This is a genomic window from Amycolatopsis japonica, from assembly GCF_000732925.1.
Lineage (GTDB): Bacteria > Actinomycetota > Actinomycetes > Mycobacteriales > Pseudonocardiaceae > Amycolatopsis > Amycolatopsis japonica.
In genome coordinates this window covers 7,693,441-7,807,217 of the sequence record NZ_CP008953.1, presented here as the reverse complement: position 1 = coordinate 7,807,217, position 113,777 = coordinate 7,693,441, and the positions used below count along the sequence as shown (strand labels likewise).

At 68.2% G+C, this 113,777-nt stretch carries 117 protein-coding genes, 1 tRNA gene and 1 pseudogene (2 of these 119 only partly in view); 100 read left to right on the top strand and 19 right to left on the bottom strand.

The features are described 5' to 3' along the window. Positions 1–397 carry the 5' end (the start) of a pyridoxal phosphate-dependent aminotransferase gene (locus AJAP_RS36060; RefSeq protein ID WP_038519900.1) on the bottom strand. It extends 833 nt beyond the left edge of the window, so the window shows 397 of its 1,230 coding nt (coding positions 1–397); its start codon is at positions 395–397; its stop codon lies off the left edge, out of view. A 206-nt stretch (positions 398–603) separates the two neighbouring features. On the opposite strand from AJAP_RS36060, the gene AJAP_RS36055 reads away from it, so the two are divergent. The 6 genes from AJAP_RS36055 to AJAP_RS36030 all read left to right on the top strand — a co-directional run bounded on the left by AJAP_RS36055 (position 604) and on the right by AJAP_RS36030 (position 4,239). Further along, positions 604–676: transfer RNA gene (locus tag AJAP_RS36055), tRNA-Trp, on the top strand. Between the two features lie 27 nt (positions 677–703). Beyond that, entirely contained in the window at positions 704–1,156 is a 453-nt protein-coding gene (secE, locus tag AJAP_RS36050) for a preprotein translocase subunit SecE (RefSeq protein ID WP_037332751.1), read from the top strand. 78 nt (positions 1,157–1,234) lie between these two features. After that, positions 1,235–2,089 carry a transcription termination/antitermination protein NusG gene (nusG, locus tag AJAP_RS36045; protein WP_038519897.1) on the top strand — a complete coding sequence of 285 codons (855 nt, stop codon included), beginning with the start codon at positions 1,235–1,237 and terminating at the stop codon, positions 2,087–2,089. A 78-nt stretch (positions 2,090–2,167) separates the two neighbouring features. Next, on the top strand, positions 2,168–2,602 hold the full coding sequence (gene rplK, locus AJAP_RS36040) for a 50S ribosomal protein L11 (RefSeq protein ID WP_005152062.1): 435 nt from the start codon (positions 2,168–2,170) through the stop codon (positions 2,600–2,602). A gap of 81 nt (positions 2,603–2,683) precedes the next feature. Further along, positions 2,684–3,397: a 50S ribosomal protein L1 gene (rplA, locus tag AJAP_RS36035; RefSeq protein ID WP_037332749.1), complete on the top strand. Its 714-nt coding sequence runs from the start codon at positions 2,684–2,686 to the stop codon at positions 3,395–3,397. Positions 3,398–3,474: 77 nt separating this feature from the next. Continuing rightward, positions 3,475–4,239, top strand: a complete 765-nt coding sequence (locus AJAP_RS36030; protein WP_038519895.1) for an alpha/beta fold hydrolase — start codon at positions 3,475–3,477, stop codon at positions 4,237–4,239. Positions 4,240–4,403: 164 nt separating this feature from the next. On the opposite strand, the gene AJAP_RS36025 is transcribed toward AJAP_RS36030, so the two are convergent. Then, on the bottom strand, positions 4,404–5,249 hold the full coding sequence (locus AJAP_RS36025) for a hypothetical protein (RefSeq protein ID WP_038519893.1): 846 nt from the start codon (positions 5,247–5,249) through the stop codon (positions 4,404–4,406). A 329-nt stretch (positions 5,250–5,578) separates the two neighbouring features. Here AJAP_RS36025 and rplJ point away from each other — a divergent pair, with 329 nt between their 5' ends. From rplJ to AJAP_RS35960, 13 genes are all read left to right on the top strand, one after another. Continuing rightward, entirely contained in the window at positions 5,579–6,130 is a 552-nt protein-coding gene (rplJ, locus tag AJAP_RS36020) for a 50S ribosomal protein L10 (RefSeq protein ID WP_034304192.1), read from the top strand. A 48-nt stretch (positions 6,131–6,178) separates the two neighbouring features. Beyond that, positions 6,179–6,565 (top strand): 50S ribosomal protein L7/L12, encoded by a 387-nt coding sequence (rplL, locus tag AJAP_RS36015; RefSeq protein ID WP_037332742.1) that lies wholly within the window; start codon positions 6,179–6,181, stop codon positions 6,563–6,565. Positions 6,566–7,062: 497 nt separating this feature from the next. Further along, entirely contained in the window at positions 7,063–8,232 is a 1,170-nt protein-coding gene (locus AJAP_RS36010) for an ABC transporter ATP-binding protein (RefSeq protein WP_038519889.1), read from the top strand. A 38-nt stretch (positions 8,233–8,270) separates the two neighbouring features. Next, positions 8,271–9,023: an MlaE family ABC transporter permease gene (locus AJAP_RS36005; RefSeq protein WP_125732839.1), complete on the top strand. Its 753-nt coding sequence runs from the start codon at positions 8,271–8,273 to the stop codon at positions 9,021–9,023. A 3-nt stretch (positions 9,024–9,026) separates the two neighbouring features. Beyond that, positions 9,027–9,863: an MlaE family ABC transporter permease gene (locus AJAP_RS36000; protein ID WP_016331063.1), complete on the top strand. Its 837-nt coding sequence runs from the start codon at positions 9,027–9,029 to the stop codon at positions 9,861–9,863. Next, positions 9,860–11,197, top strand: a complete 1,338-nt coding sequence (locus AJAP_RS35995; RefSeq protein ID WP_083650015.1) for an MCE family protein — start codon at positions 9,860–9,862, stop codon at positions 11,195–11,197. The genes AJAP_RS36000 and AJAP_RS35995 overlap by 4 nt, the downstream gene beginning before the upstream one ends. Further along, positions 11,194–12,225, top strand: coding sequence for an MCE family protein (locus AJAP_RS35990; RefSeq protein WP_038519884.1), 1,032 nt, complete (start codon positions 11,194–11,196; stop codon positions 12,223–12,225). The genes AJAP_RS35995 and AJAP_RS35990 overlap by 4 nt, the downstream gene beginning before the upstream one ends. Further along, positions 12,222–13,208: an MCE family protein gene (locus AJAP_RS35985; RefSeq protein ID WP_038519881.1), complete on the top strand. Its 987-nt coding sequence runs from the start codon at positions 12,222–12,224 to the stop codon at positions 13,206–13,208. The genes AJAP_RS35990 and AJAP_RS35985 overlap by 4 nt, the downstream gene beginning before the upstream one ends. Further along, the gene (locus AJAP_RS35980; RefSeq protein ID WP_038519880.1) at positions 13,205–14,383 is read left to right on the top strand and encodes an MCE family protein; all 1,179 of its coding nucleotides are present in this window, start codon (positions 13,205–13,207) and stop codon (positions 14,381–14,383) included. Before AJAP_RS35985 ends, AJAP_RS35980 begins: the two co-directional genes overlap by 4 nt. Next, positions 14,383–15,585 carry an MCE family protein gene (locus AJAP_RS35975; RefSeq protein ID WP_038519878.1) on the top strand — a complete coding sequence of 401 codons (1,203 nt, stop codon included), beginning with the start codon at positions 14,383–14,385 and terminating at the stop codon, positions 15,583–15,585. Before AJAP_RS35980 ends, AJAP_RS35975 begins: the two co-directional genes overlap by 1 nt. Then, on the top strand, positions 15,585–16,850 hold the full coding sequence (locus AJAP_RS35970; RefSeq protein WP_038519876.1) for an MlaD family protein: 1,266 nt from the start codon (positions 15,585–15,587) through the stop codon (positions 16,848–16,850). The genes AJAP_RS35975 and AJAP_RS35970 overlap by 1 nt, the downstream gene beginning before the upstream one ends. 31 nt (positions 16,851–16,881) lie before the next feature. Then, a complete protein-coding gene (locus AJAP_RS35965) occupies positions 16,882–17,403 on the top strand; it encodes a hypothetical protein (RefSeq protein WP_038519874.1) in 522 nt (173 codons plus the stop codon). Between the two features lie 198 nt (positions 17,404–17,601). Further along, positions 17,602–18,468, top strand: a complete 867-nt coding sequence (locus AJAP_RS35960; RefSeq protein WP_038519871.1) for a hypothetical protein — start codon at positions 17,602–17,604, stop codon at positions 18,466–18,468. Between the two features lie 115 nt (positions 18,469–18,583). On the opposite strand, the gene AJAP_RS35955 is transcribed toward AJAP_RS35960, so the two are convergent. Beyond that, a complete protein-coding gene (locus AJAP_RS35955; protein ID WP_228694741.1) occupies positions 18,584–19,750 on the bottom strand; it encodes a hypothetical protein in 1,167 nt (388 codons plus the stop codon). Between the two features lie 647 nt (positions 19,751–20,397). On the opposite strand from AJAP_RS35955, the gene rpoB reads away from it, so the two are divergent. The 10 genes from rpoB to AJAP_RS35905 all read left to right on the top strand — a co-directional run bounded on the left by rpoB (position 20,398) and on the right by AJAP_RS35905 (position 37,106). Next, entirely contained in the window at positions 20,398–23,898 is a 3,501-nt protein-coding gene (rpoB, locus tag AJAP_RS35950; RefSeq protein ID WP_038519869.1) for a DNA-directed RNA polymerase subunit beta, read from the top strand. Between the two features lie 91 nt (positions 23,899–23,989). Beyond that, a complete protein-coding gene (locus AJAP_RS35945) occupies positions 23,990–27,901 on the top strand; it encodes a DNA-directed RNA polymerase subunit beta' (RefSeq protein ID WP_038519866.1) in 3,912 nt (1,303 codons plus the stop codon). A 385-nt stretch (positions 27,902–28,286) separates the two neighbouring features. Further along, entirely contained in the window at positions 28,287–29,831 is a 1,545-nt protein-coding gene (locus AJAP_RS35940; protein ID WP_228694739.1) for an SdrD B-like domain-containing protein, read from the top strand. 189 nt (positions 29,832–30,020) lie between these two features. Beyond that, a complete protein-coding gene (locus AJAP_RS35935) occupies positions 30,021–31,145 on the top strand; it encodes a serine hydrolase domain-containing protein (RefSeq protein WP_228694737.1) in 1,125 nt (374 codons plus the stop codon). A gap of 641 nt (positions 31,146–31,786) precedes the next feature. Then, positions 31,787–33,631: a selenium-binding family protein gene (locus AJAP_RS35930; RefSeq protein ID WP_228694735.1), complete on the top strand. Its 1,845-nt coding sequence runs from the start codon at positions 31,787–31,789 to the stop codon at positions 33,629–33,631. An 81-nt stretch (positions 33,632–33,712) separates the two neighbouring features. Then, the gene (locus tag AJAP_RS35925; protein WP_038519857.1) at positions 33,713–35,473 is read left to right on the top strand and encodes a hypothetical protein; all 1,761 of its coding nucleotides are present in this window, start codon (positions 33,713–33,715) and stop codon (positions 35,471–35,473) included. A 25-nt stretch (positions 35,474–35,498) separates the two neighbouring features. Next, positions 35,499–35,732 (top strand): hypothetical protein, encoded by a 234-nt coding sequence (locus AJAP_RS35920; RefSeq protein WP_038519855.1) that lies wholly within the window; start codon positions 35,499–35,501, stop codon positions 35,730–35,732. A 26-nt stretch (positions 35,733–35,758) separates the two neighbouring features. Beyond that, entirely contained in the window at positions 35,759–35,992 is a 234-nt protein-coding gene (locus AJAP_RS35915) for a hypothetical protein (RefSeq protein ID WP_016331079.1), read from the top strand. 54 nt (positions 35,993–36,046) lie between these two features. Further along, positions 36,047–36,538 carry a hypothetical protein gene (locus tag AJAP_RS35910; RefSeq protein WP_038519852.1) on the top strand — a complete coding sequence of 164 codons (492 nt, stop codon included), beginning with the start codon at positions 36,047–36,049 and terminating at the stop codon, positions 36,536–36,538. 124 nt (positions 36,539–36,662) lie between these two features. Continuing rightward, on the top strand, positions 36,663–37,106 hold the full coding sequence (locus tag AJAP_RS35905; protein ID WP_038519850.1) for a GNAT family N-acetyltransferase: 444 nt from the start codon (positions 36,663–36,665) through the stop codon (positions 37,104–37,106). A 61-nt stretch (positions 37,107–37,167) separates the two neighbouring features. Here AJAP_RS35905 and AJAP_RS35900 read toward each other — a convergent pair whose 3' ends face one another. From AJAP_RS35900 to AJAP_RS35885, 4 genes are all read right to left on the bottom strand, one after another. Continuing rightward, complete coding sequence (locus AJAP_RS35900) at positions 37,168–37,788, bottom strand: hypothetical protein (RefSeq protein WP_038519847.1); 621 nt, start codon at positions 37,786–37,788, stop codon at positions 37,168–37,170. Between the two features lie 3 nt (positions 37,789–37,791). Then, positions 37,792–38,979, bottom strand: a complete 1,188-nt coding sequence (locus AJAP_RS35895) for a hypothetical protein (RefSeq protein ID WP_051972692.1) — start codon at positions 38,977–38,979, stop codon at positions 37,792–37,794. 15 nt (positions 38,980–38,994) lie between these two features. Continuing rightward, complete coding sequence (locus AJAP_RS35890) at positions 38,995–39,354, bottom strand: type VII secretion target (protein WP_037332695.1); 360 nt, start codon at positions 39,352–39,354, stop codon at positions 38,995–38,997. 131 nt (positions 39,355–39,485) lie between these two features. Next, entirely contained in the window at positions 39,486–40,058 is a 573-nt protein-coding gene (locus tag AJAP_RS35885; RefSeq protein WP_038519844.1) for a YbaB/EbfC family nucleoid-associated protein, read from the bottom strand. Positions 40,059–40,250: 192 nt separating this feature from the next. Here AJAP_RS35885 and AJAP_RS44455 point away from each other — a divergent pair, with 192 nt between their 5' ends. The 41 genes from AJAP_RS44455 to truA all read left to right on the top strand — a co-directional run bounded on the left by AJAP_RS44455 (position 40,251) and on the right by truA (position 65,372). Further along, positions 40,251–40,397, top strand: coding sequence for a hypothetical protein (locus AJAP_RS44455; RefSeq protein ID WP_167551728.1), 147 nt, complete (start codon positions 40,251–40,253; stop codon positions 40,395–40,397). 365 nt (positions 40,398–40,762) lie between these two features. After that, positions 40,763–41,137: a 30S ribosomal protein S12 gene (gene rpsL, locus AJAP_RS35880; protein WP_003102113.1), complete on the top strand. Its 375-nt coding sequence runs from the start codon at positions 40,763–40,765 to the stop codon at positions 41,135–41,137. Further along, positions 41,137–41,607 carry a 30S ribosomal protein S7 gene (rpsG, locus tag AJAP_RS35875; protein ID WP_005166770.1) on the top strand — a complete coding sequence of 157 codons (471 nt, stop codon included), beginning with the start codon at positions 41,137–41,139 and terminating at the stop codon, positions 41,605–41,607. Before rpsL ends, rpsG begins: the two co-directional genes overlap by 1 nt. 63 nt (positions 41,608–41,670) lie before the next feature. After that, positions 41,671–43,770, top strand: a complete 2,100-nt coding sequence (fusA, locus tag AJAP_RS35870) for an elongation factor G (RefSeq protein WP_038519841.1) — start codon at positions 41,671–41,673, stop codon at positions 43,768–43,770. Between the two features lie 124 nt (positions 43,771–43,894). After that, positions 43,895–45,088 (top strand): elongation factor Tu, encoded by a 1,194-nt coding sequence (tuf, locus tag AJAP_RS35865; RefSeq protein WP_007031035.1) that lies wholly within the window; start codon positions 43,895–43,897, stop codon positions 45,086–45,088. A 411-nt stretch (positions 45,089–45,499) separates the two neighbouring features. Beyond that, positions 45,500–45,805, top strand: a complete 306-nt coding sequence (gene rpsJ, locus AJAP_RS35860) for a 30S ribosomal protein S10 (RefSeq protein ID WP_003102098.1) — start codon at positions 45,500–45,502, stop codon at positions 45,803–45,805. A 34-nt stretch (positions 45,806–45,839) separates the two neighbouring features. Then, complete coding sequence (gene rplC, locus AJAP_RS35855) at positions 45,840–46,490, top strand: 50S ribosomal protein L3 (protein WP_007031036.1); 651 nt, start codon at positions 45,840–45,842, stop codon at positions 46,488–46,490. A gap of 2 nt (positions 46,491–46,492) precedes the next feature. Further along, entirely contained in the window at positions 46,493–47,179 is a 687-nt protein-coding gene (rplD, locus tag AJAP_RS35850; RefSeq protein ID WP_016331090.1) for a 50S ribosomal protein L4, read from the top strand. After that, complete coding sequence (rplW, locus tag AJAP_RS35845) at positions 47,176–47,487, top strand: 50S ribosomal protein L23 (RefSeq protein ID WP_005166778.1); 312 nt, start codon at positions 47,176–47,178, stop codon at positions 47,485–47,487. The genes rplD and rplW overlap by 4 nt, the downstream gene beginning before the upstream one ends. Before the next feature lie 16 nt (positions 47,488–47,503). Continuing rightward, positions 47,504–48,337: a 50S ribosomal protein L2 gene (rplB, locus tag AJAP_RS35840; RefSeq protein ID WP_005166779.1), complete on the top strand. Its 834-nt coding sequence runs from the start codon at positions 47,504–47,506 to the stop codon at positions 48,335–48,337. 18 nt (positions 48,338–48,355) lie between these two features. Next, a complete protein-coding gene (gene rpsS / locus AJAP_RS35835; protein WP_003102083.1) occupies positions 48,356–48,637 on the top strand; it encodes a 30S ribosomal protein S19 in 282 nt (93 codons plus the stop codon). 29 nt (positions 48,638–48,666) lie between these two features. Next, the gene (gene rplV, locus AJAP_RS35830; RefSeq protein WP_005166780.1) at positions 48,667–49,083 is read left to right on the top strand and encodes a 50S ribosomal protein L22; all 417 of its coding nucleotides are present in this window, start codon (positions 48,667–48,669) and stop codon (positions 49,081–49,083) included. Next, on the top strand, positions 49,083–49,943 hold the full coding sequence (rpsC, locus tag AJAP_RS35825) for a 30S ribosomal protein S3 (RefSeq protein WP_038519827.1): 861 nt from the start codon (positions 49,083–49,085) through the stop codon (positions 49,941–49,943). The genes rplV and rpsC overlap by 1 nt, the downstream gene beginning before the upstream one ends. Before the next feature lie 3 nt (positions 49,944–49,946). After that, entirely contained in the window at positions 49,947–50,366 is a 420-nt protein-coding gene (rplP, locus tag AJAP_RS35820) for a 50S ribosomal protein L16 (protein ID WP_005166782.1), read from the top strand. Further along, complete coding sequence (gene rpmC, locus AJAP_RS35815; RefSeq protein WP_007031040.1) at positions 50,366–50,614, top strand: 50S ribosomal protein L29; 249 nt, start codon at positions 50,366–50,368, stop codon at positions 50,612–50,614. Before rplP ends, rpmC begins: the two co-directional genes overlap by 1 nt. Further along, positions 50,611–50,889, top strand: a complete 279-nt coding sequence (rpsQ, locus tag AJAP_RS35810; RefSeq protein WP_005166784.1) for a 30S ribosomal protein S17 — start codon at positions 50,611–50,613, stop codon at positions 50,887–50,889. Before rpmC ends, rpsQ begins: the two co-directional genes overlap by 4 nt. A 79-nt stretch (positions 50,890–50,968) precedes the next feature. Then, complete coding sequence (gene rplN, locus AJAP_RS35805) at positions 50,969–51,337, top strand: 50S ribosomal protein L14 (RefSeq protein WP_005166785.1); 369 nt, start codon at positions 50,969–50,971, stop codon at positions 51,335–51,337. Positions 51,338–51,340: 3 nt separating this feature from the next. Next, complete coding sequence (gene rplX, locus AJAP_RS35800) at positions 51,341–51,655, top strand: 50S ribosomal protein L24 (RefSeq protein WP_005166786.1); 315 nt, start codon at positions 51,341–51,343, stop codon at positions 51,653–51,655. A 2-nt stretch (positions 51,656–51,657) separates the two neighbouring features. After that, complete coding sequence (gene rplE / locus AJAP_RS35795; protein WP_016331092.1) at positions 51,658–52,221, top strand: 50S ribosomal protein L5; 564 nt, start codon at positions 51,658–51,660, stop codon at positions 52,219–52,221. Between the two features lie 4 nt (positions 52,222–52,225). After that, positions 52,226–52,411, top strand: a complete 186-nt coding sequence (locus AJAP_RS35790; RefSeq protein WP_005166789.1) for a type Z 30S ribosomal protein S14 — start codon at positions 52,226–52,228, stop codon at positions 52,409–52,411. Between the two features lie 80 nt (positions 52,412–52,491). Then, positions 52,492–52,890 (top strand): 30S ribosomal protein S8, encoded by a 399-nt coding sequence (rpsH, locus tag AJAP_RS35785; RefSeq protein WP_005166791.1) that lies wholly within the window; start codon positions 52,492–52,494, stop codon positions 52,888–52,890. Positions 52,891–52,906: 16 nt separating this feature from the next. Then, the gene (rplF, locus tag AJAP_RS35780; protein ID WP_005166793.1) at positions 52,907–53,446 is read left to right on the top strand and encodes a 50S ribosomal protein L6; all 540 of its coding nucleotides are present in this window, start codon (positions 52,907–52,909) and stop codon (positions 53,444–53,446) included. A gap of 2 nt (positions 53,447–53,448) precedes the next feature. After that, positions 53,449–53,847: a 50S ribosomal protein L18 gene (rplR, locus tag AJAP_RS35775; RefSeq protein ID WP_007031045.1), complete on the top strand. Its 399-nt coding sequence runs from the start codon at positions 53,449–53,451 to the stop codon at positions 53,845–53,847. Positions 53,848–53,878: 31 nt separating this feature from the next. Then, positions 53,879–54,523: a 30S ribosomal protein S5 gene (rpsE, locus tag AJAP_RS35770; protein ID WP_005166795.1), complete on the top strand. Its 645-nt coding sequence runs from the start codon at positions 53,879–53,881 to the stop codon at positions 54,521–54,523. Between the two features lie 2 nt (positions 54,524–54,525). Beyond that, the gene (gene rpmD / locus AJAP_RS35765; protein ID WP_007031047.1) at positions 54,526–54,711 is read left to right on the top strand and encodes a 50S ribosomal protein L30; all 186 of its coding nucleotides are present in this window, start codon (positions 54,526–54,528) and stop codon (positions 54,709–54,711) included. Beyond that, positions 54,708–55,154, top strand: a complete 447-nt coding sequence (gene rplO, locus AJAP_RS35760) for a 50S ribosomal protein L15 (RefSeq protein ID WP_038519824.1) — start codon at positions 54,708–54,710, stop codon at positions 55,152–55,154. The genes rpmD and rplO overlap by 4 nt, the downstream gene beginning before the upstream one ends. A 414-nt stretch (positions 55,155–55,568) precedes the next feature. Further along, entirely contained in the window at positions 55,569–56,255 is a 687-nt protein-coding gene (locus AJAP_RS35755; protein WP_038519822.1) for a hypothetical protein, read from the top strand. A gap of 50 nt (positions 56,256–56,305) precedes the next feature. After that, positions 56,306–56,608, top strand: coding sequence for a LysE family translocator (locus tag AJAP_RS45150; RefSeq protein ID WP_267284114.1), 303 nt, complete (start codon positions 56,306–56,308; stop codon positions 56,606–56,608). A 4-nt stretch (positions 56,609–56,612) separates the two neighbouring features. Beyond that, the gene (locus tag AJAP_RS45145) at positions 56,613–56,918 is read left to right on the top strand and encodes a LysE family translocator (RefSeq protein ID WP_267284113.1); all 306 of its coding nucleotides are present in this window, start codon (positions 56,613–56,615) and stop codon (positions 56,916–56,918) included. 322 nt (positions 56,919–57,240) lie between these two features. Then, positions 57,241–58,548, top strand: coding sequence for a preprotein translocase subunit SecY (gene secY / locus AJAP_RS35745; protein WP_007031051.1), 1,308 nt, complete (start codon positions 57,241–57,243; stop codon positions 58,546–58,548). After that, positions 58,545–59,099, top strand: coding sequence for an adenylate kinase (locus tag AJAP_RS35740; protein ID WP_038519820.1), 555 nt, complete (start codon positions 58,545–58,547; stop codon positions 59,097–59,099). Before secY ends, AJAP_RS35740 begins: the two co-directional genes overlap by 4 nt. Before the next feature lie 44 nt (positions 59,100–59,143). After that, positions 59,144–59,920 (top strand): type I methionyl aminopeptidase, encoded by a 777-nt coding sequence (map, locus tag AJAP_RS35735; RefSeq protein ID WP_038519818.1) that lies wholly within the window; start codon positions 59,144–59,146, stop codon positions 59,918–59,920. 511 nt (positions 59,921–60,431) lie between these two features. Then, positions 60,432–60,653 (top strand): translation initiation factor IF-1, encoded by a 222-nt coding sequence (infA, locus tag AJAP_RS35730; RefSeq protein ID WP_005166804.1) that lies wholly within the window; start codon positions 60,432–60,434, stop codon positions 60,651–60,653. Positions 60,654–60,689: 36 nt separating this feature from the next. Next, complete coding sequence (rpmJ, locus tag AJAP_RS35725; RefSeq protein WP_004558882.1) at positions 60,690–60,803, top strand: 50S ribosomal protein L36; 114 nt, start codon at positions 60,690–60,692, stop codon at positions 60,801–60,803. A 205-nt stretch (positions 60,804–61,008) separates the two neighbouring features. After that, the gene (rpsM, locus tag AJAP_RS35720) at positions 61,009–61,389 is read left to right on the top strand and encodes a 30S ribosomal protein S13 (RefSeq protein WP_005166805.1); all 381 of its coding nucleotides are present in this window, start codon (positions 61,009–61,011) and stop codon (positions 61,387–61,389) included. Beyond that, the gene (locus AJAP_RS35715; RefSeq protein ID WP_005166807.1) at positions 61,386–61,571 is read left to right on the top strand and encodes a hypothetical protein; all 186 of its coding nucleotides are present in this window, start codon (positions 61,386–61,388) and stop codon (positions 61,569–61,571) included. The genes rpsM and AJAP_RS35715 overlap by 4 nt, the downstream gene beginning before the upstream one ends. 18 nt (positions 61,572–61,589) lie before the next feature. Continuing rightward, positions 61,590–61,997, top strand: coding sequence for a 30S ribosomal protein S11 (gene rpsK / locus AJAP_RS35710; protein ID WP_004558885.1), 408 nt, complete (start codon positions 61,590–61,592; stop codon positions 61,995–61,997). A gap of 23 nt (positions 61,998–62,020) precedes the next feature. Further along, a complete protein-coding gene (gene rpsD, locus AJAP_RS35705; RefSeq protein ID WP_007031054.1) occupies positions 62,021–62,626 on the top strand; it encodes a 30S ribosomal protein S4 in 606 nt (201 codons plus the stop codon). Between the two features lie 127 nt (positions 62,627–62,753). After that, the gene (locus AJAP_RS35700) at positions 62,754–63,827 is read left to right on the top strand and encodes a DNA-directed RNA polymerase subunit alpha (protein WP_005166811.1); all 1,074 of its coding nucleotides are present in this window, start codon (positions 62,754–62,756) and stop codon (positions 63,825–63,827) included. Between the two features lie 74 nt (positions 63,828–63,901). Continuing rightward, positions 63,902–64,465: a 50S ribosomal protein L17 gene (gene rplQ, locus AJAP_RS35695; protein ID WP_038519813.1), complete on the top strand. Its 564-nt coding sequence runs from the start codon at positions 63,902–63,904 to the stop codon at positions 64,463–64,465. Between the two features lie 73 nt (positions 64,466–64,538). Further along, the gene (gene truA, locus AJAP_RS35690; RefSeq protein WP_084098436.1) at positions 64,539–65,372 is read left to right on the top strand and encodes a tRNA pseudouridine(38-40) synthase TruA; all 834 of its coding nucleotides are present in this window, start codon (positions 64,539–64,541) and stop codon (positions 65,370–65,372) included. Here truA and AJAP_RS35685 read toward each other — a convergent pair. The 3 genes from AJAP_RS35685 to eccE all read right to left on the bottom strand — a co-directional run bounded on the left by AJAP_RS35685 (position 65,342) and on the right by eccE (position 68,445). After that, entirely contained in the window at positions 65,342–66,301 is a 960-nt protein-coding gene (locus tag AJAP_RS35685) for an endonuclease domain-containing protein (RefSeq protein ID WP_038519811.1), read from the bottom strand. The two genes, truA and AJAP_RS35685, sit on opposite strands and share 31 nt — an antisense overlap. Before the next feature lie 243 nt (positions 66,302–66,544). Further along, positions 66,545–67,267 (bottom strand): hypothetical protein, encoded by a 723-nt coding sequence (locus tag AJAP_RS35680; RefSeq protein ID WP_007031058.1) that lies wholly within the window; start codon positions 67,265–67,267, stop codon positions 66,545–66,547. Further along, positions 67,264–68,445 (bottom strand): type VII secretion protein EccE, encoded by a 1,182-nt coding sequence (gene eccE / locus AJAP_RS35675; RefSeq protein WP_038524491.1) that lies wholly within the window; start codon positions 68,443–68,445, stop codon positions 67,264–67,266. Before eccE ends, AJAP_RS35680 begins: the two co-directional genes overlap by 4 nt. Positions 68,446–68,994: 549 nt before the next feature. On the opposite strand from eccE, the gene eccB reads away from it, so the two are divergent. The 3 genes from eccB (at position 68,995) to AJAP_RS35655 (ending at position 72,154) form a co-directional block, all read left to right on the top strand. Next, positions 68,995–70,608, top strand: coding sequence for a type VII secretion protein EccB (eccB, locus tag AJAP_RS35665; RefSeq protein WP_073847319.1), 1,614 nt, complete (start codon positions 68,995–68,997; stop codon positions 70,606–70,608). A gap of 68 nt (positions 70,609–70,676) precedes the next feature. Continuing rightward, complete coding sequence (locus tag AJAP_RS35660) at positions 70,677–70,991, top strand: type VII secretion target (protein ID WP_038519806.1); 315 nt, start codon at positions 70,677–70,679, stop codon at positions 70,989–70,991. Between the two features lie 5 nt (positions 70,992–70,996). Further along, entirely contained in the window at positions 70,997–72,154 is a 1,158-nt protein-coding gene (locus tag AJAP_RS35655) for a WXG100 family type VII secretion target (protein WP_038519803.1), read from the top strand. 94 nt (positions 72,155–72,248) lie between these two features. On the opposite strand, the gene AJAP_RS35650 is transcribed toward AJAP_RS35655, so the two are convergent. Further along, on the bottom strand, positions 72,249–73,895 hold the full coding sequence (locus tag AJAP_RS35650; RefSeq protein ID WP_038519800.1) for a type VII secretion-associated serine protease mycosin: 1,647 nt from the start codon (positions 73,893–73,895) through the stop codon (positions 72,249–72,251). A 23-nt stretch (positions 73,896–73,918) separates the two neighbouring features. Continuing rightward, positions 73,919–75,283 carry a type VII secretion integral membrane protein EccD gene (gene eccD, locus AJAP_RS35645; RefSeq protein ID WP_083650020.1) on the bottom strand — a complete coding sequence of 455 codons (1,365 nt, stop codon included), beginning with the start codon at positions 75,281–75,283 and terminating at the stop codon, positions 73,919–73,921. Positions 75,284–75,750: 467 nt separating this feature from the next. Here eccD and AJAP_RS35640 point away from each other — a divergent pair, with 467 nt between their 5' ends. From AJAP_RS35640 to AJAP_RS35620, 5 genes are all read left to right on the top strand, one after another. After that, positions 75,751–79,758, top strand: a complete 4,008-nt coding sequence (locus AJAP_RS35640) for a type VII secretion protein EccC (RefSeq protein ID WP_038519796.1) — start codon at positions 75,751–75,753, stop codon at positions 79,756–79,758. A gap of 68 nt (positions 79,759–79,826) precedes the next feature. Beyond that, positions 79,827–81,770 (top strand): type VII secretion-associated protein, encoded by a 1,944-nt coding sequence (locus AJAP_RS35635; RefSeq protein ID WP_038519795.1) that lies wholly within the window; start codon positions 79,827–79,829, stop codon positions 81,768–81,770. Between the two features lie 12 nt (positions 81,771–81,782). After that, positions 81,783–82,145, top strand: coding sequence for a hypothetical protein (locus tag AJAP_RS35630; protein WP_038519792.1), 363 nt, complete (start codon positions 81,783–81,785; stop codon positions 82,143–82,145). Positions 82,146–82,378: 233 nt separating this feature from the next. Beyond that, positions 82,379–82,699, top strand: coding sequence for a WXG100 family type VII secretion target (locus AJAP_RS35625; RefSeq protein WP_073847323.1), 321 nt, complete (start codon positions 82,379–82,381; stop codon positions 82,697–82,699). A 50-nt stretch (positions 82,700–82,749) separates the two neighbouring features. Further along, entirely contained in the window at positions 82,750–83,034 is a 285-nt protein-coding gene (locus AJAP_RS35620) for a WXG100 family type VII secretion target (protein WP_038519786.1), read from the top strand. Positions 83,035–83,155: 121 nt separating this feature from the next. On the opposite strand, the gene AJAP_RS35615 is transcribed toward AJAP_RS35620, so the two are convergent. After that, complete coding sequence (locus AJAP_RS35615; RefSeq protein ID WP_038519783.1) at positions 83,156–83,893, bottom strand: DUF4333 domain-containing protein; 738 nt, start codon at positions 83,891–83,893, stop codon at positions 83,156–83,158. 3 nt (positions 83,894–83,896) lie between these two features. Further along, entirely contained in the window at positions 83,897–84,787 is an 891-nt protein-coding gene (locus AJAP_RS35610; RefSeq protein ID WP_038519780.1) for a hypothetical protein, read from the bottom strand. A gap of 276 nt (positions 84,788–85,063) precedes the next feature. Here AJAP_RS35610 and rplM point away from each other — a divergent pair, with 276 nt between their 5' ends. The 6 genes from rplM (at position 85,064) to AJAP_RS35580 (ending at position 90,945) form a co-directional block, all read left to right on the top strand. Next, positions 85,064–85,516, top strand: coding sequence for a 50S ribosomal protein L13 (gene rplM, locus AJAP_RS35605; protein ID WP_016331117.1), 453 nt, complete (start codon positions 85,064–85,066; stop codon positions 85,514–85,516). Positions 85,517–85,530: 14 nt separating this feature from the next. Further along, the gene (gene rpsI / locus AJAP_RS35600) at positions 85,531–86,028 is read left to right on the top strand and encodes a 30S ribosomal protein S9 (RefSeq protein WP_038519777.1); all 498 of its coding nucleotides are present in this window, start codon (positions 85,531–85,533) and stop codon (positions 86,026–86,028) included. 257 nt (positions 86,029–86,285) lie between these two features. Next, positions 86,286–87,620 (top strand): phosphoglucosamine mutase, encoded by a 1,335-nt coding sequence (gene glmM / locus AJAP_RS35595; protein WP_038519774.1) that lies wholly within the window; start codon positions 86,286–86,288, stop codon positions 87,618–87,620. Between the two features lie 84 nt (positions 87,621–87,704). Continuing rightward, entirely contained in the window at positions 87,705–88,013 is a 309-nt protein-coding gene (locus AJAP_RS35590; RefSeq protein WP_016331119.1) for a type VII secretion target, read from the top strand. After that, a complete protein-coding gene (locus AJAP_RS35585; protein WP_038519770.1) occupies positions 88,013–90,454 on the top strand; it encodes a hypothetical protein in 2,442 nt (813 codons plus the stop codon). Before AJAP_RS35590 ends, AJAP_RS35585 begins: the two co-directional genes overlap by 1 nt. Before the next feature lie 11 nt (positions 90,455–90,465). Then, positions 90,466–90,945 carry a hypothetical protein gene (locus AJAP_RS35580; RefSeq protein WP_038519767.1) on the top strand — a complete coding sequence of 160 codons (480 nt, stop codon included), beginning with the start codon at positions 90,466–90,468 and terminating at the stop codon, positions 90,943–90,945. Positions 90,946–90,949: 4 nt separating this feature from the next. Here the strand turns inward: AJAP_RS35580 and AJAP_RS35575 are convergent, their stop codons facing one another. Next, the gene (locus AJAP_RS35575; protein WP_038519764.1) at positions 90,950–91,882 is read right to left on the bottom strand and encodes a cytochrome P450 family protein; all 933 of its coding nucleotides are present in this window, start codon (positions 91,880–91,882) and stop codon (positions 90,950–90,952) included. A gap of 15 nt (positions 91,883–91,897) precedes the next feature. Between AJAP_RS35575 and AJAP_RS35570 the strand changes: the two genes are divergently transcribed. The 5 genes from AJAP_RS35570 to AJAP_RS35550 all read left to right on the top strand — a co-directional run bounded on the left by AJAP_RS35570 (position 91,898) and on the right by AJAP_RS35550 (position 97,317). Next, complete coding sequence (locus AJAP_RS35570; RefSeq protein ID WP_038524485.1) at positions 91,898–93,595, top strand: fatty acyl-AMP ligase; 1,698 nt, start codon at positions 91,898–91,900, stop codon at positions 93,593–93,595. Next, positions 93,585–93,890, top strand: coding sequence for an acyl carrier protein (locus AJAP_RS35565; protein WP_037332633.1), 306 nt, complete (start codon positions 93,585–93,587; stop codon positions 93,888–93,890). The genes AJAP_RS35570 and AJAP_RS35565 overlap by 11 nt, the downstream gene beginning before the upstream one ends. Positions 93,891–94,028: 138 nt before the next feature. Next, positions 94,029–94,343 (top strand): hypothetical protein, encoded by a 315-nt coding sequence (locus AJAP_RS35560; protein WP_016331125.1) that lies wholly within the window; start codon positions 94,029–94,031, stop codon positions 94,341–94,343. Further along, positions 94,343–96,751: a collagen-like domain-containing protein gene (locus AJAP_RS44575; RefSeq protein WP_038519760.1), complete on the top strand. Its 2,409-nt coding sequence runs from the start codon at positions 94,343–94,345 to the stop codon at positions 96,749–96,751. The genes AJAP_RS35560 and AJAP_RS44575 overlap by 1 nt, the downstream gene beginning before the upstream one ends. Positions 96,752–96,780: 29 nt before the next feature. Further along, positions 96,781–97,317, top strand: coding sequence for a hypothetical protein (locus AJAP_RS35550; RefSeq protein ID WP_038519757.1), 537 nt, complete (start codon positions 96,781–96,783; stop codon positions 97,315–97,317). Between the two features lie 51 nt (positions 97,318–97,368). Here AJAP_RS35550 and AJAP_RS35545 read toward each other — a convergent pair whose 3' ends face one another. Next, a complete protein-coding gene (locus AJAP_RS35545; RefSeq protein WP_038519755.1) occupies positions 97,369–98,193 on the bottom strand; it encodes a dienelactone hydrolase family protein in 825 nt (274 codons plus the stop codon). Between the two features lie 129 nt (positions 98,194–98,322). Here AJAP_RS35545 and glmS point away from each other — a divergent pair, with 129 nt between their 5' ends. From glmS to tsaE, 8 genes and pseudogenes are all read left to right on the top strand, one after another. Beyond that, the gene (gene glmS, locus AJAP_RS35540; protein WP_038524482.1) at positions 98,323–100,185 is read left to right on the top strand and encodes a glutamine--fructose-6-phosphate transaminase (isomerizing); all 1,863 of its coding nucleotides are present in this window, start codon (positions 98,323–98,325) and stop codon (positions 100,183–100,185) included. A gap of 14 nt (positions 100,186–100,199) precedes the next feature. Beyond that, positions 100,200–101,639 (top strand): bifunctional ADP-dependent NAD(P)H-hydrate dehydratase/NAD(P)H-hydrate epimerase, encoded by a 1,440-nt coding sequence (locus tag AJAP_RS35535; RefSeq protein ID WP_038519752.1) that lies wholly within the window; start codon positions 100,200–100,202, stop codon positions 101,637–101,639. A 265-nt stretch (positions 101,640–101,904) separates the two neighbouring features. Further along, the gene (locus tag AJAP_RS35530) at positions 101,905–102,720 is read left to right on the top strand and encodes a DeoR/GlpR family DNA-binding transcription regulator (protein WP_038519750.1); all 816 of its coding nucleotides are present in this window, start codon (positions 101,905–101,907) and stop codon (positions 102,718–102,720) included. Next, the gene (gene xylB / locus AJAP_RS35525; protein ID WP_038519748.1) at positions 102,710–104,137 is read left to right on the top strand and encodes a xylulokinase; all 1,428 of its coding nucleotides are present in this window, start codon (positions 102,710–102,712) and stop codon (positions 104,135–104,137) included. The genes AJAP_RS35530 and xylB overlap by 11 nt, the downstream gene beginning before the upstream one ends. Positions 104,138–104,141: 4 nt before the next feature. Next, on the top strand, positions 104,142–105,233 hold the full coding sequence (locus AJAP_RS35520; RefSeq protein ID WP_038519743.1) for an ABC transporter ATP-binding protein: 1,092 nt from the start codon (positions 104,142–104,144) through the stop codon (positions 105,231–105,233). A gap of 28 nt (positions 105,234–105,261) precedes the next feature. Continuing rightward, positions 105,262–106,392: an alanine racemase gene (gene alr, locus AJAP_RS35515; RefSeq protein WP_038519741.1), complete on the top strand. Its 1,131-nt coding sequence runs from the start codon at positions 105,262–105,264 to the stop codon at positions 106,390–106,392. Then, complete coding sequence (locus AJAP_RS35510; protein ID WP_038519739.1) at positions 106,389–107,486, top strand: alpha/beta fold hydrolase; 1,098 nt, start codon at positions 106,389–106,391, stop codon at positions 107,484–107,486. Before alr ends, AJAP_RS35510 begins: the two co-directional genes overlap by 4 nt. Continuing rightward, positions 107,486–107,949: pseudogene (tsaE, locus tag AJAP_RS35505) on the top strand (tRNA (adenosine(37)-N6)-threonylcarbamoyltransferase complex ATPase subunit type 1 TsaE). Before AJAP_RS35510 ends, tsaE begins: the two are co-directional and overlap by 1 nt. Before the next feature lie 73 nt (positions 107,950–108,022). Here the strand turns inward: tsaE and AJAP_RS35500 are convergent. Further along, on the bottom strand, positions 108,023–109,354 hold the full coding sequence (locus tag AJAP_RS35500; protein WP_038519737.1) for a carboxyl transferase domain-containing protein: 1,332 nt from the start codon (positions 109,352–109,354) through the stop codon (positions 108,023–108,025). Continuing rightward, on the bottom strand, positions 109,351–110,772 hold the full coding sequence (locus AJAP_RS35495; protein WP_038519735.1) for an acyl-CoA synthetase: 1,422 nt from the start codon (positions 110,770–110,772) through the stop codon (positions 109,351–109,353). Before AJAP_RS35495 ends, AJAP_RS35500 begins: the two co-directional genes overlap by 4 nt. 398 nt (positions 110,773–111,170) lie before the next feature. Here AJAP_RS35495 and tsaB point away from each other — a divergent pair, with 398 nt between their 5' ends. The 3 genes from tsaB to tsaD are packed head-to-tail and all read left to right on the top strand — an operon-like array spanning position 111,171 to position 113,352. After that, on the top strand, positions 111,171–111,830 hold the full coding sequence (gene tsaB, locus AJAP_RS35490) for a tRNA (adenosine(37)-N6)-threonylcarbamoyltransferase complex dimerization subunit type 1 TsaB (protein ID WP_038519734.1): 660 nt from the start codon (positions 111,171–111,173) through the stop codon (positions 111,828–111,830). After that, on the top strand, positions 111,827–112,306 hold the full coding sequence (rimI, locus tag AJAP_RS35485) for a ribosomal protein S18-alanine N-acetyltransferase (protein ID WP_038519732.1): 480 nt from the start codon (positions 111,827–111,829) through the stop codon (positions 112,304–112,306). Before tsaB ends, rimI begins: the two co-directional genes overlap by 4 nt. Beyond that, the gene (gene tsaD / locus AJAP_RS35480; RefSeq protein ID WP_038519731.1) at positions 112,306–113,352 is read left to right on the top strand and encodes a tRNA (adenosine(37)-N6)-threonylcarbamoyltransferase complex transferase subunit TsaD; all 1,047 of its coding nucleotides are present in this window, start codon (positions 112,306–112,308) and stop codon (positions 113,350–113,352) included. Before rimI ends, tsaD begins: the two co-directional genes overlap by 1 nt. On the opposite strand, the gene wecB is transcribed toward tsaD, so the two are convergent. Beyond that, positions 113,349–113,777, bottom strand: partial view of a non-hydrolyzing UDP-N-acetylglucosamine 2-epimerase gene (gene wecB / locus AJAP_RS35475; RefSeq protein WP_038519730.1) — the 3' end only. It continues 723 nt past the right edge of the window; 429 of the gene's 1,152 nt are visible here — the last part of the coding sequence; the start codon falls outside the window, past its right edge; the stop codon is at positions 113,349–113,351. The two genes, tsaD and wecB, sit on opposite strands and share 4 nt — an antisense overlap.

Here is a 113,777-nt window from a genome sequence, read left to right as displayed (position 1 = left end):
CGGGCAGCAGCACCTCGTCGCCGGGGTCGAGCAGCGTCGCGAACGCCGAGTAGACCGCCTGCTTGCCGCCGTTGGTCACCAGGACGCGGCCGGGGTCGACCTCGAACCCGGAGTCGCGGACGGTCTTCGCTGCGATCGCCTCGCGCAGCTCCGGCAGCCCGCCCGCGGCGGTGTAGCCGTGATTGACCTTGTCGCGGACCGCCGCCTCGGCGGCTTCGAGCACGTTGGCCGGGGTGGGGAAGTCCGGCTGCCCCGCGCCGAACCCGATCACGGGACGACCCTGCGCCTTGAGCTCCCGGGCCTTCGCGTCGACGGCCAGCGTGGCCGACGGCGTGATGCCGCCGATGCGGGCCGAAACGCGAGCGGCGGGCGAAGGCGAGGGTGCGGGAGCGCTCATGGCGACATCGTGGCACGATCATGGGGTCGGCCGTGGGGGAGTTTCCCCGCGGAAGGCTGCTCCGCGCCGCTTTGAGGGGCGCGGTTGCGAAGCTGTTCGGGGGTTGCCGTAGACTTCTGGTCTCGGAACGCACTACGGTCATCCCCGCCACGGCGGTGGGGACGATGGAATGCGTCCTCGGGAGCTCCAGAGCATCGGGGTTCCAAAGGGGTGTAGCTCAATTGGCAGAGCAGCGGTCTCCAAAACCGCAGGTTGCAGGTTCAAGTCCTGTCACCCCTGCGTAAGCGAACTGGTGAAGGCGGAGGAGTGGTCGTGAGCGACAGCGACGCCAGCGGTGAGAAGGCGCAGGACGACGCCGGGCAGAAGCCCGACGAGCAGTCCCGCCCGGTGACCGCCGCTGCCCGGCGTGAGCGCCGTGCGTCCGCGCGCCCGTCCGGTAAGGCCGACGCCAAGTCGGACGACAAGACCCGCCCCGCCGGCAAGGCGAAGGCCGGGGACAAGACCGAGAAGTCCAAGGACGCCAAAGGCACGGCGACCCCGAAGCGCGACCGCAAGCCGAAGCAGGCGTCGATCTTCGCCCGGCTCATGCGCTTCATCCGTGAGGTCTGGGCCGAGCTGCGCAAGGTCATCTGGCCGAACCGCAAGCAGATGGTCACCTACACCGCGGTGGTGCTGGTCTTCGTGGTGTTCATGGTGGCGCTGGTGAGCGGCCTCGACCTGGCCTTCAAAGAGGTCGTCGGTGCCGTCTTCGGCAGCTGAGGCAGCCGTTCGCGGTGTCTGAGGGCGCCGCACGGTGGCCTCTGCGCCACGGCAACCGATCAACTGAGAGGACGGAACGTGACCTCCGAGAACGGCACAGCAGCCGGTCATGAGCTGACCGAGCTTTCCGACGAGCAGGTGCACGCGGCACTCGGCGACGAGCAGTCCGAGCACCTGGACTCCGTCGAGGTGCCCGCCGCAGGCGACGAGGTCGACGAAGCCGGAGATGTCGCGGAGGCCGACGAGGCGTCCGTCGAGACCGACGACACCGAGGACGACGACACCGCCGCCGCGCCCGAGGCCGACGAGGACGTCGACCCGGTCGCCAAACTGCGCGCGGAACTCAACGCCGCTCCCGGTGAGTGGTACGTCGTGCACTCGTACGCGGGTTACGAGAACAAGGTGAAGACCAACCTCGAGACCCGGACCCAGACGCTGGACGTCGAGGACTACATCTTCCAGATCGAGGTCCCGACCGAAGAGGTCACCGAGATCAAGAACGGCCAGCGCAAGCAGGTGCAGCGCAAGGTGCTGCCCGGCTACATCCTGGTCCGCATGGACCTGAACGACGCCTCGTGGAGCGCGGTGCGCAACACGCCGGGTGTCACCGGGTTCGTCGGCGCCACGTCGCGTCCGTCGCCGCTGACCGTGGACGAGGTGCTCAAGTTCCTCGCGCCCAAGGTCGAGACGGCCGCCCCCGCCAAGCCCGGCAAGGGCGAGGCCGCTTCCGCCGAGTCGCAGCTGGGTGCCCCCGCGGTCGAGGTGGACTTCGAGGTCGGCGAGTCGGTCACCGTCATGGACGGCCCGTTCGCGACGCTGCCCGCGACGATCTCCGAGGTCAACGTGGACGGACAGAAGCTGAAGGTCCTGGTGTCGATCTTCGGCCGGGAGACCCCGGTCGAGCTGTCGTTCAACCAGGTCTCCAAGATCTGACGGCCGCCAGACGGCCGGCAGTCCCCGCGTACTGGCAGGTGTGCGGGGGACTCAAGTCAGTAAGAAGGAACAAACGAAATGCCACCCAAGAAGAAGAAGCTTGCGGCGATCATCAAGCTGCAGATCAAGGCGGGTGCGGCCAACCCCGCGCCGCCGGTCGGCCCCGCGCTGGGTCAGCACGGCGTCAACATCATGGAGTTCTGCAAGGCCTACAACGCCGCGACCGAGTCGCAGCGCGGGGACGTCGTCCCGGTCGAGATCTCCGTGTACGAAGACCGCACGTTCGACTTCAAGCTCAAGACGCCGCCGGCCGCGAAGCTGCTGCTGAAGGCCGCGGGCGTGGAGAAGGGTTCCGGCGAGCCGCACAAGACCAAGGTCGCCAAGGTCACCTGGGACCAGGTCCGCGACATCGCGAAGACCAAGGAATCCGACCTGAACGCGCACGACATCGACCAGGCCGCGAAGATCATCGCCGGCACCGCCCGTTCGATGGGCATCACGGTCGTCGACTGAGTTCCACCCAGCACCACCGTGGGAGAGCCAGTGCTGGCTCCAACACCACACTGATCCGTTGAAGAGTTAAGGACAGAAGCAATGCCCAAGCACAGCAAGGCCTACCGTCAGGCTCTTGAGCTGGTGGACCGCGAGCGGCTCTACGCCCCGCTCGAGGCCGCGAAGCTGGCCAAGGAGACCTCCTCCAAGAAGATGGACGCCACCGTCGAGGTCGCCATGCGCCTCGGTGTCGACCCTCGCAAGGCCGACCAGATGGTCCGCGGCACCGTGAACCTGCCGCACGGCACCGGTAAGACCGCTCGCGTCATCGTTTTCGCCGTTGGTGACAAGGCCGCCGAGGCCGAGGCCGCCGGCGCGGACGTGGTCGGCACGGACGAACTGATCGAGCGCATCCAGGGTGGCTGGCTCGAGTTCGACGCCGCGATCGCGACGCCGGACCAGATGGCCAAGGTCGGCCGTATCGCCCGCATCCTCGGCCCGCGTGGCCTGATGCCGAACCCGAAGACCGGCACCGTGACCCCCGCGGTCGCGAAGGCCGTCTCGGACATCAAGGGCGGTAAGATCAACTTCCGCGTGGACAAGCAGGCCAACCTGCACTTCGTCATCGGCAAGGCCTCGTTCGACACCGACAAGCTGGTGGAGAACTACGCGGCCGCGCTGGACGAGATCCTGCGTGCCAAGCCGTCGTCGGCGAAGGGTCGCTACCTGAAGAAGGTCACGATCTCCACGACGATGGGCCCGGGTGTCCCGGTCGACCCGGCCCGCACCCGCAACCTCCTCTCCGAGGACGCGTGAGTCTGAGTTAGACATCACTGAGAAGGGGGCGGTCCCGCTACGGCGGGGCCGCCCCTTTTTCGTGTTTGCTGGAGGGCATGCCTACCTTCGCGTCCTTCGACGGGCTTCAGCTGAGCTACACCGTGTGGGAAGGCCGTGGGCGTCCGGTACTGCTGCAGCACGGCTTCGCCGCGGACACGAACGCCAACTGGATCGCTCCCGGCGTCGTCGACACCCTCCAGGACGCGGGGCTGACCGTGATCAGCCTGGACGCGCGCGGCCACGGGCGGTCGGCGAAACCGCACGACGAGGCGAGCTACGGCGACGACGCGATGGTGCGTGACGTGTCGGCGCTGCTCGACTCCCTGGGGCTCGACGAGGTGTCGATGGTCGGCTACTCGATGGGCGCGATGATCGCACTCGGCGCGGTGGCCGCGGACCCGCGGATCCGGTGCCTCGCGATCGGCGGGGTCGGGTCAGGGATCGTCGACTTCGGCGGCGTCGACACCCGCGTCGTCACGCCTGAGGCGATCAGCGAGGCGTTGCTCGCTTCGGACCCTTCGACGCTTCCGCCGTCTTCGGCGCCTTTCCGGGCGCTAGCCGACGCTTTGCGGGCGGACCGGATCGCGCTGGCGGCCGTCGCGCGCGGGACGGCGAATCCGAAACTGGACCTGACGGCGATCGCCGTGCCGACCCTGATCCTCGCCGGGGACACCGATCCGCTGGCCGCGGAACCCGAACGCCTGGCCGCCGCCATCGCCGGCGCCCGCCTCGTCCGCGTCCCCGGCGATCACATGGCCGCCGTCATGCACCCCGCCTTCGGCTCCGCCCTCACCGGCTTCCTGACTTCGCACGACCTCTGACGCGACCTGCGTTTAGCCCCCTAATCGCGATCCGGCGCCCGCACCTGCGTTTCGCGGGCTAATCGCGATCCGGGTGCGGACCTGCGTTTCGCGGGCTAATCGCGATCTGGCGGGCGCGTCGCCTTTAGCGGGCTAAACGCGATCTGTGGGGGAAGACGTGCAGGTCAGTTGCCGGTGGGTGGGGCGGGGCAGGGGTCGGGAGAGTTCGCGTGGCCGGTGATCAGCCACTGGCCCATCTCGACTTCCTGCAGGGTGAAGCTGCCCAGGAGAGGGCCACCGCGGATGTTGTACCAGCACGAGTGGATCGTCAGGTTCTGCCGCGGGACCACGCTCGACATCGGGCGCACCGCGTAGATGTACGGCGTGATGTCGGTGACCTTGGCGTTCAGCGCCGGCACGGCGGTCGCGCAGTCCGGATAGCCGAGGTCGCGGGCGAACTGGGCCTGCGCCTGTTCGCTCATCGACAGGCAGACCTTTTCGACGCGGGTGGCGGGCGGGTACGGCTTGCCGATCGTGTCGTAGATGGCCCGCACGGCTTCCCAAGGATTGGTCGAGAGCACCTGGTTGGTGTGGTGCTTGCCGCCGCCGCCCTGGACGAACGTCGCCGTGTCCTGCCCGGCGTCGCTCGGGAAGATCTGCCGGTAGACGATGGTGGCGCCGACGCAGAGCAGCACGATCACGATGATCCAGGCGAGGAGCTTCCCGCCCAGACGTCGCAGCCAGCGCGGCATGCGCGGGCGAGGGGCGTGCACGAGTTCGCCGGGCGGCGGGCCCGGAGGCGCCGGTGGCTGCCCGCCGTAGTGCTGGGTCACGGGCTGCGTGGTCTGTGACGGCACGAGGCCCTGCTGCTGCGCCTCGGTGAACTTCAGATAGTCCTGGAACTGCTGAAACTGCTGGAACTGGCGCAGTTGCTCCTCATCCAGCCGGGGCGCGGGCTGACCTCCCGCCTTGGGCTCGATGTCCGTGCCGGGCTCGCTGCCCGGCTTTCCGTCATCACGCTGCTCCGCCACGTCACCATGATGCCTCGCGAGGCCACCCGCGCACTCCGCCGGTCGCGTTTAGCCCGCTAAACGCGCTCCGGAAGGGGGTCCGTGCGGAGGGCGGAAGAGGGTCACGTACCCTTGTCAAGGTTCTACCGAAGACCGCTGGTCTTCTCCTGGTCATACGGCCTGGAGAACGAAGGCCCCGCTAGGGCGGGCGACCCGCGCAGGAGGAACGAGGCTCGCCCACGATGCATGTCGTCGTGTGCCCTGACGCCCCGCGCCTGTCTGCGCCGGGGCGTTTCGTCGTTTCAGGGCTCTCAAGGCCAGTGGACCACTAGCCAAGAGAGGAGGCGACCATGGCGAAGCCCGACAAGGAGGCGGCCGTCGCCGAGATCGCGGAGAGCTTCCGCAGCAGCTCGGCCACAGTCGTTACCCAGTACACCGGCCTCTCCGTGTCCCAGCTGTCCCAGCTGCGCCGCGCTCTCGGCACCAATGCCAAGTACCGGGTCGCGAAGAACACCCTCGTCAAGCGTGCCGCCACGGACGCCGGCATCGAGGGTCTCGAGGACCTGTTCGTCGGCCCGACCGCGATCGCCTTCGTCGAAGGTGAAGCTGTTGACGCCGCGAAGGCGCTTCGCGACTTCGCGAAGGACAACAACGCGCTTGTGATCAAGGGCGGCTACATGGACGGCAAGACGCTGTCCGTGGACGAGATCACCAAGATCGCCGATCTCGACAGCCGTGAGGTCCTGCTCGCCAAGGCGGCGGGCGCGTTCAAGGCGAAGCTGTCCCAGGCCGCCGCGCTGTTCCAGGCGCCGGCGTCCCAGGTCGCTCGCCTGGCTGCCGCGCTGGAGGAGAAGCAGCGCAACGCCGGTACCGAAGCAGCCGAAGCACCCGCCGAGAGCTGAACACCCCCCACCCCGAACTTTTAGTTCGTTTCAGAGAGGAAAGCCACCATGGCGAAGCTGAGCACCGCCGAGCTGATCGACGCCTTCAAGGAGCTCACCCTTCTTGAGCTGTCCGAGTTCGTCAAGGAATTCGAGACCACCTTCGACGTGACCGCGGCCGCCCCGGCTGCCGTCGTCGCCGCCGCCCCGGGTGCCGCCCCCGCCGCGGCCGCCGAGGAGCAGGACGAGTTCGACGTCGTTCTCGAGTCCGCCGGTGACAAGAAGATCCAGGTCATCAAGGTCGTCCGTGAGGTCGTCTCGGGTCTGGGCCTGAAGGAGGCCAAGGAGCTGGTCGAGGCCGCTCCCAAGGCCCTCCTGGAGAAGGTCGACAAGGAGGCCGCCGAGGCCGCCAAGGAGAAGCTCGAGGCCGCGGGCGCCAAGATCGCCATCAAGTGATCTCGGGCGCGTCAGCGCCTACCGCAGCACCGTCGAAGGGGCGGGCATCCACACGGGTGCCCGCCCCTTCGCTGTGCCCACGACCTGCGTTTAGCCCCCTAATCGCGACGCGTAGCAAGGCTAAGCATTCGGGTGCGCCCAGGCGCCGGATCGCGTTTAGCCCGCGAAACGCGATCCGTGTGGCGCGGAGGTGCCCTGGAGGCCTGACCTGCGTTTAGCCCCCTAAACGCGATCCGGCCTGGGCCGGGGCAGGTCGTGGATCTGCGCGCGGGAGTGACGTGCACTACGGTGCTGCAAGCGGTGCACGGGCAGGCGGCGGGCTGTGCGAAAAGTTACCCGCGGGTCTGGCCAGAAAAGAAAACTGGCGAGTAACCTGTTCGCACTCAGCTCGTTGCACCTGGTTGACGCGGGTATCGCTGCGCGAACGCATGCGTCCTCTCGGGCCAGTGGCACGGGAAGGCAGTGCGCGACGACGCGGAACAGCTCCTGGAGGTGCGATGGGTGCCGAGGTGGTCATCGAAGGTCTTTCCAAGTCCTTCGGTAAGCAGGCCATCTGGCGGGACGTCACGCTGACCCTGCCTCCGGGCGAGGTCTCGGCGATGCTCGGACCGTCCGGAACCGGTAAGTCCGTCTTCTTGAAGTCGATGATCGGTCTGCTCAAGCCCGACAAGGGCCGGTGCATGATCAACGGCGTCGACATCGTGACGTGCTCCGAACACCAGCTCTACGAGGTACGCAAGCTCTTCGGCGTCCTTTTCCAGGACGGCGCGCTGTTCGGCTCGATGAACCTCTACGACAACGTGGCCTTCCCCCTGCGGGAGCACACGAAGAAGTCGGAGACCGAGGTCCGCCGGATCGTGCTCGAGAAGCTCGAGATGACCGGTCTCAACGGCGCCGACAAGAAGCTGCCCGGCGAGATCTCCGGCGGTATGCGCAAACGCGCCGGCCTCGCCCGCGCGCTGGTGCTGGACCCGCAGATCATCCTGGTCGACGAGCCGGACTCCGGTCTCGACCCGGTCCGCACCACCTACATCTCCCAGCTCTTCCTGGACGTCAACGCACAGATCGACGCGACGTTCCTGATCGTCACGCACAACATCAACCTCGCCCGCACCGTCCCGGACAACCTTGGCATGCTCTTCCGCAAGGAACTGGTCATGTTCGGCCCGCGCGAGGTGCTGCTGACCAGCGAGGAGCCGGTCGTCAAGCAGTTCCTCAACGGCAAGATGGACGGCCCCATCGGCATGAGCGAGGAGAAGGACTCGGCCCAGCTCGCCGCGGAGCGCGCGATGTTCGAGGCCGGTCACCACGCGGGCGGTGTCGAGGACGTCAGCGGGGTGCCGCCGCAGATGCAGCCGACGCCCGGCGTGCCCACCCGGATGGGCGCGGTCCGCCGCAAGGACCGCGTCATGCAGATCCTGCACGGCCTGCCGCCCGAGGCGCAGCAGAGCATCATCGAGTCGCTTTCGCCGGAGGAGCAGCAGCGCTACGGCGTCCGCCCGCAGCGTCTCGCCACCGCCGGCCACCGGTCGGCGCCGGTCGACAGCTCGATCCCGAACCACCACCAGGGCCAGCTGCCCGACGACCAGGTCGCCCACATCCCGCACCCCGGGAGAGCGGGCAACCACCGCTTGCGGCCACAAGATCCGGGGTCAGGTGGCGCGTGAGCTCTCCCGCTTCATCGGCGAAGATCCCCGGAATCGGCATGGTGCGCGAGACCGGGAACCTGTTCGCTCTCGGCCTCGACATCGTTCGTGGCATCTTCCAGCGCCCGTTCCAGCTGCGGGAGTTCATCCAGCAGGCCTGGTTCATCGCGAGTGTCACGATCCTGCCGACGGCGCTCGTCGCGATCCCGTTCGGCGCGGTCATCTCGCTGCAGTTCGGTTCGCTCGCCCGCCAGCTCGGCGCCCAGTCCTACACGGGCGCCGGGTCGGTGCTCGCCACCGTGCAGCAGGCCAGTCCGCTGGTCACGGCGCTGCTGGTCGCGGGCGCCGGCGGTAGCGCGGTCTGCGCGGACATCGGCGCGCGGACCATCCGTGAAGAGATCGACGCCATGGAGGTGCTCGGCGTCTCCGCGGTGCAGCGGCTGATCGTGCCGCGTGTGCTCGCGATGATGCTGGTGGCGCTCCTGCTGAACGGCATGGTCAGCGTCATCGGCGTGCTCGGCGGGTACTTCTTCAACGTCGTCCTCCAGGGCGGGACGCCGGGTGCGTACCTGGCGAGTTTCTCCGCGCTGGCCCAGCTGCCGGACCTCTGGGTCGGCGAGCTGAAGGCGCTGATCTTCGGCTTCATCGCCGCGGTCGTCGCCTCCTACCGGGGACTGAACCCGTCCGGCGGCCCGAAGGGTGTCGGCGACGCGGTGAACCAGTCGGTCGTCATCACGTTCCTCATGCTGTTCGTGGTGAACTTCGTGATCACGCTGATCTACCTGCAGATCGTGCCCGGAAAGCTGGACTGACGCATGACCTTCCTCCAAGGCGCCAAGCGGGTCGCTAACCGTCCTTTGCAGACACTGGACAACCTCGGTGACCAGATGTCGTTCTACGGCCGCGCGTTGCTGTGGACGCCGAGGACGCTTCGCCGCTACATGAAAGAAGTCCTGCGGCTGCTCGCCGAAGTGAGCTTCGGTTCCGGCTCGCTCGCCGTCATCGGCGGCACGGTCGGCGTGATGGTCGGCTTGACCCTGTTCACCGGTGTCCTCGTCGGTCTCCAGGGCTACTCGGCGCTGAACTCGATCGGCACCTCGGCCTTCACCGGCTTCCTGACCGCGTTCTTCAACACCCGCGAGATCGCCCCGCTGGTCGCCGGCCTCGCGCTTTCGGCGACCGTCGGCGCGGGCTTCACCGCCCAGCTGGGCGCCATGCGGATCTCGGAGGAGATCGACGCGCTCGAGGTCATGGGGGTGCCGAGCCTCCCGTACCTGGTGACGACGCGGATCATCGCCGGTTTCGTCGCGGTCATCCCGCTGTACGTCATCGGCCTGCTGAGTTCGTATCTCGCGTCGCGGTTGGTCGTTATCTACATCTACAACCAGTCAGCGGGTACCTACGACCATTATTTCGACCTGTTCCTACCACCACAGGATGTGTTGTATTCGTTCATCAAGGTGCTGTTGTTCAGCGTCTTGATCATCCTGTCCCATTGCTATTTCGGATACCGGGCCTCCGGTGGCCCCGCCGGTGTCGGCGTGGCCGTCGGTAAAGCGGTCCGGCTGAGCATCGTCACGGTGTCCATCATGAACTTCTTCATCGGTTTCGCGATCTGGGGAACCGACGTCACGGTGAGGATCGCAGGATGATCGCGACAGTCCGGCGCAGGCTACTGGGCCTGCTTCTGGTCGCCGTGCTCATCGGCGGGGTGGCGCTGAGCATCGCGCTGTATCAAAGGGCGTTCACGCCCGTCGTCAGCGTGAAGCTCCAGTCGGGCAACATCGGGAACCAGTTGCTGAAGCAGTCCGATGTGAAGGTCCGCGGCCTCATCGTCGGTTCGGTCCAGGACATCGCCGCGACGCCGGACGGTGCCGAGCTCACGCTCGCGCTGAATCCCGAGTCGGCGAAACTGATCCCGCAGAACGTTTCGGCGCGATTCCTGCCGAAGACGTTGTTCGGTGAGCGTTTCGTTTCCCTGGAGATCCCGGACGCGCCGTCGGAGAAGACGATCGCCGAAGGCGACGTGATCACTCAGGACCGTACGTCCGGCGCGGTCGAGCTGGAGCAGGCCTTCGCTCATCTGATGCCGGTCTTGCAGGCGGTCCAGCCGCAGAAGCTGTCGAGCACGCTTTCGGCGATCTCCACCGCCCTCAACGGCCGCGGTGACCAGCTCGGCGACACCCTCGCGCAGCTCGGTGACTACGTCGGGCAGCTGAACCCGCACGAGCCGAAGCTCCAGCAGAACCTCAAAGAGCTCGCGAAGTTCTCGGACAACCTCAACGCCGTCGCCCCGGACCTGGTGCAGACCTTGGACAACCTGAGCACCACCACCCGCACCGTGGTGGACCAGAAGATGAACCTGGCGAACCTCTACGGCAGCGTCACGCAGGCTTCGGTCGATCTGCAGACGTTCCTGCAGAACAACGCCGACAACCTGATCCGGCTCGCCGACACGGCCCGCCCGACGGCGGAGCTGCTCGCGAAGTACGCGCCGGAATACCCGTGCGTGATCGGGCAGATGGCGGCCAACCTGCCGAAGATCGACAAGGCGCTCGGCAAGGGCACCGACCGGCCCGGTCTGCACGCGACCATCGAGGTCACTGTCAACCGCGGGCCGTACCTGCCGGGCAAGGACGAGCCGCGGTTCGAGGACAAACGCGGTCCGCGCTGCTACGACCTGAAGCAGTTCCCGGACCCGTTCCCGCAGTACCCTCCGGACGGTCCGATCAAGGACGGCAGCACGGTCAAACAGCCGGCACGCTCGGCGAACGACGGCCTTTCGCCGTCGAACGGCTTCGCGAACGTCGGCGGTTACAACGGCGGAGGAGCGCCAGGCGGTAGCCCGTCCTACAGCGCGTCCGAATCGGACTTCCTCGCGCAGCTGGTCGCGCCGCAGGTCGGCATGTCCGCCTCGGACGTGCCCGGCTGGGGATCGCTGCTCGTCGGCCCGCTCTACCGGGGAGCGGAGGTGCACGTCCAGTGAGGGGATTGCTCGCTCCGCTGATCAAGCTCTGCGCCTTCATCGTGGTCACCGTGCTGTTCACGACCATCCTCGGGATCAGCATCGCCAACGTGAACACCACCAGCACCAACGCCTACAAGGCGCGGTTCAGCGACGCCACCCTGTTGCTGCCCAACGACGACGTCCGCATCGCCGGCGTCCGGGTCGGGCAGGTCAAGGACGTCCGCATCGTCGACCGCCGCCAGGCCGAGGTGGAGTTCGAAGTGGACGCCGGACGCAAACTGCCCGCCGGGGTCACCGCGCAGATCAAGTTCCGGAACCTGGTCGGCCAGCGCTACGTCTCGCTCGGGCAGGGCACCGACTCCTCCGGCAAGAACCTGGAGCCCGGCGGGAACATCCCGCTGGAGCGGACCACGCCCGCGCTCGACCTGACGCAGCTGTTCAACGGGTTCAAGCCGCTGTTCACCGCGCTCAACCCGGACGACATCAACAAGCTGTCCTACGAGGTCATCCAGGTCCTGCAGGGCGAGGGCGGCACGGTCGAAAGCCTGCTGAAGCACACCGCGTCGCTGGCCACCACGATCTCCGACAAGGACAAGGTGATCGGCGAGGTCATCGACAACCTGAACTCGGTGCTCGACACGGTCAACGCGCACACGCCGCAGCTGAACGACCTGATCGTCAGGCTGCAGCAGCTGGTCTCCGGGCTGGCCGCGGACCGCGAGCCGATCGGCGACGCCATCGACTCGCTCGGCACCCTCGCCAAGACGACCTCCGGTCTGCTCGGTGAAGCCCGTGAGCCGCTCAAGCAGGACATCGCCGCGCTCGGCACGCTGACGAAGAACCTCAACGACAGCCAGCCGATCGTCGAGCACTTCATCCAGTTCCTGCCGCAGAAGGTGACGGCGCTGACCCGCACCGCCGACTATGGCTCCTGGTTCAACTTCTTCGCCTGTGAGATGACGGGAGCCGTCGCCCTGCCTCCGCTGATCAACGAGCCGATCAACCTGCCGCTGCTGCCGGTGAACCGGGCGAGGTGCACGGCATGAAGTCGTTCCAGAAACGCAATCCGATCCCGATCGCGCTGGTCGGTATCTCGGTGCTGCTGCTCGGTTTCATCGCCGCGCTGAACTCCGAGGACCTGCCGGTCATCGGCGGCGGGACGACCTACACCGCGGACTTCAGCGAGGCTTCGGGTCTGCAGGAGGACAACGACGTCCGGGTCGCCGGTGTGAAGGTCGGGAAGATCTCCGAGATCAAGCTCGACGGCGACAAGGTCCGGATCTCGTTCAAGGTCAAGGACGCCTGGCTGGGCGACAAGACCAGCGCGGCGATCAAGATCAAGACCGTCCTCGGCCAGAAGTACCTGGCGCTCGACCCGCAGGGGCAGCGCACGCTCGACCCGAGCGCGACCATCCCGCGTGAGCGCACGATGTCGCCGTTCGACGTCCTCGACGCCTTCCGCGGTCTTTCGCAGACCGTCGATGACATCGACACGACGCAGCTGGCGAAGAGCTTCGACGTCATCACGGAGACCTTCGCCGACACCCCGGCCGACGTGAAGGGCGCCCTGACCGGCCTTTCCCGCCTCTCGGACACCATCGCCAAACGGGACTCGCAGCTGTCGAGCCTGCTCGCGAACACGCGGCAGGTCTCGCAGACGCTCGTCGACCGGGACGCCGAGTTCCAGAAGCTGCTGGCCGACGGCAACAAGCTGCTCGGCGAGGTGGCCAAGCGCAAGGAGGCGATCTCCGCGCTGCTGGACGGCTCGCGCAATCTCGCGACCCAGCTCAAGGGCCTGGTCGACGACAACGACGCGCAGCTCGACCCGGTGCTCGCCCAGCTCGACCAGCTGACCTCGATGCTGCAGCGCAACCAGGACGCCCTCGGCCAGGGCATCGCGCGGTTCGCGCCGTTCATCCGGGTGTTCACGAACACGATCGGCAACGGCCGCTGGTTCGACAACTACATCTGCGGACTGGTCCTGCCGTCGTTCGGGCCGATCAACGACAAGGGGTGCTACGAGAAATGAGTACCCGTCTCGGTTCCAGCCTCGCGCGCGGCTTCACCATCGCGATCGTGCTCGCGCTGGTCGTCGCCGGCGCGCTGTGGTGGACGCTCAAGGACGCCGGCCGCAATCACGTGACCGCGTACTTCGCGGGCACCGTCGGCCTCTACGAAGGCAACAGTGTCCGCATGCTCGGCGTGGACATGGGCACGGTCACCAAGATCCAGCCGATGGGCAACCAGGTCCGCGTCGAACTCGAATACGACCGTTCGGTGGCGGTGCCCGCCGACGCGAAGGCGATCATCGTGTCGCCGTCACTGGTCAGCGACCGCTACGTGCAGCTCGCCCCGGCGTACAAGGGCGGACCGCGGATCGCCGACGGCGCCGTCATCGGCCTCGACCGCACCGAGGTCCCGCTGGAGGTCGACGAGCTCGCCGCCAGCCTCTCCCGGGTCAGCAAGTCGCTCGGGCCCAACGGCGCCAACAAGAACGGTTCGCTGTCGAACCTGCTCGACACCGCCGCGAAGAACTTCGACGGCAACGGGCAGGCGCTGCACGACACGATCACGAAGCTCGGCCAGGCCGCTGGCACGTTGTCGGGCAACAAGGACGACCTGTTCAAGACCGTCGAGAACCTCGGCTCCTTCTCGAAGACGCTGGTGAACAGCGACAAGCAGGTCCGCGACTTCGAGCGGCAGCTGGCCGACGTCAGCGGATTCCTCGCGGGGGAGCGGGAAAACCTCTCGGCGACGGTGAAGCAGCTGTCGGACACGCTCACCGCGGTGCAGGCGTTCATCGAGAAGAACCGCGACCGGCTCAAGTCCAATGTGGACATGCTGGCCAGTGTGACCAAGGTGCTCGTGGACCAGCGCGGCGCGCTCGCCGAGATCCTCGACGTCGCCCCGGTCGGTCTCGGGAACCTGGTCAACACCTACAACGCCTCGTCGGGCACGCTCGACGCGCGGGCCAACCTCAACGAGCTCACCCAGCCGCCGCTGGTGATGGTGTGCAACCTGCTGAAGCAGACCCCGGACGCGCTCGACGCGCTGGGCGACGCGTGCAAGGGCGTCGCCGGGCTGGTCGACGGGCTGGTTCCGCTGCCGTCCATCGCGCAGGTGATCCAGTCGTCGCAGGCGGGCCAGCTGCCGCCGCTGCCGCTCCCGATCGCGGGTCAGCTCTACGGAACGGCGGCGAAGTGATGAACAGGAAACTTGCCCTCGTTGCCGTCGGGACCGTCGCGGCGCTGACGTTGAGCGGCTGCGGGTTCAGCGGGATCTACGACGTGCCGCTGCCCGGTGGCGCCGAGCTCGGCGACCACCCGTACACCGTCAAGGTGCAGTTCCGCGACGTCCTCGACCTGACCCCGCAGGCCGGGGTGAAGGTCAACGAGGTCGCCATCGGTCGCGTCGAAGCGATCGGCCTGACCCAGGACGGCTGGAACGCCGAGGTCACCCTGCGGGTCAACGGCGACGTGAAACTGCCGGCGAACGCGCTCGCCAATGTCAAGCAGTCGAGCCTCCTCGGCGAGAAGTACGTCGAGCTGGCCGCACCCCCCGACGGACAGGGCAAGCTCGCCGACAACGCGGTGATCCCGCTGGCCCGCACGAACCGCAGCGTCGAGGTCGAGGAACTGCTCGGCGCGCTTTCGCTGCTGCTCAACGGTGGTGGGGTGGAACAGCTCAACACCATCACCAAGGAACTCAACAACGCCACCACCGGCCGCTCGCCGGAGCTCAAGGCGCTGCTGAACAACACCAACGAGCTGGTCACGAACCTCGACAAGCAGTCCGCGAACATCACGCGGGCGCTCGACGGGCTGAACCGGCTCTCGCTCACGCTGAACGGCCAGAAGGACAAGCTGGTCGGCGCGGTCGACAACCTCGGCCCCGGGCTCGGTGTGCTGGAGCAGCAGCGCGGTCAGCTGGTGACCATGCTGAACGCGCTCAACCACCTCTCCGGTGTCGCCGTCGACACGGTGAACAAGAGCAAGGAAGACCTCGTCGCCGACCTCAAGGCACTGCAGCCGACGCTGCAGAAGCTGGGCGAAGCTGGCGCGGATCTGCCGAAGGCGCTGGAGATCCTGCTGACCTTCCCGTTCAGCGACGCCGCCTACGACGGCGTCAAGGGCGACTACTTCAACCTGTTCGCGAAGATCGACCTGAACCTGAACGAGATCCTCAAGAACCTCGGCCGCAGCCGTCAGAACCCGCTCCAGGACGTCATCCCGGTGCCGGGCCTCACCGGCGGGACGGAGGGACCGGGGGCGAATCCGCCGCTGCCGATCCCGGACAGCGTCGGCGGTGTCGCCGGCGGCCAGGCGAGCGCGCCGCAGGGTGGCGGGCAGCCGCAACAGACCGGACCCGCCGGTATCTTCGGCGTGCTTTCGGGAGGTGCCGGCTGATGCTGGTCCGTAGGACGAAGATCCAGCTGGTCGCGTTCGCGATCATCTCCGTGGTCGCCATCGTGTACGCGCTGATCCGGTTCGCCGGGCTCGGCCAGGTCTTCGGCGACGAGGGCTACACGGTGAAGCTGCAGCTCAAGCAATCCGGCGGCATCTTCACCAACGCCGAGGTCACGTACCGCGGCTTCAACATCGGCCGGGTCGGCGAGCTGCGCCTGACCAAGACCGGGCTGGAAGCCGACCTCAACATCTCACCGGACGCCCCGCAGGTGCCCGCCGATCTCGACGCCGTCGTCGCGAACCGGTCGGCGGTCGGCGAACAGTTCGTCGACCTGAAGCCCAAGAGCGACAAGGGACCGTTCCTGAACGCGGGTTCGGTCATCCCGGCCGACAAGGTCAAGACGCCCGTGCCGACCGAGCAGCTCATCGGCGACCTCGACAGCCTCGCGGCCTCGGTGCCGACCGACTCGCTGCGCAAGGTCGTCGACGAGTCGTACAACGCCTTCAACGGCACCGGCCCGGACCTGCAGCGGCTGCTCGACACCGCGCGGAGCTTCACCACGACCGCGCAGGAGTACCTGCCGCAGACGATCCAGCTGCTGGAAAAGGGCGGGCAGGTCCTCGAAACGCAGAACGAGATGTCGAGCTCCATGAAGTCGTTCAGCGCGGACCTCAACAAGCTCTCGGGCACGCTGAAGAACTCCGACGCCGACATCCGGAAGCTGATCGGGATCACCCCGCAGGTGGCGACCCAGATCAGCGAGGTGCTCGCCGAATCCGGACCGGGGCTGGGCGCGCTGACGGCGAACCTGCTCACGACGTCGAATCTGCTGGTGACCCGGCTCGACGGGCTCGAACAGGGCCTGGTGACGTACCCGATGCTGGCCGCGGGCGCGAACAGCGTCGCCAACGACGGCACCGCGCACCTGGGCCTCGCGCTCAACCTGTTCAACCCGCCTTCGTGCACCAAGGGCTACATCGGCCTCGACAAGTACCGCGAAGGCACCGACACGACGCCTCGCGCGCCGAAGGACGACGCATACTGCGCCGAGCCGAAGGGCAGCCCGATCAACGTGCGCGGTTCGCAGAACGTGCCGTACAACGGGGTCCCGCAGATCCCGTCGGAAGGCGACGTCGCGGCGAACGCGGGCCGCTCGGCCGAGGAGCTGGCCAGCCTGCGCGCGGCGCAGGGCATGCCGAGCGTCCTGCAGAGCCCCGGGGTCAGCCTGCCCACCCTCGGCACGCTGCTGGGCCTGCCCGGCTGAGCCCGAGACCGTATACCTACCCTGGAGTGTCATGAGTTCTTCTCGATCGCGGACCCTGGTATTGGGGGCGGCGGCGTTCGCGCTGGCCGCCTTCCTCGCCGCGGCGATCTTCGGTGTCATGTGGGCCGTGGCCGCGTCGGACGACAACGCCGACCTGGCGCGCTCGCGGGACGACGTGGTCAAAGCAGGCGGCACCGCGATCAAGGCGTACACCGAGGTCGACTTCGAGAACCTCGACAAGTTCTTCGAACAGCAGAAGGCCGTCTCGGATCAGAAGATGGTCGATCAGTTGAAGCAGCTGGAGCCGACCTACCGCAAGGCGCTCGGCGACGCGAAGACCAAGGTCGTGACCACCATCCAGGACATCGCGGTCGAAGAACTCGACGACCACGAGGGCAAGGCGAGCTTCCTCGCCGCCATCTCCACCCAGGTCACCCAGGGCGACAAGGCGAGCTCGAAGGCGTTGCGCCTGGAGGTCTCGATGACCCGGGTCGGCGATGAGTGGAAGCTGTCCGGGATCGACAACGTGCCCCTCGTCGCGGCCGGTCAGTAAGAGCGTCACCTAGAACGGAGCCACGTAGTGCCCCCCTCCCGTCGCCAGCCCCCTCGCAGCACTCCGCCGGTGCGCCGCCCCCGGGTGGCCGGCCTGCGACGGCCCGGTGCGTCTCCTGCTTCCGCTCCTGTTTCGGATGTTTCGGAGGCGCCTGCCTCGGAGGCTCCTGTTTCGGAGGTCGAGGTCGACGAGACGCCGGTGGCGAAGCCGGCGCCGGTCCGCCGTCCGTCGCCGCGGCCGGCTCCGGTTCCTGAGCCGGAGCCCACGCCTGAGCCGGAGCCTGAGGACGCCTCGGACACCGAGGCCGTTGAGGCCGTTGAGTCCGCAGAGGACACCGAGGTCGCTGAAGAGCCCGACGCTCCCGAAGAAGAGGTCGTCGCGAAGCCGACCCCGCGTGCGAAGGCCCGCGCGGTCGCCGAGGAGAAGCCGGACGACCTCGAAGAGGCCGAAGCCGACGTCGACGAATCTTCGGGGGACGAGAAGAAGCCGGGCTCGAAGCAGCTGATCCTGGCGGGCGCGCTGGTCGTCGTCGGGTTGCTGCTGGCCGCGACCGCGGTGCTCTTCAAGATCCAGGCCGACGACGTGTCCAGCTCGACGAACAACACGGCGCTGCTGGACGTCGCGAAGACCGCGCAGGTCAAGGACCAGGTCGCGAAGGCGACCGAGGCGCTGTTCTCGTACGACTACAACAACATCGCGAAGACCGAGACCGCGGCGGCCGATCTGCTGGTCAACGACGACGTCCGGGCGAAGTACAACCTGCTGATGGGCGAGGTCAAGCGGCTGGCCCCGCAGCAGAAGATGGTCGTGACGTGCAAGGTCACCCGCAGCGCCGTCATCCGGCTGGAAGGCGACCGGGCCGACGTGATGGTGTTCGTCGACCAGAGCTCGACGCGGGCCGACACGAACAAGACCACCGCCGGGAGCGCGCAGCTGCACTTGAACGCGGAGCTGCAGGGCGACAAGTGGAAGATCACGGCGATGAACACCTACGCCGCTCCGCCGAACCCCACCGCTTCCTCGGCCCCCGCTTCGCCCCCGGCCTCCCCGGCCCCCTCGAAGTGACCCGCCCCGGATCGCGTTTAGCCCGCTAAACGCGATCCGGCTCCGCGGCGCCTTGACCCCGCTGACCTGCGTTTCGCGGGCTAAACGTCACGCGTCGGCGCGCTGACCAGGGGGCTCAGGCGCCACCGCTCGACCGGAGCTTGTAGCTCGCCGTGCGCGCCTTCTTGGCCATCTTCGGGTCCGGATGGTCCGTGCCGACGACGTTCAGGAGTTGGAGCCGGTCCGGATGGCCGGAGGACGTCAGCAGGTCCACGATGTCGAAGCGGTCGTCCATGTCGGCGAGTTGATGGACGAACGCGCCGAGCGCGTGCATCGCCGCGTAATGGTCGGCCATGCCGAGGACGACCTCGTCGCGGGTGATCGTTTCCCGGTCGACCGCGCCACGTTCGGACAGCCACATCGCGGCGGCCGCGCCGACCAGACCGCCTTCGGCTCGGACTCCGGCAGCGGTCTCGAGGCCGAACTCGCCGGTTTCCCCGAGCACGATCAAGGCGAACAGTCGTTCCACGGGGAGCCGTGCCGTGCGGAGGAACTCACTCGCCTCCGCTGCCGCGCCGGAGGGTGACCGGTGCCGCACCCAGGCCTTCAGCTCCGCGTCGATGATCCCCGGCCCGGACTCGGCGAGGCGTGGGCTCAGCTCGCCGAGACTCTTTTCCGCCGCCTCACCGATGACCGGCGCGCTCATTCCGGCCTCGCGAAGCTCCCTGTTGATCGCCCAGACGGCGATCGGGGTGAGGCTGAGGACGAAGGGGGAGGGATCGGGTTTTCCGGCGATCTCGGCGATCAGCGCGAGCCCGGCCGGGTCCGCCGTGCCCTTCTCGAGCGCGCCGAGCCGTTCCAACAGGTCCAGCGCGACGCTTGTCGCGTACGGCGTCGACTCGTCCGGTGCCTGCCCGAGCGCGAGGGCCTCGAAGAGGAGCTCGACCGGCACAGCCACCGGACCTGACCGGTAGAGCGTGAGTGAGATCGACGCGACCAGTCCGAACGGCAGAGACTCAGCCTCGCCGATCGTCGAATACAGCCGCTCCCAGAGCCGGAGAGGGTCGTCGACGAGCGTCGCGTTCTCCTCGACGGGCACGTGCTTGCCGTCGACGTCGCGGACCAGCCCGGCCACCTCCGCCCATCGGGGGATCAGCGGATCGACGGCGTCCGACCCGGCGACGTAGCCGCGGATCTCGTCGAGGAGAGGGCTCCGCTCCGCGGCCTCCCGCAACTCGGCTTCCGGCCGCAGAAAGACCGGGGGCATCTCGGCGCTGGCGTCCTGCTCCCACGTTTCGCTCACGCCGCCCAGTCTGGCAGCGCCCACCCGGCGCGCGTCGCGATTAGCCCGCGAAACGCAGGTGCGTCGCGTCGCCTGTGCGCCGCACCAGACGGCCCACCGGTCACAGCGGTCACACGGGCCGAGTCCGCCATGGGCGCCCCGCCGGTCGCCTGGCCCGACCCGGTGACCGTCCGGGAAGCCCCGGCGGCCGGATCGCGTTTAGCCCGCTAAACGCAGGTCGGCGCGCCGGCGCCGTCACCTGCGGGTACCGGGCGGTAACCAGGATGATCGTCCTGTGAAGCGCCCGGCACGGAGCTACTTCCACGCTGCGCCAACCGGCGGGACCACCGCGCGGCATCTTGACTCAGAGCCCCTGTGGGGTCACGCTTACTGGCAACGGTGAGAACCGGCGGTGCCCTTGCGGGAGGGACGGCCCGGGGAGGCCGAGGAGAGGCATACCTGAAGACGTTGCGATGCAGGCTGGGCCCCATCGGGAGCGCCCCCTGGACAGACCGCGACGTTCGGGCTAGACTGCTTCTTTGCGCTGCCCTCTTTCAGGCTGCCCGGAGCCGGTAGTTAGGATAGTGGGCACACGGCACCCTTGACAGACCGCATCAGCTGTTGCTGACGCGGCTGCTCACCGCTCATTGTCCCCGGAAGGACGCATCTTGGCAGTCTCTCCCGCGAACCAGGCCACTGCTGCGACCACCTCGGCTGTATCTCGCTCGGAGTCCACGGGAATCCCGGGAGCCCCCAAGCGGGTCTCCTTCGCAAAGATTCGCGAGCCGCTCAGCACCCCGAACCTGCTCGACGTGCAGATCAGGTCCTTTGAATGGTTCACCGGCGACGAGGCGTGGTTCGAACGCCGCGTCGAAGAAGGTGAAGAAAACCCGGTCGGCGGCCTGGAAGAGGTCCTCAACGAGATCTCGCCGATCGAAGACTTCTCCGGATCCATGTCGCTGTCCTTCTCCGACCCGCGCTTCGACGAGGTCAAGGCCTCCGTCGAGGAGTGCAAGGACAAGGACATGACGTACGCGGCCCCGCTGTTCGTGACCGCCGAGTTCGTGAACAACAACACCGGCGAGATCAAGAGCCAGACGGTCTTCATGGGCGACTTCCCGGTGATGACCGACAAGGGCACCTTCGTCATCAACGGCACCGAGCGTGTCGTCGTGTCCCAGCTGGTCCGTTCGCCGGGTGTGTACTTCGACACCAGCGTCGACAAGACCACGGACAAGGACGTCTTCAACGTCCGCGTCATCCCGAGCCGGGGTGCCTGGCTGGAGTTCGACGTCGACAAGCGCGACACCGTCGGCGTCCGCATCGACCGCAAGCGCCGCCAGCCGGTCACCGTGCTGCTGAAGGCGCTCGGCTGGACCACCGAGGCGATCCGCGAGCGCTTCTCCTTCTCCGAGACGCTGCTCGCCACCCTCGAGAAGGACCACACCGCCGGCACCGACGAGGCGCTGCTCGACATCTACCGCAAGCTGCGCCCGGGCGAACCGCCCACCAAGGAGAGCGCGCAGACGCTGCTGGAGAACCTGTTCTTCAAGCCGAAGCGCTACGACCTGGCCAAGGTCGGCCGGTACAAGCTGAACAAGAAGCTCGGCCTGACCACGCCGTACGACACCGGGACGCTGACCGAAGAGGACATCGTCTCGACGATCGAGTACCTGGTCCGCCTGCACGCGGGCGAGGACAAGGCGACCGTCGGCGACCAGGTCATCCCGGTCGAGACCGACGACATCGACCACTTCGGCAACCGTCGTCTCCGCACCGTCGGCGAGCTCATCCAGAACCAGATCCGCGTGGGTCTGTCCCGGATGGAGCGCGTCGTCCGCGAGCGGATGACCACCCAGGACGTCGAGGCGATCACGCCGCAGACCCTGATCAACATCCGTCCCGTCGTGGCGGCGATCAAGGAGTTCTTCGGTACTTCGCAGCTGTCGCAGTTCATGGACCAGAACAACCCGCTGTCGGGGCTGACGCACAAGCGTCGTCTGTCCGCCCTCGGCCCGGGTGGTCTGTCGCGTGAGCGCGCCGGCATGGAGGTCCGTGACGTCCACCCGTCGCACTACGGCCGCATGTGCCCGATCGAGACGCCGGAAGGCCCGAACATCGGTCTGATCGGTTCGCTCTGCTCGTACGCGCGGGTCAACCCGTTCGGTTTCATCGAGACCCCGTACCGCAAGGTCGTCGAGGGTCGCGTCACCGACCAGGTCGACTACCTCACCGCGGACGAGGAAGACCGTTTCGTGAAGGCGCAGGCCAACGCGCCGATCTCGGACGACGGCACCTTCGTCGAAGACCGCGTCCTGGTCCGTAAGAAGGGCGGCGAGGTCGAGCTGATCGACCCGCTGGACGTGGACTACATGGACGTCTCGCCGCGACAGATGGTCTCGGTCGCGACGGCGATGATCCCGTTCCTCGAGCACGACGACGCGAACCGCGCGCTCATGGGCGCGAACATGCAGCGTCAGGCCGTTCCGCTGCTGCGCAACTCGGCCCCGCTGGTCGGCACCGGCGTGGAGCTGCGTGCCGCGGTGGACGCCGGTGACGTGCTCGTCGCCGAGCAGGCCGGTGTGGTCGAGGAGCTCTCGGCCGACCTGATCACGATCATGCACGACGACGGCACGCGGAAGAGCTACGGACTGTACAAGTTCCGTCGCTCGAACCACGGCACCTGCTTCAACCACCGCCCGATCGTCAACGAGGGCGACCGGGTCGAGCAGGGGCAGGTCATCGCCGACGGCCCGTCCACCGAGAACGGTGAGATGGCGCTCGGCAAGAACCTGCTCGTCGCGGTCATGCCGTGGGAGGGCCACAACTACGAGGACGCGATCATCCTCTCCGAGCGCCTGGTGCAGGACGACGTGCTCACGTCGATCCACATCGAGGAGCACGAGATCGACGCCCGCGACACCAAGCTGGGCGCCGAGGAGATCACCCGGGACATCCCGAACGTCTCCGAGGAGGTCCTCGCCGACCTCGACGAGCGCGGCATCATCCGCATCGGTGCCGAGGTCCGCGACGGCGACATCCTGGTCGGCAAGGTCACGCCCAAGGGCGAGACCGAGCTGACCCCGGAAGAGCGCCTGCTCCGCGCGATCTTCGGCGAGAAGGCCCGCGAGGTCCGCGACACCTCGCTGAAGGTGCCGCACGGCGAGACCGGCAAGGTCATCGGCATCCGCGTGTTCTCGCGCGAGGACGACGACGAGCTGCCCCCGGGCGTCAACGAACTGGTCCGCGTCTACGTGGCCCAGAAGCGGAAGATCCAGCCGGGCGACAAGCTCGCCGGCCGCCACGGGAACAAGGGTGTCATCGGCAAGATCCTCCCCGCCGAGGACATGCCGTTCATGGAGGACGGCACGCCCGTCGACATCATCCTGAACACCCACGGTGTCCCGCGTCGTATGAACATCGGCCAGGTCCTGGAGCTTCACCTGGGCTGGCTGGCGTCGCAGGGGTGGAAGATCGAAGGGCAGCCCGACTGGGCGAAGAACCTCAACGAGGAGCTCTACGACGTCGACCCCGGCACGAACACCGCGACCCCGGTGTTCGACGGCGCCAAGGAAGAGGAGCTCACCGGGCTGCTCGGCGCGACCAAGCCGAACCGCGACGGCGAGCGCATGGTCAAGCAGAACGGCAAGGCCACGCTGCTGGACGGCCGCTCCGGCGAGCCGTACCCGTACCCGGTCTCCGTCGGCTACATGTACATCCTGAAGCTGCACCACCTGGTCGACGACAAGATCCACGCCCGGTCCACCGGTCCGTACTCGATGATCACGCAGCAGCCGCTGGGTGGTAAGGCGCAGTTCGGTGGCCAGCGGTTCGGCGAGATGGAGTGCTGGGCGATGCAGGCGTACGGCGCCGCATACACCCTGCAGGAGCTCCTGACGATCAAGTCGGACGACGTGGTCGGCCGCGTCAAGGTGTACGAGGCCATCGTCAAGGGGGAGAACATCCCCGAGCCGGGTATCCCCGAGTCGTTCAAGGTGCTCCTGAAGGAGCTCCAGTCGCTCTGCCTCAACGTCGAGGTGCTGTCCAGCGACGGCGCCGCGATCGAGATGCGCGACTCCGACGACGAGGACCTCGAGCGTGCCGCGGCCAACCTCGGCATCAACCTGTCCCGCAACGAGTCGCCCTCGGTGGACGACGTCGTGCACTGACCCGCGATGAGGCGGGAGCCTGCCTCCCGTGGGCTCCCGCCTCCGCTCGCCAACTCCTCTAGTCGCATCAACCCCAAGGGGATGTAAAGACGTGCTGGACGTCAACTTCTTCGATGAGCTCCGCATCGGCCTCGCCACCGCCGACGACATTCGTCAGTGGTCCTTCGGCGAGGTGAAGAAGCCGGAGACCATCAACTACCGGACGCTCAAGCCCGAGAAGGACGGCCTCTTCTGCGAGAAGATCTTCGGCCCGACCCGGGACTGGGAGTGCTACTGCGGTAAGTACAAGCGGGTCCGCTTCAAGGGCATCATCTGCGAGCGCTGTGGCGTCGAGGTCACCCGCGCCAAGGTGCGCCGTGAGCGGATGGGCCACATCGAGCTGGCCGCTCCCGTCACCCACATCTGGTACTTCAAGGGTGTTCCTTCCCGCCTGGGCTACCTGCTCGACCTGGCGCCGAAGGACCTCGAGAAGATCATCTACTTCGCGGCCTACGTGATCACCGGTGTGAACACCGAGCTGCGGCACAACGACCTGCCGACCCTCGAGAACGAGATCGGCGTCGAGCGCAAGAACCTCGAGACCAAGCGCGACGCGGACATCGAGGCACGGGCGCAGAAGCTGGAAGCCGACCTGGCCGAGCTGGAGGCGGAGGGCGCGAAGTCCGACGTCCGCCGCAAGGTCAAGGAAGGCGGCGAGCGCGAGATGCGTCAGCTGCGTGACCGCGCCGGTCGCGAGCTGGACCGTCTCGAGGAGGTCTGGACGACCTTCACCAAGCTCGACGTGCGTCAGCTGATCGCCGACGAGCTGCTCTACCGCGAGCTCATCGACCGGTACGGTGAGTACTTCACCGGCGGCATGGGCGCGGAGGCCATCCAGAAGCTGGCCACCGAGTTCGACGTCGCGGCGGAGGCCGAGAGCCTGCGCGACACCATCCGCAACGGCAAGGGGCAGAAGAAGCTCCGCGCGCTGAAGCGGCTCAAGGTCGTCGCGGCCTTCCAGGCCACCGGCAACGACCCGCGCGGCATGGTGCTCGACGCCGTCCCGGTGATCCCGCCGGACCTGCGCCCGATGGTCCAGCTCGACGGTGGCCGCTTCGCCACCTCCGACCTGAACGACCTCTACCGCCGGGTCATCAACCGGAACAACCGGTTGAAGCGGCTGATCGACCTCGGCGCGCCCGAGATCATCGTGAACAACGAGAAGCGGATGCTGCAGGAGGCCGTCGACGCGCTGTTCGACAACGGCCGCCGCGGCCGCCCGGTCACCGGTCCCGGTAACCGCCCGCTGAAGTCGCTGTCCGATCTGCTCAAGGGCAAGCAGGGCCGGTTCCGTCAGAACCTGCTCGGCAAGCGTGTCGACTACTCGGGCCGTTCGGTCATCATCGTCGGTCCGCAGCTGAAGCTGCACCAGTGCGGTCTGCCGAAGGACATGGCGCTCGAGCTGTTCAAGCCGTTCGTCATGAAGCGGCTGGTCGACCTGAACCACGCGCAGAACATCAAGTCCGCCAAGCGGATGGTGGAGCGGTCGCGCCCGCAGGTGTGGGACGTGCTCGAAGAGGTCATCACCGGCCACCCGGTGATGCTGAACCGTGCGCCGACCCTGCACCGCCTCGGTATCCAGGCCTTCGAGCCGCAGCTGGTCGAAGGCAAGGCCATCCAGCTGCACCCGCTGGTCTGTGAAGCGTTCAACGCGGACTTCGACGGTGACCAGATGGCCGTGCACCTCCCGCTTTCCGCGGAGGCGCAGGCCGAGGCCCGCATCCTGATGCTGTCGGCGAACAACATCCTTTCGCCGGCGTCGGGCCGTCCGCTCGCCATGCCGCGTCTGGACATGGTGACCGGTCTGTTCCACCTGACCCGGTTGAACGAGAACGCCGACGGTGCGGGCAACGCCTACTCCTCGCCCGCCGAGGCGATCATGGCGTACGACCGCAAGGCGCTGAGCCTGCACGCCCCGATCAAGATCCGCGTCACCGACCGTCAGCCCGCCAAGGCCGACGAGGCGAGGCTCGCGGAGAACGGCTGGGAGCCGGGCAAGGCGTGGCTGGCCGAGACCACCCTGGGCCGCGTGCTGTTCAACGAGCTGCTGCCGGCGGACTACCCGTTCATCAACGAGCCGATGCCGAAGAAGCGTCAGGCCGCGATCGTGAACGACCTCGCCGAGCGCTACTCGATGACCCAGGTCGCGCAGACCCTGGACCGCCTGAAGGACGCCGGTTTCTACTGGGCGACCCGTTCGGGTGTCACGGTCGCGATCTCCGACGTGCTCGTCCCGGCAGGCAAGAAGGCCATTCTGGACGAGTACGAAGGCAAGGCCGACCAGGTCGAGAAGCGGTACCAGCGTGGTCAGCTGTCGCACGCCGAGCGCAACAACGAGCTCGTCAAGGTGTGGACGCAGGCCACCGAAGAGGTCCACAAGATCATGGAGACGGCGCTGCCGGACGACAACCCGATCGCGATGATCGTGAAGTCGGGCGCGGCGGGCAACATGACGCAGGTCCGGTCGCTGGCCGGTATGCGTGGTCTGGTGTCGAACCCGAAGGGTGAGTACATCCCGCGTCCGATCAAGGCCAACTTCCGTGAAGGCCTGTCGGTGGCGGAGTACTTCATCGCGACGCACGGTGCCCGTAAGGGTCTGGCGGACACGGCGCTCCGTACCGCCGACTCGGGTTACCTGACCCGTCGTCTGGTGGACGTGTCGCAGGACGTCATCGTCCGCGAGATCGACTGTGGCACCACCCGCGGTATCAACATGCCGATCGGCGAGGACATCGGCGACGGCAAGGTCCTGCGCGACCAGCACGTCGAGACCAGCGTGTACGCGCGGAACCTGGCGACCGACGCGGTCGACGCCAAGGGCAACGTCGTGCTCAACGCCGGTGACGACATCGGTGACCCGGCGATCGACAAGCTCATCTCGAGCGGGATCTCCAAGGTCAAGGTGCGTTCGGTGCTGACCTGCGAGTCGGCCGTCGGTATCTGCGCCACCTGCTACGGCCGGTCCATGGCGACCGGTCAGCTCGTCGACGTCGGCGAGGCCGTGGGTATCGTCGCGGCCCAGTCGATCGGTGAGCCGGGTACGCAGCTGACGATGCGTACGTTCCACCAGGGTGGTGTCGCCGGTGACGACATCACGACCGGTCTGCCCCGTGTCCAGGAGCTGTTCGAAGCCCGGGTCCCGAAGGGCAAGGCGCCGATCGCCGACGTCGATGGCCGCGTGCGCATCGAGGAGAGCGAGCGGTTCTGGAAGATCACGCTGATCCCGGACGACGGCAGCGAAGAGATCGTCTTCGACAAGCTGTCCAAGCGTCAGCGGCTCGCGAACACCCCGAACGGCCCGCTGGGCGATGGTGACCGCGTCGCGGTCGGCCAGCAGCTGCTCGAAGGCACGCCGGACCCGCACGAGGTCCTGCGGGTCATGGGGCCGCGCGAGGCGCAGATGCACCTGGTGGACGAGGTCCAGAAGGTGTACCGGGCGCAGGGTGTGTCGATCCACGACAAGCACATCGAGGTCATCGTGCGGCAGATGCTGCGCCGCGTGACGATCATCGACTCCGGTGCCACGGACTTCCTGCCGGGCGAGCTGCCCGAGCGGACCAAGTTCGAGGCGAAGAACCGCGCGTCGGTCGCCGAAGGCGGCGAGCCGGCCTCGGGTCGCCCGGTGCTGATGGGGATCACGAAGGCCTCGCTGACCACGGACTCGTGGCTGTCGGCGGCCTCGTTCCAGGAGACCACGCGTGTCCTGACCGACGCGGCCATCAACGGCCGCTCGGACAAGCTCGTGGGCCTCAAGGAGAACGTGATCATCGGTAAGCTGATCCCGGCCGGTACCGGGATCAACAAGTACCGCAACATCCAGGTGCAGCCGACCGAGGAGGCGCGGGTCGCCGCTTACGCGATCCCGTCCTACGACGACGGCTACTACACCCCGGACGTGTTCGGCTCCACGCCGGGCGCCGCGGTGCCGCTGGACGACTACGACTTCGGCCGCGACTTCCGCTGACCGAAGCGAAATCCACGAGAAGGGCCCTCGCCGATCCGGCGGGGGCCCTTCTCGTTTCCGGAGTACCCGAAATGGGTCCTGGCTCCTGACGAATCCCGATAGGGTGATCCGGTTCTACGCGATTCGGGGGCTATGCGCATTTCCATCTGGTAATCAGGGGTGACTCTGCGTGAACAAATCGCCAAGTGGTAGATCCCGCTCACGTACTGGGGCGATCTATCTCGCGACCTTCGCCGCGGTAGCGGCATTGACCGGCGTATTCGCCGCGCCCGCCGGAGCGGATCCGGCACCTTCGTCACCGGCGTCGAGTGCGCCGGCGACGTCCGAAGCACCGGCGAGTTCCAGCGCGCCGCCTAGTTCGTCGGCTGCGGAAAGCGCACCTTCGGTGGCGCCGAAGCCGCAGGCCGAGCGGGCGCAAGTCGAGGCGTCGGTCGTCTTCGAAAAGACGTCGTATCGGACCGACGAGGACGTCCGGTTCACCTTCAAGATCAAGAACGTCGGTGCCACCCGCGCGACCGGCTTGTGGGTCTCGCAATCCTTCAGCGAGCCGACCGACCTGGTGGTCCCCCTCGAATCCGGGTGGGGGCCGTTCACGGTCGGCAAGGGCGGGAAGAACCTCGAACCGGGCGACAGCTTCGAGCTGCCGGTCACGGGAAAGATCCGGGACATCGCGAAAGACACGACCGTGGTGCAGGGGATCATCTTCGACCAGACCGGCTTCGGTGTCGGCAAGTTCTCCGCCGAGGCGAAGGTCACCAAGGAGACCAGTCGTGTGGCGGGAGTCGTCTACGGCGACAAGAACGGCAACGGTGGGCTCGACGACGGTGAGAAGTTGGGCGGCATAACCGTCACGCTGCAGTACAACAACGGCCCCACCAAGTACACCGCGACGAGCGACGCCGACGGGCGAATCGAGTTCGGTGACCTGCCCGCCGCCGAGTACCACCTAGGTGGCGAGGAGATCAAGGGCTGGCACTTCCCGTCCGAGAGCGTACGGGTCGGGCAGAACACGAAGGACTTGCTCATCCGAGGGGTGCCACCGCTGAACGGTGCGTTGAAGGCGTCGATGGCCTTCACGCAGGACAGCTACAAACCCGGCGAACTCGCGCATGTCTCCGTGACCCTGACCAACTCTGGCTCGATTCCGCTCACGGGCATCGTCTCCGGTTGTGACCGTTATGGCGCCGACTGGGCTCTGAAGGGCGGCGAGAGTTGGGGCGACCTCGGCAATCGCGGTAAGGGTGTGACGATCGCGCCTGGCGAGACGCGCAAGATCGACGTGTCCGAGAAGGTGCCCGATGCCGCCCTGAACCGCGGATTCGTCTCGGTGAGCTGCGACTTCGGCTATCGCGAGGTCGATATCGACGGTCATGCTCAGGCCCGTGACCAGGCGGCGGTCCCAGGTGGTTTCGCCACCGTCGTCGGTGACGTGGTCCATGTTGTCGGCCAGGGCGAGCCGAAGGGTGTCGGCGGGGTCAAGGTCGTGCTCGTCTCCGACGGAAAATGCCCCGTCATCGGTGAGCGGACGACCGACGCCGAAGGCCGCTTCGAGTTCCGCAAGGTGGTGCCGGGGCCTGAGTACAAGCTGTACTTCCTGACGCCGCAGGGCTGGCGGATCCGGGGTGAGAACCCGATGCAGATCCAGGTTACCGGGCCGGAGGACAAGCCCTTCCCGATCCGGACCTTGGCCGAGACCGGCGAGGCGCCCGCGCCCACCGTGCCCACGCAGCCCGCGGACTGCGGCAAAACCGAAACCCCGGCGCCGACGACCACGCCCGCCGGGCAGGGCAGCGGCGGCGGTCAAGGTGGTTCGGGGCTGGCCAGCACCGGTGCCGACGTGATCTGGCTCGGCGCGCTCGCGCTCGCCGCGCTGGGCCTCGGAGCGGTTCTGGTCTTCGGCGCCCGCCGCCGTCGTCAGCCTGCCGAATAGCGGCCATCACCCCGAGAAAGCCCCCGATCGATCCCAGACCGGGGGCTTTCCCTTTGCCCGCCCCGACCTGCGTTTAGCCCCCTAATCGCGATCCGGCCGACGATCGGCGCGGTATCCGCCTGGATGCGCGACGGATGGCGGGCGATCCCGGGACCGCCGGTCGAAAGGATGGTCGATATGGAATCCCTTGTGACAGAAGAGAACTCGGCCACGAAGAACCTGCGGTCCGCCTTGGACGACGTCCATCGGGCGGGGGTGCCGGGGGTGTTCGCCGAGGTGCGGGCGGATGGGCGGATCTGGCGCGGCGCCGCCGGGGTCGCCGACCTGGAAACCGGGCGCCCCGTCGGGACCGGGATGCGGCAGCGCGTCGGCAGTATCACCAAGACGTTCGTCTCGGCCGCGGTTCTGCGCCAGGTCGAGGCGGGGCGGCTCGACCTCGACGCGCCGATCGGCGACTTCCTGCCGCTGCTGGTCCCCGGTGAACGGGGCCGCGCGATCACGATCCGCATGCTGCTCAACCACACCAGCGGCCTCGCCGAGTACCTGCCCTACGCGTTCCCGTCGCTCCAGAAGCTCGCCCCCGAGAGCCTCGACGACAACCGGTTTCAGGAGTTCCGCCCGGCGGAGCTGATCGCGATCGGTGTCGGCGCGCCCGCCACCGGCGAGCCGGGCAGCACTCCCGGGATCTACTCCAACACGAACTACTTGCTGCTGGGTGAACTGCTGGAGCACCTGACCGGCGCCCCGATGGAGGAGCACATCTCCCGCGACATCATCGAACCCGCGGGTCTCGCGAACACCGGCTTTCCCGCCGGTCCGCGTATCGAGGAGCCGCACTCGCGGATGTACGAAGCGCTGTTCGGCGCGATCGATCCGCCGCGCGACTACAGCGTCTACAACATGTCCTGGGTGATGGCCGGCGCCGGTCTGGTCTCGACCGTCGACGATCTCAACCGCTTCTACCGCAAACTGCTGGACGGGGAGATCGTCAGCCCGTCTTCGCTGGCGGAGATGCAGCGTCTGGTGCCGGTCATCGCGCAGGACGGGCGGCTGATCGACTACGGGCTCGGCCTGTACAAGACCGAGATCCCGGGGCACGGCGTCTTCTGGGGTCACGACGGCACGGTCTGGGGAGCGTTGACGATGGCCTGGGCCGGCCCTGACGGCGGACGGCAGTTCTCCGCCGCGATGAATCTCGTGCGGTGGCGCAAGCCGGACCCCGAAGGAACCTCGCACCCCATCGACGACGCCCTGGCGACCCTCAAGCACCAGGCCCTCTGCGGCCCCGCCTCCGACCTGCGTTTCGCCCCCTAATCGCGATCCGAGGCGGGCGGGCGCAGGTCGGGGCCGGGGGCGTAGCGCGAGGAGGGGCGTGAAAGCTCCGATGGCAACTTCGTTCCTGAGGGCGTCGCGGCACCAGAGTTCCCGGGATTGAGTAACGAAACCATAACGCCACGATGAGGGCTGCGGGTGGAGTTACTGGTCCGTTGTGACCTGCGGTAGTGCCGCCAAGTGGTCTAATTCCCACTGCTCGGAAAACCGCCACTCGTTCGGCCTAATGGCCCATCCGCATCGTGGGAAAATCACCCGGCCGTGGCATGTCTCATTCTTTGATCACGAGATTGACACTCCGGCGGGTTCACACGAGTATTTCGCCCATGCAATCCCCAGTCGCCTTGGTGTGGCGCCGGCACGTTGACTTGCGGCAGCAAGCAAGCGCGCTGTGTATGGATTCCTGACCTATTCCGGGTTTGTCGCGACGCAGGCTGATTCGCGTATCCGAAACGGATGCGCCGGTTCCCGTGCGCTGACGTTTTCCACTGTGCCGCAACGGTTCCCTGGGCGAACCGGCGGTTGATTGCTTTCCCCTTCGATCCGTGCGGTTACGCCTGCGCGGAATAGGGGAGAGGTGTGCCGATTGTCTGGCGCTTCGGTAGCGAAAACAGGGAGAAAGAATGCTATCCAACTCGCCCAAGTGGCGAAAAGTGGTGATAGGCGCCTTGGCGGCGGCACTCGCCGCGGGCACGGTGACCTATACCGGCTCGTCGACGAGTGCCTACGCCGACGTCCAGGTCGTCAAGGACGCGAAGAAGGCGGCCGACGGCAAGGAGTACTGGGTCCAGAACCATCTGGTGTCCAAGGACGTCGCGGCGTCCCGGAGCGCGGACGGCAAGCGCAAGAAATGGCTGCTGGTCTGGGCCGGTGACGAGAACATCGCCGACACCCTGGTCAAGGACATCAAGAACCTGCCGGGCTCGCTCGGCGGCGGCCTGAACAAGATCAAGAACGCGTTGCCCGGTCCGGACTTCCTCGCCGTGATCGACGCGACGCAGGGTTCGCCGACCTACGGCAAGGTCGTCAACACCGCCACCGTCGGCCCGCTCGTCGAGAACGAGCCGCACCATATGCAGTACGTGTGGCACAAGGGCGACACGATCTACGCCGGCGCGCTGTTCGCCGCCGCGACGTACGCCTTCGACGTCTCCGCGTTGCCGCAGCTGAAACTCAAGGGCGTCAGCCTCCCGACCCAGACCCTCGGCGGTTCCGTGCCGGACGCGTACTGGGTGCTCAAGGACGGCACCGCCTACGGCACGTACATGGGCGGGCCGGTCGTGCCGGGCCCGCACACCTACGCCAACGGTTCCACCGTGGTGGGCAACGGTTTCGCCGGCAGTCCCGGTGAGGTCGTCCGCTTCGACCAGAACGCGCAGGTGCTTTCCGAGTCCCCGGCCGCGACACCGCAGGGCGACAACAAGAAGCTGTGCGACAACCTTCCGCAACTGGACAAGCCGACCTGCGCCAACCCGCACGGCATCCAGGCACGCGAGGACCTCAACACCCTGGTCACCAGTGACTACGCCGAGCCGCGCAACATCATCCTCGACCCGGTGAAGCAGCCGTCGCCGTATCTGCGGCGGCCGACCGTCCGCACATGGGACATCTCCGACCGCAACAAGCCGAAGCTCAAGACGGTCTCGTACCTGCCGGACGGCCCGAGGGCCGATCCCGCGGACCCGCTGCACGCGGAAAGCCGCGCGGTCATGGAGACCACGGTGACCAACCTGCCGGGGCACAAGGGCGCGTTCGCCCAGACCATGCAGGGCGGTGCGGTGTTCTACACGCCGGACATCACCGCCAAGGAGCCGCACTGGATCCAGGTGTTCGACGATGGCGCCGCGAACAAGGCGATCCACCCGAACAACGACTCCAACGGTGGCGGGTCGAACGGTGGCTGGATCCAGACCAGCCCCGACGACAAGTACCTCTACCGCGCGATCACCGGACGGTCCAAGGGCGCGCTCGGCCCGGACGACCCCGGCACCACCGGTGGCGTGTACGTCCTCGACATCCAGAAGCTGCTCGCCGCCGGCGACAAGGTCGAGAACATCAAGGGCCGGATCGACACGAAGGAGAAGTCCCAGCAGGGCGGTGGCGGCGACCTGCCGACCGTCGTCGGCGCGGCGCCGATCAATCCGGGTACCTCCGGCGGCGGCCCGCACTGGGGCGCGTACGACAACTTCGTGCTCGGCGACGACGGGTACTACCACGAAACCGACAAGCCGCAGCACCTCGCGGTGTCGAACTACTTCGTCGCACGGTCCGGTTTGGACGGTGACCACAAGGTCAACCTGCTGAACCTCGGCGAGGACGGGAAGGTCGCGGTCGACCAGAACTTCCGGGACGAGTTCACCGGGCAGGTCGGGATCAACTTCAACCGGAAGACCTGGCCGCACGGGTCCTTCGGCAACGCCAAGCCGCACTCCGAACTGTTCGTCGTGGCGGACGCGGATCTCAAGTAACCCTGTTCGGCGCGGAAGGTCGTGGGTGGCGGGCACACTCCGCCACCCACGGCTCCGCCGATCTGCTCGGAGAAGGTCCCCATGGATCACCACGTCATACCGGCGAGCTCGGGTTCGGCCGGAGCCGACATCGCCCTCGTCCTGCTCCGGCTCGGACTTCTGCTGGCGACCGCTTTCCTCGCGGGCGCAGGGATTCTGCGCCCGTTGGTGGGTGAGTTGCCCAGCCGTCTTCGCCTCACCATCGCCGCCCTCGGCGGGATTTCCGCCGTGCTCGCCGCGGTTTCCGCCTTCGCGACCGACGTCAACGTCATCGCGCTGATCGTGCATCTCGTGCTGGCGCTGGCGATTCCCGTTCCGATCCGCCGGCCATCGGCAGGCCGCTGGGCCTCGCTCGCGCTCGCCGCGTTGGTCGTGCTCGAAACCTCGCTCGGACGGACAGGCGTCGAATTCGCCATCGACACCGTCTACGTCGCGGCCGCCGCCTTGTGGTTCGGCGTCACCGTTCTCTCCATCTGGGTGCCTGCCGAGCAGTGGCGCCAGACGAACTTCCGGCTCGGCCCGCTTTCCCTGACCCTGGGCGGACTTCTCGTCGTCGCGGGTGCGGTCCAGCTGTTCTCCTCCGGTCTGGGGTTCGACCGCCGGATCTACGGCACGCTCTTCGGTCTGACGTTGCTGGTGATCGCTCTGCTGCCGATCGTCGCCACCGTCCTCGCGGGTTTCTTCTTCTCGGACAAGGAATCCACGCGTGCCTATCGGTTCGGCGCGGCCGCCGTGGCCGTCGGTTTCGTCGCCTGGAGCGCCCTCGCGGCCATTCCCGAACCGCCCAAGCTGCCGACTCCCGGTGTCGCACTGCTCGCCGACGCGGCCATCGGCGAGCAGCGGTTCCCGGTGCTGGTGAGCCCGCAGCGGCCCGGCAAGAACCTCGTCCATTTCCCCGCGAGCGCGGGAGAAGACCTGTCCGCCGGAATCGAAGGCGGCCTGATCGGCAAGGCCATCGTGCGCCCCGGTGCCGAGGGCACCTGGGCCGAGGTCGACCTGCCGAAGGGCCGCAGCGACCTGATCGTCAGCCGGGGCGGGGAGAAGACGACGATCGAGGTCGACGCGGGGGAGGAGCCGGGCCTCGCCATCGAAGACGCGGACGCGCCCGAATGCGCTTCGGCCGCCCTTGGCGGCTTGATCGCCGACCGCCGCGAAGTTCTCACGTCCTGTCCCGCGGACGCGCTTTCCAGTGAGGACAGCGGTTCTCTCGTCAAACTCGTCGAATTCCTCGCCGGGCGCAAACCTTCCGCGCTCACCCTCATCGAGGACGCCTCGCCGCGCAGCGTGGCCGCCGCGAAGCTGGTTCGTGACACCGCCGCGCGGGCCGGTCTGCCGGTGCAGGCCGAGGCGGGGCCGAACACCGCGTTGCTCGTCGTGTCCGGCTGGGCGGGCGGCTACACGGCGATGACCCGCGCGGCCGAGTCCCAACGGCTCAAGCCGACCCACCAGTACGGGCTGTACCTGGCGCCCTGGCTGCTGAACGGGCCGATCGTCAACTCCGTCGCGAGTTCTTCGATACCGCTGAGGTTCGACCCGCGTGAGCAGGTCGCCGTCAGCTTCGCCGTCGCCGCGGGCAACGCCTTCGGCGGCGAAAGTCCGACGCTCGGCGGCTTCCGTAGCTGGCTGGGCGACCAATGGCGGTCGATCAACGGCGACGTCCAGATCTTCGCGGCGGCGCAGGTCAACGCCATGCCGATGTACCCGGGCGAACCGCACGCCGTCGGGATGATCGCCGACCGGAACTACGCGGGGCAATGGATCCCCGACGGAACGATCGTGCCGGTCAGTTCGGTACTGCGGTGATTTCACCAAAAGAATGGGAGAAGAAATGAAGCGAATCGCGGCCCGTGTGCTGCTGCCACTCGCCCTCGCGGGCGCGCTGTCCGGACTCGCCGGCGGCGTCGCCTCGGCCGACCCGCTGCCGGGTCTGCCCACCGGTGGCGGAAATCCCGCGGTCTGGCTGATCCCCGGCCTCGATCTCGGCGGACTGCTCGGCCCGACCGTCCCCGTGCCCACCGACGTCCTCGCCCCGATCTACGGGATCATCACGCCCATTTCGTAAAACCGTTACCAGCAAAGGAGAATCTCATGAAGAAGACCTTCGTCCGCGCGGTCACCGGCGCCGCGCTCGCCGGTCTCGTCGTGCTCGGCTCGGCGGCTCCGGCACTCGCCGCGCAGGACGCCCCGAACGATGTCGTGGTCGTCGACGAACCCGACACGAGCGACCTCAACAACATCTGGACGTTCGCGCCGCTCGGCGTCCCGGTGCTGGGGCTGATCCAGTCGCTCAACGGCGTCCCCGGCCGGCTGCTGCCGTCCTGACTTCCGTGGCGGCGCGGCTCACGGGCCGCGCCGCCGCTTTCGGTGAGGAGACCGATGGCCGACAGACAACTGATCGGGCGCATCGCCATCGCGGGGATCGTGGTGGCCGCGCTCGCGACCTGTGTGGTGCTGCTCAAAGGTGGTGAGGAGCCGCGGGCCGAGACCGTGGCCGTGGTCGGCGAACCGACCGAGGCCGCGCCGTCGCGGGGACCGGACCGCACGATCACGCGGACGCTCAGCCAGGCACAACCGCAGCCGGTGTCGAACGACTGGCAGATCGCGTACGAGCTCGCCGGGACGGGGACCGCGACCGTGGTCTACGACTCCAACGGGCTGGGACTCGTGCACCAGGAGCTGCAGGTGACGCTGCCGTGGCGCAAGGAGCTCACGTGGAAGAACACCGGCACCCCGCCGACCGTCCAGCTGATGGGGCAGGGCGAGGGTGCCGTCGAATGCCGGGTGGCCGTAGGCGGCGCCGTGGTCACCTCGGAGAAGTCCGCCCCCGGGGAGGTCGCCACCTGCGCCGGCCGCCTTGCCCCATCCTGACCTGCGTTTAGCCCCCTAATCGCGATCCGGCGGCAGGGGGAAAACCGGTGGCCAGGGTCGGCAGAATGTAGTCATGACCTGAAGCTTCGAAGTCACCCCCGTCGATCACCCGGACGCCGCCCGGTTGCTGCGCGAGTACCTGGACGAAATCGCGTCCCGCTTCTACGAGCGCCAGGTCACCGAAGAGGAGCTCGACGGCTTGCTCCTGGAGCACCACAGCCGTGATCTGGTCCCGCCGACCGGCACCTTCCTCCTCGCCTGGCGCGATGGGGTGCTCGCCGGGTGCGCCGGGCTGCGGGTCGCCTCACCCGACATCACCGAGCTCACCCGCGTCTTCCTGCGGAAGTCCGAACGCGGCAACGGCGGCGCCGCACTGCTCGTGGCCGCCGCCGAAGACGTCGCCCGCGGCCTGGGCGCCTCGTTGATCCGTCTCGACACCAGGCGCGACCTGGTCGAGGCGAGGGCCCTTTACGCGCGCCTCGGCTACGACGAGGTCGAGCCCTTCAACAACGAACCCTTCGCCCACCACTTCTTCGCGAAGTCCCTGGAAGTCCCGGATCGCGTTTAGCCCGCTAAACGCGATCCGGCGACGCGGACGGCGGCGGGAGGCCTGACCTGCGTTTAGCCCCCTAAACGCGATCCGGCGGGGTGGAGGTGAGCGGGGCCCGGTCGGCGACATCGGCCAGGTAGTCCAAAGTGCGCAGGAGCTGCTTCCCGCTCGGCAGCACCTTCGGCACCACCGCCACCGTCCGCCCGGACGTGTGGAACTCACGGCACCGGCCCGCGTTCGCCGTCAGCCAGTCCCGGACGTCGGGACGCAGGACGACCGCGGGATTCGAGCAGTCCACTTCGGATCCGCTGATCGAGAGCGTGCAGTCCGGCATGGCCGCGCCCGCCTCGACGTGCACGACCGTCCGCAGCGAACCGGACTCGCGGGTGCCGTCCTGGCGGAACCCGGCGCCCGGCCGGTGATACCGGTAGACACCGAACGGCTTCCCCCGATGCGTGCCCACCACCGCCTGGTCGATCGACTCGCCCGCCCGCCGCAACGGCGCGGGCGCCCGGCCCGTCGCGGGCTGCTCGTGCCGCCCGCCCGCGGCGCCGAGCCGGGCACCGCTGTAGAAGTCCCAGCCCCGTTCCCGCGCCAACGCGGCCAGCCCGCGTTTCTTCGCCGCCCCGGCGAGAATCCACCAGACGGCGAGCACGATCGGCAACGCCACCGCGACGATGGCGATGATCCACGCGGTCACGGCTCAGAAGTCCAGATTGTCGGAGGCTTCCTCGGGCGTCTGTTCGTCGTCGCCCACCGAACCGTACTGGCCCGCCTTGATCCCGCCCGACGTGTACGTGCCGGCCTTCCCGGCGACACCCGCCGCGACCTCACCCTTTTCGCGGCCCGTCTCCGGCGTCTTCCAGCTGCCGTCCGGATTCGTGGCCTTGCCGAGCCCGACGGTGTTCAGCGCGGCCTTCTTCGTGGCCGACGTCATCCGCTCACCGAAGCCGTCCGCGAGCCTGCCGCCCATGGCGCCGTCCTTCGAGGCGAACTTGCCCCACGCGGACGCGCCCGGCCCGGCCGCCAGCTGCGCGGTGGACTTGTTGTGGGCCATCAGCTCCTTGTAGTTGCCCTTCCACTTCCCGAAGAACTCCTTGAGCTTGCCGAGGAACTGCTTGATCTTGTCGAGCAGCTGGCGGAGCTTGTTCAGGAACTTCTGCACCTTCGACGTCGTCGAGACCGCGCGGGTGGCCGTCAGCCCGCCCGCCGTCGCCGTCGAACCACCGCAGGTCGGGACGGCCGCGGCCAGCGCCGGGATCCAGATCATGATCAGCCACGTGATGAACTCGGTGAGGATCGCCTTGATGAACTCCTCGATCACCGTCATCACCATGCTGGAGATCTGCAGCAGCTGGGCGATGTCCCCGGCCTGCGCGGCTATCCCGTCGATGCCCTGCGCGAACTTCGCCAGCTTCTCGCCCGCCGCGTTCGCCGCGTCACCGGTCCACTGGGACAGCGACGTCTTCGCGTCTTCGTCGAACTTCTTGCTGTAGTTCTGCAGGTAGACGCCGATGTTGTTGAAGTTCCCCGCCGCGTTCGACAACGCCGGACCGTCGCCGCTCACCATGTGGATGGCGTCCTGGATCGGCTGGCACACGTTCATCAGGAAGCTGAGCCCCTGGCCGACCAGCCAGCCGATCGGGTCGCTGGCGATGTCCGCGACGCCCATGCACGAGCTGACGAAACCGGCGCCGCTGGCCGCGATGGTCCCGATGTCGCTGGCCTGGAACCCGTCCGCGGTCGCCTTCTTGACGGTGTCGAAGGTGCTGAAGCCACTGCCGATCGGCCCGGGCAGCGAGGTCAGCATCTTGTCCGTGCGGATGGTGTCCGGGTTGTAGTCGTTGATCTGGATCTTGGTGTGTTCGCCGGTGATCTTCTGATCGGCCACGATCAGTCCCCCTCGCTACTTGGCCGGCCCCATCTTCGGTGTCCTCGATTGCGCCGGCTGCTCCAGCAGCTTGAGGATTTCGTTGAGCGCCTTGACGTTGTCGTCTTCGTTCCGCTCGTAGGCGGTGGCGGCGTTGCCGAGCTTCTCCGAAGCCGCGGTCAGCCCCGCGGACATCTCGATCAGCAGATCCTGCAGATCGGTGAGCATCGACGTGTACTCGTGCTTCACGAACAGGCCGACGACTCCCCATGACTCGTCGCCGACGTCGGACTGCTGCGTCAGCCGTCCGACCTCGTTCGGGATCTGGACGTCCTGCCCGAGCTTGCCCGAGTAGGTGCGCAGAGCGCTGATCACCACCTCATGCCCTCCGGCCATCGGCGGTCCCTCCCTTCGCGCACCTTCCGATGCGGCTCGTCGTGATCGGCGCCTTGGACCCGGCTGCCCGGCCTGCGGTTCCCAGCGCCGCGGATCGCGTTTAGCCCGCTAAAGGCGATCCGGTCCCGGGGTCAGTGGTCGTCGTCGAACAGGTTCTTCAGGAAACGGTCGCCGTCCGAGGGGCTCGACGCCGGGGGCGGCGGGGTCTGGGGCCGCTGCGGTTCGTCGGCGGATTTGAGGACGGAACGCTCGGAGTAGTCGTCGGCCTGCTGCTCGGCGGCCGGCCGCGACGGGGACTCCTCTTCCATCCGCGCCCGCATCTCCTCGACGGTGGTGCCGAACAGGTCCGCCTGGGTCTCCAGCACCTGGTCGACCAGATTGAGGTCGTCGCCCATGTGCTCTTCGACGATCGTGGCCTGTTTGCGGGCCGCTTCGGCCACGGCCTGCTGGATGGTCGACATCAGCGCCGCGGAAAGCGCGTCCGGACGCTGGCGAAGGGCGTCCTCGGTGAATTTGACGTCCATGATCGCGCCGCCGGGCCCGGCGACCACCGTCACCGAACGGTCCGAAGAGGACGCCGTCGCCTCGATCCTGCCGAGCTCGTCCTGCATCCCGCCGACGTTCGCGAGCCGGTCGTCGACGTTCTGGAGCTGGGACTGGAACTTGTCGAATTGCGCGACCAGCTGCTCGAACTCGGCGGACATGGAGCCTCCCCATACTTGCGGTACGCCGGGCGAACCGACGCTGTGACCAGTCTCATCGTGACTCATTCACCGGTTCGACGCGACGGGGTGCTTCTCGGATCCATCCGGCTCACCCGATAGGGGAATAGGTAGCGTGGTTCGCCGAGCAGTGATCCACAAGTACGGAATCAGTACCGACGAGGGGAGGGCGTCATGGACGCCGAGCAGCAGGAAAGCACCGAGGAACCCAAGCGGGGAAGTCACGCGGCGCCGGAGGGGGCTCCCGTGCATCCGTTGATCGATCTTTCCCGTGACCCGCACCCGGGCCGGGCGGACCACGCGAAGCCCGAAGAGGAATAGGTCCTCTGCCGAGGGGGCCATGCCAAGGCCGACGGGGAATGAAGTCGCCCGAAACGCCGTTCCATCAGGGTGGCCGCGGCGTGACGCCCGGCACGATATAGTTATCGACCCCCCGATTTGGCCGGTCCGGAAGTGGCCGGGTATCTTTGGAGACCGTGCCCGGCAGGCGTCGGGCCGTCCCGTGTGCCGTGCGGCACGGACGGGGTGCTCAGGCATCCGGTCCGAAGGCTTCGCCCACGCGGGATCCGACGGAAAATCCCTACGGGAAGTTACCGGTCGCAAGACCGTGACGCGGGCCGACACGCCCGACCGCGGGGGCCGGAGACAACACGTAGTAGCAAGATCGCGAACAGAAAGCTGGTCCATTGCCCACGATCCAGCAGCTGGTCCGTAAGGGCCGCCAGGACAAGGCTGCCAAGCAGAAGACCGCGGCCCTCAAGGGGAGCCCGCAGCGGCGTGGCGTGTGCACTCGCGTGTACACCACAACCCCCAAGAAGCCGAACTCGGCGCTTCGCAAGGTCGCTCGTGTGAAGCTGACCAGCGGCATCGAGGTCACCGCCTACATTCCCGGTGAAGGCCACAACCTGCAGGAGCACTCGATGGTGCTCGTGCGCGGTGGTCGTGTGAAGGACCTGCCGGGTGTCCGTTACAAGATCATCCGCGGTTCGCTCGACACCCAGGGTGTCAAGAACCGTAAGCAGGCGCGCAGCCGGTACGGCGCGAAGAAGGAGAAGAGCTAATGCCCCGCAAGGGTCCGGCCCCGAAGCGGCCGCTGATCTCTGACCCCGTCTACGCATCCCCGCTGGTCACCCAGCTGGTGAACAAGGTGCTGAAGGACGGCAAGCGGTCCCTGGCCGAGCGCATCGTCTACGGCGCCCTCGAAGGTGCTCGCGAGAAGACCGGCACCGACCCGGTCGTCACGCTGAAGCGCGCCCTCGACAACGTGAAGCCCACCATCGAGGTGAAGAGCCGCCGCGTCGGTGGTGCCACCTACCAGGTGCCGATCGAGGTCAAGCCGGGCCGCTCCACCACCCTCGCGCTGCGCTGGCTCGTCTCCTTCTCCGCGGCCCGCCGCGAGAAGACCATGATCGAGCGTCTGCAGAACGAACTGCTCGACGCGAGCAACGGCCTCGGCGCCAGCGTGAAGCGGCGTGAGGACACCCACAAGATGGCCGAGTCCAACAAGGCCTTCGCGCACTACCGCTGGTGATGACCGCCCGGCTGCCGATCAAAGCCTTGCCGGGCCCCAATTTTGAGACAGGGGAACACTCTCGTGGCACGTGAAGTGCTGACCGACCTGAACAAGGTCCGCAACATCGGCATCATGGCCCACATCGACGCCGGTAAGACCACCACCACCGAGCGGATCCTGTTCTACACCGGGGTCAACTACAAGATCGGTGAAGTCCACGATGGCGCCGCCACCATGGACTGGATGGAGGAGGAGCAGAAGCGGGGTATCACCATCACCTCGGCTGCCACCACCACGTTCTGGGCCGACCACCAGATCAACATCATCGACACTCCGGGCCACGTCGACTTCACCGTCGAGGTGGAGCGTTCGCTCCGCGTGCTCGATGGTGCCGTCGCCGTCTTCGACGGCAAGGAAGGTGTCGAGCCGCAGTCCGAGCAGGTCTGGCGTCAGGCGGACAAGTACGAGGTTCCTCGTATCTGCTTCGTCAACAAGATGGACAAGCTCGGCGCGGACTTCTACTTCACCGTCCGCACCATCGAGGAGCGTCTCGGTGCCCGTCCGCTGGTCATCCAGCTGCCGATCGGCGCCGAGAGCGAGTTCGAAGGCGTCGTCGACCTGGTCCGCATGAAGGCGCTGACCTGGCGCGGCGAGGTCCAGAAGGGCGAGGACTACGCCGTCGAGGAGATCCCGGCCGAGCTCGCCGACAAGGCGGCCGAGTACCGGGAGAAGCTGGTCGAGGCCGTCGCCGAGACCGACGACTCGCTGATGGAGAAGTTCCTCGAGGGCGAAGAGCTCACCGAGGCCGAGATCAAGGCCGGCATCCGGAAGCTCACCGTCGCCCGCGAGGCGTACCCGGTGCTCACCGGTTCCGCGTTCAAGAACAAGGGCGTCCAGCCCATGCTCGACGCGGTCATCGACTACCTCCCGTCGCCGCTGGACGTCCCGGCCGTCGAGGGCACGCTGCCCGACGGCGAGACCCCGGTCACCCGGAAGCCGTCCGTCGACGAGCCGTTCTCCGCTCTGGCGTTCAAGATCGCCGCGCACCCGTTCTTCGGCAAGCTGACCTACATCCGGGTGTACTCGGGCAAGGTCTCCTCCGGCGCGCAGCTGATCAACGCCACCAAGGAGCGCAAGGAGCGCATCGGGAAGCTCTTCCAGATGCACTCCAACAAGGAGAACCCGGTCGACGAGGCCCAGGCCGGCCACATCTACGCGGTCATCGGCCTGAAGGACACCACCACCGGTGACACCCTCGCCGACCCGCAGAACCCGGTCGTCCTCGAGTCGATGACGTTCCCGGCGCCGGTCATCCGCGTCGCGATCGAGCCGAAGACCAAGGCCGACCAGGAGAAGCTGTCCCTGGCGATCCAGAAGCTGGCCGAAGAGGACCCGACGTTCCAGGTCAACCTGGACGAGGACACCGGCCAGACGATCATCGCCGGTATGGGCGAGCTGCACCTCGAGGTGCTGGTCAACCGCATGAAGTCCGACTACAAGGTCGAGGCGAACATCGGTAAGCCGCAGGTCGCCTACCGCGAGACGGTGCGCAAGACGGTCGAGAAGCTCGACTACGTGCACAAGAAGCAGACCGGTGGTTCCGGTCAGTTCGCGAAGGTCATCGTCAAGCTCGAGCCGCTCGAGTCCACCGACGGTGCCCTCTACGAGTTCGACAACAAGGTCACCGGTGGCCGCGTGCCGCGGGAGTACATCCCGTCGGTCGACGCGGGCGCGCAGGACGCCATGCAGTACGGCGTGCTGGCCGGCTACCCGCTCGTCGGGTTGAAGTTCACCTTGTTGGACGGCGCGTACCACGAGGTCGACTCTTCGGAAATGGCCTTCAAGATCGCCGGCTCCATGGCGATGAAGGAAGCCGCGAAGAAGGCCGGTCCGGTCATCCTCGAGCCGCTGATGGCCGTCGAGGTCACCACGCCCGAGGACTACATGGGCGATGTGATCGGCGACCTCAACTCCCGCCGTGGCCAGATCCAGGCCATGGAGGAGCGCGCCGGTACCCGTGTCGTCAAGGCACTGGTCCCGCTGTCGGAGATGTTCGGTTACGTCGGCGACCTGCGTTCGCGTACGCAGGGACGTGCCAACTACTCCATGGTGTTCGACTCCTACGCCGAGGTTCCCGCGAACGTCGCGAAGGAAATCATCGCGAAGGCGACGGGGGAGTAGTTCCCGTCCGCTCGCGGGCATAAGGAACACTCCTGAACGTCCGCAGCATCCGTCAAGAAACGAATCCCCGTCCGACAGCCACGTTGGCCGGTGAGTAAGCAAAACAGTCCAGGAGGACATTCCAGTGGCGAAGGCGAAATTCGAGCGGACCAAGCCGCACGTCAACATCGGGACCATCGGTCACGTCGACCACGGTAAGACCACTCTGACCGCGGCGATCACCAAGGTTCTGCACGACAAGTACCCCGAGCTGAACACCGCTTCGGCGTTCGACCAGATCGACAACGCGCCGGAAGAGAAGCAGCGCGGTATCACGATCAACATCTCGCACGTCGAGTACCAGACCGAGAAGCGTCACTACGCCCACGTGGACGCCCCCGGTCACGCGGACTACATCAAGAACATGATCACCGGTGCGGCGCAGATGGACGGCGCGATCCTCGTGGTCGCGGCGACCGACGGCCCGATGCCGCAGACCCGTGAGCACGTGCTGCTCGCGAAGCAGGTCGGCGTGCCCTACATCGTGGTCGCGCTGAACAAGGCCGACATGGTCGACGACGAGGAGATCCTGGAGCTCGTCGAGCTCGAGGTCCGCGAGCTGCTGTCCTCCCAGGACTTCCCGGGTGACGACGCTCCGGTCATCAAGGTCTCCGGCCTGAAGGCCCTCGAGGGCGACGCCAAGTGGGGCGAGAGCGTTCTCGAGCTGATGGAAGCCGTCGACGAGAACGTGCCGGACCCGGTGCGCGAGCTCGACAAGCCGTTCCTGATGCCGATCGAAGACGTCTTCACGATCACCGGCCGTGGCACGGTCGTGACCGGCCGTATCGAGCGTGGCCGCGTCAACGTGAACGAAGAGGTCGAGATCGTCGGCATCAAGGAGAAGTCGACCAAGACCACCGTCACCGGTGTCGAGATGTTCCGCAAGCTGCTCGACCAGGGTGAGGCCGGCGACAACGTCGGTCTGCTGGTCCGCGGTATCAAGCGCGAGGACGTCGAGCGCGGCCAGGTCGTCGTGAAGCCGGGTACCACCACCCCGCACACGGAGTTCGAGGGCTCGGTCTACATCCTGTCGAAGGACGAGGGTGGCCGTCACACCCCGTTCTTCAACAACTACCGCCCGCAGTTCTACTTCCGTACCACGGACGTGACCGGCGTCGTCACCCTCAAGGAGGGTGTCGAGATGGTCATGCCGGGCGACAACACGGACATCAGCGTCGTGCTGATCCAGCCGGTCGCCATGGACGAGGGCCTGCGTTTCGCCATCCGCGAGGGTGGTCGGACCGTCGGCGCCGGCCAGGTCACCAAGATCATCAAGTGATTCAGGCGCCCCGCCCGGGGGTAATACACCCCCGGGTTAGGGGCGTCAAATCACGTGTGCGACACTATTCAGGTTGCTCGTCCTGGGGCGGCCGAACTCGTACTTCTTTCCGAAGACAGGTTCCGGCCGCCCTGGTATGAGCGGCCACGGTCCGCGGAGCACTTCCTTCGGGTGAGGCTAGCGGGCAAGGGCGTTTGAGACGGCGATTCAAGCTTTTCCGCCGGCTCGATGCCTCCTCACGTTGAGGAAGACCAGGCAAGACGAAGATCCCGCGGGATCCGTCTGTGCGTCGGGCACGACACGCCCGACCGCGTGGACCGGGGACAGGGCCGTTGAACTGGGAAAACCTCAGCCAGGCTGAGGTTTGAAAAGACAAAAGCGGCACGAGACGACAAGGAACGAGCAGCCACCATGGCGGGACAGAAGATCCGCATCCGGCTCAAGGCCTACGACCACGAGGCGATCGACACCTCGGCACGCAAGATCGTCGAGACGGTCACGCGTACCGGCGCCCGTGTTGTCGGGCCGGTGCCGCTGCCCACCGAGAAGAACGTTTACTGCGTCATCCGCTCGCCGCACAAGTACAAGGACTCGCGCGAGCACTTCGAGATGCGCACGCACAAGCGTCTGATCGACATCCTCGACCCGACGCCGAAGACGGTCGACGCGCTCATGCGCATCGACCTGCCGGCGAGCGTCGACGTCAACATCCAGTAGCAGCGGCTGGCGAGCGGCGGAGAGTAAGAGACTCATGTCTGACAGGCAAGTGAAGGGCATCCTGGGCACCAAGCTCGGCATGACCCAGGTCTTCGACGAGAACAACCGGGTCGTCCCGGTGACCGTCGTCCAGGCCGGGCCGAACGTGGTCACCCAGGTTCGGACCCAGGAGAACGACGGCTACAAGGCCGTGCAGCTGGCTTTCGGCGCGGTCGACCCGCGCCGGGTGAACAAGCCGCGCACCGGCCACTTCGACAAGGCGAGCGTGACCCCGCGCCGTTACCTTGCGGAGCTGCGTACCACCGACGCCGAGACCTACGAGGTCGGCCAGGAGATCACCGCCGAGGTGTTCGAGGCCGGTATCGAGGTCGACGTGACCGGTACCAGCAAGGGCAAGGGCTACGCCGGTGTCATGAAGCGTCACGGCTTCAAGGGCCAGGGCGCGAGCCACGGTGCCCAGGCCGTGCACCGCAAGCCCGGCTCGATCGGTGGCTGCGCCACCCCGGGCCGCGTCTTCAAGGGCCTGCGCATGGCGGGCCGGATGGGCAACGACCGGGTCACCACGCAGAACCTGACCGTGCACGCGGTGCGTGCCGAGGACGGCCTGCTGCTGATCAAGGGCGCCGTGCCCGGTCCCAAGGGCGGCCTGCTGTTCGTTCGCAGCGCCGCGAAGGGTGGTAACTGAACATGACCAGCGTCGAGCTGAAGACCCCGGCCGGTAAAGCCGACGGCACGGTCGAGCTCCCCTCGGAGATCTTCGACGTGCAGGCCAACGTGCCCCTCATGCACCAGGTCGTGGTGGCCCAGCTGGCCGCCGCGCGCCAGGGCACGCATGACACCAAGACCCGCGGTGAAGTCCGCGGTGGTGGCAAGAAGCCGTACCGCCAGAAGGGCACCGGCCGCGCCCGCCAGGGTTCGACCCGTGCGCCGCAGTTCACCGGTGGTGGCGTCGTCCACGGCCCCACGCCGCGTGACTACACCCAGCGGACCCCGAAGAAGATGAAGGCCGCCGCTCTGCGTGGCGCCCTCTCCGACCGGGCCCGTGCCGGACAGCTGCACGTCATCACCGAACTGGTGACCGGCGAGAAGCCGTCCACCAAGTCCGCCAAGGCCGCCATCGCCGCGGTGACCCAGGCCAAGCGCGTTCTCGTGGTCCTGCACCGCGACGACGAGCTGAGCTGGAACTCCGTGCGCAACCTGGCCGAGGTCCACATCATCACGCCCGACCAGCTCAACACCTACGACGTGTTGGTCAACGACGACGTGGTGTTCACCAAGGCCGCTTACGACGTGTTCGTCGCCGGCCCCGTCCGGGGCAAGGGCGCGAAGGCTTCGGCTCGGTCGAGCGAGGTTGAAGGGAGTGACGAGCAGTGAGTGCGATCGCCATCCCCGATCCCCGCGACATCTTGCTCGCGCCGGTGATCTCCGAGAAGTCCTACGGGCTGCTCGAGGACCACAAGTACACGTTCATCGTCCGCCCGGACGCCAACAAGACCCAGATCAAGATCGCGGTCGAGAAGGTGTTCGGCGTCAAGGTGGTCAGCGTCAACACGGCCAACCGCCAGGGCAAGCGTAAGCGGACTCGCGCCGGCTTCGGCAAGCGCAAGGACACCAAGCGCGCCATCGTGACTCTTTCGGCTGAGAGCAAGCCGATCGAGATCTTCGGCGGACCCACCGCGTAAAGGACTGAGCTGACACATGGGCATCCGCAAGTACAAGCCGACGACCCCGGGTCGTCGCGGTTCCAGCGTCTCCGACTTCGCCGAGATCACTCGGTCCACCCCGGAGAAGTCGCTGCTGCGTCCGCTGAGCAAGTCCGGCGGCCGTAACTCCAGCGGCAAGATCACCACCCGTCACAAGGGCGGTGGCCACAAGCGTGCGTACCGGCTGATCGACTTCCGCCGGAACGACAAGGACGGCGTTCCCGCCAAGGTCGCGCACATCGAGTACGACCCCAACCGGTCCGCTCGGATCGCGCTGCTGCACTACGCCGACGGCGAGAAGCGCTACATCATCGCCCCGGAGAAGCTCAAGCAGGGTGACACGGTCGAGAACGGCCCCCGCGCCGACATCAAGCCGGGTAACAACCTGCCGCTGCGCAACATCCCGGTCGGCACCGTGATCCACGCGATCGAGCTCCGCCCCGGTGGCGGCGCGAAGATGGCGCGGTCCGCCGGTGCCAAGGTGCAGCTGGTGGCGAAGGACGGGCCTTACGCCCAGCTTCGTCTCCCCTCGGGCGAGATCCGCAACGTCGACGTGCGCAACCGCGCCACCATCGGCGAGGTCGGCAACTCCGAGCACTCGAACATCAACTGGGGCAAGGCGGGCCGTAACCGCTGGCGCGGCAAGCGCCCCACCGTCCGTGGTGTCGTCATGAACCCGGTCGACCACCCGCACGGTGGTGGTGAGGGTAAGACCTCCGGTGGTCGCCACCCGGTGAACCCGAACGGTAAGCCCGAAGGCCGCACCCGCCGCCGCAAGGCTTCCGACGCCATGATCGTCCGCCGCCGGCGTACCGGCAAGAAGCGCTGAGCAGGGAGGTAGAAGAACATGCCACGTAGCCTCAAAAAGGGCCCCTTCGTGGACGACCACCTGCTCAAGAAGGTGGACGCTCTCAACGAGTCGGGCAAGAAGACCGTGATCAAGACGTGGTCGCGTCGCTCCACGATCATCCCGGATTTCCTGGGTCACACGATCGCGGTGCACGACGGCCGCAAGCACGTCCCGGTGTTCGTCACCGAGGCGATGGTGGGTCACAAGTTGGGCGAATTCGCGCCGACTCGGACCTTCAAGGGCCACATCAAGGACGACCGCAAGTCGCGCCGCCGCTGAGCGGGCACGAGAGAACAAGGAATCTAGCGATGAACGCCCAGAACGACGTGGCCGAGGCTTTGCCGACGGCTTACGCGCGGGCTCGCTTCGTCCGGGACTCGCCTACCAAGGTGCGCCGGGTGATCGAGCTGATCAAGGGACGTAGCGCCGCCGACGCCTTGGCCGTGCTCCAGTTCGCCCCGCAGGCGGCAAGCGAGCCGGTCGCGAAGGTGCTCGCCAGCGCCGTGGCCAACGCCGAGAACAACCTCGATCTCGACCCGGACACCCTCTGGGTCAAGAACGCCTACGCCGACGAGGGCCCGACCCTCAAGCGCATCCGTCCGCGGGCCCAGGGCCGCGCGTACCGGATCCGCAAGCGGACCAGCCACATCACCGTCGAGGTGGAGTCGCGTCCCAAGGCCGAGGCCAAGAAGGCACAGGGCAAGAAGAAGGCAGGTGGCCGGTAGTGGGCCAGAAGATCAACCCGCACGGCTTCCGCCTGGGTATCACCACGGACTGGAAGTCGCGTTGGTACGCCGACAAGCAGTACGCGGAGTACGTGGCCGAGGACGTCAAGATCCGGAAGCTGCTGTCCACGGGCATGGAGCGCGCCGGGATCTCCAAGGTCGAGATCGAGCGCACCCGTGACCGGGTCCGCGTCGACATCCACACCGCCCGGCCGGGCATCGTCATCGGCCGTCGCGGCGCGGAGGCCGACCGCATCCGCGGCGCGCTGGAGAAGCTGACCGCCAAGCAGGTCCAGCTGAACATCCTCGAGGTCAAGAACCCCGAGGCCGACGCCCAGCTCGTCGCCCAGGGTGTCGCGGAGCAGCTGAGCAACCGTGTGGCGTTCCGCCGCGCGATGCGCAAGGCGATCCAGACCTCCATGCGTTCGCCGCAGGTCAAGGGCATCCGCGTGCAGTGCGGCGGTCGTCTCGGCGGTGCCGAGATGTCCCGCTCCGAGCACTACCGCGATGGCCGCGTCCCGCTGCACACGCTGCGCGCCGACATCGACTACGGCTTCTTCGAGGCCAAGACGACGTTCGGTCGCATCGGCGTGAAGGTGTGGATCTACAAGGGCGAGCTCGTGGGTGGCCTCAAGGCCAAGGAGGCGCGTGACGCCGCCGCGGCCGCCGAGCGCGCCCCGCGCCGTGACCGTGGTGACCGTCCCTCCCGACCGCGCCGTTCCGGCTCGTCGGGCACGACGCCGACCTCGACCGAAGCCGGCCGGGCCGCCGCCGCCGCGAAGAGTGGCGACGCCGCTCCCAAGGGCGACACGGCCACCGAGGCCCCGGCTGCTGAGACTGCAGAAAAGACGGAGGGCTGACACGTGCTCATCCCGCGCAGGGTCAAGCACCGGAAGCAGCACTCCCCGAAGCGCCACGGTGCCGCCAAGGGCGGTACGAAGGTGAACTTCGGCGAGTACGGCATCCAGGCGCTTGAGCACAGCTACGTGACCAACCGGCAGATCGAGTCCGCTCGTATCGCCATGACGCGTCACATCAAGCGTGGCGGCAAGGTGTGGACGACCATCTACCCGGACCGCCCGCTGACCAAGAAGCCGGCGGAAACCCGCATGGGTTCCGGTAAGGGTTCGCCCGAGTGGTGGATCGCCAACGTGAAGCCGGGCCGCGTGATGTTCGAGATCTCGTTCCCGAACGAGGAGACCGCCCGTGAGGCGCTCCGTCGCGCGATCCACAAGCTGCCCATGAAGTGCCGCATCGTGACCCGTGAAGGTGGTGAGTTCTGATGGCGAAGGCAGGTGCCGCCCAGGCATCGGAGCTGCGTGAGCTCACCGCGGAAGAGCTCGTTCTGCGTCTGAAGGAATACAAGGAGGAGCTCTTCAACCTCCGCTTCCAGATGGCGACCGGACAGCTCGACAACAACCGCCGTCTGCGCACCGTCCGCACGGACATCGCGCGGATCTACACGGTCATGCGCGAGCGTGAACTCGGCCTGTCCGTTTCCCCTGACGCCGAGAGTGAAGGTGCCGCATGAGCGAGCAGCCCACCGAGGCGGCCGGCCGCAACGACCGTAAGGTCCGTGAGGGCTATGTCGTCTCGGACAAGATGAACAAGACGATCGTGGTCGAGCTCGAAGACCGCAAGAAGCACCGCCGTTACGCCAAGGTTCTCCGCAGCACCAGCAAGGTCAAGGTGCACGACGAGAACAACGAGGCGGGCGTGGGCGACCGGGTCACCCTGATGGAGACCCGCCCGCTGTCGGCGACCAAGCGCTGGCGTCTGGTGCAGATCGTGGAGAAGGCCAAGTAAGTAGGGCTCTTTTTGAGTCCCTTAGTTCCGCAAGGCTCGCGGTTCATCGCGAGAACCAGCGCGACATACAGGAGTAGACGTGATCCAGCAGGAGTCGCGGCTTCGGGTTGCCGACAACACGGGCGCGAAGGAGATCCTTTGCATCCGCGTTCTCGGTGGCTCGGGGCGGCGCTACGCGGGCATCGGCGACATCATCGTCGCCACCGTGAAGGACGCCATGCCGGCTGCCGGCGTGAAGAAGGGTGACGTCGTCAAGGCGGTCATCGTTCGCACGCGCAAGGAGCGCCGTCGTCCGGACGGTTCTTACATCCGCTTCGACGAGAACGCTGCTGTGCTCATCAAGAACGACAATGAGCCCCGCGGCACCCGCATCTTCGGGCCGGTCGGCCGCGAGCTGCGCGACCGAAAGTTCATGAAGATCATTTCGCTCGCGCCGGAGGTGTTGTAGAGCATGAAGGTGAAGAAGGGCGACACGGTCGTCGTCATCGCCGGCAAGGACAAGGGTGCCAAGGGCAAGGTCATCCAGGCCTACCCCGAGCGCGAGCGCGTGCTGGTCGAGGGCGTCAACCGGATCAAGAAGCACACGCGGATCTCCCAGACCCAGCGCGGCGCGCAGTCCGGCGGCATCGTCACGCAGGAGGCGCCCATCCACGTCTCGAACGTGATGGTCGTCGACTCCGACGGCAAGCCGACCCGGGTGGGCTACCGCATCGGCGAGGACGGCAAGAAGGTCCGGGTCTCGCGCCGGAACGGTAAGGACATCTGATCATGACCACCGCAGAGAAGATCGCCCCGCGCCTCAAGGTGCGGTACCGCGAGGAGATCAAGGGACAGCTCCAGGAGGAGTTCTCCTTCGAGAACGTCCACCAGATCCCGGGCGTCGTCAAGGTCGTCGTGAACATGGGTGTCGGAGACGCCGCCCGTGACAGCAAGCTGATCGAAGGCGCCATCCGCGACCTGGCCGCGATCACCGGGCAGAAGCCCGAGGTTCGCAAGGCTCGCAAGTCCATCGCGCAGTTCAAGCTGCGTGAGGGCCAGCCGATCGGTGCGCGCGTCACGCTGCGCAACGACCGCATGTGGGAGTTCCTCGACCGGCTGCTGACCATCGCGCTGCCGCGTATCCGTGACTTCCGCGGGCTTTCGCCGAAGCAGTTCGACGGCAACGGCAACTACACGTTCGGTCTCAACGAGCAGTCCATGTTCCACGAGATCGACCCGGACGCCATCGACCGCCCGCGCGGTATGGACGTCACTGTCGTCACCACCGCCAACACCGACGACGAGGGCCGCGCGCTGCTTCGCAAGCTCGGCTTCCCGTTCAAGGAGAACTGAGTCGATGGCCAAGAAAGCACTGGTCCACAAGGCCGCGAAGACGCCGAAGTTCAAGGTTCGCGGTTACACGCGCTGCCAGCGGTGCGGTCGCCCGCACTCGGTGTTCCGCAAGTTCGGGCTCTGCCGGATCTGCCTTCGCGAGATGGCACACGCGGGCGAGCTGCCCGGCGTCCGCAAGTCCAGCTGGTAAGAGTCTTTTTTAACTCCCACTTCGCCACAGGCCCTGCAGAGATTGCAGGGAACCAGGGCGAGAAAGGTTGACAGGTCACCATGACGATGACCGACCCCATCGCAGACTTCTTGACCCGTCTGCGTAACGCGAACTCGGCTTACCACGACGAGGTCGTGCTTCCCCACTCGAAGATCAAGGCGAACATCGCCGAGATCCTCAAGCGCGAGGGTTACATCTCGGGCTACCGCGACGAGCCGGGCGAGAAGCACAAGAACCTCATCGTGGAGCTGAAGTACGGCCCCAACCGTGAGCGCAGCATCGCCGGCCTCCGCCGCGTGTCCAAGCCCGGCCTGCGGGTCTACGCAAAATCGACCGAACTGCCGTCGGTTCTCGGTGGCCTCGGCGTCGCGATCATCTCGACGTCGTCCGGCCTCCAGACCGACCGTCAGGCCAAGCGCAACAGCGTGGGCGGCGAAGTCCTCGCCTACGTCTGGTAAGGAAGGGGGCACAGACATGTCACGCATTGGAAAGCTGCCGGTCGCCGTCCCCTCCGGGGTCAAGGTGACCATCGACGGTCAGCAGATCAAGGTCGAGGGGCCCAAGGGCACCCTCGAGCACACCATCGCCGAGCCCATCACCGTCGAGCAGGCCGAAAACGGCACGCTCGAGGTCAAGCGGCCCGACGAGGAGCGCACCAGCCGTGCCCTGCACGGTCTCACCCGGACGCTGGTCAACAACCTCGTCGTCGGTGTGACCGAGGGCTACGAGAAGAAGCTCGAGATCCACGGTGTCGGTTACCGCGTGCAGGCCAAGGGCTCGGACCTCGAGTTCGCCCTCGGCTACAGCCACCCGGTGAAGATCGAGGCTCCGGAAGGCATCACCTTCAAGGTCGAGACCCCCACCCGGTTCTCGGTCTCGGGCATCGACAAGCAGAAGGTCGGCCAGATCGCCGCGGTCATCCGCAAGCTGCGCCGCCCGGACCCGTACAAGGGCAAGGGCCTGCGCTACGAGGGTGAGAAGATCCGCCGCAAGGTCGGAAAGACGGGTAAGTGATCATGAGCGACACGACTACGAAGCGCAAGCCGGTCGGCAAGGACATCTCGACCCGCCGCCGCGTCGCGAAGGCCCGTCGGCACTTCCGCCTTCGCAAGAAGATCAACGGCACGGACCAGCGTCCGCGCCTGGTCGTCAAGCGTTCGTCGCGGCACATCGCCGTGCAGCTGATCGACGACCTCGCCGGCAAGACCCTGGCGTCGGCGTCCACCCTCGAGGCGGACGTCCGCGCGCTGGAAGGCGACAAGAAGGCCAAGGCCGCCAAGGTCGGGGAACTCGTCGCCGCCCGCGCCAAGAACGCCGGTGTCTCGACCGTGGTGTTCGACCGTGGTGGCAACGCCTACCACGGCCGCATCGCGGCGCTCGCCGACGCTGCCCGTGAGGCGGGGTTGGAGTTCTGATGCAGATGCTCGTGAATGGAAGGAAAGCCTGATGCCGGGACGTACACGGCAATTCGGCGGCGGCCAGGGCGGACCCGGCGGGCAGGGCGGCAACGACCGCAATGACCGTCGCGACCGCCGTGACCGGCGCGACAGCGGCCGTGGCGGGGCCGGCCAGGAGAAGACCCCGCACCTCGAGAAGGTCGTGACGATCAACCGCGTCGCCAAGGTCGTCAAGGGTGGTCGTCGCTTCAGCTTCACCGCCCTGGTGGTCGTCGGTGACGGCGACGGTCAGGTCGGCGTCGGCTACGGCAAGGCCAAGGAAGTTCCCGCGGCCATCGCCAAGGGCGTCGAGGAAGCGAAGAAGAACTTCTTCCGCGTTCCCCGCGTCGGTGGCACCATTCCCCACCCCATCCAGGGTGAGGAAGCCGCCGGTGTCGTGCTGCTCCGTCCGGCCTCGGCCGGTACCGGTGTCATCGCCGGTGGCCCGGTGCGCGCGGTGCTGGAGTGCGCGGGCGTCCACGACGTGCTGTCGAAGTCGCTCGGCTCCGACAACGCGATCAACATCGTGCACGCGACCGTGGCGGCCCTGAAGGGTCTGCAGCGTCCCGAAGAGGTCGCGGCCCGCCGCGGTCTCCCGCTCGAGGACGTCGCTCCGGCTCGCATGCTGCGTCAGCGCGCGGGTCAGGGGGTCTGATCATGACTCAGCTCAAGGTGACCCAGGTCAAGAGCAAGATCGGCACGAAGCACGCTCACCGCGAGTCGCTGCGCACCCTCGGGCTGCGCAAGATCCGCCAGAGCGTCGTGCGTGATGACACTCCCGAGGTGCGCGGCCTTATCCACACCGTCCGCCACCTGGTGGAGGTCGAGGAGGTCAAGGCATGACTGCCATCAAGATCCACCACCTTCGTCCGGCTCCGGGCGCGAAGCGCGACAAGATCCGCGTCGGCCGTGGTGAGGGCTCGAAGGGCAAGACCGCCGGTCGCGGTACCAAGGGCACCAAGGCCCGGAAGAACGTGCCCGCCGGTTTCGAGGGTGGGCAGATGCCCATCCACATGCGGCTGCCGAAGCTGCGCGGCTTCAAGAACCGGTTCCGCACCGAGTACCAGCCGGTGAACGTGGGCGACATCGCCCGCGTCTTCCCGGACGGTGGCAAGGTCGGCGCCGAGGAGCTCGTCGCGAACGGTCTGGTCCGCAAGGGCAAGCTCGTGAAGGTGCTCGGCAACGGCGACGTGAACGGCGTCAAGCTGGACGTCACCGCCGACGCTTTCTCCGGCTCCGCCAAGGAGAAGCTCTCCGCCGCCGGTGGCTCCGCCACCACGCTCTGAGCTTTCTTCGCTCGCTTCACCGAAAGGCCCGCCAGGCTCCGCCAGGCGGGCCTTTCGCTTGCGCTCCCTCCGGCTGCCCCGACCTGCGTTTCGCGGGCTAAACGCGATCTGGCCCGTTTCGCCCGGCGCGCCCGCCGACCTGCGTTTCGCCCCCTAATCGCGATCCGGGCCGTGGGCCGCCGTCTCGCCTCCGACCTGCGTTTCGCGGGCTAAACGCGCTCCGACGGTCGCGCAGGTGCCCGCCGCCCGGATCGCGTTTAGCCCGCGAAACGCAAGTCGGCCCCGGCGGCCGCGAGCGTGGCGGAGGGGTGCCTGAGCTGGAAGGATCGTGAGGTGGCCATACCTCCAGGGCAGGATCCGCAGCCCCCTCAGCAGCCGGACGCCCCGCCGATGGTCGTATCGGTTTCAGGCCCGATGGATCCTGTAGGCGAGCCGGCGCGGTCTGGCCGGCTCGAGCCCCGCAGGCTGGTCGCGGCCGGATTGGCCGCACTGGCCCTGGTGCTGACCCTCGTGGGCTGCTTCTTCCCGTTCTTCAACATCGAGCATCGCCTCAGCTTCGATCGCAGTGCCTCGGTCGTCCTCGTGGTCGTGCAGGGAGCTTGGGATACGCAGCTCATCCAGCCCAACGACCAGCCCTTCACCACGTCGACGGCGCCTGTCGGCATCCCGCTCCTGATCGCCGCGGCGATCCTCCTGGCGGCCACGATCGTCTGCGCTCGCGCCGCCGGACTCCGTCGTCCGGTCACCTTGGACCGATGGCTCAGCACCATCGGGTCGGTGTTCCTCGCCGGAGTCGTCATCACCGCCGTCACGCTGGCGTTCGGCCGCCCGGTAGACGGAGACAGTGAGACGACACTGACGGTGGGCGCGGGGATGTGGGCGCTGTTCGCCGCAGTCGTCGCCGCGGCGGGGGCGGCGGTCATGAGCCACCGTGTCCAAGACGAAGAGGTCCCGATGAGCGGTGACTCGGCTTTCGCGGAAATGCCCACACCGAAGGACGGCATCTCCATCACGGTGCTCCCACCGGAGCCACAGCCGGAGGTCCCGGACTATTCGGCCTTCGCGCCGCCGCCGGATTCCGGCGCGAAAGAGCGCGATTAGCCCGCTAAACGCGCTCGCGGTCGCCGATACGGTGGGGGAGGAGGTGGCCGATGACTTGGGCGGTGGTCTTTTTCGGAGCGGCGGTGCTCGTGGCTTTTACGCCAGGGGCGAACAATCTGCTCGGCCTGCATCACGGAATGACGCAGGGGGCCTGGAAAGGGCTCGCCGGCCTGTTAGGCCGATTGGCCGCATTCACGGTGCTCATCGCGGCCGTCGCCGCAGGTCTCGGGCAGCTCCTCGCGGCATCCGAACTTGCACTCACGGTGATCAAATGGGCCGGCGTCGCCTACCTGGCCTGGATCGGCGCGCGGCTGCTGTGGTCGACGTTCCGTGCCGGGCGCACGACGCACTGAATCCGTGCCGGCGCTGAAGATCGCGAGGAAGGAATTCGTCGTCGCGATCACGAACCCGAAGGCGATCCTCATCTTCACCGCGTTCGTGCCCCAGTTCATCGACGCTGCTCACGGGTCCTTTTCCGCCCAGATCGCGATTCTCGGCGCCGTCTACCTGCTCGCCGAGTTCGTCGCGGGCGCGACCTACATCGGCGCGGGCGCGCTCGTGAAGACGCTTCGGCTGTCCCGCCGGGCGACTCGCAACGTCGACCGCGGCACCGGGGTCGTGCTCCTCGGCATGGCTGGAGCCCTGGCAACTTCGAGCTCCTGAACGCCCTCCCTGATCACAGTGCGTTTAGCGGGCTAATCGCGATCCGGTGGGGCCGGGGAAGTGGGGAACGGTAAGGCGATCTGTCAAGGTTCCGGAGCGAGAAGCACAAGTCGATCAACCCCGCGGACCAACCTTCGTTCGGAAAACCCACACGCACTGCGGACACGCCCTGTGAAGCTGTTAGAGTCGGCGGCACGCTTCGGGACGAGTGTGCCCCGAAGCGTTCCTGGCTTGTGCCAGAAAGCTGTGTGTTCCCGCCGGCCCCAGGCCGGCCAAGCCGATCGTCGGTAAGACAGCCGACGACGCCGAGGAGGTTCCCCGCGTGCTCAGCGCCTTCCGCTCGGCTCTAGCGACGCCGGATCTACGTAAGAAGATCCTGTTCACGCTAGCCATCGTCGCGGTCTACCGAATCGGTGCCACCATTCCGGCCCCGGGTATCTCGTATTCCGCCGTGCAGCAATGTACGGAGACCGGGTCGCAGGAGGGCGTCTATCAGCTGCTGAACCTGTTCAGTGGCGGTGCACTGCTGCAGCTGTCGCTGTTCTCGACCGGCATCATGCCGTACATCACGGCGAGCATCATCGTCCAGCTCCTCACCGTGGTCATCCCGCGGTTCGAGGAACTGAAGAAGGAAGGCCAGGCCGGCCAGGGCAAGCTGACCCAGTACACCCGGTACCTGACGATCGCCCTCGCGGTCCTGCAGGCGACCGGTGTGGTGGCGCTCGCCGACCGCAAGCAGCTCTTCCCGCAGTGCGACACCGCGATCATCCCGGACAACAGCGTCTACACGCTGGCCATCATCGTCATCACGATGACCGCCGGTACCGCCGTCATGATGTGGCTGGGTGAGCTGATCACCGAGCGCGGCGTCGGCAACGGCATGTCCGTCCTCATCTTCCTGAACATCGCGGCCCGGATCCCGATCGAGGGTGGCAACATCCTCAGCAGCGCGGGTGGCGTCGTCTTCGCCTTGATCTGCGTGTTCGGCCTGGTGATCATCGCCAGCGTCATCTTCGTCGAGCAGGGCCAGCGCCGGATCCCGGTGCAGTACGCCAAGCGCATGATCGGCCGCCGCATGTACGGCGGGACCTCGACGTACCTGCCGATCAAGGTGAACCAGGCCGGTGTCATCCCGGTCATCTTCGCCTCGTCGCTGCTCTACCTGCCGGACCTGATCAGCCGCCTCGTCGGCGACGCCAACAGCAACGCGGGCTGGCAGGTCTTCATCCAGAACTACATCGTCAACCAGTCCAGCTGGGCGCACGTCCTGCTGTACTTCGCGTTGATCATCTTCTTCACGTACTTCTACATCACGATCACGTTCAACGTGGACGAGCGTGCGGAAGAAATGAAGAAGTTCGGTGGCTTCATCCCGGGCATCCGTCCGGGCCGTCCCACCGCGGAGTACCTCAGCTACGTCCTCGGCCGCATCACCCTGCCGGGCTCGCTGTACCTGGGCATCATCGCGATCCTTCCGAACTTCTTCCTGTCCGTCACCGGCAGCGGGAACAACCAGAACTTCCCGTTCGGTGGCACGGCTGTGCTGATCATGGTCGGTGTCGGTCTCGACACCGTGAAGCAGATCGAAAGCCAGCTGATGCAACGTAACTACGAAGGGTTCTTGAAGTGACGCGCCTGGTTCTCGTTGGCCCTCCTGGCGCGGGCAAAGGTACTCAGGCGGTAGCACTGTCGGAGAAGCTCCGGATCCCGCACATCTCGACCGGCGACCTGTTCCGCGCCCACGTGGGCGAGCAGACGCCGCTGGGCCAGGAAGCCAAGCGCTACCTGGACTCCGGTGAACTCGTGCCCGACTCGGTCACGAACGAGATGGTGCGTGAGCGTCTCGCCGAACCCGACGCCAAGGTCGGTTTCCTGCTCGACGGGTTCCCCCGGAACACGAAGCAGGCCGACGTCCTCGGCGAGATCCTCGGCGAGGTCGACACCAAGCTCAACGCGGTCATCCAGCTCCAGGTCTCGGAAGACGTCGTCGTCGATCGGCTGCTGTCCCGCGGCCGTTCGGACGACACCGAAGAGGTCATCCGTCGCCGTCAGCAGATCTACGTGTCCGAGACGGCTCCGCTGCTCGAGTACTACGCGGACATCCTGGTCACGGTCGACGGCGTCGGCTCGGTCGACGAGATCTCCGCCCGCGTGCTGGAAGCGCTGCGCGACCGCACGTGAATCTCGGAGGACTGCGTGTACTGCAACGGCTTCGTCGTGGGCGCATGATCGAAATCAAGACCCCTGGCGAGCTCCAGGCGATGCGGGCCGCCGGTCTGGTGGTCTGGCGCACCCTCACCGCGGTGCGCGAGATCGCCAAGCCGGGGGTGACCACGGCCGACCTCGACGAGCTCGCCGAGCAGACGATCCGCGACGCCGGCGCGGTGCCCTCGTTCAAGGGCTACCACGGCTTCCCGGCGTCGATCTGCGCTTCGGTGAACGAGCAGATCGTCCACGGCATCCCGTCGAAGACGCAGGTCCTGAACGACGGCGACATCATCTCGGTGGACTGTGGCGCCATCCTCGACGGCTGGCACGGCGACTCCGCGGTCACTCTCGCGATCGGTGAGGTGTCGAAGGCGGATCTCGCGCTCTCGGCCGCCACCGAGGCGGCGATGTGGGCCGGGATCGCCGCGGTGTCGTCCGGCGGCAGGCTCACGGACATCTCACACGCGGTGCAGACCGCGGCCGAGAAGGCCGGCCGGGAAGACGGCATCGAGTACGGGATGATCGTCGAGTACGGCGGTCACGGTATCGGGCGCCAGATGCACATGGACCCGTTTCTGCCGAACCTGGGCAAACCGGGCAAGGGCCCGCGGCTCAAGACCGGTATGGCGCTCGCGATCGAGCCCATGCTGACGGGCGGCGGCGGGGAGACCGTCGAGCTCGAGGACGGGTGGACCGTCGTGACCGCGGACGGCTCGCGGGCCTCGCACTGGGAGCACACGGTCGCCATCACCGATGACGGCCCGTGGGTGCTGACCGCCCCCGAAGACGCCTGACCTGCCCCTGCTCCCGCCGGAGCGCGTTTAGCCCGCGAAACGCAGGTGCGTGCCGGGATCGCGATTAGCCCGCGAAAGGCGAACGGAAGTCCGGGAGCGCGATTAGCCCGCGAAACGCACGTCGGCCCGCCGGTCGGCGCAACGCCTGCGCCCGCCGTTGGGGCCCATGCCAGCTACCCCCATCGGGTGCACCTCGGCCGCCGAGCGCGCCAGGTCCAGCCTCCATCGGAGCGCGATTAGCCCGCGAAACGCAGGTCGGCGCGGGCGTACGATGGAGAGGTCGCATCCGGCGGGCTCAGGGGTCACGTAACACAGTCACCCCCCGTTTGGGGCTCACGACACGGGTTGCGTACACTGTCAAGTCGGTGTACTCATCGCGCCCGGATCCTGCGCGCTCGTGAATTCTCGCGAACGGACATTGGAGCCGGGTAGGAGTGTGCCGATGCACCACCCAGCCAAGCACTCAAGCTCTGACTGATAACACAGCGTAGCGACAGGAAATGCGGAGGACATGGGCAAGAAAGACGGGGCCATCGAGGTCGAAGGCCGCGTAGTCGAGCCGCTCCCCAACGCGATGTTCCGCGTCGAGTTGGAGAACGGCCACAAGGTCCTTGCACACATCAGCGGCAAGATGCGGCAGCACTACATCCGCATCCTGCCCGAGGACAGGGTTGTCGTGGAGCTCTCGCCCTACGACTTGTCTCGTGGTCGCATCGTCTACCGCTACAAGTGATCACGACGAGTTAGCACAAGCAGGAGAGCAGGAGACGTGAAGGTCCAGCCGAGCGTCAAGAAGATCTGCGACAAGTGCAAGGTGATCCGCCGTCACGGCCGGATCATGGTGATCTGCGAGAACCTGCGGCACAAGCAGCGGCAGGGCTGATCACTCGCACTCGTACAGAGTGGATTGACGGCTACACAATCTCCCCGCACCTGCCGGGCCGTGTGAACGGCCCGGTTCACCCCCGGACTTCAGGCCGGGGCCGGGACACCCGAAGCGCAAGCCAAGGGCACGACAGGCGAGTCGGTCCCGGGACCGGACGGGGAGCAGACCTGGAGATGAATTCTATGAAGGAGCATCAACGCCAATGGCACGACTCGCTGGCGTAGACCTCCCCCGCGAAAAGCGGTTGGAGATCGCGCTGACCTACATCTACGGCATCGGCCGTACCCGCTCGAAGCAGCTCATCGCGGCTGCCGAGCTCAACGCGGACACTCGCGTCAAGGATCTGAGCGATGACGACCTCGCCAAGCTGCGGGTCTACATCGAGGAGAACTTCAAGGTCGAGGGTGACCTTCGCCGTGAGGTGAACGCCGACATCCGTCGGAAGATCGAGATCGGGTGCTACGAGGGCCTTCGCTGGCGTCGCGGACTTCCCGTCCGTGGTCAGCGCACCAAGACGAACGCCCGCACCCGTAAGGGTCCGAAGAAGACGGTCGCCGGCAAGAAGAAGGCTGGCAAGAAGTGAGCGTCCAGGGCAAGAAGGTCGTGCGTATGGGCGGCGTCCACCGCCGCGGCTCGGCTTGTGTCTCGCCCAAGGCGCTTTACGCCCGCCCGATGGCGCTCCGCAACCTGTACACCGACGCCGGTTCGATCATCCGGCGCGGACAGGCCGAAGCGGTCGCCGCTCACCAAGAGAACGCGCGCTAACAGGAGAACCCTCAGAACATGCCACCGAAGTCTCGTACTGCGGCGGGGGCCAAGAAGGTCCGCCGTAAGGAAAAGAAGAATGTCGCGCACGGTCACGCGCACATCAAGAGCACCTTCAACAACACCATCGTCTCGATCACGGACCCGACCGGTGCCGTGATCGCGTGGGCGTCGAGTGGTCACGTGGGCTTCAAGGGCTCGCGTAAGTCCACCCCGTTCGCCGCGCAGATGGCCGCCGAGAACGCCGCCCGCAAGGCTGCCGAGCACGGCATGAAGAAGGTCGACGTCTTCGTGAAGGGCCCGGGTTCGGGTCGCGAGACGGCGATCCGCTCGCTGCAGGCGGCCGGCCTCGAGGTCGGCACCATCCAGGACGTGACCCCGCAGCCTCACAACGGCTGCCGCCCGCCCAAGCGGCGCCGGGTCTGAGGAACGGGGAGGAGTAAGAAGAAATGGCTCGTTACACCGGCCCCGCGACGCGTATTTCGCGTCGCCTCAAGGTTGACCTCATCGGCGGCGACCAGGCTTTCGAGCGTCGCCCCTACCCGCCGGGCCAGCACGGCCGCGGGCGCATCAAGGAGTCCGAGTACCTCCTGCAGTCGCAGGAGAAGCAGAAGGCTCGCTACACCTACGGCGTTCTCGAGCGTCAGTTCGTCCGGTACTACAAGGAAGCCGTCCGGCGTCCCGGTAAGACCGGTGAGAACCTGCTGCAGATCCTCGAGTCCCGTCTGGACAACGTGATCTACCGCGCCGGCATCGCCCGCACCCGCCGTCAGGCGCGTCAGCTGGTGAGCCACGGCCACTTCCTGGTCAACGGCGTCAAGGTCAACGTCCCGTCCTACCAGGTCACGAAGTGGGACATCATCGACGTGCGGCCGAAGTCGTTCGCGATGCTGCCCTTCGTCGCGGCCAAGGAGTCGTTCGGCGAGCGTCCCGTTCCCGCGTGGCTCCAGGTCGTTCCGTCCAACCTCCGTGTGCTGGTCCACCAGCTCCCGGAGCGCGCTCAGATCGATGTTCCGGTCCAGGAACAGCTGATCGTCGAGCTCTACTCGAAGTGATCCATCATCGGGCCGGGGTTTCCCCGGCCCGATGTGGGCACGGGCGGCGGCGCCCGGAGTGCGCCGCCGCTTCGCCATCCCTTTCGGTGTCATATGGCGGGCGCCGTTTGGAAAGGAACTAGGAAAGATGCTGATTTCCCAGCGACCGGCTCTCGGCGAAGAGACGGTCAACGAGACCCGCTCCCGGTTCACCATCGAACCGCTGGAGCCCGGCTTCGGCTACACGCTCGGCAACTCGCTGCGGCGCACGCTGCTGTCGTCCATTCCGGGCGCGGCCGTGACGAGCATCCGCATCGACGGCGTGCTGCACGAGTTCACCACCGTTCCCGGGGTGAAGGAAGACGTCACCGACATCATCCTGAACCTCAAGGAGCTCGTGGTCTCCTCGGAAGAGGACGAGCCGGTCACCATGTACCTGCGCAAGCAGGGCCCCGGTGAGGTCACCGCCGCCGACATCGTGCCCCCGGCCGGTGTCACCGTGCACAACCCGGATCTGCACATCGCGTCGCTGAACGGCAAGGGCAAGCTCGAGATCGAGCTCGTCGTCGAGCGCGGCCGCGGTTACGTTCCGGCCCTGCAGAACAAGCAGGCGGGCGCGGAGATCGGCCGGATCCCGGTCGACTCCATCTACTCCCCGGTGCTGAAGGTGACCTACAAGGTCGAGGCGACCCGTGTCGAGCAGCGCACCGACTTCGACAAGCTGATCCTGGACGTGGAGACGAAGCCGTCGATCACGCCGCGGGACGCTGTCGCGTCGGCCGGTAAGACGCTGGTGGAGCTGTTCGGTCTCGCGCGCGAGCTGAACGTCGACGCCGAAGGCATCGAGATCGGCCCGTCGCCGCAGGAGGCGGACACCATTGCCGCCTACGCGATGCCGATCGAGGACCTGGACCTCACCGTCCGGTCGTACAACTGCCTCAAGCGCGAGGGCATCCACACCGTCGGCGAACTGGTCTCGCGCAGCGAGGCCGACCTGCTGGACATCCGCAACTTCGGTGCGAAGTCGATCGACGAGGTCAAGCTCAAGCTCGTCGGTCTCGGCCTCGCGCTGAAGGACAGCCCGCCCGGGTTCGACCCGACCGCGGCCGCGGCCAGCTACGACGGTGAAGGCTGGTCCGAGGGCGTCGACAGCATCACGGACGGAATTTCGGACAACGGCCACGACGATGGCCAGGACTACGCAGAGACGGAGCAGCTGTAAGGCCAGCTACGGCTCCCTCACCGGTCGGGTGGGGGAGCGCCGGCCTTCAGCTGTGAGCTGAACGAGGAGAACCGATGCCCACCCCCACAAAGGGACCCCGTCTCGGCGGGTCGCCCGCGCACGAACGGCTGATCCTGGCCAACCTGGCCACCCAGCTGTTCGAGCACGGCAAGATCACGACGACCGAGGCGAAGGCCCGGCGGGTGCGCCCGCTGGCCGAGAAGCTGATCACGAAGGCGAAGCGGGGCGACCTGCACAACCGTCGTCAGATCCAGCGCATCGTGCGCGACAAGGACGTCGTGCACAAGCTGATCGCCGAGATCGGTCCGTTCTTCGCGGAGCGTCCGGGTGGCTACACCCGGATCACCAAGACGATGGCGCGCAAGGGCGACAACGCCCCCATGGCCGTCATCGAGCTGGTGGCCGAGAAGACCGTCACCGCCGAGGCCGAGGCCGCGCGCAAGACGAAGTTCGCCAAGGACGAGCCGAAGGCTGCCGCTCCGGCCGCCGAGGAGACCACCGAGGCCACTGAGGCTGCCGACACGGCCGCCACCGAGGCTCCGGAGGCCACCGAGGCTCCCGCCGCCGACGAGGCCGCTGAGGCCCCCGCCGCGGACGCGGACAGCAAGAAGGACTGACGTCCTGACGGCACCGAACACCCCGGACGAGCCCGCCACTCCCACTGCGGAGGGCGGGCTCGTTCGTCTGCGTTTGGACGTCTCCTACGACGGCACCGATTTCTCCGGCTGGGCGCGGCAGCCCGGACGGCGCACGGTGCAGGGAGTCCTCGAAGAGGCGCTCGCGAAGCAGCCCCCAGGGGCCTCGGTCCCGAAGTCCGTCGTCGTCGCCGGCCGCACCGACGCCGGTGTGCACGCTGCGGGCCAGGTGGTCCACGTCGACGCGTCGCCTTTAGCGGGCAAAACGCGATCCGGTCGTCTGGAACTGGACGAGCAGGGCATCCCTGACCTGGGGCGGATGCGGCACCGCTGGAATCGGTACCTGCCGGGTGACGTGCGGGTGCTGGATGCCCGGGTGGCGGCACCCGGATTCGACGCGCGGTTCTCGGCAGTGCGGCGCCACTATCTGTACCGCGTTTCGGACGCGCCGTGGGGCGTGGATCCGTTGCGGCGTCACGACACCTTGGCCTGGGGGCGGCCGCTTTCCGTCGACGCGATGAATGAGGCGTCGGCGGCTCTCTTGGGGCTCCAGGACTTCGCCGCGTTCTGCAAGCAGCGTGAAGGCGGGACGACCATTCGCGAGCTGCAGCGGCTCGTGTGGCGGCGGACCGGGCCGCACGCGGTCGAGGTCGAGGTCTCCGCCGATGCGTTCTGCCATTCGATGGTGCGCAGTCTGGTGGGGGCGCTGCTCTTGGTCGGTGACGGCAGACGTCCGCTCGATTGGCCGGGTGACGTTTTGGAGAGCCGGACGCGCGACAGCGCAGTCGCTCCCGCACATGGCCTGACGTTGATGGCCGTCGACTACCCGCCAGACGCCGAACTCGCGGCGCGTGCCGATCAAACGCGCGCCATGCGCACCCCCTCCTGATCCGGACGCGGCGCCTTTCGCGGGCTAAACGCGCCGCGGCGGGCCTGCCAGACGGCGTCCACGATGCCTTTGAAGTCGTTCGCCAGGTCTTCCGCGGTGGCGATGACGAATCGCCATCCCTCGGCCTCCACGCGTCTTCGGCGTTTGCGGTCATAGGCTTGTTCCTTCGGGGTGTTGTGCCATCGGCCGTCGTACTCGATGGCGACCCGGAACTTCTCGTCCGCGAGGTCGAGACGAGCGAGGAAACGGCCGGTTCGGGACCTGACCTCGACCTGGGGCGTCGCCGTGATACCACCGGCTGCGAGCACGATGCGGAGCTCCGATTCCGGATGCGATTCCGCACGAGGATCGGACAGGCGTAAAGCATGTCTGGCCAAGCGGATTCCTCTATTGCGGCGACCGTAGAACTCACCGTTGAGGTGCAGATCGGTCAGGTTGTTCGCTCTCATGAACTGGTCCAGATCGGGGACGCCGATACGGAGCCGGCGCGTCCAGCTGGATTTGCGCGGAGAAAGCCGAAGCAGGAGATCCAGAGCTATTCGGCGTTTCCGTGCGATGCGAATGCCGTTCCACGGTCTCGATTCTTCGGGTTTGACCTCGGTTCGCCGAACCTTGATACCGACGATCGGGCCGAAGCGGTTCTTCTCCGGCACGATCATCTCGACGGGGTCGCTGGGGTTGGCCAGCTCGACGCCGTGAACGGTCGCGGCAGATCGCCCGGTCAGGACTGCTTCCGGAGGGGCCAGCAGTGCGGCGCCTCGGCATCGCAGCTCGTGGGTGACCTCGACGCCGGCGCGCGTGTAGACGTCCTGAAACAGCCGTCGGACGCTCGAGCCGCGTAGCTGGCTGGCCGTGATGAGACCCGCCTTGCGCGCTTCAGAGCCGCGGAAGACATCGGGGAGATGAGATGAATCGAAGGGTCTGGTCATGTCGACACGGTGACCGACAAGACCGACAACCTGTGGCCGTCGATGCCATTTCAGGGCGACTTATCCACAACCCCCGGCTTATCCACAGCCGGCGCGATTGCATCTTGACTGGCAAACCCCGCGCCCCGGATCGCGTTTAGGGGGCAAAACGCGACGCGGCGGCACGCAAAGGGGGCACCGTCCGAAATGGACAGTGCCCCCGTGGAGCGCGATTAGCCCGCAAAAGTCGACGCGGGGCGCGGGTTAGTCGCCTCGCCGGACCGGGCCCAGGATCTGCTGCTCTTTCGCGGTGGTGACCAGGCGAAGCGGACGCCACAGGTTGCGGCCCAGCGCGACGACCTGGTCGTCCTTCAACGTCGTGAGCTGCTTCATCATCTGGGGCGGGAGCCGCCAGATGCGGGCCGCCAGTTCGGCCTGGCCCGGCGGGAGCCGCTGCATCAGCACCAGGTCGGCCGCGTTCGCGGTCGCCCCGGCCTGCGGGTGCAGGTACGGCAGCACGTACACCGTCGTCTGCCACGGCGATCGCGGCGGGAACAGATCCTGCGGGGTCGGGCCGCCGTCGGTCACCACCAGCAGCGGCGCGTCCTCGGACGGACGCGGGAGATCCACCGGCGACAGCCGCCGGATCTGCACCAGCGGCGAAGGCCTGCCGTTGGGCTGATTCCCCGCGGCTTGGGGGAGCACCTGCCACGCGGCCGGACGTCCGGTCGCCACGACGACCCACGCCCCGACCGCCATCGCGCGCAACGCCACCTGGCGAGCCAGGTAGAGGCCACCGACCAGCACGATCCGAGTCGGCGTCGAGCGCAGCGCGGAGATCGTCAGCGGCTCACCCTTGAGCCCGGAGCCGAGGACGATCCCGCCGCGGTCACCGGAGGGGCTGATCGCGTCGAGCATCGCCGGGTCGACGGTGAATTCCGGGGCGACACCGGCGCTCTGGCCTGCGTCGCGCATGCGGGTGCTCATGCCGTGCCTCCGATCGGCAAAGTCGCGGAGAACCCGGAGATCTGCAGGCCGCGCAGCGGCGTCAGCGTCACACCCAGCCGGTCCGAGATGCCCTGCAGCCGCTGGTCGGCCGCGTCCAGTTCACGCGGGTTCCGCGCGCTCAGGCGAACGATTCCGCGCAGGCCGATCTTGCCCTCGTCCGCAGATGGCGAGATCGACATCGCCACCGTCGCCGACAGCGCGCGGACACTGGTCAAAGCGTTCAGGCTGCCGCTGATCTTGCCCTTCGGCCAGCTGGTGATCGCGTAGCTCGCGTGCCCGATGCCGGCCGCGGTGACCCCGGTCCAGCGTTCCTGCAGACCGACCTTCCCCTGCGAGCCGGCGACCGCGGTCAGTTCCGCGGCCGAAATGCTGGACCGCAGCAACTCGTCCGGGTCGAGCGGCCGGGTCGGCACGCCCTGCGATTCCAAGGCGTTGCGCACCCGCGACAGCGCGCCGATCAGCGCGCGGTGCGCACCGACGACGCCGCCGCCACGTTCGCGGATGGCGGCCGGGCACCGGCGCGGGTCGAGCCGGATGGCGACCCACGTCGTCCGCCGCGCCGCCGCGGGGAGCGGGCCGAGCACCTCCATGTAGGAGCTGAGGGCGGGCGAGTCCGACGGAAGCGCGGCACTGCCCGGGTAGCAGTGCCAGATCATCTGGATCGAGTCGAGGACCACGCCGCGGTCTTCGAGGCACGGCGCGAGCGCGGACAGCGGCAGGCTAGGCGCGCCACCAGCCTGGGTGATCAGCGCGGGCGCGGGTTCGACGAGCAGGACCGCGGTCCACGTGCCGTCGTTCCAGGCGATGCCGACCTGCTGGCGTTCGTGGTCCACGCCGTGCGCGACGACGAGATCGGGAACGGCGAGGCGAAGCAGGTTCACGCGGGCGTCGTCCGGGCCGGTGACGGCGTCCTCTTCGGCGGCGAGCGATTCGATGCTGCTCGGCGGAAGCGGATTCGCCACCCGATCGTGCGAACGGAACATGTACCGCATCGTGAGTCCAGCCCATTGGGTGAACCAGCGGCCGCCCCAGCGCAGGAACGCCACGATGATCGCGAACCCGAGCACGCCGATCGCGACGTACTTCAGCTTCATGTCGATCGCGAGGAGGACGAGACCGATCGCGAGCCCGAGTTCGAGCACTACCAGGTTCGCCACGGGCAGCGGGCCGAGGTTGATCCCGCCGGTCCGGCGCCGCGCGGGCGCGGCGATCCGCACCGCCGGAGTGGGCGGGGGGCCGGACTGCGGGCCGGGGCCGCCGGACGGAGGACCGCCCGGGCCGCCTGGCCCACCGGGGCCTCCCGGGCCGCCAGGTCCGCCGGGTCCCTTGGGGCCTCCCGGACCACCGGGGCCGCCGGGACCCTGCGGGCCGCCAGGACCTCCCGGGCCGCCTGGGCCACCGGGACCGCGAGGAACACCGGGACCTCCCGGGCCTCCGGCCGGGCCGCCCGGACCACCCGGTCTGCCGGGCCTTGGCGGCGGCCCCGGCGGACGACCAGGAGGTTGAGACCCCGGAGGGCCGGGCGGACGTGGAGGAGTGGTGACGGACATCCGCGCTTTCTCTTCCCCTCGTGCTTGCTGCGTACCCGGAAAGCCGGTCCCGAGGAACTTGACACTAGCTGGAGTTGGTAGAAACCCCACACCAGACGGTCCCCGTACGGCTATCCTGCGGAACCGTACCGCGACGGGGAGGACTGTAGGTCGAGAATGCCATCAACACCGACTACTAAGTCTCAAGTTCAGGCTTATCAGTTCGTTCTGCGACGGATGCAATCGGCGCTGGTCCGTCGCGACGCCGTCATGCTCCACGACCCGATGCGCACGCACACGCGGGCCACCATCGTGGGTGTCGTGCTGGCCGCGCTGGGCGTCCTGGTCTTCGTCATCTGGGGTCTGCTGAGCCCGAAGCCCTCCGTGCCGGACGCGGGCAACATCGTCATCGGCGAACAGTCCGGAACGGTGTACGTCGTCGCCGGGAACCCGAAGAAACTGATTCCGACCTTCAACCTCGCCTCCGCGCGGCTGCTGATCATCGCGCAGTCGAAACAAGGGGCGCAGCAGGCGGGGAGCAAGCCTTCCGGGCCCGCGCAGGCCTCCGAAGTGAAGAACCCCACAGTCGTTTCGGACGAACAGCTGAAGAGCATTCCCCGCGGCCAGCTCATGGGCATTCCCAACGGCCCGCAACTGATGCCGACGGACACGCAGCGCGTCTCCCCGGAATGGGGCGTCTGCGACGAGGTCATGTACGACCCGTCGGTACCCCAGCCGGATCTCTCGAAGACGGAGACGACCGTCTACGCGGGTGTGAAGCAGCTCGGGAACCGCGAACTCGGTCAGAACGAGGCGTTGCTGGCCAAGGGCGCCAACGGCCGTGAGTACCTGATCTACCGGCAGACGCCGGATCCCAACGCCCGGAACGCGAACGCCGTCAAGGCCGAGATCAAGCCCGACGCGAACGCCGTCCGTTCCGCGCTGAAGCTGTCCGACCAGCCCCGCGGTATCTCGCAGGGCCTGCTGGACGCGATCCCCGAAGTGCCGGAGCTGAAGCTCCCGGACGTCCCGGGTAAGGGTGAGAGGCCCAACTACGAGATCGAGGACATGAAGGTCGGCGACGTCTTCTCGACGGAGCAGGCCGAAGGGCGGAAGGACTTCTACCTCATCACGAAGGAAGGGATCCAGGCCATCTCGCCGGCGGTCGCCGACATCGTGCAGACCGGGAAGAACGACGGCAGCACGTCGGTCATGTCCGTGCCGCTGGGCAAGATCCGCAACCTCACGCGGGTCTCCCAGGTCGTCGAGCTCGACGCCTACCCGCAGACCGTGCCGACGGTGCTCAACGCGACCCAGGGTTCCCGGGTCTCCTGCTTGAGCTGGTCCATCGCGGGCGACGGAGCCACTCGGGACGGGCACACGGCGGTGTTCGTCGACGACAAGCTGCCGAAGGGCAGGAACGCCGACGGATCCGCGCCCGGCGTCAAGATCGGTACCCCCGGCCCGGTCGGCGCGCCGATCAACAGCTTCTACATGGAGCCGGGTCTCGCGGCCGTCGTCCAGTCGGCGACCGGCAAGGAGACCTTCGACAAGGGGCCGATCCAGCTGATCTCCGATCGAGGGATCCGTTATGGCGTCCCTGACGCCGTGACGGCGGATTCGATCGGGCTCAACAAGCGGGTTCCGGCGCCCGAGGCCATCGTCAGGATCCTGCCCACCGGCGCTTCGCTGAACACGCAGGACGTGCTCCGGACGTTCGACACGGTGCCGATCGACGACAGGGCCGGTTCGGTCGCCACGCAGTCGCAGCAGGCTCCGGCGGGTAACTGATCACGGGAACCCGCCGGACGGCCCGAGCGTCTCAACGCCCGAGCGGTATCGGGTGAGTGGAGGGTGCAGTGGCCGGCCTGAAGATCGACGGCGACGTCGTCGGTGACTATGCGAAGCGGGTGGACGCGGCCGCCGGAGAGCTCGACCTGGCGGCCGCGGAGGTGACCGGTGAGGGCGTCACCGTCGAATCCCACGGCACGCTGGGGGAGGAATTGGGCCTCGGCGCGTCCTACGGACGTGCGGCCGAGGCCATCCGGCGTCAGCTGGTGGAGGGCGCGGCCGCGCTGAGGTCGGCGTCCGAGGCCCTGCACACCGTGACCGCGCGGCATGCCGGGCACGACGACGAGGCAGCGCAGATGATCAAGCGCGTCGTGGAGCTCTGAACCGCATGATCGCCGAATCGGAGAACCCGACGGATTCCATCCCGCACCCGATGGCTGCCGCCGCCCGCCCGGCTGCCCCCGAGCCGGCCCCGAGCGCGTTTAGCCCGCTAAACGCGACGGGTTCGGGCGGGGAGGAGCTGGTCGAGGCCGCGGCACCGCATCTCGCCTTCGTTTCGGAGCTGTCCGGCCATCTGGGGCTGATCGATCCGGTCGAGACCTACCTGACCCCGTTGGTGGGGCGCTGGGAGGACTTGAAGACCGAGGCGGACCTCCTCCGGAAAGCGGCGAAGACCGCGGGCAACGTTTCGAAGGAGCTCTCCGAGGACCTCGGGCGTCTCGACGCGGGGTGGTCCGGCAAGGACGCCGACGCGTTCGTCGCGTACATCGTGGACATCCACGCCGCGGGCTCTGACGTCGAAGACGCCCTCACGACGCTGGCGAGTTCGCTCGACGAACTGGTGCTGTCGATCCGTCGCATCCTGACCGACCTCGTCGAGGTCCTCGTCGACACGGCGGAACTGACCTCCGAGACCGCGATGCTGCCGGTCGGCGGCGTGCGGCGGGCGCGAACGCAGCTGGAGGAGGCGCAGGAGTCGGCCAAGGCGCTCTTCGAGGCCGCTCGTAACGTCCTCGAGGGCTTTGTGCGGTTCTGTGACGGCGTCGACGATCCTGACGCCGGCTCGCGGAGTATCGAGATCACCCATCGGTACCCGCAGGACGAGTTCAAGCTCCACGACGATTCCGAGGCGCCGGGTGCGCCGGTCCAGGAGAAGGCCTCCGCCGATGCCGAGACCGATTCCGGTGCCGCGTCCGACGACCAGTCGACGTCGCCGTCGGCGGCCGAAGGCAGGCAGACCGGATCGCAGGAACCGCTGATCGAGCAAGGACAGGCGTTGATCCCGGAGGTCGCGCCCGTTCAGGCCACGCCGACGCAGGGATCGGGCGTGGCCGGTGCCGGTTCGTCGATGATGCCGATGGGGATGGCGCCCATGATGGGGATGGGCGGCATGGGTGGTGGAGGCCAGACGGCCCACCAGTCCAAGACCAGGCCCGCTTCGAAACCGTCCGATGTGGTCGGTGAGCCCGGCCAGGTCGTCCCGCCCGTGATCGGCGAGGACGAGACCCCGCCGAAGCCCGCCCCGAAGCCCAAGCCCGCCAAGTAGGAGCCCAGGGCCCGGAGCGACTTTCGCGGGCTAACCGCGATCTGGGCCGGTTTGAAGCGAGCCCGGATCGCGGTTAGCCCGCGAAACGCACGTGCTACGGGGTTTTGCGGCCTGGTGAGGCGGTCGGCCGGTTGCGGCGGACCGAGTGCACCACGAACAGGGTGACGAGCAGCGCCACCAGGCCCCCGCCGGTTCCGGCGAGCGCGACGATCATCGGGGCGGGGTCACGGTCGTCAGCGGGCGGCAGATTCGCGGGCAGCTGAACCGGCTTCGCCTTGTCCGCCTCCGCCGGCACGATCGCCGTCAGCGCCGCGATCGGGTCGATGACGCCGAAGCCGACGAAGTTGTCCCGCCCGCCCGGCGCCGCGGGGTGCTGCGCCGTCTCCTTGATCCGGGTCATCACTTGACGGGCATTCAGTTCTGGGAACTTCTGGCGCACAAGTGCGGCCACACCTGCGACGTACGGGGCGGCGAAGCTGGTCCCCTGGATCTCACCGGGCTGCCCGTTGCCTTCGATGGTCAGGTTGGCCAGGCTGCTCGAACCCTCCGCCGGGTCCAGAGAGATGATCTTGGTGCCCGGAGCCGCGACACTCACCCACGGCCCGTTGACGCTGAAATTCGCGACACCGCCGGTCTCGTCGATCGCTGCGACCGACAGCACGTCTTCGGAGAACCAAGGCGGCGTGACGATCGTCTTGGGCGACTTGGGGTCCGGCTGATCGTTCTGCAGGCACTTGTCGCCGACGTTGCCCGCTGCCGCGACGACGACCACATTGCGCTCGACGGCATAGTTCACCGCCGCCTGAAGCTCCTGCTCACCCTTGGTGATGCTTCCGGTGGCCGGGCGACAGTTGTCGACCGACATGTTGATCACGTTGGAGCCTTGATCGACAGCCCGGACCACGGCCTGCGCGAGCGTTGTCAGCGTGCCCGCGGTCTTGCCCTGTCCCTGCTGTCGTCCGCCCTTGTCCTGGCCGGGTGCGGTTCCGTCCGCCGCGCCGCCTCCAGCGCCGTTCCCGGAGGACGGCGGAAGCTGCGAACCCGGATTGTTCGACGATGAAGGCGGTGCCGAGTTGGACGAGGCCGGCGGCTCTTCCTTTTTCTCCGCTTTCTCGTAGTTCTGACTCGACTGACGGATCGACAGGATCGTGGCATCCGGCGCGACCCCTCGGAAGCCGATGCTCGCGTCGGGCGGGTTCGCGGCGATGATCCCCGCGACCTCGGTGCCGTGGCCGTCGCAGTCTTCGAGCCCCGGTGCCTTGCCACCGCCGGGCGTCGCGACGTAGTCACCACCCGATTCGACACGACCTCCGAAGTACGGGTGCGCGTAGACGCCGGTGTCGATCACCGCGACCTTGATGCCCTTGCCGACTGACTGCTTGGCACCGCGCATCAACTGGTGCACCCGTTCGATCTGCAGGTATTGCTGTCCCCAGGGCCGGTTCTTGATGTCGACCTGGTCACCGCCGAGTTTGCTGCGCTGGACGCACTCGGTCTTCTTCTCGTAGGTCTCGTCCGGCTTACCCGAGTCGTTCGGCCTCTTGGACGTGTCCACCGGCGGCGGGGTCGCGTAGTAGCCACCGGCGTCCGGCGCGACGCTGCTTTGCTGCGCCCACGCGGGAAGAGCCACCGACGCCGGCGAGAGAACACCGATACCGGCCGCCAGCAGCACCGTTCCGGTACGTCCGGCGAGGCCGAGGTGGCGGACGCGCGTCCCCCTGGACTTCCGCGCTACGGCCATCAGAGCATCATCCGATCGGGTCGTCACTTGAAGTTGAGGTGGCGCAGCGTCGTGTAGAGATCCATGACGCCGAGCGCCAGCGGCAGCACCGTCGCGATGAAGACGGCCTCGAAGATCTCCACGGTCCGCCGCAGCGGCGGCGAGAAACGCTGGTTCGGGAAGATCACGCCGACCACGAGCGCGCCGGCACCGATCAGCAACAGCGCGCCGAACACGAACAGAACGCGGTTCAGCGGGCTCGCCGACCACATCCAGCCGAGCAGGATGCCCGCGCCGGACACCATGCCGGTGGTCAGCAGGGCGATGGCCTGCGCGCCGTTCGCATACGCCCGCGCCCTCAAGAGCAGGACCAGCGTGGCGATCACGCCGAGGATCGGGCCGAATACCGTCGGCGACGTCGAAGCGATGATCGCGAACAGCGCCGTGGCCGCGCCGCAACCGGTCAGCAGACCGGTCATGTACTCGTGGGCGACCGCGGTGCGGCGTTCGATGGCGCGGTAGTCCGGGAAGCCCGAGTCTTCCTTGAGCTCTTCGGCGCTGCCGGGGACGTGAGGCGTCGGGAGGGCCGCGAGCTTGATCGTCGCGCGCGGCAGGATCGAGATGCAGGCCAGCGAGAACGCGGTCGCACCGGCGGCGATCCCGGCGATCGGGGTATCGATGAGCGTGGCCGCCAAGAACGTCAGCGCCGAGATCGTGGCCGTCGTCGCGGCCGCGATGAAGGTGGTGATCCCGTGCCCGATGACGAGGATGCAGACCGCCGCCACGATGATCACGAGAGTGCTCGCGAGCAGCAGGTTCGCCCACAGGGACAGCCCCGGCACGATGTAGAAACCGCTCACGAACGCCAGCGGCAGACCGCCCGCCGCGGCGATCAGCACACCGGTCGCCTCGGCCTGGTAGGCCTTGGCCAGTGTCGCGCCGATCGCGACGCACGCGATCGCGCCGACACCGCCGGCGATCGCGGCGGCGAGTGCGTTGCCGCCGTAGAAAGAGCCACTGGTGAAGAGCGCGAGGGCCGCGAAGAACAGCGCCAGGCCGCCCGCGACGTGCCCGAAGCGGCGTGCCGTCTCCTTGGTCCACGGACGGAAGCTGTCCGGGGAGGACTCGGCGATCGCGTCGACGACGTCGTCGTAGAGCGGGGGAGGCGGGTTCTCGTTGCGCTTGCGCAGCTGCAGCAGCTCGCCGTCGACGACGCCGAGGGACGCGAGGGTCCGGCTCGGGTCGAGTGGCGCGTCGCCCAGCTTCGCCAGCGCCCAGCCGCCATGGCGGGCGCCGCCGTCCGGCGTCGCCTCCTTCGCCATCTCCAACAGCATGGGCAGCAGGTCCGCCACCGCGACGTCAGCCGGCAAAGCCACGTCGATCCGGGTGCGTGGCGCGACCACCGTCACCCTGCTGAATACCGTCGTGCCCGTTGCCACTGCCTTCCCCCTGCCCTGAGAGTCTGCTCCCGGGGGAACCTATACCGAACCCGGGTGCCCACATCATCGACTGTCGGAAAAAGACCGGCAAAAGTAGGAGAGGCGACCTCCGAAGCCCGCTCCCGGCTGCCGGCGCGTCGACTTTAGCGGGCTAAACGCGACGCGCCGGAGCCCCGGGCACCTGGGAGCCCCAGACCGCCGGATCGCGTTTAGGGGGCGAAACGCACGTCGGGCGTCTGGGCGGCCGGATCGCAGTTAGGCCGCTAAACGCACGTCGGCGCAGCCGGAGCCCTACACTCCCGGAATGCGTATGGTCCCGGTCGGGGCCGTTCTCGGCGTTGTCCGGATTTCACCGGCCACGTTCGATAGGTTGTCTCGCGCACCCGTACGCGCACCAACGGTGGCCGCCATCGTCGAGTTTGAAGAGGGGTCCTTCGATGAGCACGCTGCAGTTCAAGAAGTCACCGCGCCTGGCGGCGCCGCGGCCGCCGGGCGGCGAGGTGCATCTCGAACCGCCGCCTGAGGTGCCGCGCACCATCCCGGGCAACATCGTCATGAAGCTGCTCCCCGCGGTGATGATCGTCGCTTCCCTCGGGATGATGGTCTTCATGTTCACCACGGGTGGACGCAATCCCATGATGATGATGATGGGCGGCATGATGGTGCTCAGCACCGTCGGCATGATGGCCGGCGGTGCGGGCAAGGGCGGCGGCGCCAAAAAGGCCGAGATGGACGAGGACCGCAAGGACTATCTGCGCTACCTCGGCCAGATGCGCGACAGGGCCCGCGAGGCCATGGTCGATCAGCGCGCCGCGCTCGAATGGGTCCACCCCGACCCGCAGACCCTGTGGTCGCTGGCCGCGAGCCGCCGCATGTGGGAACGCCGCCAGAACGACCAGGACTTCCTCCACCTCCGCGTCGGCCGCAGCTCGCACCGCCTCGCGACGCGGCTCGTGCCGCCGCAGACCGGCCCGGTCGACGAGCTGGAGCCGATCGCCACGCTCGCGCTGCGCCGGTTCGTCCGCGCGCACTCGATCGTCCCGGACCTCCCGACCCAGATCACCCTCCGCGGGTTCGCCGCGGTCAGCATGCAGGGCGACCGCGGTCTCACCCGCGGCCTGACCCGGGCGATGCTGGCCCAGCTGGTCACCTTCCACAGCCCCGACGACGTCCTCATCGCGGTCGCGACGGCGGGCCGCGCCAAGGAGGAGTGGGAGTGGGCGAAGTGGCTGCCGCACGCCCAGCACCCGGCGCTCGCCGACGGTATCGGCCAGCTGCGGATGATGGCGGGCTCCCTCGCGCAGATCGAGCAGTGGCTCGACGAAGAACTCCGTGACCGCCAGCGGTTCTCCCGCAACGCGACGCCCGCCCCGGACCAGCCGCACATCGTCATCATCGTCGACGACGCCGAGGTCACCCGCGAAGAGCAGATCATCCTCGAAGAGGGTCTGGTCGGCGTCACCCTGATCGACCTTTCCGACTCCATCGGCAACCTCGCGGCCCGTCGTGGTCTGCGGCTGGTCGTCGAGGAAGACCGTCTCGGCGCGCGCAGCGCCGGCGGCGTCGAATGGTTCGGCCGCCCGGACACGCTCAGCGTGGTCGAATCCGAAGCGCTGGCCCGGCTCCTCGCCCCGTACCGCGTCGGCACCGCCGCGCAGGACGCCGCCGAGGAAGAGCCGCTGCTGTCCAACCCCGGTCTGCTCGAACTGCTGGGCATCCCCGGCGACCCGATGACCTTCGACGTCCAGCAGGCCTGGCGGCCGCGGCCGGTGCGAGACCGCTACCGCGTCCCGTTCGGCGTCGGCGAGTACGGCCAGCCCGTCGAGCTGGACATCAAGGAAGCCGCGATGGAGGGCATGGGCCCGCACGGCCTGTGCATCGGTGCGACCGGTTCCGGTAAGTCGGAGTTCCTCCGCACCCTGGTGCTCGGCATGCTCGCCACGCACTCGTCGAGCACGCTGAACTTCGTCCTCGTCGACTTCAAGGGTGGTGCGACGTTCCTCGGTCTGGACGCCGCTCCGCACGTTTCCGCGGTCATCACCAACCTCGCGGACGAAGTCACGCTGGTCGACCGGATGAAGGACGCGCTGGCCGGCGAGATGAACCGGCGCCAGGAAGCGCTGAAGAACGGCGGTAACTTCAAGAACGTCTGGGAGTACGAGAAGGCCCGCGAGAACGGCGCCGACCTCGACCCGCTGCCCGCGCTCTTCATCGTCTGTGACGAGTTCTCCGAACTGCTGGCCGCGAAGCCGGACTTCATCGACCTGTTCGTCGCCATCGGCCGTCTGGGCCGGTCGCTGCAGATGCACATGCTCCTCGCGTCGCAGCGGCTGGAAGAGGGCAAGCTGCGCGGTCTCGACTCGCACCTTTCCTACCGCATCGGTCTGAAGACGTTCTCCGCCGCGGAATCCCGTGCCGCGATCGGCGTGCCCGACGCGTTCGAGCTGCCGTCCGTTCCCGGTGGCGGTTACCTCAAGTACGACACCTCGACGCTGGTCCGCTTCAAGGCTTCGTACGTCTCGGGCCCGTACCGGCCCGCGGGTATCAAGGCCGCCGGCCCGGTCGCGACCGTCGTCCGCGCGGACAAGCGCCCGCAGCTGTTCGTCCCGGACTTCGTCGAACTGCCGAAGGAACCGGAGCCGCAGCAGATCGAGGCCGCGCCGGTGGAAGAGGCCAAGTCGGAGGAGGCCGTCGAGCCCAGTGAGCTCGACGTGATCGTGTCCCGGCTGATCGGCCAGGGCCCGCCCGCGCACGAGGTCTGGCTGCCGCCGCTGAAGGAGCCGAACTCGCTCGACACCCTGCTCCCGAACCTGAACCCCACCGACGACCGCGGTCTTTCCCCGGTCGGGTTCTTCGGCAACGGACGGCTGCAGGTGCCGATGGGCATCGTCGACCGCCCGTACGAGCAGCGTCGTGACCTGCTGTGGGCCGACTTCTCCGGTGGCGCCGGGCACGGTGTGATCGTCGGCGGCCCGCAGTCGGGCAAGTCGACCATGCTCCGGACGCTGATCATGTCGATGTCGCTGACCCACACCCCCGAGGAAGCGCAGTTCTACGCGCTCGACCTCGGTGGCGGTACGTTGGCCGGTCTCCAGGGCCTGCCGCACGTCGGTGGCGTCGCGGTCGCGCGGCGCGAGCCGGACAAGGCCCGCCGGATCGTGGCCGAGCTGACCACCCTGCTCACCGAGCGGGAAGGCCGGTTCGGTGCCATGGGCATCGACTCGATGAACGAGTTCCGCAACCGCAAGCGGCGTGGCGAGATCAAGCCCGAGGAAGACGCCTTCGGTGACGCGTTCCTGATCGTCGACAACTGGAAGGCCCTGCGGGACGACTTCGACGAGCTGGAGACCTCGATCACCAAGCTCGCCACCCAGGGTCTTTCCTACGGCGTGCACGTCATCATCGCGGCGAACCGGTGGGCGGACATCCGCCCGGCGATCAAGGACATGATCGGTACCCGGTTCGAGCTCCGCCTCGGTGACCCGAGCGAGTCGGACATCGACCGCCGGGTCGCGGTGAACGTCCCGGCCGGGCGCCCCGGCCGCGGTCTCACCAGGGACAAGCTCCACCTGCTGACCGGTCTGCCGCGGATCGACGGATCGAGCAACCCGGACGACGTCGCCGCCGGTGTCGCCGACGCGGTCGCGAAGATCAAGGCCGCGTGGAAGGGCCGCCCGGCGCCGCAGGTCCGCCTGCTGCCGGAGATGGTCACCTACGACGAGGTCCTGTCCATCGACTCCAAGCGCAACACGAAGCTGGTGCCGATCGGCGTCAACGAGGAAGACCTCCAGCCGATCTACCTCGACTTCGCCGCCGACTCGCACTTCTACGCGTTTGCGGACGGCGAGTCGGGCAAGACGAACCTGCTGCGCCAGATCACCAGGGGCATCACCGAGCGGTACACGACGCAGGAAGCGGTCATCATCCTCGTCGACTACCGACGCACGATGCTCGGCTTCATCGGCGGGGACCAGCTGCTCGGCTACGCGGTGTCCGCCGCGCAGCTGGAGAGCATGGTCAAGGACGTCCACGGGTCGATGACCCGGCGCCTCCCCGGCCCGGACGTCACGCAGGAACAGCTCAAGACGCGGTCCTGGTGGACCGGTCCGGAGCTGTTCGTCATCGTCGACGACTACGACCTGGTCGCCACGCAGACGAGCAACCCGCTGAAGCCGCTCGCCGAGTTCCTCGCGCAGGCGAAGGACGTCGGTCTGCACATCGTCGTCGTGCGCCGCAGTGGTGGCGCGAGCCGGGCGATGTTCGACCCGATCCTCGGCAAGCTCAGGGAGATCGCGGCGCCCGGTATGGTCATGAACGGCTCGCGGGACGAGGGCAACCTGGTCGCCAACGTGAAGCCGAGCCAGATGCCGCCGGGACGAGGAAACCTCGTCACCCGGAAGCACGGCAAGCAGCTCATGCAGGTCTCGTGGATCCAGCCGGACTGACCTCCCGCGGAACCAGGTGAGGGAAGGGCCGGGCGTGGGGTGACGACGACGATCTGCGGGAGTGGCTTGTGACAGTGCGGGTTGCGGTGGACTTCGGGACATCGAGCACCTGCGTAGTCGCTTCGATCAACGGCCGCGAGCCGCAGGTCGTCGTGGTGGACGGGCAGCCCTTGATGTCGTCGGCGGTCTACGCCGCGCCGGACGGGACGCTGTTCGTCGGCCAGGAGGCGGAACGGCAGGCGGCGGTGGACCCGTCGCGCTACGAGCCGAATCCGAAGCGCCGGATCGACGAAGGCGACCTGCTGCTGGGCGACAACGTCCTGCGCGTGACCGACGTCGTCCACGCCGTGCTGAAGCGCGCGGTGACCGAGGCGCGGCGGCTCGCCGGTGACGCCGAGGTCGAGCTGCTCGTCCTGACCCATCCCGCGGATTGGGGCGCGACCCGGACCCGGCTGCTCCGGCAGGCCGCGGGCGGGCTCGCGCGCCAGGTCGCGCTCGTGCCGGAGCCGGTCGCCGCGGCGGTCTATCACGCGGCGACGTTCGCCCCGGCCGACCTCAACTCCGAACGCACCGTCGAGTTCAGCGGCCGCCCGGGAGACGCTCTGGCGGTCCTGGATCTCGGCGGTGGCACCGTCGACGTCTCCGTGGTGCAGCGCATGCCCGGCAGCCCGGCGGATCGCAGTTCGCCCGCTAAACGCGCCGGGTTCCAGGTGCTGGCGACCCGGGGGGATCCGAGCTTCGGGGGAGCGGACGTCGATCAGGCGCTCCTGGAGCACGTGGGTTCGCTGGTGTCGTCCGTCGATCCGCCGGAATGGCGGAAGCTCGTCGAGGGCCGCGAACTCACGGACCGGCGGCGGCGCCGCGTGCTGCGGCAGGACGTGCGCGGCGCGAAGGAAACGCTGTCGCGGCACGCGTACACCGACGTCCCGATGCCGCCGCCGTTCGCCGACGCGCATGTGACCCGGGAGGACCTCGAGCGGCTCATCGCGGGGCCGCTCGGGCGCGCGGTCGAGCTGACCGTGGCCGCGATCGGCGATTCCGGGCTGCGGCCGAAGCAGCTGACGGCGATCTTCCTCGTGGGCGGGTCGAGCCGGATCCCGATGGTGTCCCGGCTGGTGCACGAGCGGACCGGGGTCGTCCCCACCACGCTGGACCAGCCGGAGACCGTGGTCGCCCGCGGCGCGTTGCGTGCCGTGCTGATCGACCCGGACCGGACGGGTTCGCTGGCGGGCTCCGCGGTCTCCCGGGTCGGCGGTGCCCCCGCGCCCGCCGATCGGCGTCCCGATGCCCCGCGCCCCCCGTTCCCTCCCGGCCCGCCCCCGCAGAGCGCGTTTAGCCCGCTAAACGCGACGCGGCAGCAGGGGCCGCCGTCGCCGCCGATGGGCCAGCAGGGGGTGGCGCCGCCGCCCCCGCCGCCGTGGCGGCCGGGTGAGCCCGCCCGTGAGACCAAGCCCGCCGAGCGCGGCGGGAAGAACAAGAAGACGCCCTGGATCATCGCGGCGGCCGTGGTGGTCGTGGCGGCGATCGCCGGCGGCGTCCTCTTCGCGGTCAACAGCGGGGAGGCCGAGCCGGAGGGCCGGACGCTCGCCCAGTACGACTACCGCTTCATCGCGCCGCTGGACTGGACGCAGACCGACGACCGCGTCGCCAAACGCCAGGTGGTGATCCACCCGAGCGACTCCCTCACCGGCGACGACCTCGTGGTCGCCCAGGAGAACGTGATGGACTACGACGCGACGGCCGACAGACAGAAGCTCGTCGACGAACTCGGCGGCCTGGCACGGCTGGAGCCGGACAAGTACAGCGGCTTCAACGGCGCCGCGGAATACGCCGGCAAGTCCGTCATCTACTACCGCGAAAGCAAACCGAGTGCCCGCGTCGACTGGTACGTCGTCGCTCAAGGAAAGATCCGCGTCCACATCGGTTGCCAGTACGGCACCGGCTCACCGCACGAGCAACGGGTGAGCGCGGCCTGCGAGCAGGTCGTCAAAACGATGGTGGTCGTCAACTGAAGGGGGAGGCTCATGCCACCCGAACCCGAGACCGCCGCTGAGCACTTCGCGCGCACAGGACGCGACGCGGTCACCTATGCCCGGCAGGTCGCCCGCACGGCCAAGGCGCGCTACGAACGCCGCCGGGGCGAGAACGCCGAACTCGCGAAGCAATTCGGCAAGGGACGGCTCGCGGGCGGTGAGACCGCGCCGACCCCCGCCGTCGTCCGGAACGCCGCGAAACGGTTCCGCGCGGGCGCCGGTCTTCCGGTTCCGGCGTTGCCTTCGGCGGCGGACTTGGTTCCCCTTCGGCCGGAACCCGTGTCCAGACGGCCACGTGTGGGTGACGACGACGAGGACTTTTCGCAGTCGCGAATCATGAGCCGCGGCGATTGACCGCCCACTGTGCATTCGCTAAATCGCGTGGTGGAAGCCCTTTTTCCCGCGTGATTCGCAGGGCGCGGGCCGGATTCCCGCGTGCGGTTCCCGCCGGGAGCGTTAACGCAAGCAACTACTTGAAACCAACGAGCGACAAGAGGGAACCAGACGTGGCAGTGTCTCCGTCGTAGGTCCGTACCAAACGAACTTCACCGAGTACGGATAAACCACGAACGAAGGGGGTAGCTCCCATGGCTGGCGGATTTACCGGGACAGTTGAGCAGTTCACTCAGTCCGAGAAGCGCGTGACCGAGGTCCGCGTTTCGATGGACCAGAACCTGAGCAAGCTTCGCGACAACATCGAGGCCACCCGCGCGGGCTGGACCGGTGACGCTTCGATCGCGTTCAACAACGTGATGAAGCGCTTCGACGAGGCGGGCCGTGGGCTCAACCAGGCCCTCCAGAACATCGGTGACCTGCTCGAGCAGGCCGGTTCGAAGTACAACGCGACCGAGCAGCAGCAGCAGGAGCTCATCAAGTCGGTCAACCAGGGCTTCGGCGTCCTCGGCTGATTCGGCTACACCGCACCAAAACCAAGACTTTCTGATTACTGGAGGAACTTATGGGCGAGATGAAGGTCGATTACGCCACGATCCACGCGGCGGCCGACGACTGCAAGACCACCGGTGGCGAGCTGGAGTCCCTCTTCGGGCAGCTGAAGAGCGACCTGGCCCCGCTGGTCAACACCTGGGACGGTGACGCGAAGACCGCGTACATGGCCGCTCAGCAGGAGTGGGACAACAAGTTCGAGGAGCTCAAGCAGCTGCTCGCGCAGGTCGCCGGCGTGCTGCCGCAGCTGGCCGACGGCTACCAGGCCACGGAGCAGGGCGTCACCGGCCTGTTCTGAGTCTCCCGGCTCCGAACGAGCAACGGCGGGCAGGCATCCTCGGATGCCGAGCCCGCCGTTTCGTTTGTGTCAAAGGAAAAGCCGCGACGGTCTCCGTCGCGGCTTTCCGTGTCCGTACCGCTCAGTGCGGCGCGCCGACCTCGAATTCCGGGGTGGTGTTCAGCACCCGGACGGTGACCTTCTTCTGCTGTCCCGAAAGGTCGATCGAGCAGTCGAACGTGGCGCCGTTCTCCACCGGTTGGCCGGAAGGACAGCTCACGTTCTTCACGTCCGGCTCCCCGTAGTTTTCGTTGAGCACGCGGACGACACCGTCCTGGACCGATTTCTGATCGAGCGTGTCACCGGCGAAGGCGCCGAGCAGCCAGGCCCCGACGCCGCCCCCGATCACGACGGCGGCCGCGATCCCGCCGATCAGCAAGGTCTTCTTGGAAGCCTTGGGCTTCTTCGCGGGCTCCGTCCCGAAGGCGCCGAGCCCGCCGTACTGAGACGGCTGTGCCTGCTGCGCGGGCTGGAACCCTCCGCCGTACTGACCCTGCGGGGGAGTGCCCGGACTTTGTTGCTGTGCTTGCCAATCCTGCTGCTGTGGCATAGGCGGTTGCTGCGGTTGCTGCCACCCCGTGCCCTGCGCCGGGGGTGCGCTTTGCTGCCAGGGCCCGGAAAAAGAGCCGGTGACGCCGGGCTGCTGCTGCCATTGCCCGGTGTAGGAGCCGGTGTTCGCGGCGCCCGCGTCGTTCTGCTGCCACTGCCCGGCATGCGGTCCGGTGGCCTGGCCTTCCTGTTGCCAGCCCTGCTGCTGGTTCCCGGGATTCGCCGGGGGCTGCCACCACTGCTGCGGCTGTTGCGGCTGCTGTTCGGTCATGCCTCAGACGCCTTTCAGCTCGTTGAAGCGGCGGTTGAAGTCGTCCTTGGCGGCCTTGTCCGGCAGCACGGTGATCTGCGAGGCGTCCGGCAGCTTCGGCAGATCCTGCGTGCTCGCCTTGCCCGTGAAGCGGAAGTCGTAGCGCAGCTCGATCTTGTGCCCGCCGCCCTCGATCTTGGCCTCCATCACGATCTGGCTCAGCGTCCCGTCCGGGTTGAGGGAGACGGTGGTGTGCACCGGGGCCTTCTTCATCTCGGCCGTGACCGCGCTGCTGATCGACGTCGGCAGGATCTCCACGCGCCGTTCCATGAACTTGCCGAACGGGACGTCGGCGGTCAGCTCGATCCGGTTCTCCGGAAGACTCTTGGCGCCCTTCACGATCTTCTTGTCCGCGTTGTAGGACACGGCGATCGCGTCCGCCATCTTGCAGGCGGTGATGATGCCGACCCACGCGCAGGGGATGGTCAGCCCGGCTTCGGACTTCAGCATCGAAACCCACGGCGTCGGGGCGAGGCTCTTGTAGACGGGGCCGAGGTACACGTACTCGACGGCTCCGTCGCCGGGGGTGTACCAGTCGATGCTGTCGTCCGGGTTCTTCTGCGAGCGCTGACGGCTGACCCGGCTTTCCGGCGAGCCGGTGCGGGCCGAGGAGATCGTGCTGCGGATGTACTTCTCGTCGAACCGGAAGTAGGCGCCCGACTCGCTGGTGACGTCGCGCTGCTGGCCGATGGTGTCCTGCAGCTTGTTCATCGCGGTTTCGAACTTCGTGCCGACGTAGGTCGCCGCGTCGTCGCCCTTCGGCACGGCCGTGCCCGCGCGCCCTTGGCCGCAGGCGGTGGTCAGCGCCAGCACGGCGCTCAGCACGCACAAGATGGTCGTTGGACGTTTGTTCATCGCCGTTCCCCTGATCGAGTCCCCCGCGCGCGGTGCGCGTCCGGATCGTCTCATCCTCTCCCGCGAAGGATGATGCCGTGGGCGGTTCCGCCACACCGGCGAGGTACAGTTGCGGGGCGCCCGCCGGGCGCCGGTCCTAGTATGGGACCCCGGACCGACCCCCGCTTCGCAGTAGGGTCGGGCGTGGGGGTATCTTCATATGTCGTTGTGCGCTGCGGCGCGTAAGCGCTAGGCCCGCACAGAACCCACACGCAATGTTGACGACGAGGTAGACCCTTGCCCACGTACAGCCCCAAGCCCGGCGACGTCACTCGTGCCTGGCACGTGATCGACGCCGAGGATGTCGTGCTCGGCCGGCTCGCGACCGAGGTCGCCACGCTGCTGCGCGGCAAGCACAAGCCGACCTACGCCCCGCACGTGGACACCGGTGACTTCGTCATCATCGTCAACGCCGAGAAGGTCGCGCTCACCGGTAACAAGCGCGAGCAGAAGTTCGCGTACCGGCACAGCGGTTACCCCGGTGGTCTGCGGAAGCGCTCCTTCGGCGAGCTGCTCGACACCAAGCCCGAGCACCTGCTCGAGAAGGTCGTCAAGGGCATGCTCCCGAAGAACAAGCTCGGCCGCGCCCAGGCGAAGAAGCTCAAGGTCTACGCCGGCGCCGAGCACCCGCACGCCGCGCAGCAGCCGCAGGCGCGCGAGATCACCAAGATCGCGCAGGTCGCGAAGTGAGTGAGGAACAGTCTGTGACCAGCACCGAGACCGAGGCCGTCGAGGCTGTCGAGACCGCGGGGACCCCGGCCGACGCCGTCGCGACCAGCGAAACCCCCGCCGCCCCGCGCCCGTCGCGTGCCGCCGGTGGCAACGCCCAGACCGTCGGCCGCCGCAAGGAAGCCGTCGTCCGGGTCCGCGTCGTTCCCGGTACCGGTGAGTTCAAGCTCAACGGCCGCACGCTCGAAGAGTACTTCCCGAACAAGGTGCACCAGCAGCTCATCCGTGAGCCGCTGGTGACGGTCGACAAGCCCGACTCGTTCGACATCTTCGCCAACCTGCACGGTGGCGGGATCTCGGGCCAGGCCGGCGCGCTCCGTCTCGCGATCGCCCGTGCGCTCGTCGAGGTCGACGCCGACGACCGCCCGGCGCTGAAGAAGGCCGGCTTCCTGACCCGTGACGCCCGCGCCACGGAGCGGAAGAAGTACGGCCTCAAGAAGGCCCGTAAGGCTCCGCAGTACAGCAAGCGCTGATCGCGCCTCTGGCGCAACCCGCGGAAGCGCCCATCCGTCTTTCGGATGGGCGCTTCCGTGTTTCCGGGGTCCTTCGGTTCCCCGCTCGCCCCCAGTCCCACCTGTCACACCCGCCACATGTGCCCCACCCGTGTCGCGTTTAGCCCGCTAAAGTCGCGCGCGTCGCGTTTAGCCCGCTAAAGGCGAACCGGGGGTGCGGGAGGCCGGGCAGGGGCACTGGCTAGGTTGTCGTGGTGGTTTTTCAAGGAGGTCGACAGATGGCTCGTCTATTCGGTACCGACGGCGTACGTGGCCTCGCCAACGAGGAGCTGACCCCGGAGCTGGCGCTCTCGCTCGCCGCCAGCGCCGCCCGCGTCCTCGCCGCCCACGACCGCTCGCACCGCCCGGTCGCGGTCGTCGGCCGTGACCCGCGCGCCAGCGGCGAGATGCTCGAGGCAGCCGTCGTGGCGGGCCTCACGTCCGCCGGCGCCGACGTGCTCCGCCTCGGCGTCCTCCCGACGCCCGCCGTCGCGTATCTGGTCGGCGCGCTCGAAGCCGACCTCGGCGTGATGATCTCCGCCTCCCACAACCCGATGCCCGACAACGGCATCAAGCTCTTCGCGGCGGGCGGCCACAAACTTCCCGACGGGATCGAAGACGAGATCGAAGCCGGTCTCGCCGCTCCCGTCACCCGCCCGACCGGCATCGGCGTCGGCCGGGTGAAGGACGTCCCCGACGCGGGTGACCGTTACGTCGAGCACCTGCTGTCGGCCACCCCGCACTCGCTCGAAGGCCTGCGCGTCGTCGTCGACTGCGCCAACGGCGCGTCCTCCTTCGCCGCCCCCGACGTCTATCGCAAGGCAGGCGCCGAGGTCATCGCGATCCACGCCGACCCGGACGGCGTCAACATCAACGAACACTGTGGGTCGAATCACCCGGACGCGTTGCGCGCGGCCGTCGTCGAGCACGGCGCCGACCTCGGGATCGCGCACGACGGTGACGCCGACCGCTGTGTCGCGGTCGACGCCGCGGGTGAACTGATCGACGGCGACCAGATCATGGCCGTCCTCGCGCTCGCCCTCGCCGAGACCGGCGAGCTGACCAAGAACACCCTGGTCGCGACCGTGATGAGCAACCTCGGCCTGCACTTGGCGATGCGCGCACACGGCATCGACCTCGTCACCACCGCCGTCGGCGACCGCTACGTCCTCGAGGAACTCCGCGCGAGCGGGTTCGCGCTCGGCGGCGAGCAGTCGGGCCACGTCGTCCTCCCCGCCTACGCGACCACCGGCGACGGGCTCCTCACCGCCCTGCGCGTGATGAGCCGCATGGCGTCCACCGGCAAGTCGCTCGCCGACCTCGCCGCCGTCATGAACCGCCTGCCGCAGGTGCTGGTGAACGTCCCGGTGGCGGACAAGGCGGCGGTCGCCGTCTCGGCCGCGGTCCGCGACGCCGTCGGCGCCGTCGAAGCCGAACTCGGCGAAGAAGGCCGTGTCCTGCTGCGCCCCTCGGGCACCGAGCAGCTGGTCCGCGTCATGGTCGAGGCCCCCGCGCACGACACCGCGCAGGCGGCCGCGGACAGGCTCGCGGGAGTCGTCTCCTCCGCCTCGTAAGCCCTCTCACGTTCTCCCCAAGTCGCTGCGCTGCGGTTACCGGCCCGGTACATTCCGTGTGCGTATACCTAGGGGAGGGTGACGGTGGCGGGTAAAGGGCACAAGGTCGATCCGGCGCAGCTGAACGAGGCGGCCAAGGTTCTGCAGGATCTGCCCAAGCAGGCCTGTGAAGGGCCGATCGGGGCGGTCGAGCAGATCAACCTGAGCGCGGCGAGCTTCGGTCCGGCACACGGGGACTGCTTCAACGGCTATTCCGCGAGCATCCAGCGCCTGGCGAAATGCGCGCGCAGCTATCTCGCCGCGTCGGACGAGTTCGGGCGCAAACTCGCGGCGTCCAAGGACCTTTACCAGTCCAATGAGGACTCCAACGCCGCCGAGATGAGGAAGCACTGATGGGCCTCGCAGACGTCGGTGGCGGTGGCGGCCACGACATTCCCAGCCGGGCCGAAGTCGAGAAGATCCTCAACGATCCGAACATCGACCGCGACACGAAACGCGAACTCGCCCTCAACTACATCGACTACATCGAGGACGAGACGCCGGAAAGCTGCGGTTTCGCCAGCGAAGCCGAGCGGAACGGCTTCCGCGACTACATCAAGTCGATGAACGGTGACTGGATCACCGAGAGCGACATCGGCTCCAACGACGCCTATCTCGAGGACGTCCAGAAGGCCTACAAGACCGCGCACGAGAAGTACGACGCGAACCAGGCCGCCGGACGGCAGGGTGATCGTGACGCGCTCAACAAGGACGCGGCGAAGACCCAGGAGATCGCCGGGCGTGCCACCGAGACCGATCCGGGCTGCGCGAATTCGAACGACATCATGGTCCCCGGGCTGTCGGGGTTCAAGGTCTACGAGATCTTCCACCCGCTTTACGTCCGCGCGCTGTCCCTGGCAGGCGGCGGGGCGGCGATTTCACTCGGCGAACTGCAGCGGCTCTACCATGAGCAGGACAACATCCCGTTCAACCTGTTCAAGGCGAGCGCGGACGAATTGACGGCGGTCGGCACGGCCATCGCCGGGTCGGCGCAGGACGTCTCCGGGAAGCTGGGGAACTCGCTCGGCACCTGGGAAGGCCCAGCGGCCGAGCAGGCGCGCGCCTACCAGAAGGCCCATTCGGACAAATCCGGTCTGGTCGCCGAAGCGTTCAAGGCGGCGGGCGACGGACTTCTGCGGACCAATGCCTCGGTGGGCAAGTTCTGCCGTGAGAAGGTCGAGTGGCTGCAGAAGTGGTACACCGACAACATCGACGGTGCCACGGCGCAGGACATCGAGCGCATCATCCGCATCGCCGACGGCTCGTGCAGCCAGAACGACATCATCCACTGCATCAAGTTCCTGAGCATCGAAGCGAAGGACGCGTTCAACGACGACGCCGGCGACATCGACCAGAGCACCATCGACGAGGTCCTCAAACCTCAGGCGGTGGCCTGGCTGAAGAACGTCTTCCTCGGCTGGTTCGGCAAGCACATCGAGAACTTCCAGCTGGTGTGCAAGAACACGCGTGACGCGATCAACGGCGCGTGGAAGGCGTACTTCGATTCGCTCGGCCAAGTGGTCGAGAATCCGTTCGCGGATCTGGGCAAGACCCCGGAAACGGGTGGCGAGAAGCCCGTCGAAAAGCCACCCGTCGAGAAGGGCGGTGGCGGTCCGTCCTCCAGCGGCGGCGGTGGCCCGTCCTCCAGTGGCGGTGGCCCGTCGTCCGGTGGGGGCGGCGCCGGGCGTATGACGCCGAGCAACACCGAACTCCCGGAGCCGGAAAAGCCCGAAGTCCCGGGCCAGGAGAAGAACCCGGTCACGGACAAGCCGCTCGACATCGATCCGGCCACCGGCGAGCCGTACCCGATCGACCCCCGCACGGGCGAAGCGATCAAGGAAGACACCCGGCCCGAGACGGTGACGGTCGAGCAGGGCGACCGCAAGATCTCCATGGCCGAACCCGGCGCCGACGGCAAGATGGACATCTCCGTCCAGGACGGCACCGGTCAGGTCAAGGACTACGACCTCGATTTCGGTGACGGCAAGGCCACGCCGGGAACCGGTGACTCGGCGGGCGGCCCGGTGCACCGGGACACCGCCGAGCGGATGGATCAGCAGGCGGCCTCGCGTCCGACGGCGCCTCCGGGGCAGGTCCATCAGCCGGGTCCCGACGGCAAGATCCACATCGAGGACGGCGGCCTCAAGATCACCGCGGAACGGCCGAGCGGTCCCGACGGGCCGACGTTGGTGACCGTCGACGACGGTTCGGGGCATCCGTCGAAGTACACGCTGGGCGAGGACGAGCCGGCGGCCGGCCGCCACGCGAGCCCGGAATCGACACCGCAGACGGCCGGAAGGCATGCCGCCGCACAGCCCGTCGAAGAGGCCGCACCTCAGCAGGCCGAGCCGGCTGCCCGTCAGCATGACGCCACGTCCGGAGGGGCCGGCGGCGGAGCGCCCGCTCAGGCCGAACCGGTGGCGGCCGGAGGTGATCCCGAATCGACGTCGGCCCAGTCGCTGAGCGACCCGTTCGCCGGTGGGGACAACGGACTCGGCGAGACGTCGGATCCGGCCGGGACCGGTGGCGGCGGGGCCTCGCCCACGACGTCGTCCGGGCTCGGCTCCGCTCCGGGAGGGGGCGCCCAGGATCCGGCCGCGGCCAGTGCGGGGATGATGGGCGGCATGGGCATGATGGGCGGCGGCGCGGCCGGAGGCGGGCAAGGGTCCGGTGAAGATCAGCAGCGCACGTCCAGCGGATACCGGGTCGACGGCGGCCTTTTCGACACCGCGACGACGACGGGCAGCCGGATCAGCGGCTCGCTCGACGACGACGGCGTCATCGGCTTCCGCTAGGGGAGGGGTCAGTGAATCCTGAAGAGGATCTCGCCACGCTCCGGCACAAGCTGGCCGGGCTGGAGCGCGAGAACGGCGACCGGATGTACCTGGTCGACAACCGCGCGGCCAAGACGATCGAGGAGACCCGGACCGCGGGCGACCAGCTCAAGCAGGAGACGAGCGCGGCCTTGGCGGCGCGAAGCGAGCAGAAGCGGCGCGCGGAGGCCGCGGGCGGCTGGGCGACCGAGTCGACGTTGAGCGAGAAGGTCGAGGACGACGGCGACTTCGGGTTCGAGGAAGACGAGGCCGAGAACGAGCGTCGGGCCGGGTATCGGACGGCGGAGGAGCAGCCGGTCGCGTTCCGGCCGCCCGCTCCTCCCGCGCCGACACCTCCGCCGCCTGCGCCGGCTCCCGTTCCGGAAGAGCGTCCGGCCGGGCGGCACCGGCGGGCGGCGGCCGCGCGGGGTGACGACGACGATTTCGCCAACACCGATTGGCTGGCGACCTGAGCGGTCAGGTCCGCAGCGTGACGATGGCCCGCTCGACGCCGTGGAAGACGGCGTGCGTCTTGTATCGCACGTCTTCGGCGACATGGTCGGGAGTCAGGATCTCGGCGAGGGCGCGAAGCGCGGCTTCGCCCTCGGCGACCGCGACCCGCGAGCCGGGACAGGTGTGCCTGCCGAGGCCGAAGGCGAGCTCGGCGTCGGGGCCCAGCGGGATGGCCAGTTTGTCCCCGGTCGTGAAGTCCTTGCCCGCCAAGGAGAACGGCGTGGTCACGCGTCGAGCGGCGAAGCGGGTCGGGGCGACTGAGTGGATCAGGCCGCGTACGTCGTCGAGAACGTCGGGGCGGCGTAGGAGTTCGAGGCCGGCGAGGGCGAGGAAGTTCATGGAGTTCTCGTACGCCGCGTGGGCGAGCATCACCGGCGTGATCATCAGCTCGTCCTCGGTGATCCGGCCCGCTTTGTGTGCTTCGCGGAGCAGCGCCAGCCCGCCGCCTTCGACGGCCGTCGCCTTCAGGAAGAACATCGCGACCCTCAGCGCGGCGGTGTCGGCTCCGGCGGGCCCGCCCGACCAGACGTCCAGGTTCGCGGCGGTCTCCGAAAGGTTCGTCAGCAGCTTCTCGCCGAGTGGCTCGACCGTGCCGAGCACCGCCTCCGTCACCCTGGCCGCCGCGGGCCTGGCGAAATCGGCCACGAGATCGAACCGCCGGAGCGACTTTAGCGGGCTAATCGCGCTCCGGAGGTCGGTGAGCACCGCCTCCGGGAGCGGCTCCACCAGGGCGATGACCTCCTTGACGACCGCGCGCAGCCGCCGGTGGTCCGCGCCGTCCATCAGCAGGAGGTTCGGCGTCTCGGCCGCGGCGCCGCCCGGGTTCGAGCTGAGCTCGCGGTCGCGCAGGGCCTTGACGCGATCCGCCGGATCGTCCAGCACGAAGAAGTCGTCCACGTTCGTATGATGCCCATGCCGCGGCCGGAGGATGTGCCAGTGCGCTCAGAAGTGCCCGAAGAAGTTCTGCGGACCCCGCTCGTGCGGCGGCTGCTCGAACGCGCCGACGTCGAGCGCCCGGCGTACACGCACCTCGATTGCTCGAACCGGCACGAACCCGTCGAGGACACGCTGACCTGGGCGGAGCTGCTCGTCCACGTCCGGGCGGTCGCGGCGAAGCTGCGTGCGGTGATCCAGCCGGGAGACCGCGTCGCGATCACGGCGCGGCAGGACCTCTCTTATGTCGTCGCGTTCTTCGGCGCGTTGTACGCCGGGGCCGTCGCGGTGCCACTGTCCGCGCCGGACGTCCGCGCTCACCGCGAACGGCTGGTCGGCGTCCTCAACGACTGCGACGCCGACATCTGGCTCACCTCGGAAGCCTTGGTCGAGCGGCTGACGGAGTTCGCCGCGACCGAGCCGGTTCCGGCGCCCCGCGAGATCATCGCCGTCGACACCCTGCCGGCGGATCCGGCGGACCGGTCGCTGCCCTCGCCGGTTTCCCCCGAAGACCCCGCCTACCTGCAGTACACCTCCGGAACGACGCGATCGCCCGCCGGCGTGATCGTCACGCATCGGGCGTTGTCGGCCGCCTGCTGGCAGATCTGCGACGCCTACGACGTCGACGAGCGCACCACGTGCGTCGGCTGGATCCCGTTCTTCCACGACATGGGGCTGGCGCAACTGCTCGCGGGGACGATGCACTCCGGCGGCCGGACGGTGTTCATCGCGCCGCTGGAGTTCATCCGGCGGCCGGAGCGCTGGCTGCTGCTGATGTCGTCCTATCCGAACACGCTCACGGCGGCCCCGAACTTCGCGTACGACCTGGTGACCGAGGCCGTGCCCGAGGCGAAGCGCGCCGAGTACGACCTTTCGACGGTGTCGATCGCGCTCAGCGGCAGTGAACCGGTCCGGGCGGCGACCGTCCGGGAGTTCCTCGCCGCTTACGAACCCCACGGCTTCCCGCGTGGCGCGTTCCGGCCGTCCTACGGTCTGGCCGAGGCCACGGTCTACGTCGCCAGCGGCGATTCCGACGGCCCCGTGGTGACCGAAGTGGACGGCCGGGAGGTCGTCGAGATCGGCTGGCCCAGGGGGCAGCGGGTCCGCGTCGTCCCCACCCCGGATCGCGTTTTGCCCGCTAAAGGCGAAGTGGGCGAGATCTGGGTGAAGGGGCCCAACGTGGCGGCTGGGTACTGGCGGCGTCCGGACTTGACCGCCGAGGTGTTCGGCGCCGAACTCGACGGCGAGGGCGGCTGGCTCCGCACCGGCGACCTCGGCACGATCCGCGACGGCAGGCTCTCGGTGACCGGCCGCATCAAGGACCTGATCATCATCGACGGCCGTAACCACAGCCCGCACGACATCGAGGAGACGGTCGCCGCCTCGCATCCCCTTCTCGGGCCCGAGCGGGTCGCCGCATTCTCGGTCGACGGTGACGAAGGCGAGGGCGTCGTCGTGGTCGCCGAGCGCGCCCGGAAGGCCCCCGACTTCGACGAGTCCGAGATCGAGCGAGCCGCCACACGTGCCGTCGCCGAGCGGCACGACGTGCGTCTCCGCGCGTTCTTCCTGGTGAAACCCGGCGGCCTGCCGCGGACCTCCAGCGGCAAGGTCGCGCGTTCCGCGGCCAGAACGCGGTACTGGACGGCGGATGGGACAGAATCCACCCATGGCAGCTGACGGGAGCGAGTACGTCGACGAGATCAAGGCCCTCGTCTGCGAGACCTTCGACGTCGATCCGGAGACCATCGACGAGAACACGCCCTTCGCCGAAATGGGGGTCGACTCCCGGCGCCGCGTCCGGCTCCTGGCGACCGTCGAGGTGGAGTTCGGTGTCGACCTCGACCTCGACGAGCTGGACCGCCTGGTCGACATCCGGGGCGCGGCGACCGTGCTCGCCGAGGCCGTCGAGGCGGGTGCGAAACCGCGAAAACGCGGTCTACCAGGCTTCTTGCGCCGAAATCGTTTGAGTTAGCAAAGGTGTGAATGTCCCTGCGGTCTCGATGACCGGTGGGTACATTCTGTGTGCATATGCGACGGCACCTGATGCCGCCGGCGTGCGTCGTAGGTAGGACAACGAGGCGGATACAGCGGGACGAAGGGGGCACCGGTCATGCCGGACGGGGGCTACAAAGCCGATTCAGAGGCGATGCTCACGGCGTCGACGTCGTTGGAGCGCGCGGCTGAGAAAACGACGTCCGAGGCGGGGAAGGTGGGTCCGACCCAGGTCGGACCCGAGAACTTCGGCCGGGTCCACAAGGACTATCAAAAGGGCTATGCCACCGGGATTCTCGCCATTTCCGACGCGATGAAGGGCTACGCGGGCCAGCTCACCCAGCTCGCCGGCGGCGTCAGCACCGCGTCGACCCGGTACACCTCGTCCGACCAGGCGAACGCCGCGGCTGCCAACAAGGCGGGAGCCCAGTAATGAGTCAACCGACGCAGGCACAGATCGACGAAATGCTGAAGGACCCCTACGTCACTCAGGGCACCAAAGACGCCTTGATGATGCCGTGGGGCGACCGGGAAGCGGCCTACAAGAAGGCCGTCGCCGAACGTGACTCGAACGCGGCCGGGGACAAGAAGCAGGCGGCCGAGACGAAACAGGCCGACAAGGACCTCGACTCCATGTCCCGGCCTGCCGCCGGGGGTGCGACCACCAAATCCGACCAGGTGCTCGACCTCGGAAAACCGGCACTGGACTTCTTCTCCGACTGGGCCGAGCAGGTCTGGAACAAGATGCCGGAGAAGTCGGGCGAAATCAGCTACAAGACCGACATCTGGGACCGGTTCCACGAGAACCGTGAGATCAATTTCCAGAAGATGTTCGACGAGGTCGATGACCTCTCCGACGCCAAGAAGATCGTCGAGCAGACCCAGAAGGACGCGAGTTCGGCGCTGACCACGCTCTTCCACGATTGGAAGGGTGAGGGCGCGACGGCCGCGAAGGTCAAGTACGAGCAGCGGATCCAGCCCGACGCGAATGAGCTCATCGCGCAGATGGAAGGCGCCATCAAGCTGGTGCCTTCGACCATCGACAAGATCTACAGCGCGCTCAAGCTGAAGGTCGACGAGACGCTGAAGCTCCGGGTCGACAAGGTCGCGACGGCGCCCCTGTACATCGCGAAGCAGGTCGTCGACATCGCGAACGGCAAGGTCGATTCCAAAGAAAAGCTCATGGACGTCGCGTACTGGCTCGACTCCGCGTGTCCGGGCAACAACCTCGCCGAACGGCTGCGTCACGACGACTGCAAGCTGAACGACGAGAACAAGGATTACGCGATCGGGGCCGCGAAGCAGTGGCTGAAGGGTTCTTTCGCCACCGAATTCGGTGAGCGGTACGAGAACTTCAAGAAGCTCTGCAAGAACGCGACCGAGACGATCAACACGCAGTACCACGAACTTTCGCGGTTCATGGAGGACTACACGAACCCGTTCCCCGCGCCCGGGTCCGAGAAGACGCCGCCCCCCGATGACGGCAAGGGCAAGGACAAGGACACCGGCGGCGGCAGCGGCGGTGGCAGCGGGAGCGGTGGCGGAAGTGGCAGCGGAAGCGGCGGTGGAAGTGGAAGTGGCGGCGGAGGCACTCCGCCTGCCGCAGAGGTCCCCGAGACGCCGAAGCCCGAGGACAAGCCCGCCGAGGGCACCAACCCGGTCACCGGCAAGCCGTTGGAGATCGACCCGGAGACCGGCAAGCCGTACCCGATCGACCCCGCGACGGGTGAGGCGATCAAGGACGGCATCGACGGTCAGGACACCATGACCGTCCAAAAGGGCGACAACAAGATCGAGATGACCGAGCCGGATAAAGACGGCAAAATGGACATCAAGGTCGACGACGGCAAGGGCAACGAGAAGGACTACAAGCTCGACTTCGACGACCCGAAGGGCGAGGACGGCAAGCCCGGCGAAGAGGGTAAGGACGGCAAGGACGGCGAGTTCGGGCCGAAGGGCACGGTCAAGGAAGGCGAGCCCGGCCCCGACGGCGTCTACCGGCCCGGCCCGGACGGCAAGATCCACATCCAGGACGGCAACCTCAAGATCACCGCCGAGCAGCCGGACGGTCCGAACGGCCCGACCGTGGTGACCGTCGACGACGGCAAGGGCGAGCCGACCACCTACACCCTCGACGAAAAGGGTGAGAAGAAGGAACTCAAGCCCGGCGACGACCTCAAGAACGGTCTCGACGACCGGAATCCCGGCAACCCGCAGCCCGGCAAGACCGACGACATCCGCACGATGCCCGCTCCGGCCGAGGCCGGGATGGCTCCCGGCGGTGGCGGTGGCAGCGGCTTCAGTGCTCCTGGCGGAGTCGAGGTCGGTGTCGGCGCCGAAGGGACCGCCGGGGCGTCCGCGGGAGCCGAAGCCGCCGGTGGTGGCGGCGCTTCGGGTGCCGGTGGCGATGGCACCGTGCCGACCGCCAGTGGCGGCGGAGGCGGCGGCAGCTTCGAAGGCGCGCTCGGGAGCCCCATGGAGGGTGCTTCGGCGGGCTCGCTGAACGAAGCCGGGTCGCTGGAAGCGGGTATGCAGTCCGGAGGCGGCGCGCAGCCGGCCGGGGCCGAAGGCGGTCTCGGGATGGCTCCCGGCGGGATGGATCCGGCGCCCGCGGGTGCCGGCGGTGCCGGTGCCGGAAGCTCGCCCGCCGGAATGGGCGGCATGATGGGCGGCATGGGCGCCATGGGCGGCGCCGCCGGCGGTGGCGGGGGTGACACGCAGCGCGGGTCGAGCCAGTACCGCGTCGAGGGTGGCATTTTCGAGACCAGTGGTGCGGGCGGCCGGATCAGCGGATCGCTCGACGACGAGGGTGGCGACCGTTCGATCAGCTACGAGCGATGATCGCCTGACCGGGGAACGAGGGAGGACCGATGAGCGCTGTCGACCGGCTGGCGGCCGCCATGTCCAGGCAGGACGCCGCCATCACGGAGCAGTTGGAGCAGCGCGGGCTGCGGGAGCGGCATCTCGCCGACGCCAAGGCCCAGGCGGTGGAGACCATGCAGAAGGACGCCGCCATCCACGACAAGTACGCCGCTCACATGCAGGAGCTGGGGAAGCGGAGCAAGGAGGCGGGCGGCTGGCTGACCGGCAAGACGACCGCCGACCGCAGCCACACCATCGGCTTCGACATCGAGGACGACGACAAGCCGGACGCCAGGTTCGCCGAGTTCGGGGCGCGGCCTGACGCGCCGCGGCCGGTGGCGCCTCCGCCGCCGCCTCCGGTCGCCCCTGGAGTGCCCGGGATGCCGACGACGGTGGACGTCCCGCCTCAGGCGCCGACGCCCGCTCCGAGTGCCGCGGCGCCTGAAGCGCCTGGTACGCCCGCGCGCCGTCGTGGTCGTCACGCCCGTGACGACAAGGGCTTCGACGACGACGACTTCTCGAACAACTCGTGGATGGTCGACTGACCTGTTTCACCCCCGGATCGCGTTTAGCCCGCTAAACGCGATCCGGGGCGGTCAGGCGGCGGGCTCGTCTTGGAGCTCGATGGGGGCGCGTTTGACGTCGGCGTCCAGCAGGGGCTGGTACTTCGTCGTCCCCGTCAGGTGCGTGAGGAAGAACGCGGTGAACAGCGCCCGCGCCAGTTGCTGGGTCCCGCGGTGCGGCTTCCCGTGCAGCAACAGCTGACTCCAGTGCCTGCCTTCGGTGACGCCGAGGTGCGACGACTTCCCGAGCTTGCGCAGCTGCACCGGCCCGCCCCACGCGTCCGCGATGGCTTTGGCATGGCCGACCGGCGGCGCGACCAGGTCTTCGCTCGCCGCGAGGTGCAGGCCGGGCACGGGCACCGACCGGGCCGACACCGTCGCCGGCGGCAGCGTCTGCGCGGGAGCGATGGTCGCGACGGCGCGGATCTCGGGCCGCTCGTCGTTCTCGGCCGCCTGCGCGGCGGCCAGCACCGCCGAACCACCGCCGGTCGAGTGCCCGGCCAGGCCGAGCTTCGCCGGGTCGACGCTGATGCCGTCCGGTCCGAGGCGGACCGTCGTGATCAGCTCGAGCGTGGTGAGCAGGTCGCCGGCCAGCAGTCGGTGCGAAGGCAGCGGCCCGCGCTGGGTGGCCGGAGCCGCCGCGACGATGCCCCAGCTCGCGAGGTGCCGGAGCAGATGCCGGTAGCTCCCGGTCGGCTGCAGCCAGCCGTGCCCGAAGGCGATCGCGGGCAGACCGAGCCCGGAACGGGGCGTGAACACGACACCGGGCAGTCCGACCAGGGCGAGGTTGCCGCGCAGAACGTCGTGCGGACCTGGGTGGGACAGCTCCGCGAGCAGCTGCTTGGGCTTGCTGGCCATGGTCGTGACTTTACTGCCCGCACCCCCGTCGGGCCCGCGCGCCGCCCTGCGCGTCGCGTTTAGCCCGCTAAACGCGACGCGTGGGCGCCCGGGCGAGGGGGCCGGATTCCCGTCGTTAGGCTGGTGGCCGTGTGTGGAATCGTGGGATACGTCGGACACCGCCCGGCCCTGGACGTCGTCATCGGCGGCCTGCGCAGGATGGAGTACCGCGGCTATGACTCGGCAGGCGTCGCGGTCCTCGACGGCGCCGGCGCGCTGAACGTCGAACGCAAAGCGGGCCGCCTGTCCAACCTGGAGACCCAGCTCGACACCGTCGGCAGGGACGCCTTCACCGGCACCGCCGGGATGGGCCACACCCGCTGGGCCACCCACGGCGCCCCGGTCGACCGCAACTCGCACCCGCACCGCGACGCCTCCCAGCGCGTCGCCGTCGTGCACAACGGCATCATCGAGAACTTCGCCGCCCTGCGCGCCGAGCTCGAGGCCGAAGGCGTCGAGATGGCGAGCGACACCGACTCCGAGACCGCCGCGCACCTCATCTCCCGCGCGTACACCGAGGGCGACACGAAGGGCGACTTCGCGGCCAGCGTCGCCGCCGTCTGCCGTCGTCTCGAGGGCGCGTTCACGCTGGTCGTGACCATCGCCGACCGGCCGGACACCGTCGTCGCCGCCCGTCGTTCGTCGCCGCTGGTCGTCGGCGTCGGCGAGGGGGAGCACTTCGTCGCTTCCGACGTCGCCGCGTTCATCGAGCACACCCGTGAGGCGGTCGAGCTCGGCCAGGACCAGCTCGTCGTGATCACCCGCGACGGCTACGAGGTCACCGACTTCCACGGCGACGCCGCCCAGGCCAAGCCGTTCACCGTCGACTGGGACCTCTCGGCCGCGGAAAAGGGCGGCCACGAGTACTTCATGCTCAAGGAGATCGAGGAGCAGCCGGAGGCGCTGGCGAACACGCTGCGCGGCCACTTCGACGGCGGCCGGATCATCCTGGACGAGCAGCGCATCTCCGACCAGGACCTGCGCGACGTCGACAAGGTCTTCGTCGTCGCCTGTGGTTCCGCGTACCACTCGGGCCTCGTCGCCAAGTACGCGATCGAGCACTGGTGCCGCCTCCCGGTCGAGGTCGAGCTGGCCAGCGAGTTCCGCTACCGCGACCCGGTGCTGGACCGCGCGACGCTGGTCGTCGCCGTCTCCCAGTCGGGCGAGACCGCGGACACCCTCGAAGCCGTCCGTCACGCGCGTGAGCAGAAGGCCCGCGTCCTGGCCGTCTGCAACACCAACGGCGCGCAGATCCCGCGTGAGTCCGACGCCGTCCTCTACACGCACGCCGGTCCGGAGATCGGTGTCGCCTCGACCAAGGCGTTCCTCGCGCAGATCGCGGCCAACTACCTGGTCGGCCTGGCCCTCGCGCAGGCCCGCGGCACCAAGTACCCGGACGAGGTCGCCCGCGAGTTCGCCGAACTCGAGGCGATGCCCGCCGCGGTGCAGAAGGTCTTGTCCACTGTGGACCAGGTCCGCGACCTCGGCCGCCGGATCGCCGACTCGAAGGCCGTGCTGTTCCTCGGCCGTCACGTCGGGTTCCCGGTCGCCCTCGAAGGCGCGCTGAAGCTCAAGGAACTGGCGTACATGCACGCCGAGGGCTTCGCGGCCGGCGAGCTCAAGCACGGCCCGATCGCGCTGATCGAAGAGGGCCTCCCCGTCGTCGTGGTGATGCCGTCGCCCAAGGGCCGCGCGGTGCTGCACTCGAAGCTGGTGTCGAACATCAGCGAGATCCAGGCACGCGGCGCCCGCACGATCGTGATCGCGGAAGAGGGCGACGAGACCGTCCGCCCGTTCGCCGACGAACTGATCGAGATCCCGGCCGTCCCGACCCTGCTGCAGCCGCTGGTCTCCACGGTGCCGCTGCAGGTGCTGGCCGCCGAGATCGCCCGCACGCGCGGGTACGACGTCGACAAGCCGCGTAACCTGGCGAAGTCGGTCACCGTCGAATAGAGACCGGAGGCGTCGTGCAGGGAATCTGGACCACGGAACGGATTCGCGCGGCGGAGGACCGGTTGCTCGCCGTCACGCCCGACGGCGAGCTCATGCGGCGCGCGGCTTTCGCTCTCGCGGTGCACGCCGCCGAGATGCTGGCCGAACACACGGGTTCGGTGTCCGGGCGGCGGGTGACGTTGCTCGTCGGGTCGGGGAACAACGGTGGTGACGCCCTGTGGGCCGGCGCGTTCCTGCGTCGCCGCAACGTGGCCGTCTCCGCGATCCTGCTGAAGCCCGAACGCGCGCACGGTCCGGGTTTGGCCGCGTTGAAGCGATCCGGCGGCAAGGTCGTGTCCCTTGAGGACGGTCCACAGTGGATTCGGCGGGCCGACCTCGTCGTCGACGGTATCGTCGGGATCTCGGCGCGCGGTCCGTTGCGGCCGGACGCCGCCGCGCTGCTGGAGCACGTGAGCGCGCCCGTGCTCGCGGTCGATCTGCCGAGCGGGGTGGATCCGGATACCGGCGCCGTCGACGGTCCGGCGGTCGTGGCCGACCGGACGGTCACGTTCGGCGCGCTCAAGCCGGTGCACGCCCTCGCGCCCGCGTCCTGTGGTGAGGTCTCCCTGGTGGACATCGGACTGCGGCTCAGCGAGCCCGATCTGCAGCGACTCGATACGGCGGATGTCGCGGCCGCGTGGCCGGTGCCCGGGCCTGATGACGACAAGTACAGCCAGGGCGTGGTCGGGGTGGCCGCCGGGTCGGCGACGTATCCGGGCGCGGCCGTGCTCGCGGCCGGCGCGGCGGTGCGGGCGACGTCCGGGCTCGTGCGGTACGCCGGTCATGCGGCGGACGTGGTGCGCGGGCAGTGGCCCGAGGTCATCGCGACGGGTTCGGTGACCGACGCGGGCCGGGTGCAGGCGTGGGTCGTCGGGCCGGGGATCGGTACCGGGCACGAGGGCCGGGAAGTGCTGAGGTTCGTGCTGGGCCGCGGTGTGCCGGTGTGCGCGGACGCCGACGCGACGACGATCATCGCGCGTTCACCTGACGTGCTCGACGCGCGCGATCCGGACACGCCGCTCGTGCTGACTCCGCACGCGGGCGAGTTCGAGCGGCTGATGGGTTCGCCGCCGGGGGCGGACCGGGTCGCGGCGGCGCGGGCGGCCGCGCGGAAGTACGACGCCGTCGTGCTGTTGAAGGGGCACTGCACGGTGGTCGCGGCGCCGGACGGGCGTGCGCTGGTGAACACGCCGCGGGGCTCGTGGCTCGCGACGGCGGGTTCGGGGGACGTGCTGTCCGGTCTGGTGGGCGCGCTGCTCGCCGCCGGGCTCGATCCGTGGCTGGCGGCCGGGGCGGCGGCGCACGTCCACTCGCTCGCGGGGTCCCTCGCCGCCGACGGCGCCCCCACCTCGGCCTCCGGCATCCTCGGCGCGATCCCTGATGCCCTTCGGTCCGTCCGTTCTCTGACCTCCTGACCAGGGCCCCGACCTGCGTTTTGCCCCCTAACCGCGCTCTGCGGTCGGGCGCCCTCAGATACCCACATTCTGCGGGCGGGCGCCATCAGAGCGCGGTTAGCCCGCAAAACGCAGGTCGGCGGGCAGGCGGCGCGAGTGGGAAAAAATGCGGGAGTTATCGAGTTACGTGTTAACTCCGGGCGAATAATCTGGTAAGAAGCAGGTGTGAGCGCCGACACCCACCCCGCCGAGACCGCGAAGGTCCGGGTCGTGAACGGTGTCGCCCATGTCTAAGACCAGGCCCTCGGACGCCGCCGTCGAGCAGCGACGCCAGGAGATCCTCGACCACGTCATCGCCACCGGCGAGGTCCGCATCGACGACCTCACCACCCGCTTCGGCGTCAGCCTGATGACGATGCACCGCGACCTCGACGACCTCGCCGACCGTCGCCTCCTCCGCAAACTCCGCGGCAAGGTCGAGGCCTACCCCGCGACGACCATGGAGTCGGCCGCCCGCTTCCGCGACACTTTCAACCAGGCCACCAAGGACGCGCTCGGCGAGGCCGCCGCGGCACACGTCCACTCCGGCCAGACGGTCTTCGTCGACGACTCGACGACGCTCTTCCCGCTCGTCCGCCGCCTCGGCCAGATCGAGGACCTCACCGTCATCACCAACTCGCTCGAAGCCGCCCGCATCCTCGGGCCCGCCAAGAGCGTCGAGGTCGTCCTGGCTGGCGGGCGCTACCACCACGAGTTCGACTCGTGCGCCGGCCCGGACGTCGTCGCGTTCCTCGACCGCACGCACGCCGACATCGCGTTCGTCTCGGTCGCCGCGGTCGCGGTCGGCCGCCTGTTCCACCCGGTCCAGGACTACGCCGAGCTCAAGAAGGCCGCACTGCGCATTGCCGATCGCAACGTCCTGGTCGTCGACAACTCCAAGTTCGGCCGCACCGCCACCTACGCGTACGGCGACATCGGCGACTACGACCTCCTGATCACCGACGAAGAGACGCCGACCGAGGAGATCGAGGCGGCGCTGACCGCGGGGACCGCCATCGAGCAGGTCGAATGCGCACCGGAGGGGCCGGAATATGAGTTCTGACCTGGTCGCCGGAATCGACTCGTCGACCCAGTCGACGAAGGTCGTCGTCTGCGACGCGAGCACCGGCGAGATCGTCCGCACCGGCCGCGCCTCGCATCCCGACGGCACCGAGGTCGCGCCCTCCGCGTGGTGGGACGCGTTCCGCGAGGCCTCGGACGGCCTCCTCGACGGCGTCGGCGCCATCGGCATCGGTGGTCAGCAGCACGGCATGGTCACCCTCGACGAAGACGGCGAGGTCGTCCGGCCCGCGTTGCTGTGGAACGACATCCGGTCCGCGAAGGCGGCCGAAGACCTCGGCGCCGAACTCGGTGCCGAGAACTGGGCGAAGTCCGTCGGCTCGCTGCCGGTCGCCAGCTTCACCGTCACGAAGCTGCGCTGGATGGCGGAGAACGAGCCCGAACTGGCCGATCGTGTCGCCCGCGTCCTGCTCCCGCACGACTGGCTGACCTGGCGGCTGCTGGGCGACGGCGCCGAGCCGGTCACCGACCGCGGCGACGCCTCCGGCACCGGATACTTCTCGCCCGCCACCGGCGAATACCGCCAAGACCTCCTCGCGCACGCCTTCGGCGGCCGCACTCCCGAACTGCCCAAGGTCATCGGCCCCGCCGAAGCCGCTGGCCGCACCGCGGACGGGATCCTGGTCTCGGCCGGAACCGGCGACAACATGGCAGCCGCCCTCGGTCTCGAACTCGTCCCCGGCGACGTCGTCGTCTCGCTCGGCACCAGCGGCACCGTGTTCGGCGTCTCCGAGACGGCGAGCGCCGACCCCTCCGGCATCGTCGCGGGATTCGCCGACGCCACCGGCCGGTTCCTCCCGCTGGCCTGCACCCTCAACGCGGCCCGCGTGCTCACGGCCACGTCCGCGATGCTCGGCGTCGAGCTCGCCGAGTTCGACAAGCTGGCGCTCGCCGCCACACCCGGTTCCGGCGGCCTCACCTTCCTGCCGTACCTCGACGGTGAGCGGACGCCGAATCTCCCGGACGCCAACGGCACGCTCTTCGGCCTGACCCGCGCGAACATGACGCCCGAGAACCTCGCCCGCGCGGCCGTCGAAGGCATGCTGTGCGGTCTGGCCGCCGGGCTCGACGCCTTGCGCGAACAGGGGCTCGAAGTCCGTCGTGTCCTCCTGATCGGCGGTGGCGCGCAGTCGGCCGCCGTCCGCGCGGTCGCGCCGATCGTGTTCGGCGTGCCCGTCGTCATCCCCGAAGTCGCCGAGTACGTCGCGGTCGGTGCCGCGCGGCAGGCGGCCTGGGCCCTCGCTTCCAGCACGGAACCTCCCCGCTGGCAGGAACAGCACGGCTACACCCCACTCGAGCCGACCGAAGCGGACCGCGCCGAAGGGCGCCGGATCCAGCAGCTGCATCTCGAAGCCCGCGAACTCGGGCACGGCATTTCCGCGAAACCGAAAGAGGACTGAACCGATGGCCACGATCACCTACGACAAGGCGACCCGGCGCTACGCGGGCTCCGAGCGGCCCGCCGTGGACGCACTCGACCTCGAGATCGCCGACGGCGAGTTCCTCGTGCTGGTCGGGCCTTCCGGCTGTGGCAAGTCCACCAGCCTGCGGATGCTCGCCGGCCTCGAAGACATCGACGAAGGCGCCGTGTGGATCGGCGACCGCGACGTCACGCAGCTGCCGCCGCGCGCCCGCGACATCGCGATGGTGTTCCAGAACTACGCCCTGTACCCGCACATGACCGTGGGCCAGAACATGGGCTTCGCGCTGAAGATCGCGGGTCGTCCGGCTTCGGAGATCAAGCAGAAGGTGCTCGACGCGGCCAAGCTGCTGGACATCGAGCAGTACCTCGACCGCAAGCCGAAGGCGCTCTCCGGTGGTCAGCGCCAGCGTGTCGCGATGGGCCGCGCCATCGTGCGTGAGCCGCAGGTCTTCCTCATGGACGAGCCGCTGTCGAACCTCGACGCGAAGCTGCGGGTCTCCACCCGTACGCAGATCGCCGCGCTGCAGCGCCGCCTCGGCGTCACCACCGTCTACGTCACGCACGACCAGGTCGAGGCCATGACGATGGGCGACCGGGTCGCCGTCCTCTCGGACGGCCTCCTGCAGCAGTGCGACACCCCGCGCGCCCTGTACGACAAGCCCGCAAACGCTTTCGTCGCCGGTTTCATCGGCTCGCCCGCGATGAACCTCGTCACCGCGAAGCTCACCGAAGACGGCGCTGAGCTGGGTGGCGCCCGGGTGCCGCTGACCCGCGAAATCCTCGCCAAGGCCGACGGCGACACCGTCACTCTCGGCTTCCGCCCCGAGTCGCTCGAGGTGACCACCAGCGAAGACGGCACCCTGCCGATCAAGGTCGACCTCGTCGAGGAGCTCGGCTCGGACGCGTACGTCTACGGCAAGCTGGCCGAGACCGACGCCGAGGGCGCGAAGTCGAACGTCGTCACCCGTGTCGACCCGCGCACACCGCCGGCCATGGGCGACACCCTGCACCTGCGGATCCGTCCCGACGAGCTGCACGTGTTCTCCGCCACCGACGGGGCGCGCCTGTCCTGAGCCGGTTCGTGGGAAACTGGTGGTCGTTATGACCGCCAGTTTCCCGCGTGCCGAGGTCGTCATCGACCTGTCCGCCATCCGGCACAACGTCGCCCTGCTCGCTTCCCGCGCCCCCTCGGCCCAGACGATGGCCGTGGTCAAGGCCGACGGCTACGGGCACGGAGCCCTCGAGGTCGCCCGGGCCGCCGTCGAGGGCGGCGCCACCTGGCTGGGCACCTGCTCCCTCGGTGAGGCGCTCGCGTTGCGCCGGGCCGGGATCGGCGTCCGGCTCTTCAGCTGGCTCGACACCCCCGAAGCCGACTTCGCGCCCGCTGTCGCCGAAGACATCGACGTCGCCGTGAGCTCCCTGGACGAGCTGGCCCGCGTGGTCGACGGCGCGCGCCGGGCACGCGACTTTAGCGGGCTAAACGCGATCTGCAGGGTTCACCTCAAGATCGACACCGGGCTCAGCCGAAACGGCTGCCCACCTGCGGAATGGCCGGCCCTGGTCAAGGCCGCGGCGGCCGCGAAACCGCTCATCGAGGTCGTCGCCATCTGGTCGCACCTCGCCTGCGCCGACGAGCCAGGCCACCCCTCCATCGACGCGCAGGCGAAGCGGTTCGACGAGGCCTACGACATCGCCCGCGCGGCCGGCCTGAACCCGATGCGGCATATCGCGAACTCCGCCGCCGTGCTGACCAGGCCCGACCTGCACTTTGACCTCGTCCGCCCCGGGATCGCGATCTACGGGTTGAACCCGGTGCCCACCGAAGACGACCTGCGCCCGGCGATGACCTTTAGATCGTCGGTCGTGCTCACGAAGCGGATCCCGTCCGGCGAATCGGTTTCGTACGGCCACAGCTGGACGGCCGAGCGCGACACCACCCTCGCCCTGGTCCCGGTCGGCTACGCGGACGGCGTACCGCGGTCGCTGTCCGGGCGCATGGACGTGTGGCTTGCCGGGAAGCGGCGGCCGGTCGTCGGCCGCGTCTGCATGGACCAGCTGATCGTCGACTGCGGAGACGACGAGCCGTCCATCGGCAGTGAGGTGATCCTGTTCGGCAAGGACGGGCCCACGGCGCGGGAATGGGCCGACAAGCTGGGGACGATCGACTACGAGATCGTGACTTCGATGTACCGCCCGCGGGTCCACCGGACGTATCTGGAGGCAGGCTCGTGACACCTTCACGAAGACTGCTGGCCATCGTCGGCGGCGTCGGTGCGGTGGCCACCGGCACCGCCGCCGCGATCGCCGTCGCCGCACAGCAGCGGCGGCAGAGTGAGGATCCGTTCGTGGACGAGCCGTTGGGGGACTTGGAACCGGACCGGACATCGACAGTGGCGGCGGAGGACGGCACGCCGCTCGCGGTCGAGGAGATCGATCCGGCCGATGGGGGAGAACCGGAGCTGACCGTCGTCGGCGTGCACGGTTTCGCGTTGTCGAAGCGCTGCTGGCACTTTCAGCGGCGAGACCTCGCTTCGCTGAAGCTGCCGCGGGTGCGTCAGATCTACTACGACCATCGCGGGCACGGGCAATCCGGCGCCGCGACCGCCGAGACTAGCACCATCGAGCAGCTGGCGCGCGACCTCGACATGGTCCTGCGCTCGGTGGTGCCGGAGGGGCCCATCGTGCTCATGGGGCACTCGATGGGCGGCATGGTGATCATGGAGCTCGCCGCGGAGCATCCCGAACTGTTCGACGACCGGGTCTGCGGCGTCGCGTTCATCGCGACCGCCGCGGGCGAGGTCGGCGCGCGGGGGCTGCCGCGGTCGCTGCTTTCGAAGTACAACCCGCTCACGCGAGGCGTCGGCGGCCTGGCCGGTTGGCAGCCGGGGCTCGTCGAGTTCGTGCGCGCGGCGGGCGGACAGCTGACCCGGCAAGCCGTGCGCAGGCTGGCTTTCGGCAGCCGGGACGTGTCTCCGCGGCTCGTCGACTTCATGCTGGAAATGCTCGAAGTGACGCCGGTGCGCGGGCTCGTGAACTTCGTCGACACGCTCGGCAGTCACAACCGGTACGCCGCGCTCGCCGGACTGAAGCACGCGCACGTGCTGGTCGTCGGCGGGGATTCCGACCGGTTCACGCCGATCGCGCACGCCGAGCGGATCGCGGCGGAGCTGCCCGACGCGGAGCTGGTGCGCGTGCGCGGCGCGGGACACATGGTGCAGCTGGAACAACCCGAACTGGTGAACAGCCACCTGATCGACTTGGTGCAACGATGCACGGGCACCGATGGTGAGACTTCCGAACGGCGGACCTGGTGGTGGCAACGCTGATGAATTTCGCTTTCCCGACTCCCGAGTCGACGATGGATTTCGGGCGCGAGCTCGGGCGTTCGCTGCGTGCGGGCGATCTGGTGCTGCTCGCCGGGCCGCTCGGGGCGGGTAAGACGACGCTGACCCGCGGGATCGCGGACGGTCTCGGGGTCGGGGGCGGGTCAGCTCGCCGACGTTCGTGCTGGCGCGGGTGCATCCGGCGGGTGCGGCCGGGGTCGCGCTGGTGCACGTCGACGCGTACCGGCTCGGCGGGGATCTTTCGCAGCTGGACGACCTGGACCTCGACACCGAGCTGGAGCGGTCGGCCCTGGTCGTCGAATGGGGCGAGGGGGCCGCCGAGCGCCTGTCGGACGACTACCTCGTCGTACGCCTTGAGCGCAGGGAAGACGATGTCCGCCTGGTCACCCTGGAGCCCCACGGCACCTGGGCGACCCGCACGCCCGACCTGCGTTTAGCGGGCTAATCGCGATCCGGTCGCCCGACCTGCGTTTCGCCCCCTAATCGCGATCTGTGCGGGGCGACCTGCGTTTCGCGGGCTAAACGCGATCCGCGGGGCGCACGACGGAACGCGCGATTCCCAGGTCGACCAGGTCTTGGGGGCGTAGTCGCAGTCGGTCGGCGAGTGCGGGAACTTCGTCGGCGGGCAGCTTGAGGATCGCCGCGGCCGCCTCGGGCGACGTCACCGAGAAGTACGCGTCGGGTGTCACCCAGGTCGACCCCGGCGCCGCGAACGCGAGCGCGCCCCCGGATCCGCCTTCCCCGATCACCAGCGTCGTGATCGGCACGGCCGCGCTCGCGACCGCCTCGAACAACTCCGCGATGGCCGCGCCCGCACCGGCCCGCTCGGCCGCCTCGTCGTTCGCCGCTCCGGGAGTGTCGACGAGGGTGAGCACCGGGATCCTGAGCCTCGACGCGAGGCGCACCAGACGCGCCGCGGTCCGGAACCCCGCGGGCAGCGTCGCCGTTCCGCACTGTGCTGCGTACGCGATCGCTCGGCCGCTTCGCCAGCCGAAACCGCACAAGACACCTGAGTCGACTCCGCCGCACCTGTCGCCTGAGAGCTCCTCTCGCCAGTCGAAGTGCGCGTCGAGGTACTCCGCGGCCCGCGGTCGCTCAGCGGAGCGTGCCGCCTGGACCGCGTCCCAACCGCTGTCGGGCAGGTCCGTGGATCCGAGCGCTCCAGGCGGCTCGGCGGCTTCCTCCATCGACGAAGTCAGCAGGCGCAGCCATCGTTCCAACGCCGAAGGAAGTTCGGCTGGCGTCACGATCTGGTCGACTTGGCCCCACGCGAGTTTCGCCTCTGCCGTGTATGCCTCCGCGGAGGCGCCGGCGGGCCGCACGCGAGAACCGGCGAAGCCGACCTGCGCCCCGGGCAGTGCGAGGACGACGTCGGCGCTCGCACCGAGCGTCGCCCAGCCGCCACCCGTGGTCGGATCGCGCAGCACCGAGATCTGCGGCACCGACCGAGCCCCGGCCGCCGCCCGTGCGATGCGCTGCAACTGCGAAAGCGCCCGCATCCCGTGCTGCATGCGGCTGCCGCCGGTCGCGATCAGCGACACCACCGGCAACCGGGACGCCACGGCCCGCGCGAACGCCGCCTCGACGCGATCACCGGTCCGCCTGCCGATCGAGCCGCCCAGGAAGCCGAACTCGAAAGCGATCACCACCGCCTCGACGTCGCCGATCATGGCGGTCCCACAGAGCACGGATTCGCTCTCGCCGGTCCGCTCCTCGGCGGCATCGCGCGCCGAGCGATAGCCCGGCCAGTCGATCGGCCCGTCGTCCGGCTCCTCGGAACGCGGAACGTCCAGGTCCTCGAAACCGGTCGCGATCTCCTTGATGACAGACCGCGCCGAGGGCCTGCTCATCCGAGCGCCCGCTTCATGACCTTGCCCATGTCGTTGCGCGGCAACGCTTCCAGATAGCGGACCACCCGCGGCCGTTTGTGCGGCGACAACAGGCGTGAGACATGGTCGGCGAGCTCCGACTCCGCCGGACGTTCTCCCTCGGGCACCACCCAGGCCACGATGCGCTCGCCGAGGTCGTCGTCGGGCTCGCCGGTCACGGCGACCTCGGCGACACCGGGATGCTCCATGAGCGCGTTCTCGATCTCGCCCGCGCCGATCTTGTAGCCGCCGCTCTTGATCAGGTCTGTCGCCTTCCGGCCGACGATCTTCACGTACCCGGCCGCGTCGCGGGTCGCCATGTCGCCGGTCCGGAACCACCCGTCGTCGAAAGCGGCTTCGGTGGCGTCGGGGCGGTTGAGGTACTCGGTGAACAGGTTCGGGCCGCGGACCTGGATCTCGCCGACGGTCTCGACCTCCTCGACGGGCTCGCCCGCTTCGTCGACGAGGCGCAGATCGACGCCGCGCAGCGGGACACCGACGGTTCCGGGAACGTGCTCGCCGTCCGCGCGGATGCTGGTGTTCATGAGGGTTTCGGTCATCCCGTAGCGCTCGATCACGCGCCTGCCGGTCGCCGCGGTGATGCGCTGATGGTCGTGGACGGGCAGCGCGGCCGAACCGGACACGAGCAGGCGAGCGCTGCTCAGCGCCTTGGCGAGCGACGGGTCTTCGCCGACTTCGCCCGCGATGCGGTGGTACATCGTCGGGACGCCGAACATCATCGTCGCGCCGGTGGCGAGCTCGCGTGCGACGCCTTCGGTGGAGAAGCGACCGAGATGCCGGACCGAGCCGCCGCGCCGGAGCGGCCCGAGGATGCCGAGGATCAGGCCGTGCACGTGGAACAGCGGGAGTCCGTGGACGAGGACGTCGTCGGCGGTCCATGCCCAGGCGTCCTCGAGCGCGTCGAGGGTGGTCGCGATCGCGCGCCGGGGGAGGACGACGCCCTTGGGCGGGCCGGTGGTGCCGGAGGTGTAGACGATCAGCGCCGGGGTTTCGGCGTCCGGTTCCGCTGGGAGAGCGACCGGTGCGCCTTCGAGGACGATGTCGCGTCGCGGCAGGCCGTCGAGGCCAGTCGGCAGGTCGGCGCCTGGCTCGGCGAGGACGAGGACGGGTTCGCTGTCGGTGAGGATGTGCGCGAGTTCGCGCTCGCCGATCTTCGGGTTGAGCGGGATGGCGGGGACGCCCGCGAGCAGGGCGGCGATCACGGCGACGCTGGTATGCACCGAGGGCGTCGCCCAGACGGCGACGCGGCCTGCCGGCAGATCGCGGGCGAGTGTGCCGGCGATGGCCGCCACGTCGGCGTAGGTGAGGGAGGTGTCGCCGAAGCGGAGCGCCTCCTTGTCGGGGCCGCTCGCCAGCGTGGGGAACAACCGATCGGGCACGTGTGACCTCCTGCTCGACTCCGCCGGCCGGGGCGCTTGGCGCCAAGGAACCCCGCTTTCGGAACCGTACCGCGCAGGCCGCCCGCACCCTGCGACCTGCTTCACACGCCCCCGCCGACCTGCGTTTAGCCCCCTAATCGCGATCTGTGGGTCCGGAAGGTGGAGGCCCACCAGAGCGCCTTTAGCGGGCTAACTGCGATCCGCAGGCCGGGGAGCCAGATCGCGTTTCGCCCCCTAATCGCGATCCGGTGGACGGGGTGCGGGGTCCGGCGGCAGGGCCGGTGCGCGTCGCCTTTAGCGGGCTAAACGCGATGCGGGGCCAGGGGAACGGCCACGCCACCCGATCGCGTTTAGCCCGCTAAACGCGCTCCGGGGCGCTGGTCGTAGGCTGGGTAACCGTGCTGGTACTGGCCATCGACACCTCGACCCCGGCGGTCACCGCGGGCCTCGTCGCCCTGGACGGCGACACCCTCGAGTCACGCGGCGACCGCGTCACGGTCGACCCGCGCGCCCACGGCGAGCTGATCACGCCGCACGCCCTCGAAGCCGTCAAGGCCGCGGGCGTCACGCTTCGCGACCTCGACGCCATCGTCTGCGGCGTCGGCCCTGGCCCTTTCACCGGCCTTCGCGCCGGTATGGCCACCGCCGCGTCGCTCGCCCACGCCCTCGGCATCCCCGCCTACCCGGTCTGCAGCCTCGACGCGATCGCCGCCGACGTCGCCCCCGGCGAAGCGCCCTTCCTCGTCCTCACCGACGCGAGGCGCCGCGAGGTCTACTGGGCCGCGTACGCCGCCGACGGCTCCCGCACCGACGGCCCCCACGTCGAGCGACCCGCCGACCTCGAGACCACCATCAAGGTCGCGGCGGGCGACGGCGCCCTCCTCTACGCGGACGCCCTCGGAGTCCAGCCGATCGAACCGCGCTTCCCGTCGCCCCTCGGACTGGTCAAGGCCGCACGCAAGGACTTCGGCCAAGAGCCCGCGCCGCTCACCCCGCTCTACCTTCGCCGCCCCGACGCCGTCGAACCGGCCGCGCGCAAGAAGGTGACCACGCCGTGAGGCTGGAACCCTTACGCCGCAAGGACATCCCGCGCTGTGTCGAGATAGAGAAGATTCTCTTCCCCGGCGATTCTCCGTGGACCGCCTACGCCTTCCACGCGGAGCTCGACGCCGGCGGCCACTATCTCGTCGCCCGTCCGGATGAGACCGATGAGGTCATCGGGTACGCCGGGCTCGCCGTCGTCGGCCGCCGCGGCGACTACGAGGCGAGCATCCACACGATCGGCGTCGACCCCGGCCACCAGCGCCAGGGCATCGGCACCGTCCTGCTGAAAGCGCTGCTCGACCGCGCGGACGAGCTCGCCGCGCCGGTCTTCCTCGAAGTCCGCACCGACAACGACGCGGCGATCACGCTCTACGAGCGGCACGGTTTCGAACGCGTCGGCCTCCGGAAGCGCTACTACCAGCCTTCCGGCGCCGACGCCTACACGATGGCCCGCCCGCGGGCCCAGGTCCGAGACGAGGTGGCGGGCTGATGCCGCGCATCATCATGGGCATCGAGAGTTCGTGCGACGAGACCGGCGTCGGCCTCGTCCGCCTGCACGACGACAACACGGTCGAACTCCTCGCCGACGAGGTCGCCTCCAGCGTCGACCAGCACGCCCGCTTCGGCGGCGTCGTGCCCGAGGTCGCCAGCCGCGCGCACTTGGAGGCGATGGTCCCGACGGTCGAACGCGCCTTCGCCAAGGCCGGGCTGAAACTGTCCGATGTGGACGCCATCGCGGTGACCGCCGGACCGGGTCTCGCCGGTGCGCTGCTCGTCGGCGTCGCGGCCGCCAAGGCGTACGCCGCCGCGCTCGACATCCCGCTCTACGGCGTCAACCACCTCGCCGGGCACATCGCCGTCGACACGCTCCAGCACGGCCCGTTGCCCGAGCGCTGCCTCGCCCTGCTCGTCTCGGGCGGGCACACGCAATTGCTGCTGGTGGACGACATCGCGTCCGAGATCACCGAGCTCGGGTCCACTGTGGACGACGCCGCGGGCGAGGCCTACGACAAGGTCGCCCGCGTCCTCGGCCTTCCGTACCCGGGCGGCCCGCCCATCGACAAGGCCGCCAAGAACGGCGACGGCGCGGCCATCGCGTTCCCTCGGGGGATGACCGGGCCGCGCGACGCCAAGTTCGACTTCTCCTTCTCCGGCTTGAAAACCGCGGTCGCGCGCTGGGTCGAGGGCGCGGAGCGTCGTGGCGAGGACATCCCCGTCGACGACGTCGCCGCGTCGTTCCAGGAGGCCGTCGCCGACGTCCTCACCATGAAGGCGATCCGCGCGGCGAAGGAACACGGCGTGGACACGCTGGTGATCTCCGGTGGCGTGGCGGCGAATTCACGACTGTCCGAACTCGCCGCCGAGCGCTGTGCCGAGGCCGGGATCACCCTGCGTGTCCCGCGGCCGCGGCTGTGCACGGACAACGGCGCGATGATCGCCGCGCTCGGCGCGCACGTGGTCGCCGCCGGACGGCCGCGAGCCTCACTCGACTTCTCCGCCAACCCGGCCCTGCCGGTGCAGATCGTCTCGATCTAGCGGGATTCGGCGGCGGTGCGCGGCGCCGGGGCGAGATTGAGCAGTTCCTCCAGCGCCGCCACCGACAACGCGGCGGCATTGCCGTCTCCGTAAGGGTTTCCGGCGTGCGTCGGATGCAGATCGCCACTCAGGATCTTCGCCGCGGTGTCGGCGATGAGGCCGGTGTCCGTCCCGACCAGCCAGGCGCAGCCGGACTCGATCGCTTCACGTCGTTCGGTGACGTCGCGAAGCACCAGGACGGGTGTGCCGAACGTCGGCGCTTCCTCTTGGATACCACCGGAATCGGTCAGGACGAGCTCGGCGAGCCGCAGCGCGCGCACGAGATCGGGATATTCGAGCGGTTCGGTGATCGTCACCCTCGGCGTCCCGCCGAGCGCGGCCGTCACCTGGTCCCGCACGGCCGGATTGGGATGCACCGGGAACAG

Excerpts from the sequence above, each read along its gene's own strand:
- infA (WP_005166804.1), top strand. The coding sequence starts at position 60,432 with ATGGGCAAGAAAGACGGGGCCATCGAGGTCGAAGGCCGCGTAGTCGAG.
- AJAP_RS44575 (WP_038519760.1), top strand. The coding sequence starts at position 94,343 with ATGAGTCAACCGACGCAGGCACAGATCGACGAAATGCTGAAGGACCCC.
- AJAP_RS35790 (WP_005166789.1), top strand. The coding sequence starts at position 52,226 with ATGGCCAAGAAAGCACTGGTCCACAAGGCCGCGAAGACGCCGAAGTTC.
- AJAP_RS35920 (WP_038519855.1), top strand. The coding sequence starts at position 35,499 with ATGAAGCGAATCGCGGCCCGTGTGCTGCTGCCACTCGCCCTCGCGGGC.
- AJAP_RS35985 (WP_038519881.1), top strand. The coding sequence starts at position 12,222 with ATGAAGTCGTTCCAGAAACGCAATCCGATCCCGATCGCGCTGGTCGGT.
- AJAP_RS35545 (WP_038519755.1), bottom strand. The coding sequence starts at position 98,193 with ATGGCCAGCAAGCCCAAGCAGCTGCTCGCGGAGCTGTCCCACCCAGGT.
- rpmD (WP_007031047.1), top strand. The coding sequence starts at position 54,526 with ATGACTCAGCTCAAGGTGACCCAGGTCAAGAGCAAGATCGGCACGAAG.
- rplD (WP_016331090.1), top strand. The coding sequence starts at position 46,493 with ATGACCAGCGTCGAGCTGAAGACCCCGGCCGGTAAAGCCGACGGCACG.
- AJAP_RS35975 (WP_038519878.1), top strand. The coding sequence starts at position 14,383 with ATGAACAGGAAACTTGCCCTCGTTGCCGTCGGGACCGTCGCGGCGCTG.
- AJAP_RS35890 (WP_037332695.1), bottom strand. The coding sequence starts at position 39,354 with ATGGCCGGAGGGCATGAGGTGGTGATCAGCGCTCTGCGCACCTACTCG.
- rplC (WP_007031036.1), top strand. The coding sequence starts at position 45,840 with ATGTCTGACAGGCAAGTGAAGGGCATCCTGGGCACCAAGCTCGGCATG.
- AJAP_RS35570 (WP_038524485.1), top strand. The coding sequence starts at position 91,898 with ATGCCGCGGCCGGAGGATGTGCCAGTGCGCTCAGAAGTGCCCGAAGAA.
- AJAP_RS35755 (WP_038519822.1), top strand. The coding sequence starts at position 55,569 with ATGGATCCTGTAGGCGAGCCGGCGCGGTCTGGCCGGCTCGAGCCCCGC.
- rplF (WP_005166793.1), top strand. The coding sequence starts at position 52,907 with ATGTCACGCATTGGAAAGCTGCCGGTCGCCGTCCCCTCCGGGGTCAAG.
- rplO (WP_038519824.1), top strand. The coding sequence starts at position 54,708 with ATGACTGCCATCAAGATCCACCACCTTCGTCCGGCTCCGGGCGCGAAG.
- AJAP_RS35640 (WP_038519796.1), top strand. The coding sequence starts at position 75,751 with ATGAGCACGCTGCAGTTCAAGAAGTCACCGCGCCTGGCGGCGCCGCGG.
- AJAP_RS36030 (WP_038519895.1), top strand. The coding sequence starts at position 3,475 with ATGCCTACCTTCGCGTCCTTCGACGGGCTTCAGCTGAGCTACACCGTG.
- rplJ (WP_034304192.1), top strand. The coding sequence starts at position 5,579 with ATGGCGAAGCCCGACAAGGAGGCGGCCGTCGCCGAGATCGCGGAGAGC.
- AJAP_RS35980 (WP_038519880.1), top strand. The coding sequence starts at position 13,205 with ATGAGTACCCGTCTCGGTTCCAGCCTCGCGCGCGGCTTCACCATCGCG.
- AJAP_RS35520 (WP_038519743.1), top strand. The coding sequence starts at position 104,142 with ATGGCCACGATCACCTACGACAAGGCGACCCGGCGCTACGCGGGCTCC.
- rplL (WP_037332742.1), top strand. The coding sequence starts at position 6,179 with ATGGCGAAGCTGAGCACCGCCGAGCTGATCGACGCCTTCAAGGAGCTC.
- AJAP_RS36000 (WP_016331063.1), top strand. The coding sequence starts at position 9,027 with ATGACCTTCCTCCAAGGCGCCAAGCGGGTCGCTAACCGTCCTTTGCAG.
- AJAP_RS35910 (WP_038519852.1), top strand. The coding sequence starts at position 36,047 with ATGGCCGACAGACAACTGATCGGGCGCATCGCCATCGCGGGGATCGTG.
- rplA (WP_037332749.1), top strand. The coding sequence starts at position 2,684 with ATGCCCAAGCACAGCAAGGCCTACCGTCAGGCTCTTGAGCTGGTGGAC.
- xylB (WP_038519748.1), top strand. The coding sequence starts at position 102,710 with ATGAGTTCTGACCTGGTCGCCGGAATCGACTCGTCGACCCAGTCGACG.
- rplB (WP_005166779.1), top strand. The coding sequence starts at position 47,504 with ATGGGCATCCGCAAGTACAAGCCGACGACCCCGGGTCGTCGCGGTTCC.
- rpsQ (WP_005166784.1), top strand. The coding sequence starts at position 50,611 with ATGAGCGAGCAGCCCACCGAGGCGGCCGGCCGCAACGACCGTAAGGTC.
- AJAP_RS35995 (WP_083650015.1), top strand. The coding sequence starts at position 9,860 with ATGATCGCGACAGTCCGGCGCAGGCTACTGGGCCTGCTTCTGGTCGCC.
- rplX (WP_005166786.1), top strand. The coding sequence starts at position 51,341 with ATGAAGGTGAAGAAGGGCGACACGGTCGTCGTCATCGCCGGCAAGGAC.
- AJAP_RS35655 (WP_038519803.1), top strand. The coding sequence starts at position 70,997 with ATGATCGCCGAATCGGAGAACCCGACGGATTCCATCCCGCACCCGATG.
- eccB (WP_073847319.1), top strand. The coding sequence starts at position 68,995 with ATGCCATCAACACCGACTACTAAGTCTCAAGTTCAGGCTTATCAGTTC.
- rpsE (WP_005166795.1), top strand. The coding sequence starts at position 53,879 with ATGCCGGGACGTACACGGCAATTCGGCGGCGGCCAGGGCGGACCCGGC.
- rplV (WP_005166780.1), top strand. The coding sequence starts at position 48,667 with ATGAACGCCCAGAACGACGTGGCCGAGGCTTTGCCGACGGCTTACGCG.
- AJAP_RS35930 (WP_228694735.1), top strand. The coding sequence starts at position 31,787 with ATGCTATCCAACTCGCCCAAGTGGCGAAAAGTGGTGATAGGCGCCTTG.
- AJAP_RS35970 (WP_038519876.1), top strand. The coding sequence starts at position 15,585 with ATGCTGGTCCGTAGGACGAAGATCCAGCTGGTCGCGTTCGCGATCATC.
- AJAP_RS35630 (WP_038519792.1), top strand. The coding sequence starts at position 81,783 with ATGCCACCCGAACCCGAGACCGCCGCTGAGCACTTCGCGCGCACAGGA.
- AJAP_RS35965 (WP_038519874.1), top strand. The coding sequence starts at position 16,882 with ATGAGTTCTTCTCGATCGCGGACCCTGGTATTGGGGGCGGCGGCGTTC.
- AJAP_RS35620 (WP_038519786.1), top strand. The coding sequence starts at position 82,750 with ATGGGCGAGATGAAGGTCGATTACGCCACGATCCACGCGGCGGCCGAC.
- AJAP_RS35885 (WP_038519844.1), bottom strand. The coding sequence starts at position 40,058 with ATGTCCGCCGAGTTCGAGCAGCTGGTCGCGCAATTCGACAAGTTCCAG.
- AJAP_RS35650 (WP_038519800.1), bottom strand. The coding sequence starts at position 73,895 with ATGGCCGTAGCGCGGAAGTCCAGGGGGACGCGCGTCCGCCACCTCGGC.
- AJAP_RS35530 (WP_038519750.1), top strand. The coding sequence starts at position 101,905 with ATGTCTAAGACCAGGCCCTCGGACGCCGCCGTCGAGCAGCGACGCCAG.
- AJAP_RS35680 (WP_007031058.1), bottom strand. The coding sequence starts at position 67,267 with ATGAGCACCCGCATGCGCGACGCAGGCCAGAGCGCCGGTGTCGCCCCG.
- AJAP_RS35565 (WP_037332633.1), top strand. The coding sequence starts at position 93,585 with ATGGCAGCTGACGGGAGCGAGTACGTCGACGAGATCAAGGCCCTCGTC.
- rpsJ (WP_003102098.1), top strand. The coding sequence starts at position 45,500 with ATGGCGGGACAGAAGATCCGCATCCGGCTCAAGGCCTACGACCACGAG.
- AJAP_RS44455 (WP_167551728.1), top strand. The coding sequence starts at position 40,251 with ATGGACGCCGAGCAGCAGGAAAGCACCGAGGAACCCAAGCGGGGAAGT.
- AJAP_RS35915 (WP_016331079.1), top strand. The coding sequence starts at position 35,759 with ATGAAGAAGACCTTCGTCCGCGCGGTCACCGGCGCCGCGCTCGCCGGT.
- rplR (WP_007031045.1), top strand. The coding sequence starts at position 53,449 with ATGAGCGACACGACTACGAAGCGCAAGCCGGTCGGCAAGGACATCTCG.
- AJAP_RS35625 (WP_073847323.1), top strand. The coding sequence starts at position 82,379 with ATGGCTGGCGGATTTACCGGGACAGTTGAGCAGTTCACTCAGTCCGAG.
- tsaD (WP_038519731.1), top strand. The coding sequence starts at position 112,306 with ATGCCGCGCATCATCATGGGCATCGAGAGTTCGTGCGACGAGACCGGC.
- AJAP_RS36010 (WP_038519889.1), top strand. The coding sequence starts at position 7,063 with ATGGGTGCCGAGGTGGTCATCGAAGGTCTTTCCAAGTCCTTCGGTAAG.
- AJAP_RS35500 (WP_038519737.1), bottom strand. The coding sequence starts at position 109,354 with ATGAGCAGGCCCTCGGCGCGGTCTGTCATCAAGGAGATCGCGACCGGT.
- AJAP_RS36005 (WP_125732839.1), top strand. The coding sequence starts at position 8,271 with ATGGTGCGCGAGACCGGGAACCTGTTCGCTCTCGGCCTCGACATCGTT.
- rpsG (WP_005166770.1), top strand. The coding sequence starts at position 41,137 with ATGCCCCGCAAGGGTCCGGCCCCGAAGCGGCCGCTGATCTCTGACCCC.
- AJAP_RS35925 (WP_038519857.1), top strand. The coding sequence starts at position 33,713 with ATGGATCACCACGTCATACCGGCGAGCTCGGGTTCGGCCGGAGCCGAC.
- glmM (WP_038519774.1), top strand. The coding sequence starts at position 86,286 with ATGGCTCGTCTATTCGGTACCGACGGCGTACGTGGCCTCGCCAACGAG.
- rplE (WP_016331092.1), top strand. The coding sequence starts at position 51,658 with ATGACCACCGCAGAGAAGATCGCCCCGCGCCTCAAGGTGCGGTACCGC.
- AJAP_RS35550 (WP_038519757.1), top strand. The coding sequence starts at position 96,781 with ATGAGCGCTGTCGACCGGCTGGCGGCCGCCATGTCCAGGCAGGACGCC.
- rpsD (WP_007031054.1), top strand. The coding sequence starts at position 62,021 with ATGGCTCGTTACACCGGCCCCGCGACGCGTATTTCGCGTCGCCTCAAG.
- map (WP_038519818.1), top strand. The coding sequence starts at position 59,144 with ATGATCGAAATCAAGACCCCTGGCGAGCTCCAGGCGATGCGGGCCGCC.
- rpsH (WP_005166791.1), top strand. The coding sequence starts at position 52,492 with ATGACGATGACCGACCCCATCGCAGACTTCTTGACCCGTCTGCGTAAC.
- AJAP_RS35560 (WP_016331125.1), top strand. The coding sequence starts at position 94,029 with ATGCCGGACGGGGGCTACAAAGCCGATTCAGAGGCGATGCTCACGGCG.
- rpmC (WP_007031040.1), top strand. The coding sequence starts at position 50,366 with ATGGCGAAGGCAGGTGCCGCCCAGGCATCGGAGCTGCGTGAGCTCACC.
- AJAP_RS35685 (WP_038519811.1), bottom strand. The coding sequence starts at position 66,301 with ATGACCAGACCCTTCGATTCATCTCATCTCCCCGATGTCTTCCGCGGC.
- AJAP_RS35610 (WP_038519780.1), bottom strand. The coding sequence starts at position 84,787 with ATGAACAAACGTCCAACGACCATCTTGTGCGTGCTGAGCGCCGTGCTG.
- AJAP_RS45150 (WP_267284114.1), top strand. The coding sequence starts at position 56,306 with ATGACTTGGGCGGTGGTCTTTTTCGGAGCGGCGGTGCTCGTGGCTTTT.
- rplK (WP_005152062.1), top strand. The coding sequence starts at position 2,168 with ATGCCACCCAAGAAGAAGAAGCTTGCGGCGATCATCAAGCTGCAGATC.
- alr (WP_038519741.1), top strand. The coding sequence starts at position 105,262 with ATGACCGCCAGTTTCCCGCGTGCCGAGGTCGTCATCGACCTGTCCGCC.
- rplQ (WP_038519813.1), top strand. The coding sequence starts at position 63,902 with ATGCCCACCCCCACAAAGGGACCCCGTCTCGGCGGGTCGCCCGCGCAC.
- AJAP_RS35615 (WP_038519783.1), bottom strand. The coding sequence starts at position 83,893 with ATGACCGAACAGCAGCCGCAACAGCCGCAGCAGTGGTGGCAGCCCCCG.
- AJAP_RS35585 (WP_038519770.1), top strand. The coding sequence starts at position 88,013 with ATGGGCCTCGCAGACGTCGGTGGCGGTGGCGGCCACGACATTCCCAGC.
- rpsM (WP_005166805.1), top strand. The coding sequence starts at position 61,009 with ATGGCACGACTCGCTGGCGTAGACCTCCCCCGCGAAAAGCGGTTGGAG.
- rpsS (WP_003102083.1), top strand. The coding sequence starts at position 48,356 with ATGCCACGTAGCCTCAAAAAGGGCCCCTTCGTGGACGACCACCTGCTC.
- rpsK (WP_004558885.1), top strand. The coding sequence starts at position 61,590 with ATGCCACCGAAGTCTCGTACTGCGGCGGGGGCCAAGAAGGTCCGCCGT.
- AJAP_RS35700 (WP_005166811.1), top strand. The coding sequence starts at position 62,754 with ATGCTGATTTCCCAGCGACCGGCTCTCGGCGAAGAGACGGTCAACGAG.